Below are 112691 nucleotides of genomic sequence, written 5' to 3'. Positions count from 1 at the left end.
CCTCCTGAACGAAGCGGAGCGGAACATCGGCGGTCCTGCCCAAGAGCCGGAAGCACCCCCGCCCACCCGAGATGCGGCTGTGGGCGACACAGTGGAGCTGCTGAAAATGGGCACCAAGGCTACGGTACTCTCGGTGAACAAGGACGGTACCCTCCAGCTCCAGGCGGGCATTTTGAAGATCTCTGCTAAGCAGAGCGAAGTGCGGGTCGTGGAAGGGGAGACCGAGACCCAGAAGGCCACCCGGAAGATCATTGCCAGAGCGGAGCGGACCATCCGCACCGCCGCGGTGCCCAGTGAGATCGACCTGCGGGGTATGATGACCGACGAGGCGGTGATGGCGGTGGAGCGGTTCCTGGACACCGCCATGATGGGCAAGCTGGAGACGGTGACCATCATTCACGGCAAGGGAACCGGTGCGGTGCGCAATGCCGTGCGCAGCTACCTCAAGCGCAGCCGCTATGTGAAAGCCTTCCGCCCCGGCCGTTACGGCGAGGGTGAGGATGGCGTGACTGTGGTGACGCTGAAATAAATGGTAAGTTAAAATACTAGATTTCGACTTGTGGTCAAAATATACAAAAAATTTTTTAAAGAAAAATAAAAAATCGTCATTGAGACGAAAGAAATGTGCGCCGTGAATTTTTTGGGACAGTTTTGCGTAGATTTGTGAAAAATGTCATTGACGGGAACGGCATAAATCTGCTATGCTAAGGACACAATATGACGAGTGCGGAGGTACGGTTGTATGTATAGTCAGGAAGCGGTCGTAAACAACCAGGTTGGCCTGCACGCCAGACCTGCTACTTTCTTCATCCAGAAGGCTAACGAGTTCAAGAGCGCCATTTGGGTTGAGAAGGACGAGCGGAAGGTGAATGCCAAGAGCCTGCTGGGCGTTCTGTCCCTTGGTATCGTGAAGGGCACTCCGATCAAGCTGATCGCGGATGGCCCCGACGAGAAGGAAGCGGTAGAGGCCCTGTTTAAGATGATTTCCTCTGATTTCTCCGAGTAATCAAGTATTTCAACGGAAAAGGCACCGCTGCGGCGGTGCCTTTTTTCTTCTCAGGCAGAGAGGAGGAGCTGGATATTGACCTTTGACGAGTTAAAAGAAAAAGCCCATGCTTTGCCGCTGAAACCCGGCGTGTACATCATGCAGGATGTACACAGTACCGTTATCTATGTGGGCAAGGCCAAGGCCCTGAAAAACCGGGTCAGCCAGTATTTCCAGGACTCCGCCTCCCACACGGAAAAGACCCGGGCTATGGTCTCTCAGATCGACCACTTCGACGTGATCATCGCCGACAGTGAGTTTGAAGCCCTGGTGCTGGAAAACTCCCTCATCAAGCGCCACCAGCCCCGGTACAACATTCTTTTGAAGGACGACAAGGGGTATCCTTATATTCGTCTGTCAAAAGAGGAGTACCCCCGCTTTTCTCTGGCCAACCGGGTGGCGGAGGACGGGGCGCGGTACTTCGGTCCTTACGCCAGCCGCCACAGCACCCAGCAGATCGTGGATGCTATGCGCACTGCTCTGCGTCTGCCCACCTGCCGCAGGCAGTTCCCTCGGGACATCGGCAAGGAGCGGCCCTGCCTCAATTTCCATATGGGCAAGTGCGACGGCTACTGCCGCCCTGAGATGACAAAAGAGCGCTACGACCAGGCCATCGCCCAGGCAGTGTCCCTGCTGGAGGGGAAATTTAAGGAGGTCAAGGCAGACCTCACTGCCCAGATGGAGCAGGCCGCCGAGGAGCTGCGCTTTGAAAAGGCCGCTCAGATTCGGGATCGCATCAAGGCCATCCAGCTGCTGGGAGAGCGGCAGAAGGTAGTGGCGGGTTCCCTGGCCGACACCGACGTGACCGGATTTTTCCGGGGCGAGGCCAAAAGCTGCTTTGTGGTGCTCCACTACCTGGACGGGGAGCTGGCCGCCAAGGACATGGACCTGATGGAGCGGCCCATGGAGGAGGAGACGGGGGAGATTCTCTCCGCCCTGCTGCGCCAGTATTACGCCGGGCGCAGCCGCCTGCCCCGGCAGATTTTGCTTCCCTGCGAACTGGATGATCAGGTGCCTCTCACCCGGATGCTCAGCGAGCAGGCCGGGCGGCGGGTGGAGCTCATCACCCCCCAGCGGGGAGCCAAAATGGACCTCATCAAGCTGGCCAACCAGAACGCGGTGGAGGAGGTCACCCGGGCCACCACCCGGGAGGAGCGGCAAAATAAACTGCTGGAGGCCTTGGGGAAGATGCTGGGCCTGGAGCAGGCGCCCCGGCGCACTGAGTCTTACGACATCTCCAACACCGGTGCCGACGACATGGTGGCCTCCATGGTGGTCTTTGAGAACGGGCGGCCCCTGAAACGGGACTACCGCCGTTTTAAAATCAAGGACCTGACCGGGCCCGACGACTATGCCTCCATGGAGCAGGTGCTCACCCGGCGCTTTCAGCGCTATCTGGACGGGGACGAAAAGTTTGGGAACCTCCCTGACCTGATGCTCATTGACGGCGGCGAGAACCATGTAAAAATTGCCCGGCGGGTGCTGGACGACTTTGGCTTGGACATTCCCGCTTTTGGTATGGTGAAGGACGACCGCCACCGTACCCGGGCTCTGGTGGCTCCGGATGGACGGGAGATCGGCATCCAGGCCATCCCGGCGGTGTTTGCCCTCATCGGTCAGATCCAGGAGGAGACCCACCGTTTTGCCATTGAGTTTAACCGCCAACAGCGGAAAGGCCGAGTCCAGGGCTCGGCGCTGGATAAGATCCCCGGAGTGGGGGAGAAGCGGCGCGCCCAGCTGCTGAAAGCATTCAAGAGCGTCAAAGCCATCCGCCAGGCTCCTTTGGAGGAGTTGGAAAAGGTGGTGCCGAAAAACACGGCACAGGCGGTATATCAGTTCTTCCGCAGGGAAGAGACGAAGGATTAAGAATGAATACTTTGGATGTGAGGTGACCGATATGCGCGTGATTTCAGGAACCGCCCGGGGACGTCGGCTGGGAGAGCTGGAGGGAATGGAGACCCGTCCTACCACTGACCGGGTAAAAGAAGCCTTGTTCAACATCGTACAGTTTGAAGTGCCGGGAAGGAAAATCCTGGATCTGTTTGGAGGCACCGGCCAGCTGGGGATCGAGGCCCTGTCCCGGGGTGCGGAGCACTGCACCTTTGTGGATCAGCGCAGCGATGCGGTGACTCTCATCAAAAACAACTTAAAAGTGACGGATTTGGCCGGAAAAGGCTGGGTGGTGCAGGGAGATTCCTTGGGTTTTCTCCAGACCTGCGGGGAACAGTTCGACGTGATTTTCCTGGATCCGCCCTACCGCGCCGACCTGCTGGAGCGGGCGGTGGAGGCCATCGCTGCATTTGACATTCTTCGGGAACATGGTATAATGGTGTGCGAAAGTGCGCTGGACAAGGTTTTGCCCACACTGAATGCCCCCTATGAGAGGGGAAAGGAGTACCGGTACGGCAAGATCAAACTGACCATCTACCGGAAAACTGGGAGGGAACTCCACGGATGAAAATCGCAATTTACCCCGGCAGCTTTGACCCGGTGACGCTGGGGCATTTGAATATTATCAAGCGCGCCGCCCTGTGCTTTGACAAGCTCATCGTGTGCGTGATGATCAACTCCAACAAGCACGGTATGTTTACCCCCGAGGAGCGGGTGGAGCTGCTGCGGCGCTCTACCGCCCGTTTTCCCAATGTGGAAGTGGACTTTGCCGAGGGCCTGCTGGCCGCCTACGCCAAACGGCGGAAGGCCCATGTGGTGGTCAAGGGTCTGCGTGCCGTGTCCGACTTTGAGCAGGAGGTACAGATGGCGGTCATCAACCGCAAGCTGAACCCTGGTCTGGAGACCATGTTCCTGGCCTCCAGTGAGAAATACACCTACTTAAGCTCCACCGTGGTCAAGGAGATGGCCCGGTATGGAGCCAACCTGGAGGAGTTCATTCCCCGGGAAATCGTGGCTGATGTGAATCAGCGCATGAAGGAATTGCAGGAAAGGAAGGGTTGACAGATGGCGAGCGGTGTGGAAGAACTGCTGGACATGTTGTTCGACATGGTGGACGAGGCCAAAAATGTGCCCCTGTCCAGCGATAAATGTATGATTGAGCGGGACCGTGCGTTGGATCTTATTGACGATATCCGTGCGCAGTTCCCTGTGGAGCTGACCGAGGCCAAGAAGGTCATGGCCACCCGGGCAGACATGCTCTCTTCGGCCAAGCGGGAGGCGGAGGCCATCCGGAAGGCGGCCGAGGATAAGGCCCGGCAGATGGTGTCGGAGGATGTCATCACCCTCCAGGCCAAGCAGCGGGCCAACGAGATGATGCAGCAGGCCGAGGAGCGCAGCCGGGAGCTGAAGCGCTCGGCCAACGAGTACTGCGAAGACGCTCTGCGCCGCACGGAAGAGGCAGTGGCTGAGGCCTACGACGAGATCAAGAAGTCCCGTGCCCGCTTCCGTGCTGCTGCGGGAGCCGCTGCTGCCGCCAGTTCTGGCAGTTCCCGGCCGGTGTATGACGCGGCTGCGGACGTGGATTGAGCCTTTGGATGAAAAGCCCGTGGGGGATAGTCCCTGCGGGCTTTTTTCTTTTGCCAGAAAATAAAAATGCAAGAAAAGAAAATCTTAACTGCATTTTAATACGGGAACACTTGACATTTTTTCATAACTGCTCTAAAATAACTTCAGCTAGTCGAAAAAAGAAAAGGCTCGCCTGGCGGGTGTTTCCGAGCAGGATCCCAAAATAGATGAATTGATCTTTGAGAAATGACCAATTTCATAGATTTTACCCGCGGAAATAACCGGTGGAGCGCCGTTGGATCGCTCCGGGCCGGATGGTTTTCGCGGTGTTTTCTTTGTTTGGGAAACTTGCAGGGTGCGGCGGCGATGGATATTTTCCCTGCATTTTGCAGGAGGCTATGCCGCCGGAAAAGAAGAAAGAAGGAGGTGAACAGCATGACGATGGTGAAGCGGGACTCCAACAGCATTTGAAGCCTGGTACGGGAAGACCGGGATATCGATGATCTGATCTTCGCCGGTGAGACTCCCAACGGCCGGGAGATGTCTCAGCCGTGCAGCGACCGGTGAGAGGCATGGACAATATGGATAATACCGATCTTTAAAAGCCGCGGCGGTTTTCCTTCCCAACTGCCGGCGGCTTTTTTATTTGCTCCAAAATGCAGGAAGCCCGGGAACGGTAAACCCAAGAATTTGTCAATTATTTGGACTCAGGGGGTTGCGTTGCGGAGCGAGATATACTAAAATACTAATAAGTGAGTCTTCCGGCGCCCTAGCCGGCGTCACTTGTCAGGTTTGAATGCAAGCAGACCTGCAAATTGCGAGACAAGCAACATGGAGGTTGATTCAGAATGAGAAAGGTCCAGTTTACGGAAACTGTGCTGCGTGACGCGAATCAGTCGCTGATCGCCACCCGGCTTCCCTACAGCAAGTTTGAGCCCATCCTGGAGACCATGGATAAGGCTGGCTTCTACTCCGCCGAGGTCTGGGGCGGCGCCACCTTTGACGTGTGTCTGCGTTACCTGCGGGAAGATCCCTGGGAGCGTCTGCGCAAGATCCGCGCCAAGATGCCCAACACCAAGCTGCAGATGCTGCTGCGCGGCCAGAACATCCTGGGCTATAAGCACTATCCCGATGATGTGGTACGTAAGTTTGTCGAGTACTCCGTGAAGAACGGTATCGATATCATCCGTATTTTCGACGCCCTCAACGACGTGCGCAACCTGGAAGTGGCCATTGATGAGACCGTTAAGCAGGGCGCTCACGCTTCCGGTACCATCTCCTATACCACCAGTCCCGTGCACACCCTGGAGAACTACGTGAAGATGGTCAAGGACCTGAAGAGCATGGGCGTAAAGTCCATCTGCATCAAGGACATGGCCGGCCTGATGGGCCCCAAGGAGGCCTACGACCTGGTTTCCGCCATCAAGGACGCCGTGCCTGAGCTGCCCCTGGTCATTCACACCCACTGCACCACCGGTCTGGCCTACATGACCCAGCTCAAGGCTGTGGAGGCCGGCGCCGACGTGCTGGATACTGCCATTTCTCCCTTCTCCGGCGGCACCTCTCAGCCCGCCACCGAGTCCGTGGCCTACTCCATCCGTCAGATGGGCTATCAGGTTGACCTGAACGACAAGGCCCTGACCGAGATGGCCGACTTCTTCAAGGGCGTCCGGGCCGACTTCCTCAAGAGCGGCACTCTGGATCCCATCTCCATGTCCACTGATACCCAGTGCCTCAACTACCAGATCCCCGGCGGCATGCTGTCCAACCTCATCTCCCAGCTGAAGATGATGAACGCCATCGACAAGCTGGACCAGGTGCTGGAAGAGACCCCCAAGGTCCGCAAGGATATGGGCTATCCTCCTCTGGTCACCCCCACCAGCCAGATGGTTGGTTCTCAGGCTGTGCAGAACGTGCTGGCCGGCGAGCGCTACAAGGTGGTCGGCAAGGAGATCAAGGCTTACTGCCGCGGCGAGTACGGCCGTACTCCCGCTCCCATTGATCCCGCCATCCAGAAGAAGATCCTGGGCGACACCCCCCTGGTGAAGGGCCGCTTCGCCGACAGCCTGGAGCCTGAGTTCGAGAAGACCAAGAAGGAACTGGGCGCCACCGCCAAGAGCGACGAGGACGTGCTGAGCTACATCGCCTTCCCCCAGGTGGCCATGGCCTTCTTCAAGGACCGCGAGGCCGGCTTCCCCGCCAAGGAGGAGCCCAAGAAGGCGGCTCCCGCCCCCAAGGCGGCCCCCGCTCCTGCACCCACTCCCGCCTGGCAGGGTCCTGTGTACTATGCTGAGGTTCCCGCTCCTGCGGTGCCCGGCTACACCAGCCGTCCCATCCCTGCCTTTGCCGCTTCCTATCAGCCTCCTCACCTGAAGATGGGCAGCCAGGGCGATTGCACCGGTACCTTTACCATTACCATCGACGGCAAGCCCTTCCAGGTCTCCGTGGAGCGCGCTGACGCTCCCGCCGCTGCCGCCGCTCCTGTGGCTGCTGCTCCTGCTGCCCCTGTGGCTGCTCCCGCTCCCGCCGCGGCTCCTGCTCCTGCGGCTGCTCCCGCCCCCGCTGCGGCTCCTGCCGCTGCCCCCGCCGCTGTGGCTGCCGGTGAGACTGCCGTCAACAGCCCCATGCCCGGCAACATCTTTAAGGTGGAGTGCAAGCCCGGCCAGGCCGTGAAGGCCGGCGATGTGCTGGTGGTGCTGGAAGCCATGAAGATGGAGATCGAGGTCTCCGCTCCCGTGGACGGCACTGTCAAGTCCGTGTCCGCTGTGGTGGGCACCGCTGTCAACACTGACGACCTGCTGGTCACCCTGGGCTGAGCCTAGTCTGGCAATACATCACGATCTTTTCCGCCCCCTCCAAGTGAGGGGGCGGATTTTTTCTGCCCCAATTTGAAACCAAACGTTGGGAATTTGTGTTTATAGGGTAGACGCGTCAAAACAGAGAGGAGGCGGAGAACATCGACGAACAGGAAGTATTAAAGAGGCTGCACCGGGGCGACCCGGCGGGACTGGAGGCTCTGATCGAGCGCTACACCCCCTATGTTGCCGCCATCGCCGCCCGGATGATGCCGGGCTGCCCCCAAGAGTGGGAGGAACTGACGGCGGACGTCTTTCTGTGTGCCTGGCGGGAACGAAAGAAGCTGCAGCCGGGAAAGGTGAAGAGCTGGCTGGCAACAGTAGCCCGGAACCGGGCGCTGAATCGGCTGCGGGACCGGCGGGAACTACTGCCGCTGGAGGAGGACGTTCTGATATTGGCCCAGGACAGCCCTCAGCGGGAGCTGGAGACCCGGGAGGCGGTACAGCTGGTGCGGGCAGCCTTGGAGACTTTGGAGCCATCGGACCGGGAGCTGTTTGTCCGCCACTACTACTATGGTCAGACCGTAGAAAAGGCGGCGGAGGAGATGGAAATGAACCGCTCCACCGCCAAGACCCGGCTGCGCCGGGGCCGGGAAAAGCTGAAACGGCAGCTGGAACGGGAGGGATATATCTTTGAAGAAGATTAAGATTTCCGAACTGATGAACGGGTATGTGGATGAGGAATTGCAGCCCAGAGAAGGGCTTGTGGACCGGGAGCGGGTCAAAGAACTGGTGCGCGCCCGGGTGGGCCGGAGACGTGTGCAGAAGCGGCGGGTGCTGTTGGTAGCAGCGGCGCTGACTGTGTGCCTGGGGCTGGTGGGCTGGAGCTGCGCAGAGGTATACGGAGAGCGGATCTTTCAGCTGGTAGGCGGCGGCCAGATCACCATCGGCGACAGCGGAGAAGAGCACTATGTGGAGGCCCATCCTTCAGACGGCTATGATGAGAATGGAAAGCCTTTGGTGGTCTCCTTGGAAGAGAACCGCCTGTGGGTGGTGGCCCGTGGCCAACGGGTGGACGTCACCGATCAGGTGGATGAGAAAACTCCCTATGTGGATACCTGGTGGGACGGGGAGGGGAACCTCTATTACGTGATCGTAGGCGGGACCCCGGAGGACTACGGCTGGTACGAAGGCGTCACCGTCCCGGACGGCTCCGGAGGGGGAAGCGGCATACTGAGCAGCTGTACCGACATTTCGCCGGGGGAGCAGAACAACGTGGAGTGGTTTACTCGGGGCCAGGAGCAGGTCCGGGAGCTGTGGTATACCCGGTGGCAGGAAAATCAGAAATAAATCACGGTCAGGGGCGGCGGGAGAACTTCCCGCTGCCCTTTTTGCCTTATGGGGCAAACTGACCAGGGATCCCGACCCTTAAGAAGAACCTTGCGTCATTTTAAACAAGATTTAAGAGCGCTCTACTTGAAAAGCCCCTGGAAACATGGTACACTGGCTTGGAATAGAACAAGTGATGGACCCGGTTCGGGTCTGACGGTTAACAGGAGGATGCTGTGAAAGGAATCGTATTGGCTGCCGGAAAGGGCACCCGACTCTACCCTATGACCAAGCCGGTGTGCAAGCCGCTGCTGCCTGTGTATGACAAGCCCCTGATCTACTATCCCATTGCCATTTTGATGCAGGCGGGAATTTCAGACATCATGGTCATCGTTCCCCCGGATGAGACGGATACCTTCCGGGCTCTGCTGGGAGACGGCGAGCAGTATGGTCTGAAGATCACTTACGCCGAGCAGCCGGTGGCCCGGGGCATTGCCGACGCCCTGCTGATCGGCCGGGAATTTGTGGGGGAGGACCGGGTGTGTCTGGTGCTGGGAGACAATATTTTCTATGCACCCAACCTGGGGGATACCCTGAAGCAGGCTGCCGCCAATGAGAAGGGAGCTACCGTGTTTGGTTACTGGGTGGAAGATCCCCATCCCTTCGGCGTAGTGGAGTTTGATAAAGACGGCAAGGCCATTTCCATCGAGGAGAAGCCCCGCCATCCCAAGTCCAATTATGTCATTCCCGGTTTGTACTTCTATGACAACCAGGTCATGGAGATCGCCGGAAATCTGAAGCCCTCCGCTCGGGGCGAGCTGGAGATCACCGATGTGAATCTGGAATACCTCCACCGGGGTCAGCTCCAGGTAGTGCCTCTGGAGAAGGACTTTACCTGGCTGGACGCGGGCACCGCGGACAGTCTGCTGGATGCCGGACGGACCATCAAGGAGATCCAGGACGAGACAGGCCGATATGTGGGCTGTCTGGAGGAGCTGGGACTCCAGGAGGGGTGGATCGACCAGGATCACGTCCACGCCATCGGCGACGAGCTGAGCATGACCCTGTACGGAAAATACCTCCAGTGTCTATAAACCATCAAGAGGGCCGCGCGGCCCTCTTTTTAAACGAAAGGGGAAGAACATATGAACGCGATTGGTGCTTATTTCAGTCCTTCGGGAGGAACGAAGCGGGCCTGTGAGCTGGTAGGCGGCCTGTTTGATGCAAAAGAGTATGTGAATCTGGGAGGCCGGACCCGGGCGCAGCGGAACTTCAGCAAGGACGAGCTGCTGGTGCTGGCGGTGCCGGTGTACGCCGGACAGATGCCCGCGGTGCCCGGCCTGCTGGACGGCCTGAAGGGGGAGAACACTCCCTGTGTCATTCTGGCCACCTACGGCAACCGCCACTATGACGAGACGCTGGCCCAGGTCAAGCGCATCCTGGGGGAGCAGGGCTTCCGGTGCGCCAGAGCCGCGGCGGTCATCACCCCCCACATCTTTGCCCCCACCTTGGGGGAGGGACGCCCGGACGAGAAGGATACCACGGTTCTGGAGCAGTTTGTCCAGGGTGTGAAGGAAAAGCTGGCGGGAGAGAACTGGACGGAAGCCGCCGTGCCCGGCAACCCCAATCCGCCCCCCAAGCCCGCTGTGCCGGTAAAGAAGGACCGGGACTGGGACACCTGCCTGGGCTGCGCCATCTGCGCCAAGGCCTGCCCCACCGAGGCCATGGACCTCAAGACCCTCATGTGGGCGGACGATAAGTGCATCAGCTGCATGTCCTGTGTCTCCGCCTGCCCCACCGGAGCGTTGGGCTTTAACAGCTCTCTTCTGGCCCAGAAGCTCACCGCTAATTTCTTTGCCCGCCGGGAGGTGGAGACCTTCCTGGAGGGTTAACTGTTCATGAAGAAGATCCTTATGCTGGCCACCGGAGGCACCATCGCCTCCAAGGACAGCGGGCAGGGACTGACCCCCGCCATTACTTCCCAGGAAATTTTGAACTATGTGCCCGCCATTGGCCAGCTGTGCCAGGTGGAGGCCATCCAGCTGATGAACTTGGACAGCACCAACATCACTCCCCGCCACTGGCAGGAGATGGCCTGGGCGGTGGAGGAGCACTATGACCAGTACGACGGTTTTGTGATCACCCACGGTACCGATACCATGGCATACACCGCCGCCGCCCTGTCCTACCTCATCCAGTACTCCGAAAAACCCATCGTCATCACCGGTTCTCAGAAGTCCATCTGTCTGGAGAACACCGACGCCCGGCTCAACCTGTACAACAGCTTTCTTTACGCCGCGGCGGAGGGCTCCCACGGTGTGAGTCTGGTCTTTGACGGCAAGGTAATTCTGGGCACCCGTGCCCGGAAGGAACGCACCAAGAGTTTTAACGCGTTTTCCAGCGTGGACTATCCCGAGCTGGCTGTTATCCGGGACGGAAAGCTCATCCGCTATCTGGCGGAGTTGGAGTACCGGCCCAGGCCGGTCTTCTATCATAAGATGGAGGAGCGGGTGCTGCTGCTGACCCTGATCCCCGGTATGGGTGCTGACGCGCTGGAGGCCCTGCGGGACCGGTATGAGGCGGTGATTTTGCAGAGCTTCGGCGTGGGCGGCCTGCCCGGCGGCGCGTCGGGTCCTCTGGCCCAGGCCATGGAGACCTGGCTGGAGGCGGGCAAGACCATCGTCATGATGACCCAGGTGCCCTACGAGGGCAGCGATATGGAGGTCTATCAGGTGGGCTATCAAGTAAAAGAGAAGTATCAGCTGATGGAGGCCTATAACATGACCCTGGAGGCAGCCACCGCCAAACTGATGTGGGCGTTGGGACAGACCCGGGAGAGCGGACAGGTGCGGCAATTGTTTGAACAGCCGGTACAATTTGACCTGATCCGTTGAAATTACCTTAAAAAATAAAAATAAACAGAAACGAGCGGAATCCAGAGAGGGAATCAATGGATTCCGCTCTTGCTTATTTGGGGATTTTGTGGCAGAATAGGGAGCGACGAAGCTCATATGGAAGTGTAAAGGAGGCGCTGCTGTGAAGAGATTGCGGGCTGCTGCGGCCATAATACTGGTGCTGCTGCTCTTGTGTGCTGCCCTGCCCTGCGCCGTCCTGGCTGCGGGGGAGGGGGAGAGCCATGAGACCACAGTGCTCTTTACCCACGACCTTCACTCCCATTTTCTGCCCCAAACGGCTGCCGACGGCGGAGAGTCGGGGGGCTATGCCCGGCTGGCTACCGTGCTCCGGCAGGAGCGCGCCCAGCATCCCGATGCTTTGACGTTGGATGGTGGTGACTTCTCCATTGGTTCCCTGATCCAGACTCTGTACACCTCAAAAGCGCCGGAGCTGCGTACCATGGGAGCCCTGGGCTATGACGCCACCACCGCCGGAAACCACGAGTTTGACCACGAGGGACTGGGTTTTGCCCGGATGCTTACCGCTGCCCGCACCAGCGGGGATACGGTGCCTGCTTTGCTCATGGCAAACTACAAGCCCTCCGATGATAACCCCGACCAGCTGGATATCCAGCGGGCGATGTCGGCCTACGGGGTGAAGGACTACATGCTCCTGGAGCGGGGTGGGGTGACCTACGGCATTTTCGGCCTGATGGGCACCGACTCCGATGACTGCGCCCCCACCTCCGGCTTTACCCTGGAGGACCCCATTGAGGCCGCCAAGCGGTGTGTGAAGGCTCTGGAGGAGCAGGGCGCCCAGTTCATTATCTGTCTGTCCCACGGTGGTACCAACGTCAAGGAGAGCATGTCGGAGGATCAGCAGCTGGCCAAAAAGGTGGACGGCATCGACCTCATTATCTCCGGCCACACCCACACCACACTCACCGAGCCCATCGTAGAAGGGGATACCTATATCGTCTCTGCCGGGCCTTACTGTGAGAATCTGGGCTCCATCACTCTGGAGTGGACTGAGGATGGGGAGAAGACCCTAAAGGATTATCACTTGACACCCATTGATGAGACAGTAGCGGAGGACCAGACCATTGCCACCCTGGTGGAGGGATGGAAAAATCAGGTCAGCTCCAGCTATCTTGCCTCTTATGGCCTGAGCTACGACCAAGTGCTTACCACCAGCGACTACGACCTGCCCAAGCCCCAGAACAAGGACCGGGTAGACAATGCCCTTGGAAACCTAGTGGCCGATGCCTACCACTGGGCCTCCACCACACTGGTGGAAGACGCCCCCGATGTGGAGACGGTGGCGGTAGTGGCCGACGGGGTGCTGCGGGCCTCTCTCTACAAGGGGAATATCACCACCTCCCAGGCCTTTGACGTACTGTCCATGGGCGTGGGAGAGGACGGAAAGTCCGGCTATCCCTTGGTATCCTGTTACCTCACCGGTAAGGAGCTGAAAGCGGTGATGGAGGTGGACGCCTCCGTGTCCCCCATCATGACGGGCACCCAGCTCTACATGTCCGGCGCTCAGTATTCCTTTAATACACACCGGCTGATTTTTAACCGGGTGACCGGCGCTCAGCTGGAGGAGCCGGCTTACGCCGCCAATTTCGGGTCCCAGAGCCTGTCCAAGCTGGAAAACGACAAGCTCTATCGAGTGGTCTCCGGGATGTACTCCGCCCAGATGCTGGGCACCGTGAAGGATAAATCCTTCGGTATCCTGTCCATCGTCCCCAAGGATGAGAACGGACAGCCTATTACTGACTTCTCCACCCGGATCCTCCGGGATAAAAACGGCAATGAGATCAAAGAGTGGTACGCCCTGGCGGCCTATCTCCAGAACTTTGGCACCGACGGCGTCCCCTCCCACTATGAGGCGGGCAGCTGCAAGACCATCAGTACCAGCTGGAACCCCATCGAGCTGGTGAAGAACCCCAGCCTGTTTTCCGTAGGACTGGTGCTGATTCTTATCCTGCTGGTGGTTTTGGTCGTCTTCCTGGTGCGCACCCTCATTCGCCGGGGCCGGAGAAGACGTGGCGGAGGCTACCGCCGCCGGCGATTCATGTAAGGGAAGATCCCTTTCCTGATGTTGTTGTCCCTGCGCGGCTGGGCCGCGTATACATATAAGAAACGCAGGGAGGCGCTCTGACGCAAGCCGGAGGACCGAAGTGCGGTTCGAGGAGGAAAAACAGTGAAACAGTATGAGATCGCAAAAAAGAAGGTGCTCACGCCAGAGGTCAGCCAGATCTCCGTCTACGCACCGCTGATCGCTGCCAAGGCAAAGGCCGGTCAGTTCATCATCCTCCGTGTGGATGGGGAGGGGGAGCGTATCCCTCTGACCATCTCCAGCGCGGCGGATGACCTGGTCACCGTGATCTACCAGAAGGTAGGCGCCACTACGTTGGCTCTGGATCAACTCAATGAGGGCGATTGCCTGCACGACTTCGTGGGCCCTCTGGGTGAGCCGACCCATGTGGAAGGATACGGCCGCGTGGCGGTCCTGGGCGGCGGCCTGGGCTGTGCCATTGCGCTGCCGGTGGCCAAGGCCCTGCACGAGGCCGGCAATCAGGTGGACCTGATCGGCGGCTTCAAGACCAAGGATATCGTCATCCTGGAGGAGGAGATGGGCAAGGCCTGCACCGACCTGCACATCTGCACCGACGACGGCACCTACGGCTACCACGGTTTTGTTACCGGGAAGCTGGAGGAGCTCATCAACAGCGGCGTGAAGTTTGACCACGTGTTCGCCATCGGTCCTCTGATGATGATGAAGTTTGCCTGCAAGCTCACCGAGAAGTACAACATCCCCACCACCGTCAGCATGAACCCTATCATGATCGACGGCACCGGCATGTGCGGCGGCTGCCGGCTGACTGTGGGCGGCGAGGTGAAGTTTGCCTGCGTGGACGGCCCCGACTTCGACGGCCATCAGGTGGACTTTGACGAGGTTATCGCCCGCAACGCCACCTATCGTGATTTTGAGTCCAAGGCGAAAGAGGCCCACCTCTGCCGTCTGGGAGGAGGTGCCCTCAATGGCTAATATGCAGATGAACAAGACCCCCATGCCTGAGCAGGAGCCCCAGGTACGTAATCACAACTTCCTGGAGGTGGCTCAGGGCTACACCGCCGAGCAGGCCGTCAACGAGGCCAAGCGGTGCATCCACTGCAAGAACCCCGCCTGTGTCTCCGGCTGCCCCGTGGGCATCCCCATCCCTGACTTCCTGGCTAAGGTGGCGGAGGAGGACTTCGCTGCTGCCTATGAGATCCTTTCCAACGCCAACGCTCTGCCCGCCATCTCCGGCCGCGTCTGCCCCCAGGAGAACCAGTGCGAGGGCAAGTGCGTCCGCGGCGTGAAGGGCGAGCCCGTGGCCATCGGCCGCGTGGAGCGCTTTGTGGCTGACTGGGCCGCTGAGCAGGGCATCGCCAATGTGGCTACCGCTCCCAAGAACGGTCACAAGGTGGCCGTTATCGGCTCCGGCCCTGCCGGTCTGACCTGTGCCGGTGAGCTGGCCCGTATGGGTTACTCCGTCACCGTGTTCGAGGCCTTCCACACCGCCGGCGGCGTGCTGACCTACGGCATCCCCGAGTTCCGTCTGCCCAAGGCCATTGTGGCCCGTGAGGTGGACAACCTGGTAAAGATGGGCGTGGACATTGAGCTGAACATGGTCATCGGCAAGATCCTCACCATCCCCGAGATCTTTGAGCGGGGCTATGAGGCGGTGTTCATCGCCTCCGGAGCCGGCCTGCCCATGTTTATGAAGATCCCCGGCGAGGGCCTGGTGGGCGTGTACTCCGCCAACGAGTACCTCACCCGCATTAACCTGATGAAGGCCTACAAGGAGGGCAGCCCCACCCCCATCCTCCATAACCAGAAGGTGGCCGTGGTGGGCGGCGGCAACGTGGCTATGGACGCCGCCCGGTGTGCCAAGCGCCTGGGCGCCGAGGTCCACATCATCTACCGCCGTTCCGAGGCGGAGCTCCCCGCCCGTGCCGAGGAGGTCCATCACGCCAAGGAGGAGGGCATCATCTTCGATCTGCTCACCAACCCCGTGTCCATCGAGGGCGATGAGAAGGGCCATGTCCAGTCCCTGACCTGCATCCGCATGGAGCTGGGCGAGCCCGACGCCTCCGGCCGCCGCCGTCCCGTTCCCGTAGAGGGCAGCGAGTTCAAGGTAGAGGCCGACGCGGTCATCATGGCTCTGGGCACTTCCCCCAACCCCATGAGCACCAAGGGTACCGAGGGCCTGGAGAAGACCCGCAAGGGTTGTGTGGCTGCCGACGAGAGCGGCAAGACCAGCCTGGAGGGTGTGTATGCCGGCGGCGATGCTGCTACCGGCGCGGCCACCGTCATCCTGGCCATGGGCGCTGGCAAGCATGCTGCCAAGTCCATCGACGAGTACATCAAGAGCAAGGGTTAATCCCTTCGAAAAAAGAGGCACAGGCGTTTTGCCTGTGCCTCTTTTGCTATTTTTTCCGGCGGCAGAAAAGAAGTGAGAGGTCTGTCTCCATGACCAACAGGCTGGCAAGCAGCAGCAGGCCGCCGAAATAGGCCTGGGGGGTCAGTACCTCGTGGGCGACAAAGAAGGCCAGAATGGAGTTGAACACCGGCTCCAGACAGAAGATGACCCCCACGTGGGAGGCAGTGGTATACTGGAGGGCGACAGCCTGGATGAGAAAGGCCGCTCCGGTACAGAAGAGGGCGAGGATCAGCACGCTGCCCCACACCGCCGGGCTGCGGGGCAGGGTGGGGATCTCAAAGATCAGAGACAGGATCAGCATGCCCAGACCGGCAAAGAGCTGCTGGTAAATGCCCAGTTGGAAGGCGTTGATCTCCTGTCCTGCCACGCCCCGCTCGGTGATCAGCAGGTAGGCGGCGTTGGAGACGGCGCATAAAATACACAGGATATCGCCCAGGGCGGGGAGCAAAGCGCTGGACAGGGTGAGCAGAGCGATGCCTGTCACCGACATGATCAATACCACAAACAGCTTCCGGGACGGGCGGGTGCGGAAGAAAAGGTAGTCCAGAAGCGGGGTAAAGACCACCGTCATGGCGCAGAGAAACCCGGCGTTTGTGAGGCTAGTGTACTTTACCCCGAAGGTGTTAAAAGAGTAGATGCTTAGCAGTGCCGCCCCGGTACACAGGCTCAGCTTCAACGTGGCGCGGCTGGGCGAGCGCAGCCGCCGGAAAAACAAAAGTCCGGCGGCGGCAAAGGCGATGAGAAAGCGCAGGGCGTTGAGGGTGAACGGCCCCAGTTCTCCCAGCGCCAGGTCGGTGAGCAGATAGGAAATTCCCCAGAAAAAGGTCACCAGGACCAGCATCAGGTCGGCCTTTACCTGCGTGCGCATAAGAAACATCCTCTCCAGAAAGAAATGGTTCAAGGGAATGGGGGAGTATCCGGCCATATTGTACCATATTACAAAAATAAGTGGAAGAGGAAAGAAAAAATACACGTCTATAACAAAAGAAAAGGCCGGGCCGCCTTTACATAGACGGTCCGGCATGGTACACTGACAGGGAAAGCGCGCTGAGAGAGAGGAGAAGGGACATGGAATCAAAGCTTTCCTTTGGCCACCTGGCGGCCCTGTTCACGGTGGTCAACTGGGGGACGACGTTTATTGCTACTAAAGTGCTGCTGGAGGCGTTTACCCCGCTGGAGATCTTGATTTTCCGTTTTGTGCTGGGCTATGTGGCCCTGGCGGTGGCCTGTCCCCGGCGGCTTAAGGTGGGGGACTGGAAGAAGGAGGGACTGTTTGCCGCGGCGGGACTGACGGGCGTGTGCCTGTACTACCTGCTGGAGAACATTGCACTGACCTTCAGCACCGCCTCCAACGTAGGAGTGATTGTATCCGCCTCGCCTCTGTTTGTTGCCCTGTTCTCCCTGGTTCTGAGCCGGGGAGCGGACCGGCCCAAGTGGAATTTCCTGGGCGGTTTTCTGCTGTCTATGGGCGGCATCTGCCTCATCAGCTTCAACGGCAGCCAGATGTCTCTGGACCTGCGGGGTGACCTGCTGGCGGTGATCGCCGCCATGGTGTGGGCGGTGTACTCCCTGCTCACCAAGAAGATCGGCAGCTTTGGCTGGAATGTGATTCTGACGACCCGGCGCATTTTCTTTTATGGAATTCTGTTTATGATCCCGGCCTCTGCCTTCCTGCCTTTCCGGTGGGACTTGGGACGACTGGCCAACGGAAGCTATGCCGCTATGCTCCTCTACCTGGGGCTGGGAGCCTGCGCCATGTGCTTTGTCACCTGGAACTACGCCATCAAGACCTTGGGGCCGGTGAAGACCATGGTATATATCTATCTGGTGCCGGTGATCACCGTGATCTGCTCGGTGCTGATCTTGCATGAGACGGTAAACGTCCTGTCCGGGGTGGGCACGGCCCTGACCCTGGCAGGCTTGGTCCTCTCTCAGTGGGACTCCCTGAAGGCCCTGCGGGCCGGGAGCGCCGGGGAGAGCGAAGCGACAAAGGAGGAAGTATAATATGGAAAAGCCCACCGAATACACCCTGACCTGGGAGGTCACCGACGAGATGACCGCCAAGCGCATCGGCAGCGCCGGGTCCAAAATCCTGTCCACCCCCAATATGGTGGCCCTGATGGAGGGGGCAGCGCTGGAACTGGCCAAGGCCTATCTGGACGAGGGAATGACCACCGTGGGGGCGGAGATCCACTGCCGCCATCTGGCTCCCACCCCTGTGGGGATGAAGGTAAGCGCCACCGCCCGGCTGCGGAGCATCGAGCGGCGAAAAATGTGGTTCGACCTGGAGGTCTTTGACGAGAAAGGCAAGTGCGGAGAGGGCTCCCACCTGCGTATCATGGTCACCCCGAAGGGAATTCAGGACAAAGCGGGACAATAAAAGCAAACTGGGAGCAGGTAAAACCTGCTCCCAGTTTACTTGAGAGGAGTTGGCGTGATCGCCATAAGACCCATTGAGGGAAAGAAACCACACAAACGCCGGACAGGGATGGATGGAACTGCCCCGCGTTGGAAGGGGTGTGGGAAAACGCACGAAACATCCGGGGTACTCCCGGAGACAAGCTAAGAATACCACATCCCGAAATAAAAATAAAATACATATCATATTGTGCTTACCATATTTTTTTGATATGATAACTCCCGAAGGGGGAGAGAGCATGGATCTTCGTACGCTGCGGTATTTTACCGTGGTTGCCCAGGAACGGAATATTACCCGGGCGGCGGAAAAACTGAATATGAGCCAGCCGCCTCTCAGTCACCAAATCCGCTGTCTGGAGGAGGAACTGGGGGTGCAGCTGTTTGTGCGGGGCAAGCGCCGCCTGGAGCTCACCGATGACGGCGCTCTGCTGCTGCGCCGGGCCAAGCAGATTCTGGAGCTGACGGAAAAAACCGCCCAGGAGCTGCGGGAGCGGAGAAACCAGGTGTCGGGCACATTGTATCTGGGAATGGTGGAGGGGCAGGCCCCCTATCTGGCCGCCGGTTGGATTGCCGGATTTCGAAAACGCTGCCCTCTGGTACACTATAACCTGTGGAACGGCAGCAGCGACGATGTGCTGGACCGTCTGCGCCAGGGCCTGGCCGATCTGGCCATTGTGGCCGCCCCCTACGACACGGAGCGTCTGGAGGGCTTTCAGGTGGGAGAAGAGCCGTGGGCCGCGATTCTGCCCTTGGAGAGCGAACTGGCCCAGGAGCCGGGGGACACCATCCCCCTGGAGCGTCTGGTAGGACAGCCTCTGATTGTTCCCTCCCGAGGGTCCCGGGTGCAGGCCATCCGCCGGTGGTTTCAGGAGATCGGTGCGGAACCCGATCTTCTGTGTACCATGTCCAACTATGTGGACGCGGTGGCCCTGACCGAGCAGGGGGTGGGCATCAGCATCTTTCCCCAGACCGCCCAGACCCCCAGCTCCCTGGTGCGGGTGAAGGTGATCACCCAGCCTGCCCGGCGGGTGGAATATGTGCTGGTGTGGAACCGGGAGGGACCCTCCTCCCGTCTGGTGCGGGAATTTATCGCCTGGGTGCGGGAGCAGACCGGGAGCCGCCTGCCTGGAGACCAGGCGGACTATGACGAGGTCGTCCTATGACGGCGCGGAAGGAGAGAGAAGCATGCTGACCTATTCCCTGGAGGAGCGGGGAGATCTGCCTCTGTACGACTATCTCAGCCGCCGCATCAAGGAGGATATCTGGGCGGGGGTGCTCAAGCCGGGGGAGAAGCTGCCCTCCAAGCGGGCTCTGGCCCGGAACCTGGAGGTGTCGGTGGTGACGGTGGAAAACGCCTATGCCCAGCTGGTGGCGGAGGGCTACCTGTACACCCGAGAGAAGAGCGGCTACTTCGTCAGTGCTCTGGAGACAGGGGCACGTCCGGCCCCTGCCCGGACCATGCCCTTGCCGGAGGAGCCGGAGGGGGAGTGGCTGCTGGATCTGCGCAGCGGCGGGTCGGGTACCGAGGGATTTCCCTTTGCGGTATGGGCACGCCTTCTCCGCCGGGTCATCTCGGATGAGGGGGAGCGGCTGCTGAAGGTATCACCCCACAGCGGAGTGCCCGAACTGCGTCAGGCCATTGTGGGCTATCTGCGCCAGTTCCGGGGCATTGACGTGTCCCCGGAGCAGGTGGTGGTAGGGGCTGGTACCGAGTATCTCTACAACCTGATTGTGCAGCTTTTAGGTCGAGACAAGGTCTTTGGCCTGGAGCAGCCCGGATATCCCAAGGCGGGCAAGGTATATGCCCTCAATGGAGCCAAGTGTGTCCCTCTGACCATGGACGAGCAAGGGGTGCGAGTGGAGAGCGTGGAGGACAGCGGAGCCCAGGTGATCCATCTATCCCCATCCCACCAGTTCCCCAGCGGAGTGGTCACCCCCATTGCCCGGCGGCAGAGCTTGCTGCGCTGGGCACAAAAGGGGGAGGGGCGGTACATCATCGAGGATGATTACGACAGTGAGTTCCGCTTTACAGGCCGTCCGATCCCTACTCTTCAGAGTATCGACCGGAGCGGGCGGGTCATCTATATGAACACCTTTTCCCGCACCCTGGCTCCCTCGCTGCGTATCAGTTATATGGTGCTTCCCCCAGCCCTGCTGGAGGACTACCACCGCAGACTGGGCTTCTATTCCTGTACTGTTCCGGCTATGGAGCAGTACACCTTAGCCCGGTTTCTGTCCGGCGGCGGGTTTGAGACTCATGTCAACCGCATGCGGGTCTTTTACCGAGGGCGGCGGGACCAGGTGCTCTCCGCCCTGGAAGAAAGTCCCCTGAAGGGCCGCTATGCGGTGCGGGGAGAGGATGCGGGGCTTCACTTCCTGGTGGGGCTGGATACCCGGCGCAGCGACCGGGAGCTGGCGCGGCTGGCTCAGGAGGCGGGCATCCGCCTGTCCTTCCTTACCGATTACGGAGGAGGAGAGGAGCACTGGCTTGTGGTCAACTACCCCGGCGCCGATCTGGAGCGGTTGCCCCAGGCGCTGGAACGTCTGACAGTTTTGTTGTAAAAAACGGTCCCCGGCCAATGAAGCCGGGGACCGTTTCATCGTTTCAATATGCATGAATGAGGAGGAGGCATACGGAATTAAAAAGAAGTTAAGAAAAAAGAGGACTATTTCATGCTATGATGGTAACATCCGGGGACATCATTGAGGACGCAGAGAGAGGAGGTCCGCCATGAACGATTTTATTCAGTATATTCTCTACTTATTTCAGCGAGGGATCTGCTTTGTTGTACCGGCAGTCTTACTTTGTGTGCTGGTTTTAGCGGCTGGGTGGGGGATTTCGAGGAAAAAGGGATGCCGCTTTCCGTGGCGGCGGGCGATTGCCCTGTTGCTGCTGATCAGCTGGCTTGGACTGACCTTGTTTGTTACGTTGTTTCGAGGTGAACCTGGGGCTCGGCAGTGGAATTTTCATTTGTTTCTGGCATGGAGAGAGGCCTGGAACCAGTTTGCCCTGCGCGCGTGGCTCAATGTGCTGCTGAATATCGCGCTGTTTGTTCCTTTGGGCATTTTGCTTCCGCTGCTGGCCCGGGTGTTTCGAAAATGGTATGCCGTACTGCTGGCGGGATTTGGATCCTCCCTAGCCATTGAGTTGGTGCAGCTGGCCACCGCAAGGGGAATGTTTGATGTAGACGATTTGTTTACCAATACCCTGGGGACGATGGTGGGATGGAGCATCGTCATGCTGGTATTGAGCGCGCTGGAGCGGAAAAACGGATGGAAAGTCCAAACCCTTGTCTATCTATTCATACCAATGGCTTTAATTCTGGTACTTGCGGGGATTTTTGTGGGCTATGCAGTAAAACCATATGGTAATTTGCAGGATGCGCCTGTGGTTACGGCAAACCTGAAGAATGTGCGATGGGAACTGGAATTTACCCCGCAGGAGGAGCCGGTCACAGCCTTGGTATATGAGGTGGGACGGTTAGACCAGGCGGCATGTGAGCAATTTGGGGCTCAGTTTGCTCAAAAAGTAGGATTTTCCATCGAAGATATCTATTACTATGATGATACCATCTGGTTTGGTAACCACTCCAGTGGAGATTTCCTTTTTGTGAATCGATTGGATGGTACCTGGGAGTATAATCTTGGCAGGAAGACCACCCCAGTATTTGACGTACACCCGGAAGAAATCCGGTCAGAGGATATATTGGACGCTCTGCATCAGTTGGGGATAGAAGTTCCCGAGAATATACAATTTACCATCCAATCTCCAGACAAAAATGAGTTTTTTACAGCGAGTGCAGAAGTAGAATTGGTTCCCGGAGCAGAAAAGCAATGGTACGGTACATTGCAGTGTGATCTGCGCTACCAAGACGGAAAAACAGAGCTGGACCAAATTGATTATCGTATTGTCACGCTTTTGCCGTGCAGGGAGGAATCCATTTTAAGCCCTGCGCAAGCCGTCCAGGAGCTGTACGACGGCCATAGCTTCTACGGGGAAATACTGGAGTATTACCAGGTACCTCAAGTCACGGTCCTTTCCTGCACGTTAGAGTGGAAAGCGGATACAAAGGGCTTTTATCAGCCGGTCTATCGTTTGGAATTGCAGCTTCAAGATCAAGAAAGGATGACAGATTATGTCTGTGCTCTGAAATGACATAGCTCTGTTGTAAAGCGCTCTATGATCTGAAACAAAAACAGCCGCAAGCAAGATGCTTGCGGCTGTTTTTACGCTTCTTGTTCGGAAGATGAATCAGATTCTTCCTGGGAATGGCGTACCAGCAGAGCCATGATCTCGTGGTAGATGGCCTCAGGGGACTGCTGGAACTTACTGGTGAGCGTCTGCCCCTGGGCCAGAGAGGGGGAGATGAGCTTGAGCTCCATGAGAGGACCGGCCTCGTCGGCCAGATAGAGCCGGACGGTACAGGTCCCGTCCTCATTGGGCTGCAGACCGGTCTGCACCTGGGCCTGGCGCATGAGGGCATCATTGAGCTTGACCAGATTTTCATCGCACCGCAGGCGCACGGAGTAGGGTAGACTGCTCTGGCAAATCTCGATGTTGCGCCGGCCCTTTTCCGTGATGGAGTAGAGCTCTCCGTTCAGAGAGAGATGCTCCGTCTCCGTGAGGTGATTGACTGCCTCTGTGAGGGAGAAGTAGTCTACCCCCGCATCGCACAGGGCCAGATCCAGCAGCTGCAAAAAGGTGATGGGAGCCACGGCGCGGTCCATAATGTACAGCACCAATAGCTTCAAATCCATTTCATTTTGAATAAATCCGGTCCGGGACATGGGGTCCCCTCCTTCCAAAGGCTCATACAAAAGTATTATACCCAAAAACGAGGTCCAGGACAAGGGCTCTTTTCCGCCTGTCTGGTCCGCACCAAAAAATTTTCCGGTCATAGTATGAGGTGTACCCGGCGCGGCCTGCCAGGGCCTTGCCGGGCCATCCAGAGCTTAGGAGGGATTCCATATGCCTGAAAAGGTCGTGCCCGGTCCCGTGAGCGACGAGCGCCGCATTCGGGAGGCCGTGTGCATACACACGAAGAAAATTTTTGATTCCTGCAAAGATAAGGACTGTATCGAGGACCTGCGGGTCTACCCCACCCGGGGCTGCCAGGAGGTCATCGACCGGGCGGTATCGGTAAAGGCTGGCTGCGCCGAGCTGCTGTACGCGTACATCGATGTGGAGCCGGTCACCTTCAACCGGGGATTCTACACCGTGGATGTGCGGTACTTCTACCGCATCACCGCCGACGCCTTTGTGGGGGCTGCCCGGCCGGTAGAGATCACCGGTCTGGCTGTGTTTGACAAGCGGGTGATTCTCTTTGGCAGCGAAGGAAGCGCCAAGGTATTCACCTCCACGGGAAAGAACTGCGGCAGTGATATCCAGGGCCTACCCGCCACCACTGCTCCCACCGCCGTGGTGGAGTCGGTGGACCCCATCATCCTGGGGATGAAGCTGGTGGAGGTGTGCCAGTGCCGCCACAACGACAACTGCTGCGAGATTCCCCCTGCTGTATGCGCCTGCTTCCCCGAGGAGCTGGTCACCGGCGGCGATGTGCACCGCCTGTTTGTCACCCTGGGCCAGTTCTCCATTATCCGACTGGAGCGGGATACCCAGCTGCTCATGCCCGCTTACGACTACTGCATGCCCGAGAAGGACTGTGACTGCGGCTGCGACTGCCGTCAGGAGGACCCATGCGAGCTGTTCCGGAAGGTCCAGTTCCCGGTGGGCGAGTTCTTCCCGCCCAACCACTGTCCGGCTCCCAAATCGGTGGAGTATCAGGACGTACGGGGCTGCTGCTGAGCTTGTGCCCCATAAAAAGACACGACTTCGGTCGTGTCTTTTTATGCCCAAATTGAGGTAAGAAGCGATGGAAAGCACTGATACACGGTTCCTGTGCAGAAGGAATAAAGGAGAGGGATAAATAAAAATTTTGCACACAAGGGGCACAGAAAGGTACACCAAAGCAGCTCTGCCCACCCAGGTTGAACCTATGTGCAGAAAGGAGCAAATACGATGAGTCTTTATGGCACCAAACTTCAAATCGGCGGCGTAACCTGCGGCATCGTCATGCGGGGGAGCGGCAACGGCAAGTACCTGGCAGTGTTCGAGCGGGAGTTTGCCGCCCTGGAGGACATCGAGGCCATCTCCTGGGACAAGCCTGAGATCCAGGGGGAGTGTATCCTGCCTGTGGGCTATGGCTTTGAGGTAGCGGACATTCGATACAGCGCAGCGACCCGCAGCTACACGGTGGAGCTCCAGGTGGCCCAGCAGTACCTGGGAGACGTGGCAGGCTACGAGGCCCAGGTGAGCGAGCTGGAGAGCGCTGTGGCTGAAAAGGAGGCCACCATTTCCCAGCAGGCCCAGGAGCTGGAGAGCAAAGAGGCCACCATCCAGAGCCAGCAGGAGACCATCCAGGCGCTGGAGGCGGCAGGTACTGCCAAGCAGGTGGAGGAGAAGCTGGAAGCAGCGTATGAGGAAGGAGTGGAAAGCAATGGCTGATATCGTGACCATGGTCCAGGAGGAACTGAAAGCGAGGGGCGCGGCTGAGGCGGCCGCCCTGGCGGCCAAGGCTGTGGAGGGGAGCGCCGACGGCACGGAACTGATCGACCATGAGGAAATGGTGCCCACCTGGCGGCAGCGGGACTATTCTTCCGTCTCTGTGGGGACTCCCTACAAGTGGCAGGGACAGGTGTACAAACTATGGCAGCAGCACGACGCCACAGAGCAGCCTGACTGGTCCCCTGACCAGGCGGTGAGCCTGTGGGACGTGTGCCACACCACCGATCCCGCCAAGGCCAAACCTTACACCGCACCTCAGGGGTCCCGGGGGATGTGGCAGGAGGGGGAGTGCTGCGTAGAGCAGGACCATGTGTGGCGCTGCAAAAAGGACGGCACCGTCTATCCTCCCTCTCAGCTGCCTGACTCCTGGGAGGATCTGGGGAGCACGGAGGACGTGCAGGAGGTGGCCCTCTAATGGACCTGACCAGCCTTGCGGTAGCGGGTATGTCTCTGGTGGGCACATTGGCAGGTACCTTTGGGGGTATCCTGGTGTCCAACCGGCTGACCAACTACCGCATTGAGCAGCTGGAGAAGAAAGTGGCCGCCCACAACAGTGTGGTGGAGCGCACCTACAAGCTGGAGGGTCAGATGACCGAGGTGCAGCACGATATCCGGGATCTCAAAGGAGTGAAAGGGTGAGGAATGTGCTGAGAGATCGGTTCAAACCGTGGCATAAATACAAAAAGCGGCCTGACAGGCCGGTGGGAGAGGAGGAGCGAAATGTCTGAACTGATGGATTATCTGCCCGTACTGCTCACGGCGGTACTGGGTTTGACTTTGATGACCAATGTCATTGTGCAGGTGCTCAAAGGCCTGCTGTATGATCGTATCCCCACAAATTTGCTGGCGTTTCTCACCGCGGCAGTGGTTACGGCGGGCACCGGCTTTGCCCTGTGGTCCTACTATGGGTTTTCCATCACGGGGTGGATGATCGCCGGTTTGATTGGCCTGTGCTTCCTGGTGGCCTTTGCGGCCATGTACGGCTATGACAAATTGGTGCAGATGGTAGAGCAGGCTGGGTGGCTGAAAAGCGGGGAGAAGAGGGCGTGAAGTGGTATCAACAGATCTTGACCCGAAATGACTGCTACCGGGCCGGACAGACCATTGTTCCGGTTGGAGTAATGGTACACTCCACCGGAGCGAACAATCCCCGCCTGAGCCGGTATGTTCCCGGCAATGAGGAGATCGGTTGGAACACCGGCGGTAATCACTGGGATAGGTCAGGCAGCGGGGCCTGTGTCCATGCCTTTCTCGGCAAACTGGCTGACGGCAGTGTAGGGGTGGTGCAAACTCTGCCCTGGAATATGCGGGGGTGGCACTGCGGCAGGGGGAGCCGGGGCAGCGCCAATGATACGCATATCTCCTTTGAACTCTGCGAAGACGGCTTGGAGGACGCCGACTACTTTGACAAGGTGTATCAGACGGCAGTGGAGCTGACGGCGGACCTGTGCAGACAGTACGGTCTGGACCCAGCGGCAGATGGAGTGGTGATCTGCCACAGCGAGGGGTACGCGCGGGGAGTGGCCAGCAACCACGCCGATGTGATGCACTGGTTTCCTAAGTTCGGCAAGAATATGGATACCTTCCGGGCCGATGTGGTTCAGGCGATGAAGGGAGAGAAAGCGATGACAGAGGAGCAGGTGCGGGCCATTGTCCGGGAGGAACTGGCCGCCCAGGAGGCAAGACGGGCGGCGGAGCCGGCAGACGACTGGGCCAAGCCCTACATCGAAACGGCGATCCAGGCCGGTATCTTAGACGGTGTAGAGGATGGACAGGGCGGGATTACCATTGCCAGACCCAAGTCAAATCCAACCCGGGAGGAGATGGCCACCATGGGGGTGGCACTGCTGAGAAGTAACCGGAGCTGAAATCCGTTTTATACAACGGAAAAAAGAGAAGAAGGGCGCCCGCTTTGCTGCGGGCGCCCTTCTTGTGCATATGGGAATCGGGCTGGATTAGAAGATGGGGTTACAACCAGCATATCCCAGTGTGCGAGAAGACTTTTTGGTTGCTTTTGCTACACGCAGGATTAGGTAAGTGCCAAAGATCACAGTATAGGCAATGATATCTGGGATTTTTTCTCCCAATTGGGGATGAACAGTACCATAACATGAATATACGTCAGAGCAAAGAACAGGTAGGCCAGCCGCTGCAGTCTTTTCCAACTGCCGGCAGACATTTTGCGGCGAACAGATAGGAAAGACGTCATCATCAAGGGAAGCATAATGCAGATCATTAGAATTGAGAGAACAGCAGCGAGCAAGGTTTGAGGCTTCATCGCCCAGAGATTTGTAAACAGATTGACAAAATGCTTTTTCCCATAGATGATGTTGTGTCCCAGGGCCAGGATGCAGGCAAGGATGGATAGCTGGCCGCGGATGCCCATCAGTTTTCTGACAAAGAGATGCTTGCTGTCCAATGCACCAAGGTACATGACGATGATAAACAGCGCAGTTGAGAAGGCGCCGCGTTTAAAGAGGTTTACGATGTAGGCAGTAAACCATTGAGGCGCTATATCGTGGATGCCGAATTGATAATAGATTACCTCAGACAGTACGATGAAAAAGGCAATCCCATAAAACATACCAGGATGCCGTCGGATCGCGGTATGACAGGAAAAAGCAAAGATGAGTGCCAATACCAAGGAGACCAGAATATAGAGATACATACGATTCCTCCAGTGAAAATTAGTTAGCATTAGCTAACCTGCGGAGATTATATATCACATGCAATTATAAGTCAACTATTTTGTTGCATAATTTAGAAAAATAATGAAATATGGGGACAAAATGGGATGATTTGTTTAAAGTGTAAGAGAATGTATGATATAAAAAATGGCCGCTTTTGCGGCCATTTTTTATATTTGTAAAGGATCAGTCAGGATAACATAGCAGCGATCTCGGGCAGGTGGTCCTCTAGGTCCTGAGGACCCCGGTAGCTCAGAGACACAGTCCGTCCGTTTCCGGCAGCCACAGCGTACTGATAGACACTGTTGGGATTATAAGCAGTGGCCAGATAGTCCGTCCCCTCTACTGGATGCTCTGTCACCGTCCACGGACCAAGAGACGCCTCGTCTACCCGCCGGGTGTTTTCCTCGTGGGTGGTCAGGTAGTTCATCAGGTCCCTGGCCAGAGGCCGGTCCAAGGCTGGGAAGAGGGGACGGTACCAGTGGAGCGTCATATGCACCGAGATCTGGTCTTTGACGATGCTGCCACTCTGTCGTACCTCCCATCGGGTGGGGCACAGGAGGGTCATATCCCATTGGCAGGAATTGAGAATGGTAACACCGTCGCTTTCCAAAAGATCGGGGCGGTAGGATTCTCCCTCCCACTGGGTAAGAAGGACCGGCTCAAAGTCTCCGGGACGGCCTTCCGTCCCCAGGGACCAGCGGGTTTGCGGGTGTGGAAGCAGCCAATAGGCCAGAAGAGCGCACAAAATCAGGGGCGTGGCAACTAAAGCGAGCCCATTGACTGCCCTGCGGCAGCGGGAGGCGGAGGGGATAGGGGTCAGAGGAATGCCTGCCTCCAGATGGGTGATCATGCGGTGTACCCGCCGCCAATCCAACAGGGCAGGAATCATCTTTATCAGTTGGATGAGGCCAAGGAAATGTGTCTTACGCGCCATGGGTAACCCTCCTTTCAGGTTCCACTGCCGTTGGACCGGAGTTCCAATCACAGGACCTCTTCCTCCTCCGCATCCCTCAGGCATGCCCGCAGCCGTTCCAGCTCCTCCTCATAGGCCTCCCGGCCCTTGGCGGTGAGGCGATAGGTGCGTTTGCGGCCCTCCACGTCGATCTCTTCAATCAGCGCTTCATCCTGAAATTTATTCAGCAGGGTGTACAAGGTTCCCGGTCCCAGCTTTACTCGACCCCGGGTCTTTTTTTCCACAAAGGCGGCCACGTCGATGCCGCACATCTCCCCGTGGAGAAAGGCCATAAGCACGTAAAACATGGGCTCGGTGAGCGGGCCGCGGCTCTTGCCTCCCATGGCGTCACCTCCTAATATCGCGTTTCGATATCGTCTAATGATATTATAATATCGCCCCTCGATATTGTCAACGGGCGGCGAAAATTCTCCTCTGGGCGACACCGGGTTGTGACGGCTTTCGTTGGGGAGAGACACTATAATGGACGGTGTTGACAAGCAGGGGGAGGAGGGAGAGGTCATGACCGTTATTTATGTAGACACCCTGTTTCTGCTCAATGTCCTGGTGGACTACCTGCTGCTGCTGTGTGCTGCCCGGCTGGCAGGGGAACCCTTGAAACGTCTGCGCTTTGCCTTGGGAGCAGTTCTGGGGGGAGGCTATGCGGTGGCCATCTTCCTGCCAGGGCTGGGGTTCCTGGAGCGGCCGGCCTGCCGGTTGGCGGCGGCGGTGCTGATGGTACTGGCCGCCTTTTGGGGCAGCCGGCGGCTGGGGCGGCAGGTGCTGATTTTTTTTGCCCTGTCCTGCGCCTTTGCCGGAGGGGTGCTGGCCATCTCCATGCTGGGCGGCCAGGGGCTGAGCCTGAACCGGGGAGTTATCTACTCGGGGATGGATCTGAAGATCGTGCTGCTGTCGGCAGCAGGGTGCTACGCGGTGCTGTCGCTGCTGCTCCAAAAGGCTGTAAGGCATACTAGCTTTACGGGAGAATTGAAGGCGGTGCGCCTGGAGCTGGAGGATCGGACGGTAGAGCTCACTGCTCTGACCGACACAGGCAATACCCTCACGGACCCGGTGACCGGCCAAGGGGTGATGGTGGCCGAGGGAGAGCGGCTGCTGCCCCTGTTTGCTGCCTCGCAGTGCCCCAGTGTCCAGGAGCTGCGGGACCCGGCTGGAGCGCTGGAGCGGTTGACCGGAGCGGGAGGCCACTTCCGCCTGCTGCCCTACCGCGCCGTGGGGGTGGACCGGGGGCTGCTGCTGGCGGTGCGGGTGGACCGGGCCGTGGTGGACGGAGAGGACCGGGGGGCCATGGTGGTGGCCTTATCTCCCACCCCTGTGTCCGACGGAGGCGGCTATGGTGCCCTGCTGGGGGAATGCTGAAAGGATGGATGGATATGAAAAACGGATGGAAAGCGCGGGTTCTGGCCCTGCTGGAGCGGTTGGGGCTCTGGTCGCCGGGAAAGGTGATGTACATCGGGGGCAGCGACACGCTCCCCACCCCGCTGAGCCGGGAGGAGGAGGGGAAGCTGATGGAGCGCCTGCAGCAGGGAGACCAGCGGGCGCGGCAGACTCTCATTGAGCACAACCTGCGCCTGGTGGTCTACATCGCCCGGCGGTTTGAAAATACGGGCATCAACATTGAGGACCTCATCTCCATCGGGACCATTGGCCTCATTAAGGCGGTGGGCACCTACCAGCCCGCCCGGAGTATCAAACTGGCCACCTACGCCTCCCGGTGCATCGAAAATGAGATTCTCATGTATCTGCGCAAGACCTCCAGCCAGAAGACAGAGCTCTCCTTTGACGAGCCGCTGAACACTGACTGGGACGGCAATGAGCTGCTGCTCAGCGATATCCTGGGCACCGACGGAGACCTGGTCATGCGGCCCATCGAGGCCGATGTGGACCGCCAGCTTCTCCGTCAGGCCCTGGAGAAGTTGGATGAGAGGGAGCGAACCATCATCACGCTGCGCTTTGGCCTAGGAGGAGGGGAGGAGCAGACGCAGAAGGAGGTGGCCGACCGGATGGGTATCTCTCAGTCCTATATCTCCCGGCTGGAAAAGCGGATCATCCAGCGGCTGAAGAAGGAGATGCTGCGCCTGATGTAAGGGGCGCGCAGGAATTTCCAGAGTGGGACGGGGAAAATGGTTTGACAGAAAAAGAGGGATGGGGTAAACTGTAAACGATATTTTCGAGTATTGGAGCGGGACTATGAAACGCAACACCAGAGTTTCCACCGCGGTGATCCGGCGTCTGCCCCGGTATTACCGCCAGCTCTCCGAGCTGCAGCGCAAGGGTGTGATCCGGATCTCGTCCAGCGCATTGGGAAAGTCCATGGGGCTGACCGCCTCCCAGATCCGCCAGGATCTGTTCTGTTTCGGCGGCTTTGGTCAGCAGGGCTATGGCTATAAGGTGGACAGCCTGAAGGAACAGATCGGGGAGATCCTGGGCATCAACCGGGGTCATACCATTGTGGTATTGGGAGCGGGCAACCTGGGCCGCGCCCTGATTGAAAACTTTAAATTCTCCAACAACGGCTTTCAGCTGCTGGCCGCCTTCGACGTACAGGAGCGGACGGTAGGCACACAGATCGCCGGGGTGCCCGTCTACCACGCCGACACCCTGGAGGAGTTTTTACAGAAGAATCCGGTGAGCGTGGGCCTGCTCACGGTGCCCAAGTCCGCCGCCCAGGTGATGGGGGAGCGGCTGGTGGCGGCGGGAGTCCACGGCATCTGGAACTTCACCAACTGTGAGATCGCCTTCCCCGGCGAGGACGTGGTGGTGGAGAGCGTACATTTTTCCGACAGCCTGCTTGCCCTGAGTTATATGATCTCTCAGCGGGAGGACGGTCAGGAGCAGGAGGATGGAAAGGACGAGACATGAAGCACAAAAAGATCCTTGCCGTGGCGGGCGCTCTGGCCCTGACCGCGGCGCTGGCCGGGGGCGCCCTGGCTCTGAGCGGGGGAGATAGTCTGGTCTCTCTCAGCTATTTAAAAAATACCTTCCTTCCCTCCGCCCAGACCCAGCTGGAGCAGACTGCCACCCAGCCCCTTCAGGAGGCCTACGACGAGGCGGTGGCCAAGCTCCAGGGCGGCGAAGGTGGCAGCGGCCTGTACAGCGACAATCTGAGCAGCCGCACCTTCACCCAGGGAGACGTGATCGGGCTGCCCACCGGCTCGGGATTCCTCTCCATCTCCGGTTCCGCCCAGGTGAGCCACAACGGCGCTGTGGTGGACGTCACGGATGGCCATGAGGTGGCCTCCGGCGCCCGTCTGACAGCGGGACACCGCTATCTGGTGGGGGAGAACACCACCGCCCAGGTGACGGTGACCTCGGGGATCATGTATCTTGGACTCCAGGGAAGTTATACCTTTACCGACAGCACAGCCAGTCATCTGCCCTTTGTGGACGTGGCTTCCTGGGACTGGTACCAGGCGTCGGTGAAATTTGTCTATGAAAACGGACTGTTCTCCGGCATGAGTGAGGACACCTTTGGACCGGGCGTCACCATGGACCGGGCTATGCTGGTCACCGTGCTCTACCGCCTGGCGGGCTCCCCCCAGGATCAGATGAACAGCGCCACGGCCGCCTTTGATGACGTGCCTGTGGGCAGCTGGTATGAACCCTTTGTCCGCTGGGGCGCCTCTCAGGGCGTGACCGCCGGCATGGGCGACGGGCTGTTTGCTCCGGAGCAGAGCGTTACCCGCCAGCAGGTGCTGGTGATGCTGCGGGGTTTTGCATCCTCCCAGCTGGGGATGGAACTCACCGGCCAGACCGATCTTACCCAGTACGCTGACTATGACCAGGTGGCCGACTGGGCCAAGGAGGCCGTGTCTTGGGCGGTAGCCAACGGCCTTATCACCCCCTCGGCGGAGAATACCCTCCGTCCCGCCGACACGGCCAGCCGCGCCGAGGTGGCCGGGATCCTGATGAACTTCAGCAACCGTTTCCTCGGTTAAATCCAACCTGTCATCCGCCCGGGTTTTCCCGGGCGGATTTTTTCTGCACCCTTTTGCCTGAGGTACATAGTATGAGACTGAGAGCGGCTCACAGCCGCCTCAAAACTTCATTTTCAGGAGGTACTCATTATGGGGTGCTGCAATAACGGCTTTGGCGGCGGTGGCTGCCTGTGGATCATCGTACTCATCCTCATCCTGTGCTGCTGCTGCGGCAATGGGAGCAGCTATAACAACAACAGCTGCGGCGGAAACAGTGGCTGCGGCTGCTGCTGAGACACATAAGCAATGCGCACCGGCCGCCCTTTGGGGCGGCCAGTGCCTTTTGTGGAGAAGAAGCGGCTGACACAGACGGCGGGGATATGATATAATAAATCAAAAACGCCCGCCGGAGATTCCGGGCCGGGCGGTGGAGGAGCGCCTATGAACTATTATATCAATCATAAGTCCCAGCCCAAGCCCGCCGCCCTGTCTCATACGGACGCACAATCGGTGCAGCGGGCCATGAACTTTCACCGCACCATCCCCGGCTATGAGCCCACCCCGCTGGTCTCTCTGCCTGCCCTGGCCCGGGAACTGGGAGTAGCCAAGCTGTGGGTGAAGGACGAGTCCAAGCGGTTTGGACTTAATGCTTTTAAGGCTCTGGGAGGCAGCTGGGCCATTGCCCGGTGGATGGGAGAGAAGCTGGGACTGGAGGGGGACGAGCTCACGTTCCCCGCCCTCACCGAGCCCAAAGCCCGGGAGAAACTGGGAGAGGTCACCTTCGTCACTGCCACGGACGGAAACCACGGCAGGGGCGTGGCCTGGGCGGCCCGGGAACTGGGCTGCCGGGCGGTGGTCTATCTCCCCAAGGGGAGCGCCCAGGAACGGCTGGACAATATTCTGGCCCTGGGGGCCCAGGCAGAGATCACCGACCTCAACTACGACGACGCGGTGCGTCTGGCCACCCGCAAGAGCGAAGAAAACGGCTGGGTGCTGATCCAGGACACCGCCTGGCCGGGCTATGAGCAGATCCCCGCCTGGATCATGGAGGGGTATACCACCCTGGCCGGGGAGATCTTTGATCAGCTGGCTGAGGCGGGGGAGGAGCCTCCTACCCACCTGTTTTTGCAGGCCGGCGTGGGCAGCTTTGCCGGAGCGGTGCTGGGCAGCGTCCGAAACCGGTGGGGGAAGAACTGTCCCGTCACCTGCATCGTGGAGCCCGACCAGGCCGACTGTCTGTACCGCACCGCCAAGGCAGCGGATGGGCAGCTCCACCCGGTGACCGGGGATATGAACAGCATGATGGCGGGGTTGTGCTGCGGGGAGCCCTGCACCCTGGCCTGGGACGTCCTGGGACCCTGTGCCGACGCCTTTTTGTCCTGCTCTGACGACTATGCCGCCCTTGGCATGCGGCTGCTGGGGCAGCCCCGGGGGAGCGATCCGGTGATCGTTTCCGGGGAATCCGGTGCAGTGGGCGTGGGAGCCCTGGCGGGTATTCTCCATGAGGAGGAGCTTCACGACCTGTGCTGGACACTGGGACTGGGAGAGCGATCCCGGGTACTGTGCATCAGCACCGAGGGAGATACGGACCGGGCCAACTATCAGAAGATCCTGCAAGAGAGAAAATAATAGCATCGACGCGCGTCCCAGTCAGGGACGCGCGCCGGTTTTTCATTTATTTATCCTGAGCCCGTTCCCGGAACATGAGGATGAAGGCGATGAGCAGGGGAAGAATGGCAATCAGAGCGGTCTGACTGTGCAGCCAACGACTGAGCAGACCGCTGGCCACCGCACCCACCACAAAGGTGAGGATGAGTCCGTAATACACACCCATCTTAGCCAGGGCGTCATGCTCCCGGTGAGACAGCCAGAAAAACAGGTGTTCTGTACCGCTTCTCAGGTTGCCGGTACACATGGTAGTGGCACAGCCGCAGCCGTTGAATTTCCGGAAGGAGTCTACCTGTACCGCGCTGGCAAAGGAGATCATAATGTTGGCCAGGGGATCCAGGGAGTGGGGAAGAAAAGCCACGGCTCCGATGACTACGCACTCCATCAGCAGCAGGTATTGCCGCCAGTGCAGCCATCCGCCCTCCTCGCCCAGCCGACGGCGCAGCAGCTCTGTGACCAGCACACCGGCGGTATAGGCCAGTACGGGCAGCAGATAGTGCAGAGCCTGGGACCAATTGCCCATGGAGAAATTGATGCCCAGCAGCACCAGGTTGCCCGTCTCCGCAGTGGCGAAGACCTGTCCCCGGTTTAAATAGCTGTATGCGTCCAGAAAACCTCCTGCCAGGGCCAGCAGAAGGCCGACCGGCAGAGTCTCTGAAGTTTGATAGCGCTTTTTCATGGGGTTACCTCACAAAATTCGGGGCGCCGCAGCTGCGGCGCCCCGAATAACCTATATATGGGAAACGGGATTACTCCGCCTTGGGGCCAGCGGCGACCAGAGCCTTGCCGGCGTCGTTGGTGGTGTACTTGGCGAAGTTCTTTACGAAGCGGGCGGCCAGATCCTTGGCCTTGGTGTCCCACTCGGTGGGGTCAGCGTAGGTGTTGCGGGGATCCAGGATGTTGGTGTCCACGCCGGGCAGCTCGGTGGGAACGGCCAGGTTGAAGTAGGGGATGGTCTTGGTCTCCGCCTTCAGGATAGAACCGTCCAGGATGGCGTCGATGATGCCGCGGGTGTCCTTGATGGAGATACGCTTGCCAGTGCCGTTCCAGCCGGTGTTGACCAGGTAGGCCTTAGCGCCGCTCTTCTGCATCTTCTTCACCAGCTCCTCACCGTACTTGGTGGGGTGCAGCTCCAGGAAGGCCTGGCCGAAGCAGGCGGAGAAGGTGGGGGTGGGCTCGGTGATGCCGCGCTCGGTGCCGGCCAGCTTGGAGGTGAAGCCGGACAGGAAGTAGTACTGAGTCTGCTCCGGAGTCAGGATGGACACGGGGGGCAGCACGCCGAAGGCGTCGGCAGACAGGAAGATCACGTTCTTGGCGTCGGGGCCGGCGGACACAGGACGCACGATCTTCTCGATGTGGTCGATGGGGTAGGAGACACGGGTGTTCTCGGTGACGGAGCTGTCAGCGAAGTCGCAGTGGCCGTTCTCGTCCACGGTGACGTTCTCCAGCAGAGCGTTGCGCTTGATGGCGTTGTAGATGTCGGGCTCAGCGTCCTTGTCCAGGTTGATGACCTTGGCGTAGCAGCCGCCCTCGAAGTTGAAGATGCCGTTGTCGTCCCAGCCGTGCTCGTCATCGCCGATGAGCAGACGCTTGGGATCGGTGGACAGGGTGGTCTTGCCGGTGCCGGACAGACCGAAGAACAGAGCGGTGTTCTCGCCGTTCATATCGGTGTTGGCGGAGCAGTGCATGGAGGCCATGCCCTTCAGGGGCAGGTAGTAGTTCATCATGGAGAACATGCCCTTCTTCATCTCGCCGCCGTACCAGGTGTTCAGGATGACCTGCTCGCGGGAAGTGAGGTTGAAGATGGCAGCGGTCTCGGAGTTGAGGCCCAGCTCCTTGTAGTTGGTGACCTTGGCCTTGGCAGCGTTGTAGGAGATAAAGTCAGGCTCGAAGTTCTCCAGCTCCTCAGCGGTGGGCTCGATGAACATATTCTTTACGAAGTGAGCCTGCCAAGCCACTTCCATGATGAAGCGGATGGCCATGCGGGAGTCGTGGTTGGCGCCGCAGAACACGTCCATCACGAACAGACGCTTGTTGGACAGCTCCTCCTGAGCCAGCTTCTTGCACTCGTCCCAAGCCTGCTGAGAGGCGGGCTTGTTGTCGTTCTTGAACTCGTCGGAGGTCCACCACACGGTGTCCTTGGAGGTGTCGTCCATAACAATGAACTTATCCTTGGGGGAGCGGCCGGTATAGATACCGGTCATAACATTGACGGCGCCCAGATCGGTGACCTGACCCTTATCATATCCTTCCAGACCGGGCTTGGTCTCCTCCTCAAACAGAGTCTCGTAGGAGGGGTTGTGGATGATCTCAGTGGTACCGGTGATCCCATATTTGCTCAGATCGATGGTTGCCATAGCGCATGACCTCTTTTCTATAATGATCTTCCCCTGGGCAGAAACGTCCTCTGCTCCGCGCGGAGAAGTCCCAAAACACAAATAATAATACACGGAGTTGGCAATAAAGTCAATTCCCCAAAGGATTGCAATTTAGTTATAGGTGATATTGCTGTTTTGCTATCCAAAGGTTGGATAATCAGCCAAAATCAGAGGGAGCGCGTCTCCTGCCGGCGCAGAGCCTTGGAAAGGGCGGCGAAGTCGGAAATAGACAGCCTCTCGCCCCGGATATTTTCAGGCAAGCCGCACTGAGCAATGGCGTTTGCAATTGCTTCCTTCTGATATGTGCCGCCTAAGGCAGAACTTAAACTGTTCAGTAAGGTTTTGCGCCGCTGGGCAAAGGCGGCCCGGACCACCTGGAAGAAATGCTTCGGGTCGTCCACCTCCGCAGGCGGGGTCTGGGGCACCATGCGCAGCACGGAGGAATTCACCTTGGGCGCGGGGATAAAGCAGGAGGGGGGCACGTCAAAGAGAATCTCCGGCTTGGTGTGGTACTGGCAGTACACCGAGAAGGCGCCGTAGTCGCCGGTGCCGGGGGCGGCGCAGATCCGCCGGGCCACCTCCCGCTGGATCATCACCGTGATGGAGCCAAAGCAGCCCGCCTCAATGAGGGCGGTGATGGCGGGGGTGGTGATGTTGTAGGGCAGATTAGCGCAGGCGATGGGGGAGAGCCCGGCCAGCTTTTCAGAGACCAGGGCGGGCAGGTTAGTTTTCAGCACGTCGCCGGGGAAGATCTCCGCGTTGGGATGGTCGGAGAGAGTCTCGGCCAGAATGGGCAGCAGGGAGCGGTCCAGCTCAATGGAGACAACCTTGTCCGCCCGCAGGGACAGCTCCCGGGTGAGGGGGCCGATGCCGGGGCCAACCTCCACTACGCCCACGCCGGGAGCGGCGCCGGAGGCGTCGGCGATGTCACGGGGGACCCAGTCCTCGATGAGAAAGTTCTGGCCCATGGATTTGGAGAACCGGAAGCCGTGGCGGGAGAGCAGGGCTTTGATGTCGTTGATATTGCAAAGGTCCATAAGACACCTCGAATGACTAGATTTTCCTCTTTATCATACTAAGAAAGGGGGCAGGCCGTCAAGGGCAGGGAAAGTTTCCCTTGCCTTTTCCCGGTGGATGGAGTACACTAGCCACGGCAGAGTAGAAGCACACGTGCTGGATCTGGCGCCTTAGTGTCGGCGGGACGGGGAGTTGTCCGCCGGACGAACAGTCCGCCTTTGGGCGGGCGGCAGTGTGTGTTTCGCATCCCGCTGCCGCAAAGACGGGGCGAAAAAATATGAATTCCTCCCTCTGTGCGGCATTCCCGAACCCGGGCTGCCAAAACAGACAGGAGGTTTTTTTATGTCCCAGACCCGCATCCCCATGAATTTGTACCGCACTCCCTTTACTCCCGCCTACTGGCGGGAGGCCAACGCCTGCGCCAAGGCCCTGAAGCTGTTGATGTTCGCAGCTCTGATGGTGGCCATGACACGGGCGCTGTCCCTTATTCCCGGCATTCCCATTGCCCATACCAAGCTCACCTGGGGCTTTCTGGCCCGGGGTCTGTGCGCCCTGGTGTGCGGTCCCACGCTGGGATTGATCTTTGCCTTTGTAGAGGATATCCTGGGCTTTATTCTCCAGCCCACCGGGGACTTTTTCCCCGGCTACACCCTGTCCACCATGGCAGGTGTGCTGGTGTATGCCCTGTGTTTCTACCGGGCCAAGATCACTGTGTGGCGGCTGGTGCTTGCCAACGTGCTGGTCAATCTGCTGGTCAATGCCGCCATGGGCAGCGTGTGGACCGTGATGATGCGCGGGGGTGTATATTGGGCCTGGTTTGTACCGAGCCTCATCAAAAATTTGGTGACCATCATTCCCAAGGCGGCGGTGCTGTATGTGCTGTTCCAGGCGCTGCTGCCCATTCTGCAGCGGATGGACCTGATTCCCAAGCAGGTGGACGGAGCCATCAAGGTATTTTAATTTTTCTTCCGCGGGGAGCCGATTTCGGCTCCCCGCTTGCTGTGGCAGGACCAAATTCGACCCGCTTCGACATCTTCTCTTGTATCCAGCCGGAAATTCTTTTATAATGGAGGGCAGAATGAGAGAAGGAGGGACGGGCGGTGAGCATGCTGGCCATTCTCTCCTTTTCCTTTACCGCAGCGGTGTTGTGTGCCAATGTTTTGCCCTTGGAGGGAGTTCGGTTCCCTCTGGGGTGCGCTTTTGTGTTGGCCTTTGCAGTTACGTTTCTGCCCCGCCTGAGACAAATGCCCCGAAGCCGGAAGGCGCGGTACGCCGCCTTCGGACTGGCCTTGGGATGCCTGTGGACGGCCGGGTATAGCCAGGTGTTCTGGGCTCCCGCTCAGGCTCTGGATGAGAAAACGGTGCGCCTTACGGCCACTATCTCACAGTGGCCCCAGGAGACCGACTACGGCGGCGTTTCGGTTTTAGCCCGGGCGGATACAGAAGGGTGGGTCACCGTGCCCATCCTCCTCTATGTGGATGAACAGGGCTCCGACCTGCGGCCCGGTGACCGCATCGAGACGGTGGTCCATTGCGCTCTGGCTGACCGGGCTTCGTCCGGGGAGGAGATCACCTACTACACGGCCAAGGGCATCTTTCTGACCGGGCAGGCCTACGGCCGCCTGGAGGTGGAACAACCAGACCGCATCCCGCTGCGGGATCAGCCCGCTTACTGGTCCCAGGCGCTGAAGGAGAGCATCGCCCAAACCTTTCCCGGCGATGTATCCGGGCTGGTACAGGCCTTGGTAACGGGCAACCGGGACAGTCTCACAGACCCCTTCACTACATCCCTCCAGCGCACAGGCCTGAGCCACACCGTGGCGGTGTCCGGCATGCACCTGGCCTTTCTGGCCGGACTTCTTTCCATGCTGCTGGGAAAATGGCGGCGGCTGGCTTCTCTGGTTACCATTCCGGTGACCTTGCTTTTCACCCTCACCGCCGGGTGTACCCCTTCCGTGGTGCGGGCAGCGGTGATGATCCTGCTGCTGCATATCGGTCCGCTGTTCTATCGGGAGCGGGACGAGTTTACCTCCCTGGGCAGCGCTCTTTTGCTGCTGCTTTTATATAATCCCTTCTCTGCGGCCCACATCGGGCTTCAGCTCTCCTTTGCGGCGGTGGCGGGTATCTTCCTGTGTGGCCAGCCCCTTCACGCGGCCCTTCTGGCTCGGATTCCCTTCCGGCCAGCAAAGCGGTGGACCTTCTGGTGGGCGATCCAGCTGGTACCCCGGTTTGTGGTATCTACCTTCTGTACCACATTGGGAGCTTCGGTGTTTACGGTGCCCCTCTCGGCCATTTATTTTCAATCCGTGTCCCTCATTGCACCCCTGTCCAACCTGCTGACTCTGTGGGCGGTGGGTATCCTGTTTGGAGCAGGGGTGCTGATCGGCACGCTGGGCGTGTTTCTTCCAGAACTGGCCGCTCTGCTTGCCCTGCCCATTGCGCCCTTGGGGCGCTACCTCAACTGGGTCGTGGACGGCCTGTCCAATCTTACCTTCTCTGCTGTCACCACCAACAGTGTCTATTACCGCGCCTGGCTGGTGCTGGTGTACCTCATTTTGATCCTGATTCCCATCCTGCCGGGCAAGAAACGGTGGATCATCCCCACCTGCTGCGGTGTGGCCACCCTGTGCCTGGCCATGCTCCTTAACGCGTGGAGCTTCTGGTGGGGGAGCGGGGCGGTTACGGTGTTGAACGTAGGCCAGGGGCAGAGCGTGCTGGTGCGCAGCGGAGGCTTTTTGTGCCTGGTGGACTGCGGCGGGGACAGCTATGACAACGCCGGAGATACTGCTGCCGACTTCCTGGGAGACTACGGGGTAGGGCGGCTGGACCTGTTGGTGCTCACCCACTTCCACGCGGACCATGCCAACGGGGTGACGGAACTGTTGAAACGGGTACAAGTAGATACCCTTGCCATCCCGCCTGCCACCGGGGAGGAGGAACCCCTGCGGGATGAAATTTTGTCGGCCGCGGAGGCGTGGGATGTGGAGGTCCTGGAGGTGGGAGAGGACACCCTCCTTACCCTGGACGAGGATCGAACCATCCAGCTCTATGCGCCCCTGGGCGCGGGAGAGACCAACGAGGCAGGGCTGACCTGTCTCATTTCCACAGGAGATTTTGATACCCTCATCACCGGGGACATGGGCGCCGATGTGGAGCAGCAGCTCCTGGCCCACACCGACCTGCCCGACCTGGAGGTGCTGGTGGCGGGCCACCACGGCTCCAAATCCTCCACCTCGGAGCAGCTGCTGGCGGCCACTGCCCCGGATTACGCGTTCCTCTCGGTGGGAGAGCACAATACCTACGGCCATCCCGCCCAGGAGACGCTGGAACGCCTGGCGGCGGCAGGCTGCCGCATCTACCGCACCGACCTGCAGGGGAATATTACCTTGCGCATTGGAGCGGCGGTTGAGACCGAACGATCAGATTCACAATAAGGAGGCGCGGGTTATGCCCCCAAAAGCAAAGGCCGATACGGCCGGATATCAGAAATTGAAAAAGGACCTGTCGGCGGGCACGCCGGGGCAGCTCTATCTTCTCCACGGGGAGGAGACCTACCTGCGGGACTACTACCTGGGGAGGCTCCGGGAGAAGGTTCTGGCCGGAGGGCTGGAAGAGTTCAACTTCCACCCCATCGCCGCCAAGGATATGTCTCCCCACACCCTGGAGGAGGCCATCGACTGCCTGCCCATGATGGCGGAGCGTACCCTGGTGCAGGTCACCGATTTTGACCTCTTTAAGGCGGGGGAGAAAGACCGGGAGGCCTATGGCAAGCTGCTCAGCCAGCTGCCCGACTACGTGTGTCTCGTCTTTGTGTTTGATTTGGTCCCCTTCAAAATGGATGCCCGGACCAAATTTTCCGCCGTTATCAAGCAGGCGGGAACGGTGGTCAACTTTGTCCGCCAGGACCAGGGAGATCTGGTGGACTGGGTGCGGCGTCGGTTCCGGGCGCTGGGGAAGGATATCGACTCCAAGCTGGCCCTGGACCTGATTTTCCTGTGCGGCGACCTGATGACCAACCTCATCGGGGAGATCGAGAAGATCGGGGCCTATGCCAAGGGGGTGCACATCACCCGCCAGGACATCGACGCGGTGGCTACCCCCCAGCTGGACGCGGTGGTGTTCCGGATGACCGACGCCATCGGCGAGGGAAAGTTTGATCAGGCGGCCTCGGTGCTGGGAGAGCTCTACCAGATGCAGGAGCCGCCCATTAAAATCATGTGGTCTCTGGGGCGGCAGATGCGCCAGCTCTACTCCGCCCGCCTGGCCCTGGAACAGGGGAGAGGGCCGTCCTACGTGGCCGCCCTGTGGGGCATCAAGCCCTACCCGGCGGAGAAGCTGGTGAACAGCGCCCGGCGCTTCACCCTGGGCTGGTGCCGCAAGGCGGTGGTGCGGTGCGGCCAGGTGGACCTGGCCATGAAGTCCACCGGTCAGGACGGCCAGGAGCTGCTCACCGGCCTGCTGCTGGAGTTGGCGACCCCTGCCGCGCCCAAGGCAGCCCGGCGGTACTGAGGTGGCGGCTATGCACATAAAAATACAGGAGGCCATTGCCGTGGAGGGCCGCTACGACAAGAACACCCTCTCCCAGGTGGTGGATACCCTTATCATTGAAACAAGGGGCTTTGGCATTTTCAAGGACCCGGAGCGGATGGCTCTGCTGCGCAAGGCGGCAGAAAAGCGCGGGCTCATTGTCCTCACCGATTCGGACGGAGCGGGATTTGTTATCCGAAACCGGATCAAGGGGGAGATCCCGGCAAAATACCTCAAGCACGCCTATATCCCCGACGTCTACGGCAAGGAGCGCCGCAAGCGCAAGGCTGGCAAAGAGGGCAAGCTGGGGGTGGAGGGAATGCCCCCTCAGGTGCTGGAAGATGTGCTGCGCCGGGCGGGAGCCACCTTCCTGTCGGGAGACGGCCCGGAGAAGGGAGGCGCCGCCCTTACCAAGGGAGACCTGTTCGTGGCGGGACTTACCGGACGGCCGGACAGCGCCCAGCGGCGGCAGGCGCTGCTCAAGCAGCTCGCCCTGCCCGAGCACATGAGCGCCAACGCCCTGTTGGAGGTGCTCAACACCTGCTATACCGCCCAGGAGACCCTGGAGCTGCTGGGGCTGGAGAAAAGATAACAAAAAACGCGGGACACAGAAGCGATCACTTCTGTGTCCCGCGTTTTTTACATCAGAGGGGCGAACACCCGCAGAATATTGCGGTAGAGCTGTACCAGGGGATTGAGCCGCCGGTGCTTGCGCAGAGAGATGCGCTCGCATACCTTCAGGGTCTCCTCAAAGTCGGCGCGAATGTCGTGGATACAGGGGGCCTCGCACAGCCACACGCCGTCCTCGAAGTGGAGAAACAGGCTGCGGTAGTCCAGGTTGACCGTGCCCACCACGGCAAAGCGGTCATCCACCACAAAGTTTTTTGCGTGGATAAAGCCAGGGGTGTACTCGTAGATTTTTACTCCCGCCTTCAGCAGAGGGGGGTAGTGGGCTCGGGTGACCTCAAAGACGTAGCGCTTGTCGGGAATATGGGGAGTGATGATGCGCACATCCACACCCGATTTGGCGGCGTTGCAAAGAGCGGTGTTGGTGGCCACATCGATGACCAGATAGGGGGTAGTGATATAGATATACTTCCGGGCCTTGGCGATCATGTTCAGATACACCGACTGGCCCACCGGCTCCTGGTCCAGGGGAGTGTCCGTGTAGGGCTGGACGTAGCCCGTCCAGGGCCGGGCAGGGGAGGGGGCGGGCCGGAAACGGTCAAACTCCTCTTCCCAGCCGCAGCAGTGGTCCCACATGGACAAGAACATTACCGCCATGGACCACACCGCGTCTCCCTCCAGCAGGATGACGCTGTCCTTCCAGTGGCCGAAGCGCTCATGCTGGTTGATATACTCGTCGGCCAGATTGATGCCTCCGGTAAAGCCCACCTGGCCGTCAATGATCATCAGCTTGCGGTGGTCCCGATTATTGAGCCGCAGGGACATGACAGGGACAAAGCGGTTAAAGACCCGGCACTGGATACCCCGGGCGGCCATCTGCTCGTTGTAGTCCCGGGGCAGGGTGAACATGCAGCCCATGTCGTCGTAGATGAGGCGCACTTCCACCCCCTGGGCCGCCTTTTCCTCCAGAATGTCCAGAATGCTGTCCCAGAATTTCCCGGGCTGAATAATAAAGTACTCCAAAAAGATATAGTGCTTGGCCTTTTTCAGCTCTTCCAGCATCCGGGGAAAGGCCAGATCGCCCAGTGCGAAATACTCGGTCTCTGTGTTGGTGTAGGCGGGGCAGCAGGCGTAGTTTTCCAGGTAGCGGGCCTGGCTGGCGGCGTCCTCCCCCAGGGGGAGCAGGTCGTCGGCCTTAAAGTCCGCTTTTAAGTTTTCTTCCGATTGTTCCGCGATGCGCTTCATGCGCCGGGTAATGCGCTTGGGGATGTGTCCGCCGCCCACCAGCAGATAGAAGATGCCGCCGAACACCGGGAAGGGCAGCACCAGCAGCAACCAGGCGATCTTGTAAGCCGGGTCGATGCTGCTGCCCAAAATCAGCATAGCGGCTACTACGCTCAGGGCGATGCAGCACCAATAAAACCCCTGGGTGTGGCCGGAGAAAAACATCACCATCACAATGAGAGAAACTACCTGGGCCAACAGGGACAGCCCTACCACCACCGAGCGGTGAAACAGGATATACAGCACTTTTTTCAAGGCCAGATCACCTCCGTTCCAGGGTAGGGCACGTCAGATCAGCCGGGTCAGGGAGCACTGGATCTCCCCGCCCTCGATGAGAATGGTGCCGTAGCTGCTGCGGCTGGTCCCCGGATTCATCACCCACAAGCCATCCTCCAGCTGTTGGCAGTAGGCGCGGTGGGTGTGACCGAAGAGGAGAATATCCGCCCCGGCCTTGCGGGCGTCGGCGATGGCCGCGTCGTAGCTCCCCTTGACCCGCCACAGGTGGCCGTGGGAGAGAAGAATGGTTTTGCCCTGGAGCGTAATCAGCTTTTTCACGGGCTCGGTGGTCCAGCCATCGCAGTTGCCGGGTACCATGCAGATGGGTAGGCGGGGATAGACATAGGACAGCTCCTCCGCATCGGTGATGAGGTCGCCCAGGTGGATGACCTGGGCGGGCTGCTGCTCATCGATGGCCTCGATCATGTCGCCGCGGGAGCGGTGGGAGTCGGAAAAAACAAGGATTTTCAAAGTTGTCACCTTACCTGTCGCGCCGCATATACTGAAACCGAAGTGAGAAAAGGAGGAATCGTGTATGCAGCGTCAAAATAAAAATCAAGAGTCGTTGCTCCGGGGCGAGAGCGGCGAGGCGATCCGCCGTCTGGCCGGCTCCGGAGACGCCCAGCAGCTGGTAGCCATGCTGCGCTCCAAAGGGGGCGTACAGCAGGCGGCTCAGGCCGCAGCCAAGGGGGATGCCAGTCAGCTGATGGAGATGATGAACCAGCTTATGAGCACCCCGGAGGGGGCTCAGCTGGTGGAACGGATCAGCCGCCAGGCCAAGGAGTCAGGGCTGACCTGAGAAACTGTGCGGGGAAGGGGGGAGCGATGTGGGCGAATTTGAGGAGAAACTGAACAGCATCCTGGGGGACCAGCAGGCCATGGGCCAGATCATGGCTTTGGCCCAGTCCCTGGGCAAGCAGTCTCCTCCGGATCAGGAGGAGAAGGATACAGCGCCCGAACCTGCCGAGGACGCGCCCCCCGACCTGTCCCAGCTCATGGGGAACCTAGATCCCAAAATGGTGCAGCTTGGCATGCGACTCATGCGGGAGTACCAGCAGGACGACGGACAGAACACCGCCCTGCTCCAGGCTCTGCGCCCCTACCTGCGGGAGGAGCGGCGGGGGCGGCTGGACAAGGCGGTCCAGATCGCCAAAATGTCCCGCCTGCTCCGGGTGGCTTTGGGGTCGCTGGGAGGGAAGGGGGAGGACACACTTGTATAACCGTTATATCCCGGATGGGGCGGTTTATACCCGGGTGACCATGGATGACGACGAGCCCCGCCGTCCCAGAGAACCGGAGCGCCAAGAGAAGCAGGAGCACCGGGAGCGTCCGCGGTCTCAGGGGCGCTCCCACCCCGGCCTCCCCCCGCCCGTCCTGCCGGAGGGCGTTTCCAGCAGCTTGAAGAGCCTCATTTCCTCTCTGGGACTGGAGAAGCTGGACAGCGGAGATTTGCTGTTGTTTCTTATCCTTTTGCTTCTGCTCAAGGAGGGGGATGACCTGGAGATGATCATTGCCCTGGGTCTCACCCTGCTTATGGGGCTGGGAGAGGGAGAGGAAAAATAAAAAACAGGGACGGCCCTGGGCCGCCCCTGTATGGCTATTTAAGACTGTACTGTATGGAGCTCAGTCCCGTCGGGCAGCGCAAAGGAGGCGGTGGTGGGACAGGGGGTCTGTACCTGGGTGTAGGCGGTCATGCGGTAGACCAGCTGACCGTTCTGCTCCCGCTCGGCGCTGACCAGCAGACCGGTGTCGGTGCTGATCCAGTAGCGCTCCACCACCGTGTCCGACACCTGGACCTGAAGGTAGACACAGGGCCACACGTCCCGGCGCTCATAGCCGGTCTGGGTAATGGTATCCTTGTCCAGGTCCAGCACGTCCTCATAGGTGGGGATGTGCTGGGTGAGGTCGGCGGAATACTCGTCGGCGGGGAAGGAGCGGTAGCTCTCCGAACCCTCATACCAGTAGTAGGTGGTGTCTTCTCCGGTGAGATCATGGCGTACCGCTCCGGACGGGAGGATCTGACGGGTGTGGGACCAGCCCCCGTCCTGCCAAAATTGCACCGAGGTGCTGTGGGAGCCGTCGCTCCACAGAGTTTCCACGGTCAGCTCCCGGTAGTAGCTCTCCGGCCGGGAGAGGGAGGCCACAATGCTCTGCACCGTCTCCGGGGTGACGTCTACCTGCCAGAACTGGTCGTCCTGCCCCTGGACAGAGCTGTCGCCGCCATCCGATGTATCCTCGTTGAGCTGGGCCAGCGAGACGGAGGGGATGTTCACCAGAAACAGGCTGCGGCCAAAGCTGGCAAACATGGCTACCACAATGAGACAGGTGATGGCAATGGCGATCGCCAGCCGGTTTTTGGAGTCCAAGACCTCACCTCCTTACGTTGTTGTGGGATACGCTCAGCGTCCGGTGAAGGGATCGGGAGCCTCGCTGCGCAGGCCGAAGTGCCACTCGATAGCGTCGTCCCCACGGGACCAAGTCCCGCGGGGGCCCCCAATTTTTTCATCTGCTCGGGGCGAGTGAATCGCCCTGGCATCAAGGTTTTGCCAGAGGCAAAACGCTTGGTATCGCCGACGCCATGAGAACTGGCACACGGAATTATACTCCAAATTCGTCGGGCTTATCTGCACACAGGTCGAAATGCCACTCGATGGCGTCGGCGATGCGGCGGCAGGCCTGACCGTCGCCGTAGGGGTTGACCGCGTGGGCCATGGCCTGGTAGGCCGCGGGGTTGGTGAGCAGTTCGTTGGCCATGGAGAAGATGACCTCCTCCTCCACGCCCGCCAGCTTGACGGTGCCCGCCTCTACCGCCTCAGGACGCTCGGTCTCTTTCCGCAGGACAAGCACCGGCTTGCCCAGAGCGGGAGCCTCCTCCTGAAGGCCGCCGGAGTCGGTCATCACCAGATGGCAGCGGGCCATGAGGTTGTGCATCTCGTCTACCGCCAGAGGAGCGATGAGGTGGATGCGGGGGTGGTTGTCCAGATACTTATGGGCCGCCTCCTGGACCACAGGGGAGAGGTGTACGGGGTAGACCAGCTCCACCTCGGGGAAGGCGTCGGCAATGCGGCGCAGGGCGGTCATGATGTTGGTCATGGGCTGGCCGTAGTTTTCCCGGCGGTGGCAGGTGACCAAGATCACCTTCCGGTTCTCATAATCCAGATTGTTGAGAATATCCTCTGCAAAGGTAAAGTCCTTTACGACGGTGGTCTGGAGGGCGTCAATGACGGTGTTGCCGGTAAGGAAGACTCCCTGGGTGATATTCTCACGCTGGAGGTTCTTCTGATTGGCCACGGTGGGGCAGAAGTGCAGGTCGGCAATGGCGCCCACCATCTTCCGGTTCATCTCCTCGGGGAAGGGGGACCACTTGTCGTAGGTACGAAGGCCAGCCTCCACATGGCCCACAGGGATCTGGTGGTAGAAGGCGGCCAGAGCACCGGCGAAGGTAGTGGAGGTGTCGCCGTGGACCAGAACCAGGTCGGGCTTGGCCTCATTGAGCACATCGTCCATGCCGGTGAGGCACTTGGAGGTGATGGTGGACAGGGTCTGCCGGGGCTGCATGATGTTCAGGTCATAGTCGGGCTTCAGCTTAAAAATCTCCAGCACGCTGTCCAGCATCTCCCGGTGCTGGGCAGTGACGCAGCACAGGGCACGGATGCCCGGACGCTTTTGCAGCTCCAGGGCCAGGGGGGCCATTTTGATGGCCTCAGGCCGGGTGCCGAAGATGGTCATAACAGTGACAGGTTTCATTTGTCAGAACGCTCCTCTTCACCAAAAAAGTAGTCGTTGCCAGCCACGTCAGAGGGGGGCTGGTGCAGTTTGCGGGGACGGGCTCCGGTGCGGCCCTGGGAGGGGGTATCGGACTGATTGCGTCCGTTGACCCGGTCCAGGTAGAGCTTGGCGGACACGCCGCCGGCGGCACACAGGGCCAGCAGGAACAACATGGCCTTGAGCACATTGGTGGTAGTGAGCACCACGGCGCTCAGGCCCAGAATGGCGCTGATGATATACAGGACTGCCACCGCCTGCTTCTGAGAAAAGCCCATGTCGATGAGCCGGTGGTGGATATGGCCGCGGTCGGGGGCCATGGGGCTCTGGCCGTGGGACACCCGGCGGAAGATGGCAAAGCAGGTGTCGAAGATGGGCAGGCCCAGCATGAGGAAGGGGACGGCAAAGGAGATAATTGCGTAGGACTTAAACAGTCCGTCGATGGAGACGGTAGCCAGAATAAAGCCCAGGAAGGTGGAGCCGGTGTCCCCCATGAAGATCTTTGCGGGGTTAAGGTTGTAGGGCAAAAAGCCGATGCAGGCGCCCGCCAGGGCGGCCATGAGCAGAGCGGTGTCGGGCTCGGCCACGGTGAGGGCGATGACCAGCATGGTCATGGAGCTGATAGTAGACACGCCGCAGGCCAGGCCGTCCAGGCCGTCAATGAGGTTGACCGCGTTGGTGATGCCCACGATCCATAGCACGGAAATGGGGATGGACCAGATGCCCAGCACCCAGTAGGGCTCACTGCTGAAAATGTTGGGGTTGGAGAGAATGTCGATCTGGTTGCCCATGAGGACAGCTACCAGAGCGGCAGCGATCTGGACGAAGAACTTAGGCAGGGCGGGCAGAGCGTAAATGTCGTCAAAGATGCCCAGGATCACGATGATGACGCCGCCCAGCAGCATGCCGCGCACCGGGGTAGACAGAGGGACAAAAATCAGGGCGCTGAGGATAAAACCAAAGAAGATGGCCAGGCCGCCCATGCGGGGGATGGGGTGGTTGTGCATGCGGCGGTTGTCCTTGGGCACATCCACCGCACCGATCTTAAAGGCCAGGGAGCGTACTACCGGGGTGGCAATGAACGCTACAATGGCGGCTACCAGCAGGGCTGCCGCCACCGCCCCCAGAACAGAGACTTGAACAGGCATGAGAAATTACCTCATTTTAGATTGATTTCCGATTGATTTTCAAAAGAAAACGTGCGGGATAGAGTATCATCCCGTCAATTTTCTGCATAAATTCAGGAAGGCACAGAAGGGAAGCGAAGCTTCCCACAAAGTTCTTTTGCCTACTTTTCTTTCAAGAAAAGTAGGTTAGCGGGCGACGAAGCCCACCTTCTTATAGACCTTGCGCAGGGTCTTGTTGGCCACATAGGAGGCCTTCTCCGCACCGGCCTTGTAGACGCTCTCCAGATAGGCCTTATCCTTCAGGATGCGTTCGGTCTCCTCCCGGATGGGACGCAGGCACTCGATGACCGCCTCGCCCACGGCGGGCTTGAAGGCGCCGTAGCCCTGGCCGTCAAACTCGGCCTCGATCTCCTCCATGCTCTTGCCGGTAACGGCCGCATAGATGCTCATCAGGTTGGACACGCCGGGCTTGTTCTCCGGATCAAAGCGGACGCAGCGCTCGGTGTCGCTGTCAGTGATGGCCCGCTTGAACTTGCGCTGGATGTCCTCCGGCTTTTCCATGAGGAAGACGCAGCCCTCAGGGATGGACTTGCTCATTTTGCTGTCGGGAGCGTTGAGGGACATGATGCGGGCGCCGGTCTTGGGAATGTAGGGCTCGGGCACCTTAAATACATCGCCGTAGATGTTGTTGAAGCGCTGGGCCACATTGCGGGTGAGCTCTACGTGCTGCTTCTGGTCGTTGCCCACGGGAACGAAGTCGGGTTGGTAGAGCAGGATGTCAGCGGCCATGAGGGCGGGGTAGGTGAAGAGACCGCCGTTGATGTTGTCGGCATGCTTGGCCGACTTGTCCTTAAACTGAGTCATGCGGCTGAGCTCACCAAACATGGTGTAGCAGTTGAGCACCCAGCCCAGCTCGGCGTGAGCGGGAATGTGGGACTGGATGAACAGGGTGTTCTTCTCCGGATCCAGGCCGCAGGCAATGTACTGGGCCAGCTGGGTGAGAGTGCGCCGGCGCAGGTCAGCGGGGGTCTGCCGCACCGTGATGGTGTGCATATCGGCCATAAAATAATAGCAGTCAAACTCTTCGGCCCGGGCGCCCCAGTTTTTGATGGCGCCCAGGTAGTTGCCCAGGTGCAGGTCGCCGCTGGGCTGAATGCCCGAGAGCATAACTTTCTTTTTGGTTTCTTCCATAATAAAACACAACCTTTTCAGGGAAATCCCTATATGCAGAATGATACCAATACAGCATAGCACATTTTTCCCCGCGTGGCAATCGTACCGGGCGGAATTTCATGGTTTCGTTACATTTCCGGCGTAAGAGGGGAAAGGAGGGCGGGAAGGGTTGTCAAATGGGGAAAAATCGGCTATAATTGCCTGCAAGAAATCAGGCGGCCCAGCCGCTTACGGAGGGAACAGTATGGCTTTGGATCATAAGTATTTTGAGGAGATGGAGGCCAAAATCCCCAAGGGGAAGGTCCGTACCCGTTTTGCCCCCTCTCCCACGGGCTATATGCACATCGGCAATCTGCGTACCGCCCTGTACACCTGGCTTATCGCCCGCAATGCCGGGGGCACCTTTATCCTGCGCATTGAGGACACCGACCAGACCCGCCAGGTAGAGGGTGCTACCGAGCTTATCTACAAGACTCTGGCCGAGTGCCACCTGGACCACGACGAGGGTCCTGATGTGGGCGGCCCTGTGGCTCCTTATGTCCAGACCGAGCGCCGGGACACCTATGGCAAGTATGCCCAGCTGCTGGTGGAGAAGGGCCACGCCTACTACTGCTTCTGCGAGAAGACGGAAAGCGAGGAGGACTCCGGCGAGTTTGACCGTGGCGAGGATCCCTGCCGCTCTCTGAGCCTGGAGGAGGCTCAGGCCCGGGTGGATGCGGGCGAGCCCTACGTCATCCGCCAGAAAATCCCCTACGAGGGCACCACCACCTTCCACGATGCCATCTTCGGCGACATCACCGTGGAGAACAAGACCCTGGATGACCAGGTGCTCATCAAGCGGGACGGCCTGCCCACCTATAACTTTGCCAACGTCATCGATGATCACCTGATGGGCATTACCCATGTGGTCCGCGGCAGCGAGTATCTGTCCTCTGCCCCCAAGTATAACCTGCTCTACGAGGGCTTTGGCTGGGACATCCCCACCTATGTGCACTGCTCTCCCGTCATGCGGGACGCCCAGCACAAGATGTCCAAGCGCCACGGCGACCCCTCCTATGAGGATCTGAAGAACCAGGGCTTCCTCACCGATGCCATTTTGAACTACGTGGCTCTGCTGGGCTGGTCCCCCCGGGGCGAGCTGGCCGAGCAGGAGGTATTCTCCCTGGAGGAGCTGGCTAAGGCCTTCGACCTGGAAGGAATGTCCAAGTCTCCCGCCATCTTCGACATTGAGAAGCTCACCCACTTCAACGCCATGTACCTGCGGGCCATGTCTCCCGAGGACTTTGCCAAGGTGGCCGAGCCCTATATCCGCCAGAGCGTGAAGAATGAGGCCATGTCGGTCTCCGACATTGCTGCCCTGCTCCAGGCCCGGTGCGAGCGTCTCACCGACATCCCCGAGAAGGTGGACTTCTTCGACCAGCTGCCTGAGTACAGTGTGGACCTGTTCACCAATAAGAAGTCCAAGTGCAACCCCGAGGTGGCCAAGGACATGCTCTCCGCCGCCATCGGTATGCTCTCCAACCTGCCCGCCTGGAACCAGGCCATGATCCACGAGTCCCTGGTGGGCCTTGCCGAGGGTATGGGCGTGAAGAACGCCACCCTGATGTGGCCGGTGCGTATCGCTGCCGCCGGTAAGGCGGTCACCCCCGGTGGAGCCGTGGAGATCTGCTGCATCCTGGGCCGGGAGGAGACGGTGCGCCGCCTCAAGATCGGTTTGGAGAAATTGGGATAATATCCACTGCATGTTGGGAGAGCCCCGGCTTTTGCCGGGGCTTTTCCTTTTGTCCGGACTATGCTACAATAACAGCGATATTATGGATGTGAGGAAAGGAGGACAGGCCCATGCTAAAGCTGATCTTAGGCCGAGCAGGCTGCGGCAAGACCACCACAGTGCTGAAGCGCCTGTGCCAGGCGGGCCGGGAGCGGCGGCAGGTGCTGATGGTCCCGGAGCAGCAGTCCCACCAGGCCGAGCGTGCCCTTTGTAAAGCTGGGGGAGACGAGGTATCCCTGTACGCCGAGGTGCTGTCCTTCAGCCGTTTGGCCAACCGGGTGTTCCTGGCCGCGGGAGGCGTGGGAGAGCCGGAGCTGGACAGCGGCGGACGGCTGCTGCTCATGTACCAGGCGGTGAAGGCGGTGTCCCCAGAGCTGACCGTGTACGCCCGTCCTTCCCGCCGTCCCGCCTTTCTGGAAAACCTGCTGGCCACGGTGGACGAGCTGAAAAGCTGCTGTGTCCAGCCTCAGCTGCTCCTCCAGGCGGGGGAGGAGGTGGAAGGGCCCGAGGGGGACAAGCTGCGGGATCTGGGGCTCATCTGCGGGGCCTATCAGGCGCTCACTGCCCGCACCGCCCTGGACCCCCGGGACCGGCTGACCCGCACGGCGGAGAAGCTGGCCATTTGCCCTTGGGCCCGGGATATGGACCTGTGGCTGGACGGCTTCACCGACTTCACTCCCCAGCAGGGGGAGGTGCTTGCCCAGCTTATGGCCCAGGCCCACCAGATCACCGTCACCCTCACCTGCGACCACATGGAGGAGGACGAGGGGGGGACCGGCATCTTTTCTCCTGCCCGGCGTACTGCTGCTATGCTGGTACGGCTGGCTAAGGAGCGGGGCATTTCCTGTGAAGTAGAAATCCTTTCTGGCGACTGCTCTTTCAGAGTTCCTGCCCTCGAAAAGGTGGAGCGGGAGCTGTTCGGTCCTCAGGAAGAGCCCGTCTCCTGTGAAGGAGCAGTGGAGCTCCACCGTGCCCTCACCCCGCGCTCTGAGGTGGAGTGGGCGGCCTCCCGCATCCGTACCCTGGTGCGGGAGGAGGGACTGCGCTACCGGGACATTGAGGTGACGGCCCGGGATTTTGGAACCTATCAGCCCCTCATCGAGTCGGTGTTTCCACGGTATCAGGTACCCGTGTTCGCCTCGGCCATGACGGACATTCTGGAAAAACCCATCCTCACCCTGGTGACGGCGGCCCTGGAGACGGTGGCGGGGGGCTACCGCTACGACGATGTGTTCCGCTATCTGAAAACCGGCCTCACCGATCTTCCCGAGGAGGATCGGGATTTATTGGAAAACTACGTCCTCAAGTGGAATCTGCGGGGGAGCCGCTGGACCCAGACAAAACCCTGGAATATGCACCCCCGGGGCTACGGCTTCCCCATGACGGAGGAGGACAAGACCCTGCTGGAGCGGCTGGACCGCGCCCGCCGCCAGGTGGCCGAGCCCCTGGAGCTTTTGCGAAAAAACACAAACAAAACCGGAGAGGGTCAGGCCATAGCCCTTTACAGCTTTTTGGAGAATATCGGCCTTCCGGAGCGGCTGGAGGAGCGGGTGGCCGCCCTGCGGCAGCGGGAGCAGCCCGCCCTGGCCGAGGAGTACCGCCAGCTGTGGGAGATCGTCTGCGGCGGTCTGGAGCAGTGCGCCCAGCTGCTGGGAGAGACTCCCATGGAGCTGGAGGAGTTTGCTGCCCTGTTCCGGCTGGTGCTGTCCCAGTACGACGTGGGCACCATTCCCGTCTCCCTGGACCGGGTGACGGCGGGAGAGACTACCCGCCAGACCGGCCAGCACGGCAAGGTTCTGTTTCTGCTGGGGGCGGACGATGCCTCCATCCCTCAGGTGTCCACCCCGGCGGGGCTGCTGTCTGACGACGACCGCTCCCTGCTGGCATCCTACGGCCTGGAGCTCAACCAGACCGCCCGGGATTTGCTGTACCGTGAGATGACTACCGTCTACCTCACCTGCGCCCGGCCCACCCAGAAGCTTATCGTCTCCTGGCCGGGCCAGAGCGGCGCGGGAGAGGAGCGCCGCCCCTGCTTCCTGGTGGAGCGGCTGCGGCTGCTGTTCTCCGATCTCACCGTGGAGCGGGAGGAGGACCTGTATGGCCGCTTCCGCCTCCAGGCTCCCCTGCCTGCCCTGGAGCAGGCGGGACGCAGCCAGAGCGCCCACGACGCCCTGCTGGCCCTGCCGGAGTACGCCCCCCTGGTGGAGCGGCTGGACCGGGCTGCCCGGTGGGAGCGGGGCAGATTGTCCCGCGGGGCCGTGGAGCGGCTCTACGGCCACCGGGTGCCCATGTCGGCCTCCCGGATGGATAAGTACAAATCCTGCCATTTCTCCTACTTCATGCGCTACGGCCTCCAGGCGGAACCCCGCAAGCCTGCCGGCTTTACAGCGCCGGAGTACGGAACCTTTGTCCACTATGTGCTGGAGCACGTTCTCAAGGACGACGCTTTCCAGCAGACCACCCTGCCTGGCTGGGAGGACGAACAGGACCAGGAGCGCCGGGACCGAGTGGCCGAGCTCACCCGGCAGGCGGTGGAGCAGTACGTCCGGGAGGAGCTGGGCGGCCTGGAGCAGCAGAGCGAGCGCTTCCAGTATCTGTTCTGCCGACTGCTGCGTTCCGTCCAGGCGGTGGTGGACAACGTGACCCAGGAAATCTGGGCCTCCAAATTCCGGCCCATCTCCTTTGAGCTGGGCTTTGGCAGCGGCAAGGACCTGCCCCCGGTGGAACTTACCGTGGGGGATGTGACCCTGAGCATCACCGGCTTTGTGGACCGGGTGGATGGCTGGGAGAAGGACGGACGGCTCTACCTGCGGGTGGTAGACTACAAAACAGGACGCAAGTCTTTTGACTTAACAGAGGTTTGGAACGGACTGGGCCTTCAGATGCTTCTCTATCTCTTCACCCTGGAGGATCGGGGAGAGAAATTCTACGGCAAACCAGTGGAGGGTGCAGGGGTCCTGTACCTCCCTGCCCGGGACGCCATCATCAAGGGCAGCCGCTCCATGTCGGATGACGCCTGGCGCAAGCAGCTGGACAAGGAGCTCACCCGCAGCGGCCTGGTGCTCAGCGATCCGGCGGTGCTGGACGCCATGGAGGAGCCGGGGGAGAAGGGCTACCGCTTTTTGCCCTTAAAGGTGTCCAAAAGTACCGGGGAGATCTCCGGTGAAGCTCTGGCCACTGCCGAGCAGCTGGGCAAGCTGGGCGGCCACATCCAGAAGGTGCTGGAGGAGATTTGTGAGGAGATTGCCCAGGGGAACATCGCTGCTGATCCCTTCTGGCGTGGGCCGGAGAAAAACGCCTGCCGCTACTGCGACTACGCCCAGGCCTGTCACTTTGAGGAGGGCCGGGGCGGCGACGGCAAGCGGTGGCTGGCCAGTGTGAAAAGCCGGGAGTTTTGGGAGAACGTGGCCCGGGAGGAAAACTGACCCGAGAAACGGATATTTTGGAAAGAAGGCGCTTAATTATGTGGGCGGTATTTGCTCTGCTGTCGGCGGTATTTGCCGCGCTGACCTCGATTTTGGCTAAGCTGGGAATGGGGGAACTCAACTCCAACCTGGCCACCGCCATTCGTACGGTGGTGGTGCTCATTATGGCATGGGCTATCGTATTTATGACTGGAAAACATCATGAGATGGGAGATATCACCGCCCGGAGCTGGCTGTTTCTGGTGTTGTCCGGAGTGGCCACCGGGCTGTCCTGGCTGTGCTACTACCGGGCGCTCCAGCTGGGACCGGCCAGCAAGGTGGTGCCCATTGATAAGTTCAGCGTGGTCATTTCCATGGTGCTGGCCTTTGTGGTGCTGAAAGAGGTCGTGGACGTGAAGACGGTGGTGGGCGGTCTGCTCATTACTGCGGGCACATTTGTATTGATTTTGTGAGTTTGGAAGAAGGAGGCGTGCCGCCATGGCCTTTCCCTTGACCGAAGAACAACGGAAGATCGTAGACGACCGGGGCGGGGAGCTGCTGGTGTCGGCAGCGGCCGGTTCTGGTAAGACCCGGGTACTGGTGGAACGGCTGCTGGACCGGGTGACCGGCGAAGGGCTGGACATCACCCAGTTTTTGGTCATCACCTACACCAAGGCGGCAGCGGCTGAGCTGCGGGGGCGCATCGCCCAGGAACTGTCCCAGCGCCTGGCCCAGAACCCCAATGACCGCCATCTCCGCCGACAGACCACTCTGGTCTATCAGGCACAGATCTCCACCATCCACGCCTTCTGTGCCGCCCTGCTGCGGGAGAGTGGCCATCTGCTGGACTTAGACCCCGACTTCCGCCTGTGTGATGAGGGGGAGGGAGCGGTGATGACCGCCCAGGTCCTCCAGGACGTGCTGGAGGAGCAGTATGAGAACCTCCAGGAGGGGGACGACTTCGCTCTCTTGGTGGATACCCTGGCGGCAGGCCGGGACGACAGCCGCCTGGAGCAGATCGTGCTGGATGTATTTGGCCGCATCCAGAGCCACCCCGACCCGGCCCAGTGGCTTTTCCGGCAGAAGGCGGTGTGGGCGCTGGAGGGGATAACCGACGCAGGGCAGACCCCCTGGGGGGCTCTGCTGCTGGAGGACGCCGCCCGGCAGGGCCGGGAGGCAGAAAAGCGGCTGGAGCGGGCTCTCAGCCTCTGTGCCCAGGATGAGCTGCTGCAAATGAACTACGCCCCCTCCATCCAGACCTCTCTGGAGGCCGCTCAGGCGTTCTGTGAGGCGGCGGAGGGTTCCCACTGGGATCAAACCTGCGCCTGCCTTCCTGTGCCCTTCCCGGCGGTGGGACGCAAGCGGAAACGCAGCGAAGAGCTCAGCCCCCTGGAGGAGAGCCGGGCGGCGGCGGTGACCCAGCAGGTGAAGAACCTGCGGGACACGGCCAAGGACCTGCTTGCCAAGGCGGCCGAGCACTTTGACGGGGACAGTGCCCAGGTGCTCTCCGATTTGCGGGAGGCCGCCCCGGCGGTGCGGGGCCTTATGGACCTGGTGCTTCGCTTCCAAGAGGCCTACCAGGCGGAGAAAACCCGGCGGGGTGTGCTGGACTTCTCCGACCTGGAGCACTTCGCGGTAAAACTTCTGGTGGAGCCCTCGGGTGAGCCCACCGCTCTGGCTAAGATGTGGGGTGCGCGCTTTGAGGAGGTAATGGTGGACGAGTACCAGGACACCAACCAGGTGCAGAATGCCATCTTTACCGCCATCTCCCGGGGTGGCCGCACTCTCTTTGAGGTGGGCGACGTGAAACAGTCCATCTACCGCTTCCGACTGGCCGACCCCACCATCTTCTTGGACAAGTACCGCCGCTTTGTCCCCGGAGACGAGGCCAAGGAGGGGGAGCCACGCAAGCGGGTGCTGTCCCGCAATTTCCGCTCCCGAGCCCAGGTGCTGGAGGGGTGCAACGACCTGTTTCGGAACATTATGTCCACCCAGCTGGGCGAGCTGGACTACACCGACGACCAGGCCCTGGTGCCCGGAGCAGAGTTCCCGGAGAGTGGGGACTACGCCCTGGAGCTCAATGCCCTGGACCTCTCCTACCTGGGGGACCAGGAGGGAGAGAAGGAGGACAAGAACCGCCTGGAGGCCCGGTTTGTGGCCCGGCGCATCCGCGCCCTGCTGGAGGAGCCGCTGATGGTAAAGGAGGGGGACGGTGTGCGTCCCCTGCGGCCCAGTGACGTAATGATTTTGCTCCGCAGCCCTGGCGTGGTCCTCCACCACTACATCCGTGCCCTGGGGGAGGAGGGCATCCCCTGGAATGCCGAGGGGGGCGAGGATTTCTTTGCCACCACCGAGGTGAATGTGGCCCTGTCCATTTTGCAGATCGTGGATAACCCACGCCAGGATGTGCCCCTTATCGCCGCCCTGCGTTCCCCGGTGTTTGGCTTTGACGCCGACCACCTGGCCCAGCTCCGTGCCGGGACTAAGGGGGACTTTTACTCTGCCCTGGTGCAAGCCGCCCAGGATGGGGACACGGCCAGTGAGGACTTTCTCCGCGAGCTGGAGGAGCTGCGCTTTGGGGCGGGGGACCGCACCTGCCGCCAGCTCATCTGGCACATCTACGAAAAGACCAACATCCTGGGCCTCTTCGGGGCTATGCCGGGAGGGGAGGAGCGGCAGAACAACCTGCTCACCCTCTATGCCCTGGCCGGACAGATGGAGGACGGCGGCTGCCGATCTCTGTTCCAGTTCCTCCTGCGCCTGGAACGGCTGCGGGATACGGGAGCCAAGCTCACCGCCGCCGGAGGAGGCGGCGATGGGGACGGGGTGTCCATCCTGTCCATCCACAAGTCCAAGGGCCTGGAAAAACCAGTCGTGCTGGTGTGCGGCCTGTCCCGGCGGTTAAACCGGGAGGACCTGATGCGCCCGGTGCTGTTCCACCCGGTGCTGGGGGTAGGTCCCAAGGGGTTAGACCGGGCACGGATGGTGGAGTACCCCACTCTGGCCCGCCGGGCGGTGTCCCGGCAGCTGGAGCGGGAGATGATGTCCGAGGAGATGCGGCTGCTGTATGTGGCCATGACCCGGGCCAAGGAGAAGCTGATCCTCACCCTGGCCCTTACCGAGGGAGCACGCGCTCTGGAGCGGCTGGCGGAGGATGCCGCCGCGCCGGTGTCTCCCGTGGCCCTGGAGCGGCAGCAGAGCGTGGGACAGTGGATCCTCCTCCATGCCCTCACCCGGCCGGAGGGGGAGATCCTACGCACCTTAGCGGGAGGCGGCACTGAGTGTACCGCGCACCTGGGTCCCAAATGGTCCATCTGCTGGATAGAGGGCCAGGGGCTGGAGGAATCCAAGAGCCGGGCGGGCCGCTTTGTTCCCGTCTCCCGGGAGGAGGACAGGGAGGACCTGACTGCTGCCCTCACCTGGACCTATCCCTACGCCGCTGCGGTGCAGGCCCCCTCCAAGCTCACCGCTACCCAGCTCAAGGGTCGGGTGCTGGACCAGGAGGCCGCCCAGGAGGCCCAAGGAGCGCCACAGACCGCACCGGAGCCCATCCGCCGCCCGGACTTCATCGCCCGCCGGGAGGGCCTCACCGCTGCCCAGAAGGGCACCGCTCTCCACCTGGCTATGCAGTATCTGCCCCTGGAGGGGGACCACAGCCCGGAGGCCATCGCAGAGGCGGTGGCCGGGATGGTTCGGGACGGCTTCCTCACCTCCTTGCAGGGAGAGGCGGTAAAACCGGAGGTGCTCAGCGCCTTCTTTACCTCGCCCCTGGGCCGGGAGCTGGCTCAGGCAAAGGAGGTCTACCGGGAGTTTAAATTCTCCCTGCTCACCCCCGCCGGGGACTACCTGCCCGGTCTGGAGGGGGAGGAGGTCCTTCTCCAGGGCGTGGTGGACTGCTGGTTCGTGGATGAAAAGGGCATTACCGTGCTGGACTTCAAGAGCGACCGGATTTTGCCGGGGCAGGAGGAGGAACGGGCACAGTCCTATGCCCCCCAGCTCAGCGCTTACAGCCGGGCTCTGGAGCGGATCACCGGGCGGCCGGTCTGCCGCAAGATGCTGTGGTTTTTTGCCACCAGTACACCAGTAGAGCTGCCAAAAACAGAAAATTTGAAAAAATAAAATGGAAAACCTATTGCAATTTTAGAAAAGGTATGCTATGATACCAGTTGCGTTTACAAACGATCCCTCCATGGAGAAAGAGGTGAAGATACAATGAAGGCAGGAATTCATCCCGACTATCAGCAGACCACCATTCGGTGCGCCTGCGGCAACGTGATCGAGACTGGTTCTACCAAGAAGGACATCCGTGTCGAAGTGTGCTCCAAGTGTCATCCTTTCTACACCGGTAAGCAGAAGGTGGTTGACACCGGCGGACGCGTCAGCCGCTTCAACAAGAAGTTTGGCCTGGACAAGAAGTAAGATTGCGCCTAAAAGAAGCCGCACCGAGCCCTCGGTGCGGCTTTTTGCATATTGCCCCGGGAATGGAACCGCCCGGTGGCCCGTATACTGTTTGGGAGGTATGTGCCATGAAGAAGATTGATCCGAAGGACGTAAGCCAGAACGTATTTTCTCTCATTGGGGACCAGTGGATGCTCATTACCGCCGGTACGGCGGAAAAATGCAACACGATGACCGCCTCCTGGGGCGGTCTGGGTGTGCTGTGGGGCGGTCCTGCCGCCACCTGCTACATCCGTCCTCAGCGCTACACCAAAGAGTTTGTGGACCGGGAGGAGTATTTTACCCTCTCCTTCTTTGACGAGAGCTACCGCCCTCAGCTGGCCCTGTGCGGCAGCAAGAGCGGCCGGGACGTGGATAAGGTGAAGGAGTGCGGCTTTACAGTGAAAACAGCGGAGTGCGGCGCCCCCTACTTTGAGGAGGCCAGCCTGGTGCTGGTGTGCCGCAAGCGCTTTGTCCAGCCCATGGATCCCCAGCTTATCCCCGACGACGTGAAGGAGCGCTGGTATCCCCAGAAGGACTACCACACCATGTATATTGGTGAGATCGTGGAGGCCCTGACCAAGTAAAAGGGCTTCGGAATTTTGGAGGTTGTATGACCGAAAACTTTACCAAAGACAAGCTGAACCGGGCGGTGCTAGTGGGCCTGAGCGCCCACAGCCTCACCCGGGAAGAGAACGCCACCGAGGAGTCCATGGAGGAACTCAAGGACCTGCTGGAGACCGCCGGAGGCGAGAGCGTGGGCATGGTGCTCCAGCAGAAGGACAGCCCCGATCCCCGCACCTTCATCGGCCAAGGCAAGGTGGACGAGGTGCGCCAGCTGGTGCGCACCATGGGTGCGGATATGGTCATCTTTGATAACGCCCTGTCGCCCTCCCAGCAGCGGGTGCTGGGGGAGGAGCTGAAGGTGGGCGTGCTGGACCGGTCTGCCCTGATTCTGGATATCTTTGCCCAGCGTGCCCGTACCCGGGAGGGCCGTCTCCAGGTGGAACTGGCCCAGTACAAATATCTGCTACCCCGACTGATCGGCATGTGGAGCCACTTGGAGCGCCAGGAGGGTGCCATCGGTACCCGTGGTCCCGGTGAGACCCAGCTGGAGACTGACCGGCGGCATATCCGCCGCAAGATCTCCAAGCTGGAGGAGGAGCTGCGGGATGTGCGCCGGGTCCGTGCCACCCAGCGCCAGCGTCGGGAGAAAAACGAGGTGCCGGTGGTGGCCATTGTGGGCTACACAAACGCGGGTAAATCCACCCTGCTCAATAAGCTCACCGGCTCGGAAATCCCCGCCAACAATCGGCTTTTCGATACCCTGGACACCACTACCCGCACCCTGGAGATTTCCGATACGTGCACCGTTCTATTAAGCGACACGGTAGGCTTTATCCGCAAGCTGCCCCACCATCTGGTGGAGGCCTTCAAGGCCACCCTGGAGGAGCTGTCCTTCGCCGACCTGTTGCTCCATGTGATCGACGCCTCCAACCCGGAGTGGCGGGAGCAGGCTCAGGTGGTAGACCAGCTCATTCTGGAGCTGGGGGCAGAGCAGACTCCCCGCATTGAAGTTTTTAACAAGTGCGACAAGTGGACCGGCGAAATTCGTCCCCACGGAGAGGACATCGTCTCCATCTCCGCCAAGACAGGGGAGGGGCTGGACAAGCTGCTGGAGGCCATCGGCAAGCGGCTGGACAGCGGTGCCAAGCGGGTGACCATCCACCTGCCCTACGATAAGGGCGGCATTTTGGACCAGCTCTATCAGGAGGCCAAGGTGGAGCAGGTGGAGTACGCCGAGACCATCGACGTGGTGGCGGTGTGTACCCCCAAGACCATCGGCCAGCTGGGCCCCCTGGTGGAGGGCTGGCAGCCCCATAAAGAACCTTGGGAAGATTAAGCCGCAGCCATTTACCCCCCTCATGTTCGGAGGGAAACGGATAAGGAGACTGGGATCATGACGTTAACAACAAAACGATTGACCCTTCGCCCCTTTGAAGAGCGCGACGCGGAGGACCTGTATGCCTATGCAAAGGACCCTCGGGTGGGGCCGGTGGCTGGTTGGCCGCCTCACGCCAGCTTGGAGGAGAGCCGGGAAATCATCCGCACCGTATTTTCTGCGCCCAATGTGTTTGCTGTGGTGGAGCGGGAGCACGGGGCGGTGATCGGGTCCGCCGGTTTTGTGGGCCGGCACCGGAAGGAGCTGCCTGGGCCGGATGAAGAACTAGGGTATGCCCTCCACCCGGACTTCTGGGGACGCGGCCTGATGACAGAAGCTGCCCAGGAGCTGATTCGTTGGGGGTTTGAAGAGCTGGGACTGAGTACCATCTGGTGTAACCACTATGACGGAAATGAGCGTTCCCACCGCGTGATTGAAAAGTGCGGGTTTCAATACCAGTTTTCTCAGGAGGAGCAGGTAGAACTGCTGAATGAGTGCCGGTTGACGCATTTTTATGCCTTAAGCCGGGCGGACTGGGAAAACAGACGGGCGGTGATGTTATGACCGAATATTATATTCCCACCCAGGCCAGCGAGAGCGAGTTTGTGGAAAAGCGCTCCCGCTTCATCGGCCACGTCTGGCGGGTGGAGACGGAAGAAGAGGCACGCGCCCACATCGAGGAGATGAAAAAGCGCTACTACGATGCCCGGCATAACTGCTGGTGCTACATCATCAAGGATGGCCCGGTGCGCTACTCCGACGACGGAGAACCTCAGGGGACGGCCGGACAGCCCATGCTCAACGTGTTCCAGCGGGAGAACGTGGTCAACGTGTGCTGTGTAGTCACCCGGTACTTTGGAGGCATCCTCTTGGGGGCTGGGGGACTGGTGCGGGCCTATACCCAGGGAGCCAAGGACGCCCTGGACGCGGCGGGTATCTCGGTGGTACGCCGCTGGGTAGCCATGGAGGTGCCCTGCACCTACGCCCAGTTTGAGAGCACCCGCCGGGAGGTGGAGTCCTTCGGCGGCGTGGTGGAACAGGTGGACTATGGAGCCGATGTGGTGCTGTCCGCCCTGCTTCCGGAGGAGCGGGCAGAGGAATTTTCTGCACGGATTTTGGACGTGTCCGCCGGGACTATTGAGGTGCTGGAGGCGGGCGAGCGATTTCAGGATGTGCCCTGGCGGGCGGCAAAGGAGGACTGACCCATGCAAGCAGTAGAAAACGGCCTGGAGCGGCTTGTTGCCTGTGTAGAGGAATACGACAAGGCCATGGAAAAGGTGACCGCACGGCGTAAGCTGGGAGACGGCATCCTGGGCTTTGGCAATGACCCCAAGCGGGCTCCCTGCCACATGGATTTTTATGAAAACATGGGAGAGGCGGTGACTGCTGCCCTGGCTGAGGGTGCAGACGCGGAGGCTATGGTGCGCTTCCTGCTGGAGCTGGCCCAGAGCAAGGGTCACTACCAGATGGCCTATCCCATGCTGGAGGCGGTGCAGGGCCACGCTTTGGTTCTGGTACCCCACCTGGAGCCCCAAAAGGCCCGGGAGCTGGCCTACTGGTATGGACGGCAGTATCCCCGGGTGCGCCGCCTGCCGATACAGCAGAAGCTCTATCAGGCCCTGGAGAAACGCGGTCGTCAAAGAGAGTAAAAAACGGTTCCCCCGCCTGGGGGAACCGTTTTTTCTTAGTTGGTATATTCCGAGAAGCCGAGGGAGTAGTCTACGGAAGTGATTTCACAGTTTAATTTTTGGTTTGGCTCAAAGTAAATGTCCAGTTCCTGATTCCCGTCTCCCGAGCAGGTGACCAGCGCCACAGTGCTGCCCGGGTTGATGCCGTCCGCTTCAAAGGTGAGGCGAAGGGTATGGCGTCCCAGGAAATTGGACATGGGGGTGATCTCCACAGGAGAATCCTGGGGAAGGCCGGGCATGTAGATGAGGTATTCCAGACTGTTGGAGTCATTCTCCGTTTCACTGGAAACCACATGGCGCAGGACGTAGGCGGTGTTGGGATCATCCCCGCAGTTCTCCAGCCATTGCTTGATTTCCTGGTTATCCGTCATAGCCAGATACTCTTCCGTGGGCAGGGAGGTCACCCCACCTCCTCCGGAGCTAGGAGCGAGAGAGGTAAGGGAGAACAAGGCGAACAGCAGCACAGCCAAGGGGACAATGACCACCACTGCCAGCACTACCCACAGCCCTCGGTCCTTCTTTCGTACAGGAGTCTGAATGTTGGATGTTTCCTGAGACAGGGGAGAGGTGCACCGGGGACACACCTTCCAGTCCGGCTCCACTGGAGCGGAGCAGTTGGGGCAGCTGGCCTTCAGCCGGGCACCGCACTGGGGACAGGAGACATAGGACTCCCGCACTGGAGTTCCGCACTGAGGACATTTCAGATCAGGGTAGCTGCTCCGCACCAGCAGATAGATGATAAAGCCCACCAAAATGGGGACCAGCACGGCGATGAGGGTCCACAGGGCGGCGTTCATTCCACGGCGGCTGGCGTCCCGAAAGACATATACTCCCACCAGAATGGGTACTATAATGAGAACAGCCAGATAGACAAAGAGAACGATACTTCCTAGGAACATGACAGAGACCTCCTTTGGGTTACGAAGACCAGGGCCACCACGCCGGCGCCCATAACGGACAGAGTGAGATAGACGGACAGAACGATAGCGGCCTTAGGTGCCACAGGGAAGAGAAAAAAGGCCAGGGTAAGCAGGCACAGCAAAATGAGCACGCCCCCTGTGGCTGCGGCGGCTATGGCCCGTTGCTCCCTGCGGCGCTCCCGTTCCCTGCGGAGCATGGCCTCGTTGAGCAATGGCGGAGAATAAGAGTCAAAATGATAGATCTGATTCATGCTCCAGCACCTCCTTCAGTTTGTTTCTTGCTTTGTTCAGCCGGGATTTTACTGTTCCGGGCGGGATGCCCAGCACCGCCGCCGTGGAGGTGATGTCCATGTCCCGGAAGTAAAAGAGGATCAACGTCAGCCTCAGCTTTTCCGGCAGAGCGTCCACCGCCCGGTGCAGGTCCGAATAGTCCGCAGCCTCCGGAGCAGGGACGGACTGGAGGGCCTCATCCTGTTCCTGGGTGGTGCGGAAGGGGAGAATCGGACTGCGAAAAGCCCGGCGCAGTACGCTGCGGTAGGTGTTGACGCAGATTTGGGTGAGCCACGGTTCAAAAGGCCGGGCGGGGTCGTACTGTGAGAAGTGGCGAAATGCTTTAAGCCAAGTCTCTTGGTACAGGTCATCCGCGTCAAAGGAATTGGCGCACAGCGTGCGGCACAGGCCGTACAGCCGCCTGCCATATTGCTGGATGTATGGGTCGAGCAAGCCTTGTCCCCTCCTTTCACTGACATATACCACCGGGGACGGCAAAAGGTTCATGGAAAAATAAAAAAAGTGAAAAACCCGCCCGGCCCGTTTGTGCGCGGGTCGGGCGGGTTTTGCATTTCTTTAGTTCAGGAAGTCCTTCAGCTTCTTGGAGCGGGAGGGATGGCGCAGTTTTCTCAGGGCCTTGGCCTCGATCTGGCGGATACGCTCACGGGTGACGTTGAACTCCTTGCCCACTTCCTCCAGGGTGCGGGTGCGGCCGTCCTCAATGCCGAAGCGCAGCTTGAGCACCTTCTCCTCACGGGGAGTCAGGGTGGACAGCACCTCCACCAGCTGCTCCTTCAGCAGGGTGAAAGAGGCGGCCTCGGCGGGCTCAGAAGCATCCTCGTCGGGGATGAAGTCGCCCAGATGGCTATCCTCCTCCTCACCGATGGGGGTCTCCAGGCTGACGGGCTCCTGAGCGATCTTCAGGATCTCACGGACCCGCTCCACAGGCATGGACATCTCCTCGGCGATCTCCTCGGGGGAGGGATCGTGGCCCAGCTCCTGGAGGAGCTGACGGGACACGCGGATGACTTTGTTGATGGTCTCCACCATGTGCACCGGGATACGGATGGTGCGGGCCTGGTCGGCAATGGCACGGGTGATGGCCTGACGGATCCACCAGGTGGCGTAGGTGGAGAACTTGTAGCCCTTGGTGTAGTCAAACTTCTCGACCGCCTTGATGAGGCCCAGGTTGCCCTCCTGGATGAGGTCCAGGAACTGCATGCCGCGGCCCACGTAACGCTTGGCAATGGACACGACCAGACGCAGGTTGGCCTCGGCCAGACGCTGCTTGGCGCGCTCGCCCCGCTTGATGGCCTTGTTCAGCTCGGCCAGGACTTCGGCGGGAATCTCCTCGCCGGACTCCTCCAGCTCGGCCAGCTGCTCCTTGGCCTCGGCGCCTGCGCCCATGGCCTGAGCCAGCTCGATCTCCTCGTCGGAGGAGAGCAGGTTCACCTTACCGATCTCCTTGAGGTACATACGCACCGGGTCATCGGTGCCGAAGGAGTCCACCATGGAGTTGGGATCAACCATCTCCTCCTCGCTGATCTCCTCCATAGCCTCCAGAGGGGGCTCGGCGTCATCGGGCAGCTCGGGGATATAATCCTCGCCCACGGTGTCGATGCCCAGGTTCTCCAGGACATCGTAGATCTTGTCCATCTGTTCGGACTCCAGATCCATGTCCTCCAGTACGTCCATCAGCTCGGTGGAGGAGAGGTTGCCCTTCTTCTTGCCCCGTTCGATCAGCTCCGCCAGCTTCTCCGCGCCGGGGACGCCCTCTACCACCTTCATCACTTCTACCTTACCGGCCTCCATCTTGGCCTGGATCTCAGCGCTGGTGGCTTTTTTGCTTCCCCTCTTCTCCAGGATCATGATGGGGCGGTCCTGGTTGACGGTAGCTTCTTTCTTCTTGGTACTCATGGTTTCTCCTCCATATATGCTTTCTTTTCCAAATTCTTTTTCTGTGCGGCCAGCAGCAGTGCTTCCTCGCTTTGGCCGCTGCGTTTCAGGCCCTCGCCCCGGATGACGGCTATGTAGTCCGACAGGGAGCGGCGGCTGTTGGCCACCGATTCCGGCTTCTGGGCGACCCGGGCCATGTGGTCCATCTCGGGGGCGGTGAGGTCCCCGGCCAGCGCAGGCAGGCTCAGGTTCAGGTGCTGCCCAGCTCGGTCCATCAGCAGGTCAAACACCCGGCCCAGCAGGGGAGAGGAAAATTCCTTTCCTGTCAGTCCGCCCATTTCCCCGGCCAGGCCGGGGTCCAGCAGCAGCAGTCGGATGACCCCCTCCTCCGCCAGAGCGGAGCGAATGTTTTCGTAGCGCAGCTCCCGGGTCTGGGGCTGCTGGTTGACGGCGGGAGCCAGATCCCGCCGCTCCTGTTTCTTTTTCTCCTTCCGGAGCCGCTGCTGGAAGGCCTTCTTGACCTCCAGTGCCATGGTCTCCGGGGAGACGCCCGCAGTTTGGGCAGCGTGGCCGCCGTAGATCTCCCGCTCCACCGCGCTGGGCAGGGTAGAGAGCATCTGGGCGGCCTCCTGGAGAAAGGCTACTTTCTGGGCGTCGTCCTCCAGGTTGTATTTCTTTTTGATCTGATCCAGGCGGTAGTCCACCTGATTCTCACTCTGGTCCAGCAGACGCTGAAAGGCATCCCGGCCGTAGGCCTTGATAAACTCGTCCGGGTCCTTGGCGCCCCGCATCCGCAGCACCCGCACCTTCAGCCCCGCCTTTTCCAGCAGGGGGATGGCGCGCTGGGCAGCGGCGACGCCTGCTCCGTCTCCATCATAGGCCAGGATGGCCTGGGGGAAGTAGCGGGAGAGAAGCTGGGCGTGGTCGGGGGTCAGGGCGGTACCCAGAGAGGCCACCGCGCTGTCAAACCCCGCCTGATGCAGGGAGATGGTGTCCATATACCCCTCGGTGAGGATGACCTGTCCCGCCTTGGACTTTTTGGCGATGTTCAGGGCAAACACGTTGCGGCTTTTGTTGTACACCGGGGTGTCCGGGGAGTTGAGGTATTTGGGGGTGGAGTCATCCATCACCCGGCCGCCGAAGCCAATGACGTTGCCGCCGGTGTCGATGATGGGGAACATCACCCGGTTGCGGAAGCGGTCGTAGATCCGGCCGTCCTTGTTGCTCACCGCCAGACCGGCATCCAGCAGGTCCCGCTTGTCGTACCCCTCTTTGCTCAGCTCCTGAATGAGGGCGTCCCAGCGGTTGGGGGCGAAGCCCAGGCCAAACCGGGTCAGGGTCCCTTTGGACAGCCCGCGCTTTTGGAGATACGCCAGTCCCTGAGCGCCCTCGGGAGCGTACAGCCAGCGGTGGAAGGCACGGGCGGCCTGCTTATTGATGGTAAGCAGCTTTTCCCGCCGCTCCTTGGCGCCGGGAGAAGCGCCTGAGTCGGGCACCTGCATGCCGCAGCGCTTGGCCAGTACCTCCACAGCCTCCCGGAAGGAGAGGTTGTCCAGCTCCATCACAAAGTTGATGGCGCCGCCTCCCTTGCCGCAGCCGAAGCATTTGTAAATCTTCCGGTCGGGCACCACGTGGAAAGAGGGGGTCTTTTCACTGTGAAAGGGGCAGCAGCCCCAGTAGCTGTTGCCTTTTTTGGTCAAGCGCACCGACTCGCCCACCAGGTCCACCAAGTCGGTGCGGTCGATGAGCTCGTCCAGAAATTGAGGCGGCCAGGCCAAGAAAATCCCCCTCCTTTCTATGTAGTGTATTCTTTGCCGAAAAAGAGAAACTTTATCCCAGAATTTCTGTAAAGGGGTTTTCCTGTGCAGAAAATGGGCTATTTGACCTGTCCAGGACATGGGGATGAACAGCTCTGAGAAGCGTTCAACGGCGAAGGGGTCGGTCATTCCGGCGATGTAGTCGCACACCGCCCGATCCACACCCTTTCCCACGGGGCAAGCCCCGCGGGAACCCTTTTGGATTTGAAAGCTCCGGTGGAAGTGAATTCCACCGTCGCCAAGGTTTTCGCCCTTGGCAAAAACGCTTGTACGCGCTCACGCGCGCCCCGCTGTGCGGGGACCCCGCAGTCGGGCTATTTGACCGTCCAGGACATGGGTATGAACAGCTCAGAGAAGCGTTCAATGGCGAAGGGATCGGTCATACCGGCGATATAGTCGCATACCGCCCGATCCACGCCCTCCTTTACCCGGATGTCCTGGAAGTCGTCAGGCAGCTCATCGGGGTTGCTGCGGTAGTACTCAAACAGCCGCCGCAGCATGTCCTGGGCCTTGCTCTCCTCGCCCTTGGCCACCGGGTTGGTGTAGACACTTTCAAACATAAACTCCCGCAGGGTGGCCATGGCCTCGCCGATAGCAGGGGACTGGCAGATGGCGTCCTGCCCCTGGCTGGCGGTGATTACATCCTCCACCAGGGTGGAGATGCGTTTGCTGTGGGTAAAGCCCAGCAGATTGGACACTGACAGGGGGATGTCCATGGGGTAGATAATTTTGCCCCGCAGGGCGTCCTCAATGTCGTGGTTGATGTAGGCGATCTGATCGGCCAGACGTACCGCCTGTCCCTCCAGGGTGGCGGCCTGCTGGCCCTTGGTGTGGCAGACGATGCCGTTGCGCACCTCCCAGGTGAGGTTAAGCCCCTCGCCTCCCTTTTCCAGCCGGTCCACCACCCGCAGGGACTGCTGATAGTGGGCAAAGCCGCCGGGCATGAGGGAGTTGAGCAGCCGCTCTCCCGCGTGACCAAAGGGGGTGTGGCCCAGATCGTGGCCCAGCGCAATGGCCTCGGTCAGATCCTCATTGAGCCCCAGTGCCCGTGCAATGGTGCGGGCAATGCGGTTGACCTCCAGAGTGTGGGTCATCCGGGTGCGGTAGTGATCCCCCTCCGGCTGGAGAAAGACCTGGGTCTTGTGCTTGAGACGGCGAAACGCTTTGCTGTACACAATGCGGTCGATGTCCCGCTGAAAGCAGGTGCGGATAGGGCACTCCTCTTCCGGACGCTCCCGACCCCGGCTCTGATCGGCACGGCAGGCGTGGGGGGAGAGCAGAGTGTGTTCCTGCGCCAGGCGCTGCTCCCGAGACGTCATAGGCGTTGACCTCCTTTCCCAGGCAAGCGAAATCACTTATATCTCCTATATACGCAAAAGGGGACAAAATTCCTTCTTTCCAAGGAAAAAATTTTGCCCCAATTTGCTTTTTGTTAAAATTACCGGAGGAAGCGGCGCAGCAGCCGTTCCTTTTTGTCGGAATAGGGGTGATAGCGCAGATCGAGGTCGGGGCGGCTCCCTCGAATCAGGATACTTTTCACATGGGTGAAGGTATCAAAGCTGGCTTTGCCGTGGTAGGCGCCCATGCCGCTGGCTCCCACACCGCCGAAGGGCAGGTGGGGGGAGGTGAGGTGGACGATGGTGTCGTTGAGGCAGCCGCCGCCGAAGGACAGCCGGGTGAGCACCTTCTTCTGCACCCCCTTGTCCCGGCTGAACAGGTACAGGGCCAGGGGCTTGGGACGGCGGGAGACAAAGTCCATGGCCTGCTCCAGGGTGTCGAAGGGGAGAATGGGCAGGATGGGGCCAAAGATCTCCTCCTGCATCACGGGCGCGTCGGGCTCCAGGTTGTCCATGAGGGTGGGGGCGATGCGGCCGTCTTTCACCGTGCCGCCGCACACCACACGCCCGCCGGTGAGCAAGCCCTCCAGGCGGTGGAGGTGCTTCTCGTTGATGATCCGGGGATAGTCCGGGTGGTCCAAAGGAGTCTGCCCCAGAAAATGGGTGATCTCCTGCTGCAAAAGCTCCGTCAGCTTTTCCTGCACCTTCCGGTCCACCAGCAGATAGTCGGGAGCCACACAGGTCTGTCCGGCGTTGAGGAGCTTGCCAAAGATGATGCGCCGGGCGGCCAGAGGCAGGTCGGCGTCGGCGGTGACGATCACCGGACTTTTGCCTCCCAGCTCCAGGGTCACCGGGGTCAGGTTCCGGGCGGCCATCTCCATGACATGGCGGCCCACCGCCACGCTGCCGGTGAAGAAGATATAGTCGAAGGGCTGCTCCAGCAGGGCCTGGTTTTCCGCCCGGCCGCCCTCCACCACTGTGACCCAGTTGTCGGGCAGACAGGCGGAGATGAGTTCCTTCAGGGCGTGGGAGCAGGCCGGGGCGTAGGCAGAGGGTTTCAAGACTGCGCAGTTGCCCGCTGAGATGGCTCCGATGAGGGGCTCCAGGGAGAGCTGGATGGGGTAGTTCCAGGGGGCCATGATGAGCACCACCCCATAGGGCTCCGGATGGCGGATGGAGCGGGCGGGGAACTGAGACAGGGGAGTGGGTACCCGCTTGTCCCGGGCCCAGTGGTCCAGGTGCTTCAGGTGGAAGCGGATCTCCTCCCGTACCATGCCAAGCTCGGTCATGTAGCCCTCAAAGGGGGCCTTGCCCAGGTCAGTCTGGAGGGCAGTGAGCAGTTCGTCCTCCCGCGCCTCGATCTCTCGGAGCAGGTCCCGGAGGGCCTGCTTACGGCGGGAAAGGTCCAGAGTAACACCGGAGCGGAAAAACTGCCGCTGGCGGTCCATAAGGGGGGTGAATTCCATAGGGCGACCTCCTAAAAAACTCTCCAGGGGCCGATGGTGTCATCGGCCCCTGGGGTTGTATGGAACAATATTATTTGCTGATTACGGACTTTTTAGCAAAAAACACGATAAAGAGAATGGCAGAGACGGCCATCAGATAGCAGTAGAACATATAGGGCACGATCTGCATGGCGGACACGCCGGCTCCTGCGGCGGCGTAGAGCAGCTGAGCGCCGTAGGGGAGGATACCCTGCATCACCGAGGCAAAGATGTCCAGCAGGGAGGCAGTACGCCGGGGGTCGATGTTGTACTCCTCACTGATGTCCTTGGCGATGGAGCCAGTCATGACTATGGCCACGGTATTGTTGGCGGTGGCTACGTCCACAGCGGCCACCAGACCGGCGATGCCGATCTGAGCGCCCTTGGCGGTCTTGACCCGGCGGCCAATGAAGTCGATGAGCCACTGGATGCCGCCGTACTCCTTTACCAGCGCGCCGATGCAGGCCACAATGATGGAAATGACGGTGATGTCGTACATGGCGGTAACGCCGGTGCCCATAACGGAGAACACCTGGGTCCAGGCAAAGGCTCCGGTGGCCACACCCACGATGAGGCTCAGCACGGTGCCGATCATCAGAATGAGAAACACGTTCACGCCTACCACAGCGCCCACCAGCACCACCAGATAGGGCAGCACCTTCCACAGGCTGTAAGGCTGCAGCTCCACCTGGCCGCTGCCGCCCCAGGTGATCACCACAAACAAAATGAGGGTGATGATGGCGGCGGGGAGGACAATGAGAAAGTTCATGCGGAACTTGTCCTTCATCTCACAGCCCTGGGTACGCACGGCAGCGATGGTGGTGTCAGAGATCATGGACAGGTTGTCGCCGAACATGGCGCCGCAGGCCACAGCAGCGATGCAGATTACCACATCAAAGCCGGTGGCCTGGCTCATGGACACGGCGAAGGGAGCCAGGGCGGAGATGGTACCCACCGAGGTGCCCATGGAGATAGACACAAAGCAGGCGATGAGGAATAGACCGGCCACAGCAAACTGGCTGGGCAGGAAGGTGAGGAACAGGTATACGGTGCTGTCCGCGCCGCCGGCTGCGGAGATGGCGCCGGAAAAGGCGCCTGCGGCCAGGAACACCAAGCACATGGTCAAGATGTTCTCATCAGCCACACCGGTGGCCATTACTTTCAGCTTGGCGTTGAAGTCCAGCTTCCGGTTCTGGAAGCAGGCCACCGCCAGGGCGATGAGGAAAATTACGATGGCAGGGGTCTGATAAAAGCCGTTTTCGATTTTTAAAATGTACTCAAAGGTAATGCCGGAGCCCAGGTACAATGCCAGGAACACCAGAATGGGCGCCAGCGCCACGGGATTGCTCCGCGGGGCAGACTGATGTTGGTCCATAGAAGAACCTCCCTCTCTCTCATATGTGATACGGCACACACAGCCGTTCCCTTATTCTATGAAAAAAACACCCTTCTGTCAACTTAAAAGGTTTTTAGAATATAACAGAAACGGATTATCCGGGCGATACATAGAATGAAAATGGCGGAGAGGAGGAATTTGTATGGACGATCACAAGGAGACACAGCTGGTTACCAACAGCGACTGCTACCGCGCGGGAAAAACCATCCGCCCCACGGGGATCATGGTCCATTCCACCGGAGTGGCCCAGCCCGATCCTCAGGTGTTTATCAAAAGCTGGAATTAGCCGGGCAAGGACGCCTGCGTCCACGCCGTGGTGAGCCGGGACAAGGTGATCCAGACCCTGCCCTGGACCATGCGGGGCTGGCACGCAGGGAAAGGGGAGAAGGGCAGTGCTAATAACACCCATATTTCCTTTGAGTGCTGCGAGCCGGCGGGCCACACCTACCAGGGCGGCACCATGATCGGCTACGACGTGGAGAAGAATGAGGCCTACTTTCGGGCCATTTACCAAAACGCCGTGGCCCTGTGCGCCGATTTGTGCCGCCAGTTTGGACTGGACCCCATGAAGCCAGGGGTGGTGATCTGTCACGCCGAGGGCAGCAAGCTTGGCATTGCCAGCAACCACGCCGACGTACTCCACTGGTGGCCCAAGCACGGGGTAACGATGGATGATTTCCAGGCCGCGGTGAAAGCGGCGATGGAGGAGGAAGAAGAGAACGTGACACAGCAGCAATTTAACGCCATGATGGCGGAGTATTTGAAGCAGGCCGGAAATGCCGCGCCTGCCAGTTGGTCTCAGCAGGCCCGCACCTGGGCGGAAAAAGCAGGTATTATCGCCGGGGGAGAGGGCAAGGGGGAGCGGTACGGCTCCTTTGCCACCCGGGAAGAGATCGTGCAGATGCTCTGGCGGCTGAGCCAGCAGAAATAAGCGTTTCTTGTTGGCTAAATGCAAGGAGCGGACAGTCAGACTGTCCGCTCTTTCCTTTTTGGGATCAGGAAAGAAGTTTTGGCAGCAAAATGCCTTTCCAGCGCGGAAGAAATGCGATATACTTCCAATAAGATGAATTTGGAACCACGCCAAAAAAATTTTTTCTGTTTTGCAACAAATGCTGGGAGCCAGCTGTATATAAAGTGTCACAGAAAAAGACCAACATCAGGTTGGAGAAAGAAGGACAGTATTATGTGGAATAAGAAAACATTCACGGTACTTTGCTCTCTGGCGCTGGCCGGTTCCATGGCCGTTCCTGCGTTCGCAGCCGAAGGGATTTGTGGACAGGAGGCCTTGATTGCGGCTCCGTACGCATCGGTTGTGGCGGAGAAGCCGACCGTGACTGCGGGTGAAGATCTGTTTACCCGGGCGGAGCTCGTCTCTGCGCTGCACCAGAAGGCCGGCAGCCCCGTGGTCAACTTTGCCATGCAGTACACTGATGTAGAGCAGGGGGCCGAGTATGCGGAGGCTGTTCGCTGGGCGTCCAGCGAAAAAATCGCAGGCGGCTATGGGGAGGATCAGTTTGGTCCCGAGGACCCGGTCACCCGGGAGCAGATGGCACTCATTCTCTACCGCTATGCCCAGAACAACGACCAGGGCTTTACCGGGGCATGGGCATTTCCTTTGAACTATTCCGACGCCAGCCAGATCAGCGAATATGCCTATGAGGCTATTTGCTGGGTGACTATGAAGGATGTCATGGGAGAGAAAGAGGAGCAAGCCTTTGTCCCGCAGGGTACAGTTACCCAGCAGGAGGCCGATACCATGCTGACCCAGTACTTTACCGTGCTGGAGCAGGCAGATGGACAATAAAAGAACAAATTCCCGGGGCCGCACGGAGTAAACCTGTGCGGCCCCGCTGTGTAAGGGGGAGGAACCGATGTGCTGATCCATGCCCAATACCATATGACTCCGTTTGGCCTGAATGTTCCGCGGCCATGGTCGGAGCTTCTTTCCCAGGCACTCCGTTGGCTGCAAAGCCTCCGAGCGGTGCAGGCCAGTGCGCGAAGGGCGTCTGTAACCGACCGGGAGCAGATCAATCAGAGGGCGGAAACGCTTTTGACCCAGTATGGCAGCAGCATTTTGCGCCTGGCCTATTCGTATCTGCATAATATGGACGATGCAGAAGAGATCTTGCAGGAAACCCTGATCCAATATCTGAAGACTGCGCCGGTGCTGGAAAATGAGGCCCATGAAAAGGCGTGGCTGTTTCGTGTGGCGGGAAACTTGAGCAAAAACCGGATTGCCTATAACCGGGTGCGGAGCACAGACGAGCTGAAGGAGTCGCTGGTGGCGCAGCAGCGGGAGGATCTGTCCTTTGTCTGGGAGGCGGTGAAGGATCTTCCGGTCAAGTACCGGGAGGTGATCCATCTGTTTTATTATGAAGGCCTTTCCACTGCACAGATCGCTGCCATTCTGGAGCAGAAGGAGTCTACGGTACGCTCTCACCTGATGCGCGGCCGGGAGAAGCTGAGATCGATTTTGAAGGAGGGGTATGACATTTGAGGGAGGCGTATAAGGACGTGATGGATCGTATTGAAGTTACCCCGGAGATGCAGACGCGGATCCTGAAAGCCATCCGGGATGCCGATATCCAGGGACGCAGCAAAAGGGCGGTCCCTATGGGCCGTCTTGCCATTGCCGCCTGTCTGGCCTTGCTGGTGGCAGGAGCCGTGGTCCTTCCAAAGCTTCCGACCAAGCCGCCGGAAAAAGACCCGTCCGGAGTGCAAAACGGGATCTGGAGCGTCACACAGGTCTCGTCGCTCCAGGAGCTCTCTCAGCTGGTGGGCTTTGAAATAGAAGAGTTGAAAACCTTGCCCTTTGCGGTAACGGAAATACAGTACCGGGCCTATCCTGGAGGCATGGCCGAAGTGACCTATCTGGGAGAGACACAAAGCGTAACACTGCGCAAGCTGGCGGAAGACGCCGATCCCTCGGGGGACTATTCGTCCTATTCGGATACCTTGGTGCTGACAAGGAATGGATACTGCGTAACTCTGAGCGGGGAGGGGAGCCTGTACTCCCTGGCGGTCTGGCAGGACGGGACCTACTCCTATTCCATTCGTGCCTCCCAGGCGTGTTCAGAGGAGACCTGGGAGAGTATCTTGGAAGGGATGGGCTGACGGAGTAGCCTGGAAAACAGAAAAGGACATCCGGTTGGATGTCCTTGGCCTAGGACAGAAAATTGCCCGGGGCGGCTTTGCCGTACCCGGGCATTCAAATGCAAAAGGGAAGAGGCAGCCAAAATGCAAAAAGAAACCCGACTTGCTTTCACAAGTCGGGTTTCTTATGGCGGAGAGAGAGGGATTCGAACCCTCGAACGGGTATTAGCCGTTACACGATTTCCAATCGTGCGCCTTCGACCAGCTCAGCCATCTCTCCATGGCGCTCTCACGTGGTCTCTTTCGTGACAACAAAACGTATTATACCAGAAAATTCGCATTCGTCAATAGTTTTTTTGAAATTTTTTAAAAAAGTTTCCCCTGATAGGAAAGAGACCAGTTTTGTTTCCAATCAGGGGTAAACTTATGTATTTTCAGAACTTCCAAACACCTTTTTTAACTGGGGGATGGGTGCGGTGTGCTGGATGCAGCGTACAAACTGCCGCCGGAAGCTCTGGTAGCACAGGCCGCAGGCGGTACATGGGCTCTCATCTGCCTCGCCCCGTTTGAGCCGGGCGGCAAAATCAGGCTGACACAGCAGCGCCCGGCTGAAGGAGACAAAGGGGACGCCGGAATCCAGGATATGCTCGGCGCTCTTTTTGGAAAAAATGCCGCCCACCAGACTGATAGGCAGGTCTATCCCATCCCAGGCGCGCAGCAGCTCTTCCAGACAGAAGGAGCGGCTGGCCCAGATGCGGGGGTCAAAGTCGGAGGTGCAGATCTCTACTCCGTCCGCGCCGCTGATCTGATAGAGCTCCAGCAGCCGGTGCAGGCTGCCGTAGCCATTACCGCCCACCTTGGTAAGGATGGCGAAGTCGGGCCCGCAGGTCCGCCGCACCTCGCGGATGATCCGCCCGGTAAGCCGAAAGCGGTTTTCCACACTGCCGCCGTAGCCGTCGGTGCGCCGGTTGTCCACGTGGTTGAGAAAGCTGGCCAGCAGGTAGCCGTAGGCATTATGGATCTGTACCCCGTCAAAGCCGGCACGGCGGCAGAGCATGGCGGCATAGCGGTACTTTCCTACAATCTGGTCCAGCTCTTCCAGAGAGAAGTCGGCGGGCAGCTTGGGAGGATGGCCGTTCACGTTTTCCGGCGCTTTTTTTCCGCCGTGGTTGAGCTGGGCCACGATCCGGCCTCCCGCTTGATGGACCTGTCTGGCAGTCTCGTAGAGCAGCCCCAGATCGGTCTGCTCATCCAATACCGTCTGTCCCTGGTCGGAGCGCTGCTGCCGGTCCACGCTCATATGGCCGGTGATGACCAGGCCCACTTCATTTTCCGCCAACTCCACCAGAGTGTCCATCCAGGCGGTGGTCAGCTGGCCGTCGGGCTGGGATAGGTGCTCGTTGGTGGCTGAGCGGATCACCCGGTTTTTCAGTTCCATGGGGCCGATACGGCCCGGCCGCCACAGGGGACTGTCTGACATGCTGCTCGCTCCTCTGTACCTCTTTCTATGAAACACAGAGCCGCCGAATGGAAAGGGCTCCATGCTAAGACGCGCTTTCTTTATTTTCCCATTTTGTGGGAGGTATGTCAAGAGCGGAATGGGGACTTGAACCTTGAATCCCTTGGAAAAATGTGATATCATCAAATGATTTTAAGTGTCAGACGAGCGAGGCGATTTGGATGGACTATTTTCATTTGAATGTGGACCGGGAACAGCTGCTGTCTATGAGCAGCCTGGGGCTGGCCCATCTGGGAGACGGAGTGTTTGAGGTAATGGTGCGGTCCTGGATCGCCCTGCACGGCAAGGCCAAGCCCAAGGACCTGCATCGGGCTACGGTGACCTATGTCTCCGCTCCGGCTCAGGCCGCCGCCATGGAGAGGCTGCTGCCCCAGCTCAGCGAGGAGGAGGCCGATGTGTACCGCCGGGGCCGGAATACCGCTCCCCACTCGGTGCCCAAGGCGGCCTCCCGTGCCCAGTACCAGGCGGCCACCGGATTGGAGGCCCTGTTTGGCTGGCTGTATCTCCAGGGCCGCACCCAGCGGCTCAATGAGCTGTTTGAGATCGTTATGAAAGAGGAAGAGGAGGAGAAGGAATGCCGTTAGACGCCCTGTGCCTGTCCGGCCTGGTCCACGAGCTGAGCCAGGCCGCCGCCGGCGCCAAGATCGATAAAATTTACCAGCCCGGCCGGGACGAAGTGGTGTTGGCTCTGCGCAGCCCCACCCAGGGCAACGTGCGTCTGCTTCTCTCCGCCAACCCCACCCATCCCAGGCCTCAGCTCACCTGGCTGTCCCGGGAAAACCCGGACACGCCCCCCATGTTCTGCATGCTGCTGCGCAAGCACCTGGCGGGAGGCCGGGTGCTGTCGGTGGAACAGACCCACCTGGAGCGTGTGGTCACCTTCACTTTAGAGGCCCTCAACGAGCTGGGGGACCGGGTGGAGCGCAAGCTGGTGCTGGAGGCCATCGGCCGCCGGTCCAATCTGTTGCTGCTGGACGGGGATGGCCGGATTTTAGACTGTCTCCGACGGGTGGACTCCAACCTTGGCTCGGGAAGTGCCAACCAGCGCACGCTGCTGCCCGGCATGTTCTACCGCCTGCCTCAGCCTCAGGATAAGCTGGACCCCACTGCCCAGGACCGGGCGGCACTGGAGGAGCTGCTGGCTCAGGCTCCGGAGGAGGCCCAGGCGGATAAGTGGCTGCTGGACACCTTTGGGGGGCTGTCTCCGCTGGTGTGCCGGGAACTTGCCTGGCGGGCGGGCGGCAGCACCGATGTGCGCCTGAATACCCTGGGCGAGTCGGGCCGGAAAAAGCTGCTGGACAGCCTGGAAGAACTGCTGGAATCCGTAAAGGAACATCACGTGACAGCTACGATGATGGTAAAAGAGGGCAAGCCCTTTGACTTTACGTTCTTTACCCCCGGACAGTATGAGGGCAGCCTGGCGTTGGAGGACTTTTCCTCCTTCTCGGAGCTGCTGGACCGCTTCTACGAGCAGCGGGAGCACCTGGAGCGCATCAAGCAGCGGGGCCAGGACCTCATCCGCTCCGTGACCACCGCCCGGGACCGTACAGCCCGGAAGATCGCCCACCAGGAGCAGGAACTGGAGGCCACCCAGGACCGGGAGCAGCTGCGGGAGCTGGGGGATATCCTCACCTCCAACCTCCACCAGATGCACCGGGGAATGGGATGTCTGCGTACTGTGGACTTTTATGATCCGGAGGGGGCAGAAGTGGACATCCGCCTGGACCCTCTGCTCACCCCGCAGCAGAACGCTGCCAAGTATTATAAAGAGTATAACAAGGCCAAGACCGCCCAGGAGATGCTGACCCAGCAGCTGGAGAAGGGCCGCAGGGAGCTGGACTATCTCAACAGCGTGCTGGAGAACATCACTTTGGCCGAGGGGGAGAAGGACCTGGGGGAGATCCGCCAGGAGCTCACCGATACCGGCTATCTCCGCCGTGCCAGCAAGGCTAAGGGGCGTGAGAAGCGGGTGTCCTCCAAGCCCATGGAGTTTCGCTCCACGGCGGGCCTGCGTATCTCGGTGGGCAAGAACAACACCCAGAACGACCTGCTCACCTGTAAGCAGGCTTTTAAGAGCGACATCTGGTTCCACACTCAGAAGATCCACGGCTCCCATGTGATCCTCTGGACGGAAGGGGGAACCCCCGATCTCCAGAGCCTCAACGAGGCGGCCTGTCTGGCGGCCTGGTTCTCCCAGGCGCGGGACAGCAGCAAGGTACCGGTGGACTATACCCCTGTCAAGTATGTGAAAAAGCCCAACGGGGCACGTCCCGGCATGGTGACTTATACCACCTACGAGACCGCCTGGGTCACCCCTGACGGGGAGCTGGCCAAACGGCTGCGGGTGAAATAAATTTCCAGTTCAACATAAAAATACCATATCTTGTGCAACAAGCCCGGAAAACGTCTATTTATGGCGTTTTCCGGGCTTTCACTTTCTGAAAATTATTTTCATGTTGAAAACATTCTACCTTGTGCAAACTCCTTCGACCACTTCCATCAAAAGGGGACCGTCTTTCCCTTTTTCCCCGAAAAAGGGCGGGGAGCGGTTCGACGGTTTTTGCTTTTCCTTCTCACAGAGGCCCCTATATAATGTGGTCGCATTTTTGCAATTGAGAGGGGAAACACAAGATGATGGAACTGAAGATCGCGTCCCGGACGTGCCGGGACCAAACGGGAGAACCCCGTACCTTTCACTATGCCCTGACAGTAGACACTGTGGAGACAGACACCTTCTGCTGTGAAAACTACGGGGTGCGGGTGTGGGAGGATCAGGGGGAGGATGAGACTATCCCAGGCATTACCACCAGCGCCTCCCGCATCGATGAGCTGATGACTCTGCTGGTGGATAACCGGGTAGGCCCTGCGGGGCTGCGGGATGTGGTGGAGGACTGGCTTTAACGGTACATATGCCAGCGCACTCCCACGGTGAATACCCCATTTTCCAGCTGGGCAAAGGCGGTGTGGCCCATGCGCTGGGCCAGAGCCTTGACAATGGCCAGGCCCAGACCGGTGTTTTGTCCAGTGCGCATCTGGTCACCGGTGTAAAAGCGTTCAAACACCCGGGGCAGGTCCTCCTGGGTGAGGTGGGGCGCGTCGTTGGAGAAGGAGGTGACAAGGAAATCTCCTTCCCGGAAAAGACGGATAGTCAGCGCGGTGCTGCCGTGCTTGAGGGCGTTGCTCAGCAAATTGGTGAGTACCCGCGTGACTCCGCCGGGGTCAGCCAGCACCGGAGGCAGACCTTCCTCCAGCTCCACCGCCACCTGAAAGCCCGCCTGCTGGAAGTCGTCATAAAAACTGGCCAGCAGAGGCTCCAGGCGGCGGCGCAGGTCCACGGGCTGGATCTCCAGAGGGTACTCGCCGCCCTCGATGCGGGACAGGTCGTAAAAGGCGGTGATGAGCTCCTGGAGAACCCGGGCGCGCTCCTCCACCACCTGGAGGTATCGAGACCGCTCTTCCGGCTTCAGATCGCCTTCCAGCAGCTGGAGATAGCCCAAAATGGAGGTGAGAGGGGTGCGCAGGTCGTGGGAGACGTTGGCGATCTGCCGCCGCAGGCTCTCCTCCCGCTCCCGCAATTGGCGGGTCTCGGTCTCCCGGTCCTCCAGCAGGCCGTTGATCTGGGCCAAAAGCTCCTCCACCGGCCGGTCAGGCGCAGCCAGACGCAGCCGCTTGCCGGGCTGGCTCCGGGCCTTTTTTAGTTGGCTCGCGGCCTGGCTGAGCGCGCGGCCGCGGCGGTACCGCAAAAGCAGTACCGCCGCGAGGGCTATGAGAGAGAGAAGAAGGGCGATCCCCATGGGAAATACCTCCCGAATGAAAAGTAAGGTTACCGCAGCTCCCGCCGCCGCAGAGCCCATACCGATACCACCGTAGTGAACACGATCCAGCCCAGTCCCAGCGCCCAGCAGTAGAGGGGGGATGGCAGGATAAAGCCTTCTGCCACAGACACTGAGAGACCCAGGTTGGTTTCCGTGATGTCCACGCCCTTGCCCCAGAAGGGAGTCATCAGGTGCAGGGTGCACAGCAGCTTCATTACCCAAGCCTTGGGGTCCAGGAGGGACCAGGCTCCCAGGATGGGCCAGAGAAGGAACTGATAGAGAAACAGGACAAACACGGCAACCAGGTCGGAGGCAAACAACAGCTTCAGACACAGGTACAGGGATGCGCAAGCCACCCAAAGGGGCAGGGCAACGAGAAATTCCACCAGCAGGTTGGCCGCCAGTTGGGGCAGAGCCTCTTTCCCGGGGAGGAAGAGAAAAGCGAGAAGTACCGATGAGACCACCAGCATCAGGGCCATAGTGCAGCCGATGAGGGTGGCGGCACTGAGCCGGGAGAGCACCATCTGCCACCGGGGGATGCCGAAGACCGCCTCGTTTTTCAGAATGTCCAACTTATTTACCCGGGAGCTGGCGATCTCGGCACACCATGCCCCGTAGAACATGCCGAAAATGGGCAGGGAGCTGAGGGACTCGAACATCGAGGTGCAGTTGCCCCATTCCGGGGGGCGGATCGCCTCGGCAAAAAGTATGACCACGACACCAAAGAGGAGAGAGGCGGCCATGAGGATCACCGGCCAGGGGCGGCAGCGCATCCGGTAAAACTCGGCACGGATGAGGTTTTCCATCTCAGCGGCCCTTCATCCACACAATCAGGCACAGGGCAGCCCCAAGAAGGAGGAAGGCGGCAAAGAGCATTTTTTTCATCGGAAACCTTCCTTTCTCAGCTGATCTCCCGGCGGGAGAAGAAGAACAGGCCGACTGCGGTAGAAAGGGCCGCCCAGGCCAAACCCACCAGCCAGCACCGGCTCATGAGAGCCCAGTCCATATTTTGGGCAGAGATCACCTGACCGCCCATATAGTCCAGGGTGAGGTGATAGAGAGAGTGAAATGCGGGGTTGACATACTTGCCCAGATTGTTCAGTACAGCAGGCACACCAACCATGAGTGCCAAAAAGGCGATGCCCGCCATGTTGGAGCCACGAATGAGGAAATAACAGGCGATGGCCAGAGACAGGGCGCCCAGCCAAAGGGGGAAAGAGGCCAGAATGTAGTATCCCAGCATCTGCATCATCATCTGCACCGACTGGGCGGTGGTCATGCCCAGGGACATCATAGACATCTCATCGGAGGGGATGCCCAGCAGCACCAGAGAGGCCAGCAGATATACCCCAATGGTCACCACAAAGACCACGATCATGAGCAGGAGTGTTACCACCAACCGGGACAGGTAGACCTGGACCCGGGTCAGACCATAGGATACCTCATTTTTCAACGTGTTGAACTTATACTGCTCAGAGAATACCGCGTCGCCGCCCACGGCCACCAGGTACAGGCCAACGGGCATACCCATGAGCAAGATGTTCAGGGAAAAGGGAAAGTTGACCGCGTCCTGGTTGGATGGTGCGGTATACTTGACATAGGCCAGACAGCCGACCACCAGCAGAGCGAAGAGAGCGCACAGCAGGTTGAAGACATAGAAATAAGGCCGCCGGGTCAGCTTATAGATCTCAGCTTGAATGGAATTAACCATGGTGACGACCTCCAATCAGATTGAGGAAGTAGTCCTCCAGGTTGCTGTCCTTCTGCTGGGTGGAGATGAGACCCACGCCCTGCTCCAGAAGGGTGCGGTTGACGGTCTGGGGGGCATCCAGGAAGGCGTACACCCTCAGCTGGTTGCCGGGGAGCACCTCGTAATCCCGGGTGCCCAGCTGCTGCTCCAGAACCCGGGCAGCCCGGGGCGCATCGTCCACGGTGAGCTCCAGGCACTCCCGGCACTTTTCCCGCAGGTTGGCCCCGGAGATGGTCTCCAGCACCTTGCCCTTTTCGATGAAGCCAAAGTGGGTGGCCAGAGCGGACAGCTCGGAGAGAATGTGGCTGGAGATAAGAATGGTGGTCTGCCGCTCCCGGTTCAGGCGCAGCAGCAGTTCCCGGAACTCCACGATGCCCTCCGGGTCCAGACCGTTGATGGGCTCATCCAGCAGGAGAAATTCCGGCTGGTTCATAAGCGCCAGAGCCAGGCCCAGGCGCTGCTTCATGCCCAGGGAGAAGGTCTTGAACTTCTTTTTCCCTGTGTCGGTGAGGTTCACCAGCTCCAGGGCCTCATCCACGCAGTTCTTGCCCGGAATGCCCCGCTGGATGCGGTAGTACTCCAGATTCTGCCGGGCGGTGAGGTAGGGATAGAAGGAGGGAATCTCCACCATGGCGCCGGTGAGGCTGCGGGCACGGTTCAGTCCGGAGTCGGAGGTCTGCCCAAACAGGGAAATCTGGCCGGAGGTGGGAATGCTCTGGCCGGAGATCAGGCGGATGAGGGTGGTCTTGCCCGCACCGTTTCGGCCTACCAGGCCGAAGATCTGGCCCTTCTCTACCGTGATGCTGGCCCGGTCCAGGGCCAAGGTGTGGCCGTAGCGCCGGGTCAGCTCTTGAGTTTGTAAAATCGCTTCTGACATATGCTTTCCCCTTTCTTTCGGGTTGGGATAAAGGCTTGATAAGGAGGGGGAGAGGCTCCTTCCTTCCGTTGACAGGGTCAGTATAACCCACAAAGGTTGAATCCCCAGAAAGAAAGATTAAAGAAAGTCTAAAGTTTGCGGTAGACGTGGATGTCAAAGCCGATCTGGGTGTCCAGCTCATCCAATTCGGACAGCCGCTCCACCCCCGCCTTAGGGGTCTTCCAGGCGTAGGGGGTCATGCCGAACAGGGCCATAATGTCCTGGGAGCAGTCCAGATGGACGGTATACCGCAGGGGCACCGCCTCCAGCCACTGAAAGCCGGAGTAGTCCTCCCGTTTGACGGCGTTTTCGTAGGGCTTGTCATAGAGGACCGACTTCATCTCCCACAGGTGGAGGGCGGAGGGAACCACGTAGTAGAAGTATCCTCCCGGACGCAGCACCCGGGCAAACTCCTGGGGACACAGGGGGGAGAAGACGTTAAAGAGCAGGTCCACGCTCTCGTCGGCCACCGGCAGGTGGTACACCGAGGCCACGGCAAATTCGCCCTCTTTGACCCGTTTGGCGGCCCGGCGCAGGGCAAATTTGGAGATGTCTACTCCGGCGATGGGACCGGAGCGGCCCTCCTGAGCAAGACGAGCGGCCAGGGCGGCGGTGTAGTACCCTTCGCCGCAGCCGCAGTCCAACAGGGCGGGGTGGGGGACGCAATCCCGGGCGGCTAAGTCGCACAGCGCATTGGCCAGAGGGGCATAATAGCCCTTGTCCAGAAAGGCGGAGCGGGCGGTCACCATGGCCTTGTCGTCGCCGGGGTTTTTGGAGTGCTTGCGGTTGGCAGGCAGGAGATGGGTATAGCCTGCCGCGGCCAGATCGAAGCTATGGCCGGCGGGGCAGGTATAGGCGTGTTCCCCCCGCGTCAAAGGCGCGGCGCACAGGGGACAACGGAACAAACTCATAGTATTCACCTCAAGATCATAACAGCGATGGGGCAGAATGCCCCACCGCTATGATAGGATAGAATGAAGAAAAAGGCAAGGGGCGCGGCTATGCCGCGCCCCTTTTGAATGGGAAAGGGAGAAAATCAGCCCGCCGTAATGACTCGTACCTGCTTGCCTGTGGGATCGATATAGACGGTGAGCTTGCTGGAGAAGGCCTTGATGGCGTTGACGCGGTCGGTGAGCTTGGGCTGGCGGAACCAGCTGCCGGGGTCGGTGCGGTTGCCGGCCATGCCGCCGTAGCACTCCGCGTTGTCGGCTACCCGGTAATTCTGGCCGTTGACCGACACATACAGGTCGCCCTGGCTCTCGAAGAAGTCCTTGGCGGTGACGCCGGTGAACTTCTCCAGCTGGACAATGGTGCGGATCATATCCTTGTCTTCCCGGTTCTTGTAGGTGACTACGCCCATAATGTCGCCGCTGCGGCCGTTGTAGCCTGCCACGGGGCTGAATTCGATGGTGCCGCCCAGACCGCGGACCAGCGACCACTGGGTGCGGGTGGAGCCCTCGCTGATCAGCTCGCCGTTCTCGTCATAGACGGGATCGGTGGAGATATCCTTGCCCACCATCATGCCGTACTCATAGGCGTTTCCGGTGACGTCGTTGAGGATGATATAGTCCACCATGCCCGAGCTGTTGCGGTGGTATCCGGCGATGTTCTTGGCCTCGATGGAGCCGGACAGATCGCTGAGGTCGATGGGGACCACGCCGCTGCTGCTGACCTTTTCAAAGATCCGTACGCCGGCCATGACGGTGTACTCGCCCAAGGTCATCTTATCTACGTTGAAGGGGCCGGGCGCCCGGTTCTCGGCTGCACTGCTGGTGGTAAAGCTGCTCTTGCCGGCGGAGAAGATGACCAGCTGGCCCTCGGCAGAAGCGTTGGACACTGTGCCCTCCAGCTCCATGGTGCCGCCGTTGGGCAGGAAGATGACAGCCTTGCCGTCGTTGACCATACCGATTGCGGTGGAGCGGGTCTGGGCGCTGGGCTTTGCCATACCGGCTACCTTGCCGTCGGCGGTGAGCAGCAGGGTGACGGTGGAACCCAGGTTAAAGTCCTTGGTGGTGTTCCAGGCGCTCTCCAGGACGGTAAATTCGTTGCCCAGGACGTTGATGGTCTTGGGAGTTGCCACCGTGGGCTGGGCGTCCTGATAGTAGCAGGTCATCCGCAGGTCAGAGACCACAAGGGTGTTGCTCAGGCTGTCATAGGTGACCACGTCGTAGGGCTTGATGTCGGACAGGCTGATCTTCTGGCGGTTCTTGATGATGTTGAAGCTGGTGGCGCCGCCGGTGAGCTGGTGGAAGGTAGCCACAGTAGCCCGGTCCATGACCACCACAGCATCCGAGCTGGCCGAGGTGGAGCTGCTGGTAGCGTAGATGGCCACCACCTTGCCGCGCTGGGTGAACAGCGTGATCTGGGTGCCGGAATACAGGGAGGTGTAGCACTCCAGATAGCTCTTGCCCTCGGGGGCGTCGGGGGTGTACACCGGGGTGTCGCCCGAGATGGTGTACTGCTGGTTGCCCGCCTTGACATAGCCGGGCTGGGCGTCGCCGGAGAGGGTGATGGTGACCGAGTCGCTGTCGTCGGGGATGAAGGTGATGATCTCCTGGTTGTCGTTGAGCACCAGACTGCCCCGCAGGCCCTGAAGGGCGGTGGGGGCGGCATCCTCGATGTGGGGGAGGTAGGTGCCGTTGGAGGTACGCACCGCGCCCATGGCGTCTCCCGTGTCGGTGGCCACATTGACGGCCAGCAGGACGGTGTCCGCCTTGGTCTCGCCCAGGGTGGTGTAGTAAACCTTGCCGTCTCCGGTTTTGCACTTGAGGGCGTTGACCAACAGCTGGGCAGCCTGGGCGCGGGTGAGGGAGGAGCCGGGCTGCAGAGACAGGCCCTTGGTCAGGCCGATGGACTGGGCCAGGTTGATGTAGCCATCGGGCCATACTGCGCCAACCTTATCGCTGGAGTAGGCCAGCACCCGGATGAGAATGGTCACCGCCTGGGCATAGGAGATCTGGTCGTCGGGGAGGAAGCGGCCGTCACCCACGCCGGAGATGAGGGGCGTGCCGGCCACGGGGGTCTCACCGTCCGCGCTCGTGCCCGCATCCCCGCCGATCATGGTGGAGGCGGCCAGATTTACATAGCCCCGAGCCCAGTGCTTGGAGGTCACATCGGTGAAAATGGTGCGGGTGGAGTGGAGGACGACCTGGTCCCCCAGGCCCATAAAATTGACCGCCATGGTGCAGAACTGGGCGCGGGTGAGGACCTGGTTGGGGTTAAACTGGTTGCCTCCGGTGCCGGAAACCACGCCCATCAGCCGGAGAATGTCGGCGTTGAGGGCGGTGTTGCTGTCGTTGACATCGGTAAAGGAGGAGGTTCCGGTGGCGGTGACAGGAAGGGCCAGATTGACGGCCAGGGCGGCGGCCAGCAGGCCGTGGATCATAGAATATCGTTTCATGGTTTTGTCTCCTATCTCTTACTCTGCCCGCAGGGCCACCACCGGCTGCAATCCGGAGGCCTTGACCGCGGGGTACATGCCAAAGAGGATGCCGAGCACCACCGAAAACAGGAATGCACCGATGGTAATGGGGATGCTGGGCAGAAGGATCATGCCGTCCAGCAGCAATTTTCCGGCAATCAGCGTGCCCACGTAACCGATGGCGATGCCGATGATGCCGCCGATGCTGCAAATGACGGCAGCCTCGATAAGGAACTGAGCAATGATGCTGCGCCGCTCCGCGCCGATGGCCTTGCGGATGCCGATCTCCCGGGTGCGCTCGGTGACGGTGACCAGCATGATGTTCATGATGCCGATGCCGCCCACCAGTAGGGAGATGCCGGCGATGGCGCCCAGCACCAGGGCCTGCATGTTGCTCTGGTTCTGGACATTTTCTGCCGCGCTGTTGTCACTTTGCACGTAGTAGTCGCCAAAGTCGCTGTATCCCATCTCGTTTTTGGGGAAGAGACCGGACAAATAGGCGTCCAGCAAGGTGAGAGCCTCGGTGGTGGCGGAGGCACTTTTGGCCTTGACCACGTAGGTGTCAATGTTGCTGTTCTGGTTGAGGCTGCGGTTGAAGGTGTAGGGCAGAACGATGAGGTTGTCCAGCTCGGGCCACCCCTCCAAAGCCATGGAGTTGTACCACCCGACCACCAGGAAGGGCTGCCCGTTGATGGTGATGGTTTCGCCCACGGGATCAATAAAGTTAAAGAGCTTTTCTTTGGCTCCGGCGCCCAAAACACAGACAGGATTGGTTTTCTCTATGTCCAGGTAGGAGAGCTCCCGGCCCGCAGCCAGAGTGTAGTTGTTGCACACGCCGTACTGGTCGGAACCCAGCTTGACGTGCATCATGTCCTCCCAGCTCATGTTCTGGCTGTTCTCCCAGTCGTTGACGGCAATGGTTTTGGCGCCGTACTGAATGGTAAGCTTTTGGCCGATCTCCATGTCGGGGGTGATGCCGTCGATGAGGTGGTTGAGGGTGAGACAATAGTCATACAGCTTTTGAGAGGTTTCGTTATTCATGTCGCTGAAGGAGTAGGCACGGACATTGATTTTGTTGGTGCCCATTTTTTCAAAATACTCCATGCTCTTCTGGTTCTGGCCCTGGACCACCGAGACCATGATGACCACGGAGGCCACGCCGATGATGATGCCCAGCATGGTGAGAAAGGAGCGGGTCTTTTTGCAGGAAATGGATTTGAAGGCCATTTTGAAGGCTTGCCATAAATTCATGTCCAGTCCACCTCCTGGGGGTGATCTGCCACCACCTTGCCATCGGACAGCCGTACCACCCGTCGGGCGGTGGCGGCGATGCCGTCGTCATGGGTGATAAGCAGTATCGTGGTGCCCTCCCGGTAGAGGGAGCGCAGGATCTCCAGCACATGCCGCCCGGTTTTGGAGTCCAGCGCGCCGGTGGGCTCGTCAGCCATGATGATAGGGGGGTGGGTGGCGATGGCTCGGGCGATGGCCACCCGCTGCTGCTGGCCGCCGGACATCTCGCTGGGGCGGTGATGCGCGCGGTCGTCCATGCCCACCTTGGCCAGGGCGGCCATGGCGATCTCTTCCCGCTCCCACACGGAGACACCCTGATAGATCAGGGGAAGGGTGACGTTTTCCAGGGCGTTGAGCTCCTGAATGAGGTTGTAGCCCTGGAAGATAAAGCCGATCTCCCGGTTGCGGATGCGGGCCAGACTGCGGTCGGAAAGAGAGGTGACGTCGGTGCCGTTGAGATGGTATTGGCCGTAGGTGGGGATATCCAGACAGCCCAGCACGTTCATCAGGGTAGACTTGCCGGAGCCGGACTGGCCCACGATGGCCACGAATTCTCCCCGGTCGATCTGGAGGGAGACACCGTCCAGCGCCCGCACCTCGCTCTCCTTCCCCTCGTTGTATATCTTATAGAGGTTTTGGATGTCGATGAGCATATGCGGCCCTCCTTTACCAGCTGCTGCCCTGATCGGTCACGGTAAAGTTGACGAAGACCACGTCGCCCTCCTCAATGCCGGAGATGATCTCTACGTTCTCTGCGTCGGAGATGCCGGTTTCTACGAGAACGGGGTAGTAGCCGTCCGCCTCAGAGGGGAACTGGGGCTTCTGGCCGGGCTCTGTTTCAGGCAGAAGCAGCTCAGGCACATCCTCGGGGCGGCTGTCCCGCTGGACAAAGACCACCGACTGGCGGTTTCCCTCGGCGTCGCTGACGTACTTGACCGCGCTGGTGGGGACGATGATGCAGTTGTCCGACTGACTGGTGACAAAGGAGTACTGCAGCCAGGCACCGTCCACCAGGGTGCCGTCAAAGTTGTCCACGGTCAGGGTGACGGGATAGGTGGTCATTCCGCTGCCGCTCTGGGCGCCGCCCATGTCAATGGCGGTGACAGTGCCCATGAACATGGTGCCGTTCCAGTCCAGCTCCACCATGTCGCCGGGGTGGATGAAGGAGATGTTTTTGTCGTCCACGTTGATGGTGACCAGCATGGTGGTGTTGTTGGAGATGATGATGACCGTATCGCCGCTTTTTACCTCGGCGCCGGGGGAGAGGGTGCAGGTGATGACGGTGCCGTCGATGGGAGCCACAGCGTTGAAGTCGGCCAGGGCTTTCTGGGCGGTCTCCAGGGTGCGGACGGCCTCGTCCAGCTCCTCCTGCTTGGCGCGGATCTGGGAGTCGATGGTGTCCGAAGCCATGGTGAGCAGAGCGGTCCCGGCGGAGACGTTGGCGTAGTTGCGCAGGTTGCCCGTGGAGGCTAGCGGTCCGCCGGCCTTGGTCTTCAGTTCCCGGGACTCATAGTACTCGGTCTTTCCGTTCTCATAGGGGTAGATGGAACTGCCGTCAGAGGCAGTAAGTATGGCAGAGGCGTCCATGCCGGCAGTGAGGGTGCCGGGGTTGTCAAAGACGATGACCACCTCAAAGTGGACGGCTCCCTCGGGGGAGATGAAGCTCACCTTGTGGATCTCATCCACCCGGCCGGTGAAGGTACGCATCACGGTGGGGACAGAGACCTGAACAGACTGCCCCTTGTAGATGCTGTTCTCATAGGCATAGCTGAAGTAGAGGGAGAGCTTGAGCTGTTTGTCGTTGACCAGGGTGGCCACCGTGGTGCCCGCGGAGATCTCCTGCTCGGGCTCAAAGGACTGCACCTGAGTGAGCTTGCCCGAGAAGGGGGCGCGGAGGGTGAGGTTGGAGGCCTGCTCCTGGAGGTCGGCCATATCCTTCTGCAGGGAGTCCACCCGCTTCTGGGCGTTGGTCACCTCGTCCTGAGCCGCCTGGCTGAAGATGCTGTACAGGGGCTGGCCGGCGGTGACGGTCTCACCGGCATTGACAAAGACTTCCTGGACCGTGCCGCCCTGGGTCAGGGTGATGGCCGCCGACTCCTTGGCCTTGGCCGAACCGCTGCCCGCTACCCGGCTTTGCAGGGAGCCGATCTCGGCGGGCTTGGACAGGATTTCTCCAGGCTTATCGTTGGAAGAGAATAGGAACCGGTACAGGGCGACACCGCCGCCCAATAAAAGGGCTGCGACCAAAACCAAGGCAATGATGGTCCGCAGTTTCCGCTTGTCCAGAGGCTTTTTGGGTTTGCCGGCCGCCGGAGAGGGAGGGGCGGGTTTTGTCTGGGGTAAGGTAGCTTCTGACATGGTGTACTCCTCCTGAATGTAAATATTCTTCCAATGGGCAGGAAGGCCTGTTCGATCAAGACCATTATATGCCATGAAAGATTCCAGGACGATTACAGGGCAATTACAAATGTTTAAGATTCGCTTAAGGATTCTAAAGAAATGGAAAGGATCAGGCGCAGCTGGGCGAAACAGGAAAGAAAATGCAAAAAAACGCCCTGCAGACTGCCGGAGCAGAGCTGCAGGGCGTGTGGAATGACAATCAGCAGTTGGTATACAGGGGGTACTTGCTGGTGAGGGCCTTCACCTGGGCGCGGAGAGACTCAATGTTGGACTGGAAGTCGTCCCGAGCGCACTGGCAGATGAGGGAGCCGACCACCTTCATCTCCTCCTCCTTGAAGCCGCGGGAGGTGACGGCGGGGGTGCCCACCCGGATGCCGGAGGTGACGAAGGGCTTCTCCGGGTCGTTGGGGATGGCGTTTTTGTTGACGGTGATATACACCTCGTCCAGACGGTGCTCCATCTCCTTGCCGGTGAGGTGAGCGGGGCGCAGATCCACCAGCATCAGGTGGTTGTCGGTGCCGCCGGACACCAGGTCCAGGCCGCCCTCCAGGATGGACTGGGCCAGCACGGCGGCGTTCTTCACAATCTGGGTCTGATACTCCTTGAACTCGGGTTTGAGGGCCTCGCCCAGAGCCACCGCCTTGGCAGCGATGATGTGCTCCAGAGGACCGCCCTGGCTGCCGGGGAAGATGGCGGAGTTGAGCTTCTTGGCAATGGCCTCGTCATTGCACAGCAGCATGCCGCCGCGGGGACCGCGCAGGGTCTTATGGGTGGTGGTGGACACTACGTCGGCGTAGGGAACAGGAGAGGGGTGTACGCCCGCGGCCACCAGGCCGGCGATGTGGGCCATGTCCACAAACAGGTAAGCCCCTACCTCGTGGGCGATGTCGGCAAAGGTCTTGAAGTCGATGACCCGGGGGTAAGCGGAGGCACCGGCCAGGATCATCTTGGGCTGGTGCTTCTTGGCCAGATCACGCACCTGATCGTAGTCGATATAGCCCTTCTCGTCCACGCCGTAGGCGACCATATTATAGTTCTTGCCGGAGAAGTTCACGGGGGAGCCGTGAGTCAGGTGGCCGCCGTTGTCCAGGCTCATGCCCATGACGGTATCGCCGTGCTGGCACAGAGCCTGATACACGGCAAAGTTGGCCTGGGCGCCGGAGTGGGGCTGCACGTTGGCGTAATTGGCGCCGAAGAGCTCCTTAGCCCGCTCGATGGCGATGTTCTCCACCACGTCCACGCACTGGCAGCCGCCGTAGTAGCGCTTACCGGGATAGCCCTCAGCGTATTTGTTGGTGAGCACGGTGCCGGCGGCGGCCAGCACAGCGGGGCTGACGATGTTCTCCGAGGCGATCAGCTCGATGTTCTGCTGCTGCCGGTCGTACTCGGCCCGTACTGCCTCACCCACCTGAGGATCGGCGGCGGTGAGAAAGTCCATAAGTTCGTTGACCATGGGAAACACTCCTTTTCTGTTCTTCTCAGGCAAAGCCTGTCTGCGGATGTTCACAGTTCTGCGGTTATTATACCAGAAGCACGGAAAAAAACAATGCGGAAGAAACAGAAAGTTCCCATCGCCAGGTTTGACAAGTTGTGATACAATAAAAATGATATGCTCGAAAGAGAGGATGAAACCATGAAGTCACAGCAAGAGGTGCGCGCCATTGTGGATGCGCTCAAGGAGCTCTATCCCGACGGGATCTGCTCTCTGGACTATGAAAAAGATTACGAATTGCTGTTTTCGGTGCGTCTGGCCGCCCAGTGTACCGATGAGCGAGTGAATAAGGTGACCCCGGCGCTCTTTGCCCGATTCCCCACCCTGGAGGCGCTGGCCAATGCGGATATTTCCGAGGTGGAGCAGTACATCCATTCCACCGGCTTTTTCCGTGCCAAGGCCCGGGATATCGTGCTGGCTTCCCAGATGATTTTGGCCGAGTACGGAGGAAAGGTGCCCGGCACCATGGAGGATCTGCTGAAATTGCCCGGCGTGGGGCGGAAGACAGCAAACCTGATGCTGGGCGATGTGTTCCACATACCCGGCGTGGTGGTGGCTGACACCCACTGTATCCGCATCACCGGTCTGCTGGGCCTTACGGACGGCTCCAAGGACCCCACCAAGGTGGAGATGCAGCTTCGGAAGGTGCTGCCCCCGGAGGAGTCCAACGACTTCTGCCACCGTCTGGTGCTCCACGGCCGGGCGGTGTGTATTGCCCGTCGCCCCCAGTGCGGAGAGTGTGTGCTCCGGCCCTGGTGCGACTATTTCAGCAAGAACGTGGCAGAGCCTGCCAAAGACTGAGAATCCAATATTAAAGAAGGCATGTTACATTGAAACACAGGACAAGTGATAGCTTACAGGCGGGGGAAGGACTGTCCCCAGCACATTCCTCCTGCCAGCAGGCGGGAGGCAAAGCGAAGCTTTGCGGGAAGTTCTTTGCCAAGCTTTCTTTCAAGAAAGCGGAGAGCATAAACCGATGGTGCTGTTATACCCTGGGCATGGTGATCCTGGCCCTGGGCCTCACTCTGAACACCAAGACCGGCCTGGGGGTGTCGCCCATCGTATCGGTGGCCTACTGTGTATCCCAGATTCTGGATATGAACTTCGGGGATATGACCTTTGTGCTCTACGCCCTGTTTGTGGCCGCCCAGTTTGCCATCCGGGGGAAGAAGAGCCACCTCTATGATCTGCTCCAGTTTCCACTGAGTCTGGTGTTTAGCCGGGTGCTCAACTTGTTTGACGCATTTATTCCCTATAACAGTGCAAACCACGGGTTTTTCGCCAATTTCCTGCTGCTGATTCTGGCCATTTTGTGTACCGGCGTGGGGGTGTCCATGACGGTGAACATGCGCCTGGTGCCCAATCCCGGAGACGGCATCGTGGCCGCCGTGGCCGAGAAGATGGGCCGGGACCAAGGCTTTGCCAAGAATATCTTCGATGTGGGCTGCGTGACCGTGACCTGTATCATCGGTCTGGCGTGCCGGGGACAGGTGATCGGCATCGGCATCGGTACCCTGGCCGCCATGGTGGGTGTGGGGCGCTCCATCGCCCTGGTGAACCACTTCTTTAAAACGCGGATGTGCCGGGCTGCCGGTCTGGAGCAGCCCGCCTGAGTTTTGATGTTTCTCTGTGAGGTGATTTGTTATGGCATACCGGCCTCTGGCCGACGAGATCCGGCCCACGACCCTGGACGAGGTGGTGGGGCAGAAGCACATCCTGGGCAAGGACGGTCTGCTGCGGCGCATCATTGAGGGAGGCAATGTCCCCAATCTCATCTTCTACGGCCCGTCTGGCACAGGAAAGACCACCGTGGCCAACATCATCGCCCAGCGGACCAACCGGCCGCTGCATCGCCTCAACGCCACCACCGCCTCCATCAGCGACATTAAAGACATCATCGCCGACATCGGGACCCTGTTGGCTCCGGAAGGAGTTTTGCTTTACTTAGACGAGATTCAGTACTTCAACAAGAAGCAGCAGCAGTCTCTGCTGGAGTTTATGGAGAACGGGAAGATCACCCTTATCGCCTCCACCACGGAGAATCCCTTCTTCTATGTGTTCGGGGCAGTGCTGTCCCGGTCCACCGTCTTTGAGTTCAAGCAGATCACCGCTCAGGACGCCCTGCCCGCCATCGACCGGGGGGTTTCCATCCTGGAACAGCGCTTAGGCGGCAAGCTGGAGCTGGAGGAGGGAGTGCGGGAACACATCGCCTCTGCCTGCGGCGGCGACATCCGCAAGGCCATGAACGCTTTGGAGCTGCTGGCCTCGGCGGCCAAGAAGGAGCAAGGAAAATTCCTTGTCAGCCTGGACGACGCGAAAACGGCGGCCCAGAAGTCAGCCATGCGCTACGACCGGGAAGGGGACGCCCACTTTGACATCGCCTCCGCTCTGATGAAGTCCTTGCGCGGGTCCGACCCGGACGCGGCCCTCCACTATCTGGCCCGGCTGCTGGAGGCGGGAGATATGACCACCGCCATCCGGCGGCTGTTGTGCTCGGCCAGCGAGGACGTGGGCATGGCCTATCCCCAGGCCGCCCTCATTGTCAAGGCCTGCGTGGACAACGCCTTGCAGCTGGGCCTGCCCGAGGCCCGGCTGCCCCTGGCCCAGGCGGCGGTGCTGCTGGCTACTTCTCCCAAGTCTAACTCGGTCTATCAGGGCATTGCCGCCGCCATGGCCGACGTAAAGGCCGGACGGGTGGGGGACATCCCCCGTGAACTGCAAAATGTCCACGCCGACTCGGCGGGGCTGGAGCGGGAGCAGGGGTATCTCTATCCCCACGACTTCCCCGGCCACTGGGTGCGCCAGCAGTACCTGCCGGACGAGCTGAAAAACCGGAAATACTACCAGTACGGCGACAACAAGACGGAGCAGGCCGCCCGCCGCTACTGGGACGAGATCAAAAAGCATTAGAAAGGAAGGACCTAAGTTGGAGCCGATACGGATCTTAGTGGTGGAAGATGATCAGGACATCAACCGCCTGCTGTGTACCATCCTCAACGACGCAGGCTATTTCAGCCAGAGTGCTTTCTCCGGCAGCGAGGCCATGCTGTGGGCGGAGAAGGAGGGCTTTGACCTGGTGCTGCTGGACCTGATGCTCCCCGGTCTGACCGGAGAGGAGTTCATCGCCAAGGTGCGCCAGCACGGCACCATGCCCATCATCGTCCTGTCTGCCAAGGCGGGCGTGGAGGACCGGGTAAAGGTGCTGCGCCTGGGGGCGGATGACTTCATCCCCAAGCCCTTTGACAACCAGGAGGTGCTGGCCCGGGTGGAGGCCCAGCTGCGCCGGGTGAAGAAGTTCTCCGCACCTCCGGAGAAAAAGCAGCGCTTTGTCTGCGGCGATCTGTGCCTGGACCGGGAGGAGTTTACCGTCACTGCGGAAGGAAATCCCGTCACTCTCACCGCCCGGGAGTTTGAAATTCTGGCCCTGCTGATGGAGTACCCCAAGCGGGTATTTACCCGGGAGCAGATCTATCAGCACGTGTGGGGCGAGGATTACTTTGGCGACGACAACACGGTGAACGTGCACATCAGCAACCTGCGCTCCAAGCTGGGCAAGGTGAGCAAGCAGGAGTTTATCAAGACCGTGTGGGGCATTGGCTTTAAAATGGCGGATTGTTAGGAGGGCGGCATGGACATTCATGTAGGGGATATCCTGAGAATGAAAAAGACCCATCCCTGCGGCAGCTCGGAGTGGTTAGTGCTGCGGGTGGGCATGGACTTTAAGATGCGCTGCCAGGGTTGCGGCCATGAGGTGATGCTGCCCCGGAGCAAGGCGGAAAAAAGCATCCGTAAGGTGTTCCGGGACGGAGACCAGGTGAGCGTGTGACCATGTTTTGTGCTCCTGCCCCGGTGGGAGCGGAACCGTTTGTTTTGTGAGAAGAAAGGAAACGATTTATGCGATACGACAGTGATATTTTGTACCGGCCCCCGGGAGAGTGGAAGAGCTATCTGCTCCAATGCACCATCGGCTGCTCCTATAATAAGTGCACCTTCTGTGCCATGTATAAGGAGAAGAAATTCCGCATCCGTCCGGTGAAGGAGATTTTGGAGGACATCGATATGGCCCGGGACTACTACGGTCCGGGCCTCAAGCGGGTGTTCCTGATGGATGGCGACGCGGTCATCATGAAGACCGATGATCTCATCCGGGTGCTGCGCAAGCTCTACGATACTTTCCCTGCCCTGGAGAAGGTGACCACCTACGCCGGTCCCCGGAGCACCTTGGCCAAATCTCCCGAGGAGCTGAAAGCCATCCGGGATGCTGGTCTCAACCGGGCCTACCTGGGGGTGGAGAGCGGCAGCGACGCGGTGCTCAAGGCCATCAACAAAGGCGTTACCGCCGCCCAGATGCTGGAGGCAGGCCAAAAGCTGGTGGCAGCTGGCTTTGACCTGTGGGCCATCGTCATCATGGGTCTTACCGGCCAGGACGGGGACTGGGAGGAGCACATCCTGTCCACCGCCAAGATGATCAATGCCATGAAGCCCCGGCACCTGTCTGCCATGACTTTCGCTCCGGCCAAGGGCACCCCCCTGGGAGAGGATGTGCTGGCTGGACGGTTCAAGGTGTGCACTCCGGACCAGATTCTGGAGGAGTGCCACCTGCTGGTGGAAAATCTGGACGTGGATCCTCTCCACTTTACCAGCAACCACGCCTCCAACTACCTGCCGCTCAAGGGCGGCCTGCCTGAGGATCGGCAGAAGTTTTTGGACCTGCTGGACCAGGCGCTTGCGGGTAAGATCCGTCTGCGCCGTACCCTGAATCGGGGAATCTGATCGCTGAAACCAGACGCGGGATGTTTTAGGACATCCCGCGTTTGCTTAAGCTGGGAGAAGATCCCTGTTTTTTGAGGTTAAGCATGGGATACCACCTGGCTGAAAAGGGACTGTTCGAGCTTTAACAGAAAAATTTTGAATATTTTTCATGAAAATCTTTCAATTTCATGAAGTATCTGCTATAATGCACTTTAACGGCCTAATGCGATCCCTTACGGCTTTGGCGGAGAAGGAGGGAACGCAGTGGCTCATCCTGAAAACAAAGGAGAGAGGTTCCCCCTTGTTTTTCCTACTGTTCCTCATTTGGATCGTGCTCAACGGAAGAGTGGATTTGGAAGTAGTGCTCACAGGCGCGGCGGTCTCCGCCGCGCTCACTTGGCTTGCACGCACGGTTTTGAAACTGCCCGCCTGGGGAGGATTGCGCCTGATTCGACGGCTCCCCAGGGTATTTTTATACCTTTTTTACCTGTTTGGGCAGGTTGTGGTGTCCAATCTCCAGGTGATAGAGCGGATCCTTTTCCCTCAAAAGCGGAAGGGAGGCGGGCGGCTGGTGTGGTTCCGTACCGATCTGAAGGAGGAGGGTACCCGTCTCACCCTGGCCAATTCTATCACCCTTACCCCGGGCACGGTGACCGTCTCCTTAAAGGGAAACTATCTGTGCGTCCATGCCCTGGATGAGGACTTTGCAAAAGGAGTAAAGGAAAATGGCTTTGCGCCCCGCCTGGAGCGCTGGGAGGGGGGAGACCATGGCTGAGTGTACACCGGTGCTGGGCGGTATTCTGGTAGGTGTGCTGTGTGTGCTCACCCTGGTGCTGCTGGCCTGTCTGGCCCGAGCTATTCGTGGGCCCCGGTACACCGACCGGCTCATCGCCCTGAACATGATCTGCACCGTGGTAATTTTACTGCTGAGCGTGCTGTCCTATCTGCTGGGTGCGTCCTACCTGGTGGATGTCATCATTTTGTACGGACTATTGAATCTGCTGGCGGTGGCGGTGCTCAGCCGGATCTCCATCCGGCGGCACCGGGAGAGAAGGGAGGAGGAGCCATGACCATACGCACAATCCTTGGAGTGGTCCTCATCTGCCTGGGGGGCGTGGTGGTGCTTATCGCCGCTCTGGGCCTGTTCCGCTTTAAGGAGACCCTGGATCTCATCCACGCCGGAGCTCTGGCCGACACCATGGGGGTGTTCCTGGTGCTGGCGGGGGTGATGGTGCTGTGGGGGGTTACCGTGGCCTCCGCAAAGCTGGTCCTGGCTCTGGTGATTTTGTGGGTGACAAACCCGGTCTCCGCCCACCTCATCGCCCGCATGGAGCTGGTCACCGGTCGGGGCATCGAGCCTGATACGCTGCCGGGAGAGGGGGAGCAGGAGCTATGATCGTGCTGGAAGTCTTGCTGCTGGCCTTTTTGGTGTTCTGCGCCCTGGCTACGGTGCTGGGCAAGAAGATGGTGTCCTCCATCATCATCTTCATGTCCTACTCGGCGGTCATGTCCATTTTGTGGTTCCTGCTGGAGTCCCCCGACCTGGCCATCACTGAGGCCGCTGTGGGGGCGGGAGTGACCAGTCTGCTGTTTTTCCTTACCCTGCGGAAGATCAATGCGCTGAGGGGGCTGGAAAAGGATGAAGAATAACCACCACGCCCAGGAGGACTGGTACCACCGCTTTCTCCGCTGGGCAGGGGGCGAGGAGCCTGAAGGGGCCGAGGGTCCTGAGGACCCGGAGCGCGCCGAGTTCCAGGAGTACCTGGAGTACATCGAGGCCCACGGCTACATGGAGTTCGGCGCCTACCGCCTGATGCGCTTCCGTCAGCGCCGGGAGAAGGGTCTGGAGGACCCTCGGGGTTCTCTCCACGGTCCCCCAGCTCCGGAGCCGGAGCCGGTCCACCCACCCCGACACCACCGCCCGGGAAAGCTGCGCTACCAGATTTTGCTCTACCGGGTGCTCAGTGCCGTCGTCGTCATTACCCTGGCGGTCATTTTCTTGGTGGTCACCATGGATCTGCCTCTCTTTGGCCGGGCGGACAGCCCGGCGGTGAACGAGGTGTCCCAGCGCTATCTGGAGCAGGGCCTGGAGGAGACGGGCGCGGTGAATGCCGTCACCGGGATGATTCTGGACTACCGCGCCTTTGACACCTTTGGGGAGTCGGCGGTGCTCTTTGCCGCCGCCATGAGTACCCTGCTGCTGCTCCACAGCCCCAAAAGCCGGATGCGCACCTTCCGGGGACCGGACGAGGTGCTCTCTCAGTTGGGACGGCGGATTCTGCCCGTGATTCTGCTCTTTGGCATCTATGTGGTGGTCAACGGCCACCTGAGCCCCGGCGGCGGATTTTCCGGCGGGGCCATTCTGGGGGCGGGCTTGATTCTGGCCTCCCTGGTGTTGGGGGAGGAGCGGATGGCCCGGATGCTGCCTGCGTCCCGCACCTCTAAGATTACCGTCACCTGCCTGCTGGCCTATGGACTGATGAAGGGCTACTCCTTCTACACCGGGGCCAACCATGTGGGTTGGGAGGTGCCCAAGGGAATTTCCGGGACCATTTTCAGCGGGGGATTCATTCTGCCCCTCAATCTGTGTGTGGGCATCATCGTGGCCTGTACCATGTACACCTTTTATTCACTGTTTCTGGAAGGGGAGGGATAACTGTGCTGGAGACCATTTTGCAGCAGCGCTACTACATCACCGCCGTGCTGCTGTTCAGCATCGGCTTTGTTACCCTGTTTCTCCACCCAAACCTCATTAAAAAGATCATCGGCCTCAATCTGATGGATACGGCGGTGTTTCTCTTCCTGGCCTCCATGGGCTATATCGAGGGGGGAGCTGCCCCCATTGTGGAGGAGGGAGCCAAGGCATCCCAGTACATAAACCCGGTGCCCGGCGGCCTGGTGCTCACCGGTATCGTGGTGGCGGTGAGTACCACCGCCCTGTTTCTGGCTCTGACCATCCGGCTCTATCGCCAATATCACAGCGTCAACTTGGACGTCATCCTCATGCTGGCCTGGGAAGGCAAGGTGGAGGACTAAACTTCTGATGTGCGAGAGGAGGTGAAGCGAATGCCCCTTATATATGACATCCCTATGTTCAGCATCCTTCTGGTGCTGATGAGCGCCATGGTTATCCCCTTCTTTTCCAAAAAGAACTGGGGATTGAGCCTCGTTCGCGGGGTAGAGGTGGTGGTGGCCGCCCTGTCGGCGGTGCTGCTGGTCCAGTTGTCCGAGTCAGGGGAGAGCTTCACCTACCAGATGGGCCACTTCCCGGCTCCCTGGGGCAATCTCCTTCGCTGCGGACCGCTGGAGGCACTGCTGGCCCTGGTGTTCAGTCTGGTGATGATCCTCTCCCTGTGCGCCGGGGCGGAGGATATTCGGCGGGATGTGCGCGCCGATCGCCAGGGGAGCTACTGCGTGCTCATGCAGCTGCTCTTTGGCGCTCTGCTGGCCATGATCTACACCGATGACCTGTTCACCGCCTATGTCTTTATCGAGATTGCCGCCGTCACCGCTTGCATGGCGGTAGTGGCCAAGGAGAGCGGACGGTCAGTGGTGTCCGCCATCCGCTACCTTATCTTCAGCTGCCTGGGCTCCGGCCTGGTGCTGCTGGGAATCGCCCTGCTCTACTGCATCACCGGCCAGCTCCTCTTCTCCAGCCTGGAGCAGGCGGTGCTGGAGCTGGTGGCCAGCCGGACCTACACCTTGCCTCTGGTGGTATCCGCGCTGCTGATGACTCTGGGCCTCAGCATCAAGAGTGCCCAGTTTCCCTTCCATGCCTGGCTGCCCGATGCCCATGCCAGCGCCACCACCGCCTCCAGCGCGGTGCTGTCTGGTCTGGTGCTCAAGGGCTACCTCATTATTCTCCTGAAACTCATCCTGCGGGTGTACGGCCCGTCTCTGCTGGCCACCACCTACATGGACGACCTGCTGTTTCTCCTGGGGCTGACGGGTATGCTCTTTGCCTCGGTGGCCGCTCTGCGCCAGGAAGAGGTCAAGAGCATGATCGCCTACTCCTCCTCCGCCCAAATCTCCTACATTTTCTTGGGGTTGGGCCTGGGGACCGACGCGGGACTCATTGCCGCCTGCTACCAGATTCTGGCCCACGCCATGACCAAGTCCATGATCTTCTCCGGGGCGGGAGCCATGATCCGGGCCAGCAACGGGGGACACTACTGGAGTCAGCTCCGAGGAGCCGCCCGGCGGGCACCTCTGGGAGGACTGGCCTTCACGGTGGGCGGACTGTCCCTGTGCGGTCTGCCCCTGTTGGCGGGCTTTTCCGCCAAATACTGTCTGGCCATCGCTGCCCTGGACGCCCAGTGGCAGACCGCACCGGCCCTCTTCGGCCTGGCGGCCAGTTCGGTGCTCAACGCCATGTACTATATCCCCGCCATCCTGGCCATCTGGGGCCGGGGAGGAGAAGGGGAGAAGCTTCCCTGGAAGTGGGAGCGGGAGGGCGCTCTGGTGCTGTTCCTCCTGTGTAATGTGGTGCTGGGCACCGCCTTTGGCCCTATCCGGGATCTGATTGAACAGGGACTCAATCTGTTTTAAGAACACAAACACCATCTGAAAGGAGGTAGGGGAGTGGACGGGATCTTGCTTCTCTTGCCCATCTTAGTTCCCATCCTGGGCGGCCTGGCTGTGCTGGGTATCCACAATATGAAGACCCGGCGGCTCACCGTCACTCTGCTGCTGGTCTTTCAGATCTTTGTGGTGCTGGAGGTGGCCCGGAACGACACCGAGCCCTTCGTCTTGCTTCAGCTCACCGACGGGGCGCGGCTGGTGCTCCAGGCTGACTCTTTGGGGCGGCTGTTTGCCAACCTCATCTGTCTCATCTGGTTTGCGGTGGCCGTCTTTGCCTTTGAGTACATGAACCATGAGGGACACCGGGAGCGGTTTTTCGGTTTCTACCTGATGACCCTGGGCGCCCTGATGGGTATCTGTTTTGCAGGCAATCTGGTGACCCTCTATCTCTTTTATGAGATGATGACTCTCCTCTCTGTCCCTCTGGTGCTGCACATCGGTACCCGAAAGGCCTTTGAGGCTGCCTACTGCTACCTAGGTTTCTCGGTGGCGGGAGCGGGACTGGGATTGCTGGGTCTGTTTGTCCTCCAGGGCTACTGCACCACCGACCTGTTTACTCCCGGCGGCGTGCTGGACCTTGCCCGGGCAGGGGAGAACCGTACCCTGCTGCTGGGGGTTTTTGTGGTGATGGCAGTGGGCTTTGGCTGTAAGGTAGGCATGTTCCCCCTCCACGCTTGGCTGCCCATCGCTCACCCGGTGGCGCCGGCGCCTGCCTCGGCGGTGCTGTCCGGCCTCATTACTAAGATGGGTGTGCTGGCCCTGCTGCGGGTGGCCTACTACCTGTTCGGCTGGGAGTTCTTGGACGGCTCCTGGGCTCAGATGGTGGTGCTGGTGCTGTCCCTCATTACCGTGTTTATGGGCTCCACCCTGGCCCTGCGGGAGGATACCCTGAAAAAGCGGCTGGCCTACTCCACCGTCAGCCAGGTCTCCTATATGATCTTTGGCCTGATGCTCTTTCACCCCGTGGCCCTGGCAGGGGCCTTGCTCCAGGTTATTTTCCACGCCGTGGCTAAAAACGCCCTGTTCCTGGCCACCGGCTCGGTCATTTACCAGACCCACATCACCCAGGTCTCCCAGATGCGGGGCGTGGGTGTGGCGTGCAGTTTCACCATGTGGAGCTTTGCCCTGTCCGCCCTGTCACTGGTGGGTATCCCGCCCACCGGCGGCTTTGTGAGCAAATGGCTGCTGGCCCAGGGTGCCCTGGAGGCAGGGGACTTCACCCTGGCCTGCTGGGGTATTGGCGTGCTGATGGTGTCCGCCCTGCTGACGGCGGGCTATCTGCTGCCCATTGTCATCCGGGCGTTTTTCCCGGGAAAAGATTTTGACCACGAGAGCGTCATCAAACAGCAGGACACCTGGCTCATGTGGACCACTCTGTGCCTGCTGACGGCGGCGGTAGTGCTGCTGGGCATGTTCCCGCAGCTGCTGAACAACGGGCTGGCCGCGGTGGTGGAGCCTCTGTTTGGATAACCTGTTATGTTGAGAAAAGGAGGTGAGAACCCATGCTCATGCTGTGCGCCATTTTGTTCCCCATCCTTGCCGGGCTGGGCTTAGCGGCCTGGCGTCCCCATGGACGCATTGCCCGGCAGAACTACGTGCTGGCTTCGGCCTGTATCACCGCTGCCCTGGCTTTGTGGGCGGTATTTACCCTGCGGGATGGCCCGCTCTTCACGCTGCTGACCATGGGGGACCACCTGTCTATTGCCTTCCGGGTAGATGGCCTGTCCTGCTTGTTTGCGGGGCTGGTGTCGGTGCTGTGGCCGCTGGCCTGCCTGTACGCCGTGGAGTACATGAGCCGGGAGGGCCATGAGAACCGATTTTTTACCTTCTACCTGGCCAGCTTCGGCGTGACCCTGGGTATTGCCTTCTCTGCCAATGCCCTTACCATGTATCTCTTCTACGAGCTGCTTACCCTGGCCACCCTGCCCCTGGTGATGCATGCCATGGACAGCAAGGCCCGCTACGCCGGGCGGGTGTATCTCACCTACTCCATGTGCGGGGCAGCTCTGGGTTTTCTGGCCATGGTCATGCTGCTGGAGCACGGGGGCACTGTGTTCCTCCTGGGCGGCAGTTTGGTATGTCCTGCCGGCAAGGAAAATACCTTGCGGGCTGCTTATGTGCTGGGCTTTTTTGGCTTTGGCGTAAAGGCGGCGGTATTTCCGGGGCACAAGTGGCTGCTGCGGGCCTCGGTGGCCCCCACGCCGGTGACCGCTCTGCTCCATGCGGTGGCGGTGGTAAAGGCGGGCGTGTTTGCCGTCACCCGCCTGACCTGGTACGGCTACGGTCCCGCGCTCCTTCGGGGCTCCTGGGCCCAATACTTGGTGATGGGAGCGGCCATCTTTACCATTGTCTACGGCTCCTCCAAAGCGCTGCGCACCAAGCACTTAAAGCGCCGTCTGGCCTGGTCCACCATCAGTAACCTGTCCTATGTGCTGCTGGGAGTGACCACCCTGACCACCGCCGGACTGGCGGCGGGAATGGTCCATATGATCTTCCACGCGGTGCTGAAAATCACCCTGTTTTTCTGCGTGGGTGCGGTACATTACAAACTCCACCGGGACTTCGTCCCCGACGTGGAGGGCTGCGGCGTGCTGATGCCCATTGTGTTTGGATGCTTCGCCACAGCAAGCCTTGGGCTCATGGGCGTGCCGCCTCTGGCGGGCTTTACCAGCAAGTGGATGCTGGCCACCTCGGCGGTGGGACTGGGGGAGTGGATCGGCTATCTGGCTGCGGCGGCTCTCATTTTGTCCGCCCTGCTCACCGCATTGTACCTGATGCAAATCGTGCTACTGGCCTTTTTCCCCCGGCAGAACCGGCAGCTCACGGTCCGGGTACCCAGACAGGCCCGGCGGGACCCCGGTATCCGAATGACTTTGCCCCTGATCACCCTGTCGGTGGGGTCGGTGGCCCTGGGTCTGGGGGCCAACGCACTGGTGGGGACGGTCCAGACTCTGCTGGGCGCATAATCATAAGGATAGTTTGGAAGGAAAGGAGGGAGAGTATATGTCCGACCTGCTGCTGATGCTGGTGTTTCTGCCCATGGCGGCGGGCCCCTTTGGGTTTTGGATGGGCCTGCGCTATCCCAAGGCGCGGGATACTTTTGTACTGGCGGTAGCGGTGCTGGAGACCATGATGGTGGTCTCCCTGTGGACCAGCCCGGTGCTGGAGAGCGGAATTGACGGGTTCTGCGGCCTTGGGATCCGTTTTGTCTCCGGGGACTTCCATACTCTCATGGCCACCCTCACCGCCACAGGCTGGCTGGCGGCCACCATCTTCTGCCGGGAGTATATGGCCCACGTGGCCCGGCAGAACCGGTACTACCTGTTCTGGCTCATGACCCTGGGAGCCACCATGGGGGTGTTCCTGTCCGCCGATCTCTTTACCACCTTTATCTTCTTTGAGGTCATGTCCTTTACTTCCTTTGTGGCGGTCATTCAGACCGAGGAGCCGGAAGCCCTCCAGGCGGGAGACACCTACCTGGCGGTGGCGGTGATCGGCGGTCTGGCTGCTCTGACGGGGCTGTTTCTCCTATATTTCCAGCTGGGTACCTTGGAGTTCGAGGCCATGGGGGCGGCGGCCGCTGCCCTGGAGGACCGGAGCGTCCTGTGGGCCTCCGGCATCCTGATCCTCATCGGTTTTGGAGCCAAGGCGGGCGCGTTTCCGCTGCATATCTGGCTGCCCACGGCCCACCCAGCGGCTCCAGCACCCGCTTCGGCGGTGCTGTCCGGTGTGATCACCAAGACGGGCATCTACGGCGTGCTGGTGCTGTCCACCACTATCTTCCTCCACGATACGGGCTGGGGGATGGTGCTGGCGGTCGTTGGCGGTATCACGATGGTGCTGGGGGCGGTGCTGGCAGTGTGCTCCATTGATTTGAAGCGTACCTTCGCCTGTTCCTCGGTGTCTCAGATCGGCTTTATCCTGGTGGGAGTGTCCATGCAGTGCCTGCTGGGGCACCACAACGCTCTGGCGGTGGATGGCACGATCCTGCACATCTTCAACCACTCCCTCATTAAAATGGTGCTCTTTCCCGCCGCCGGCGTCATCCATTTGTCCACCCACTCCTATGATCTCAATGAGGTACGGGGCTTTGGCCGAAAGAAACCTCTGCTGGCGGTGCTTATGGGGGTGCCCATGCTCAGCCTGGCAGGACTGCCTCTGCTCAACGGCTATGTGAGCAAGACCCTGCTCCATGAGAGCATCGTGGAGTACATCCACCTGGCTCCGGAGTACGGGGTGCTGTTTACGGGCCTGGAGTGGCTGTTCCTGTTTTCCGGCGGGTTGACCCTGGCCTATATGCTGAAAGTGTTTGTGTGCCTCTTTGGGGAGAAAAACGCCCTGCCAGAGAAGGTGCTGGAGCAGAAGTGGCACGGCCCCAAGCCCTACATTGCCCCCGCAACTGCGGCCACCATGGGAGTCTATCTTGTGGGGATGGCCGTGCTGGGGATGGCTCCCAACTGGGGGATGGACTCTCTGGCCGCCGTGGCCCGGAGCTTTCTTCATGGAGAGGGTCCGGAACACGCGGTGGCCTACTTCTCTGCCGTCAATTTGCGGGGAGCGGCCATCTCCATTGTGGTGGGTTCGCTGGTCTACCTGCTGGTGGTGCGGCGGTGGCTCATCCGCCGGGGGACGTATATAGATCCCATCCCCAAGTGGATGAACCTGGAATTTGGGCTATACCGGCCTACCCTGCGCTTTGCCGCTCAGGTGGCCATCGTGTCGGCCACTCTGGTGGACCGAATCCTGCCCCGGCTTATTTTCCACGGCATTCCCAGTCTGTTTACCCGGGGACACCAGGGGCTGTTGTCCCTGCGGGATAAGGCGGTCACCGCTCTCACCGGGTCGGAATATACCCCCCATCCCAGCGTGGAGCAGGCGGCAGACGACTACCACTTTGCCTTCTACTCCGACGACCCCAGACGCTCGGTGGGCTTTGTCCACTCCCTGGCCTTTGGTTTGATGCTTACAGGCCTGGGGCTGGTGTTTGGACTGCTGTTTATCCTGCTCCACGGATGAAAAAGTCCATCGAAAGTGGTCAGACGATAAAAAATATCCCACATCCTCCAAAAGTATGAAACCTCCTGTCCAGGAGATACTGAATGACACAGTATCCCCGGACAGGAGGTTTTTTGTGGCCTTCCGTCCGGACGATCGCAACCAGTCACCGGCGGGAGGTTTTGGACATGCAGAATAAGGTAGAGCTGTGCGGGGTGAATACCGCCAAGCTGAAGGTGTTGAAGAATGAGGAGACCCAGGCCCTGCTGCGCCGGGCCAAAGAGGGGGACAAGCAGGCCCGGGAGGAGCTCATTGCCGGGAACCTGCGGCTGGTGTTGTCGGTGATCCACAAGTTTGCAAACCGGGGAGAGAACGTGGACGATCTGTTTCAGGTGGGCTGTATTGGCCTCATCAAAGCCATTGACAACTTCGACACCTCTCTGGATGTGAAGTTCTCCACCTACGGCGTGCCCATGATTGTGGGAGAGATCCGCCGCTACCTGCGGGACAACAGCGCCATGCGGGTGTCCCGGGCCATGCGGGATACCGCTTATAAGGTGCTCCAGGCCAAGGAGTCCTACATGGCCCAGCATCAGAAGGAGCCCAGTGTGGAGGAGATCGCCCAGATGCTGGGCATTAAGAGGGAGGAGGTCGTCTTCGCTCTGGATGCGATTTTGGACCCGGTATCTCTGTATGAGCCCATCTACTCCGACAGTGGGGACACGGTGTGCGTAATGGACCAGGTGAAGGACAGCCGGAATACGGACGAGATGTGGCTGGAGCACATTGCCCTGAAGGAGGCGGTGTCCCGGCTCAGCGAGCGGGAACAGAAGATATTGGCCATGCGCTTTTACCAGAGTAAGACCCAGGTGGAGGTGTCCCGGGAGATCGGCATCTCCCAGGCCCAGGTATCCCGGCTGGAGAAAAATGCCCTGCGGCAGATCCGGAAAGAGCTATAAAAATCCGCCCGACGGAGCAGCGCTCCGCCGGGCGGCCAAATGATGCAGATGGAATGGAAATGTTACGCGGCCAGCTTGGTCACGTCGTCCTTGTGGCCCATCCACTCCCGGACGATGAAGATGCCGAAGAACACCACGGCCACCACGATACCCACGGGGTAAGCGATGGAGGTGGACATGTTCAGGCACTCGGAAGCCTGGATGAAGTAGGTGATGGACACCGCGGACATAAAGGTGGCAGGCAGGGCGGCCATCATGCAGGCGATGGGGGGGAAGCCGTTGCGGTGCAGATACACAGCGCCGGCCCACAGCACCATCATAGCCAGGGTCTGGTTGGACCAGGAGAAGTACTTCCACAGGGTGGCGAAGTCGCCCCACTGAGTGAGCAGCGCGCCCACGCCCAGCACAGGCACGGACAGCAGCAGGCGGTTCTTCCAGTTGCCCTGGTCGATGTGGAACCAGTCAGACAGGGTCAGACGGGCGGAACGGAAGGCAGTGTCGCCGGAGGTGATGGGGCAGGCAATAACGCCCAGCAGAGCCAGAACGCCGCCCACAGGGCCCATCATGGACTGGCAGATTTCGTTGACGACCACGGACTGGCCACCAGCCAGAGCCTCGTTCAGGGCACCCACGGAGCCATAGAAGGTGACGCCGGCGGCAGCCCAGATCAGGGCGATGATGCCCTCAGTGACCATGGCGCCGTAGAAAATGGTGCGGCCCTCTTTCTCAGAGGTCATGCAGCGGGCGACCATGGGGGACTGGGTGGCGTGGAAGCCGGAGATAGCACCGCAGGCCACGCTGACGAACATCTGAGCCCAGATGGGGGTGTTGGTGGGATGGCCCATGCCCTCTACGCCGATGTACTCCCACAGCTCAGGCATCTGAGCGCGGTAGCTGCCGTCAACAAGCATCACGCCGGCAATGCCCACAGCCATGATGATCAGGCAGGCGCCGAAGATGGGGTAGAGCTTGCCGATGACCTTGTCGATGGGCAGGAAGGTGGCGATGAAGTAGTAGATCAGCACCACAGCCAGCCAGAAGTTGGCGTCCAGGGCCTCAGGAGTCAGGATAGCCAGCAGCTGAGCGGGGTTCTTGGAGAAGTTGACGCCCACCAGGATCAGCAGGATCACGGAGAATACACGCATGACCTGCAGCATGAACTTGCCCAGATACTTACCAACGATCTCGGAAATGGAAGCGCCGTCGTGCCGCTCGCTGAGCATGCCGGACAGATAGTCATGCACGCCGCCGCCCAGGATGGTACCAAAGACGATCCACAGGTACACACGGGGACCCCAGCAGGCACCGGCCAGGGCGCCGAAGATGGGACCCAGACCGGCGATGTTCAGCAGCTGAATGAGGAACAGCCGCCAGGTCTTCATGGGGGTGTAGTCCACGCCGTCGGGGTGGGCCACAGCCGGGGTCTGGCGATCATCCACACGGAAGACCTTCTCGATGAGCTTGCTGTACAGGGCAAAACCCACGATCAGGACAACCAGAGAGATCAGGAACGTAATCATAATGTTTTCCCTCCTACGATTGCCGCGCCCCCTGCTCCGCCAGGCGGTGCGAAAAAAATTGGCGTGCGGAGCCGCCGCCCCACAGTGGCATCATTTGGATTTGGCAAAACACTGTGCGGCCCCCTTCCACAGGGAAGGGGGCCAGGGCGGAGGCGGTCTGTACAGGCCGCCTCCCAAGCGGCTATATTATAGCACCAAAGGCAGGGAAGTCAAGCCTATATTTGGAGGTTCTGACAGTTAATTTTTCGTTAAAAAAATTTTTTACTAGTGAAATAGTACGAAGTGTGTCCTTAGCTGGAAATTGACTGGAATAAGCCCGGCGTTATCCCAGGGCCACATCCAGAATCATCATCAGTAAGAAGCCTACCATTACCCCATAAGTACCGCCGTGGGTCTGGTGGTCGTGGCGCAGATTGGCCTCGGGGATCAGCTCCTCCACCACCACATAGAGCATGGCGCCCGCTGCAAAGGAGAGAAGCCAGGGCAGGGCCACCTGCACCGTTCCCGCTGCCAGTACGGTGAGCAGGGCGGCAATGGGCTCCACCGCACCGGAGGCCGCACCGATGAGAAAAGACTTGGTACGGCTCAGGCCTGCCTGCCGCAGGGGCAGGGAGATGGCCGCTCCCTCGGGAAAGTTCTGGATGCCGATACCCAGGGCCAAAGCTCCGGCGGCGGGCAGCAGCTCGCTTTGTCCCTGGGCGGCCAAAGCGAAGGATACGCCTACCGCCATTCCTTCTGGGATGTTGTGCAGAGTGATGGCCAGGATGAGCAGTGCGTTTTGGGCGCTGTGGCGGTCTCCTGACTGGAGCAGTTCGGGGGAGAGGTGGGGGAGCAGGCCGTCCATGGCCACCAGAAAGAGGATGCCCAGGGCGGAGCCGCCGGCGGCGGGCAGCCAGCCGGGTAGCCCCAGTTCCTGGGCTTCCTCAATGGCCGGGATGAGGAGAGACCACATGCTGGCGGCGATCATCACCCCGGCGGCAAAGCCCAGCATGATACGGTGGAGGTTGGGGGAGATCTGGTTGCGGAACAAAAAGACCATGGCCGCCCCCAGAGCGGTCATAAGAAAGGTGAAGCCGGTTCCGCTGCCGGCCCACAGAAGTGCCTGAGTCAAGAAAAAAACTCCTTTCCTGGCCGGAGCGAGGACAGAGACTCCGGCGGATGTGATTGAGGGTGCGCTGTCTCAGCCTATGACAGTAGGCCGCCGGGGGTGCGTGGGCTGGGCAGAGGGACAGAAAGGAAAAAAATTTACGGGAAACCCCTAGGCAAACGGGAATAATTACGCTAAAATAGGAGGCGATAAACTTGGGAAGGGTCGGGAGAGAGTATGCGGCGGTCAGCCGGGCACGGCGCCTTCCCACCATTATGAATTGCAAGGAGTGTTTCCCATGGAGAAGCCAAAATATAAACGCGTACTGCTGAAGATCAGCGGTGAGGCCCTGGCGGGCGAGGCCAGCCGCGGGCTGGACTTCCACGTCATCGGCCAGGTGTGCGACGTGGTGAAAAAGTGCGTGGAGCTGGGCGTCCAGGTCGGTATCGTGGTAGGCGGCGGCAACTTCTGGCGCGGCGTCAAGGACGGCGGCGACCAGATGGTCCGGGTCCGTGCCGACCACATGGGCATGCTGGCTACCACCATCAACGCCCTGGCTGTGGCCGATGTGCTGGAGCAGAAGGGCGTGGAGGTCCGGGTGCAGACCGCCATTGAAATGCGTTCTGTGGCCGAGCCTTATATCCGCTCCCGTGCCATCCGCCACCTGGAGAAGGGCCGCGTGGTCATCTTCGGCTGCGGCACCGGCAACCCCTTCTTCTCCACCGATACCGCCGCAGTTCTCCGTGCCGCTGAGATCGACGCCGAGGTCATCCTGCTGGCCAAGAACATCGACGGCGTCTATTCCGCCGATCCCAAGAAGGTCCCCGACGCGGTGAAGTACGACTCCATCACCTACGCCGATGTGCTGGCTCAGCGCCTGCAGGTGATGGACTCCACCGCCACTTCTCTGTCCATGGATAACAAGATCCCTGTGCTGCTCTTTGCCCTGAAGGACCCCGAGAACATCCTGCGGGCCGTGATGGGAGAGAAGATCGGCACCATCGTCCAGGGCTGAGCCCCTCCCGGACGGTTTTTACCTTTAACTTAGAAAGGAAGATCAGACTATGAGCCCTGAGACGAAAGCCTATGAGCAGAAAATGATCAAGACCATCGAAGTTGTGAAAGCCAACTTCGCCTCCGTTCGGGCCGGCCGGGCCAACGCCGGTGTGCTGGACCGCATCATGGTGGAATACTATGGCACCCCCACCCCCCTCAACCAGGTGGCTGCCATTTCCTCCCCCGATCCCCGTACCCTGACCGTTCAGCCCTGGGACGCCTCCCTGCTCAAGGCCATTGAGAAGGCCATCCAGACCTCCGATCTGGGCATCAACCCCCAGAACGATGGACGGCTGATCCGCCTGGCTTTCCCCCAGCTCACCGAGGAGCGCCGTAAGGAGCTGACCAAGCAGGTGCGCAAGTATAGCGAGGAGGGCAAGGTGGCCCTGCGCAACATCCGCCGGGACGCCATGGACGAATTCAAAAAAAAGAAGAAGGCCTCCGAGATCACCGAGGACGACCTCAAGGAGCTGGAAAAGGAGCTTCAGGACCTTACCGATAAGCGCTGTAAGGACATCGACGAGCTGACCGTGAAAAAAGAGCAGGAGCTCATGGCGGTGTAATCGTCCAAAATAATCGGCAAGATGCAGAAAGGAGCACTCCCTTCTGCATTTTGCCTGCTTTTGGGAGATTCCCTCAACGCTGCGGGAAGGAATAGAAGTTATGGCTTTTTTTAAATCCAAAGAGGACCGTCAGGTCCAGGTGGATTTTGACCATCTGCCCCGGCACATTGCCATTATTATGGATGGCAATGGGCGCTGGGCCAAAAAGCGGGGGCTGCCCCGCACCGCCGGCCACGCTGCCGGCGCGGAGAACTTCCGCACCATCGCCACCTACTGTAAGGACATCGGCCTGGACTACCTCACCGTCTACGCCTTTTCTACGGAAAACTGGAAACGGCCCGCGGAAGAGGTGGGGGCCATCATGGGCCTTTTGAAGAAGTATCTGCTGGAGGCCATCGGCCGTATGGAGCGGGATCGGGTGAAGATGGAGTTTTTCGGCGATCTGTCGCCCCTCACCCCGGAACTGCGGGAGCTGTGTGAGCGCACCCGGGAGATCTCCAAGCACTACGACGGCTGCCAGGTAAACATTTGCCTCAACTACGGCGGTCGGGACGAGCTGCTGCGAGCAGCCCGGGCCTATGCTCAGGACTGCCTGGAGGGAAAGGCCGACCCCAACCATCTGGGGGAGAGCGAGTTTTCCGACTACCTCTTCTCCCGTGGAGTGCCCGACCCTGATCTTGTCATCCGGCCCAGCGGTGAGCTGCGG

112 protein-coding genes, 1 tRNA gene, 1 pseudogene and 1 riboswitch (2 of these 115 running past the window's edge) are annotated in these 112691 nt (G+C 60.0%); of the genes and pseudogenes, 77 read left to right on the top strand and 37 right to left on the bottom strand.

From position 1 onward, the window contains the following. From ACEVJL_RS02720 to gltA, 15 genes are all read left to right on the top strand, one after another. Positions 1–529, top strand: the 3' end of a protein-coding gene (locus tag ACEVJL_RS02720; protein ID WP_008981018.1) for an endonuclease MutS2. 1841 nt of this gene lie to the left of the window's left edge; 529 of the gene's 2370 nt are visible here — the last part of the coding sequence; its start codon lies beyond the left edge, outside the window; its stop codon occupies positions 527–529. Between the two features lie 213 nt (positions 530–742). Next, entirely contained in the window at positions 743–1006 is a 264-nt protein-coding gene (locus ACEVJL_RS02715) for an HPr family phosphocarrier protein (protein ID WP_008981017.1), read from the top strand. 75 nt (positions 1007–1081) lie between these two features. Further along, on the top strand, positions 1082–2911 hold the full coding sequence (gene uvrC, locus ACEVJL_RS02710) for an excinuclease ABC subunit UvrC (RefSeq protein WP_374736785.1): 1830 nt from the start codon (positions 1082–1084) through the stop codon (positions 2909–2911). Between the two features lie 31 nt (positions 2912–2942). Next, complete coding sequence (gene rsmD, locus ACEVJL_RS02705) at positions 2943–3503, top strand: 16S rRNA (guanine(966)-N(2))-methyltransferase RsmD (RefSeq protein ID WP_374736784.1); 561 nt, start codon at positions 2943–2945, stop codon at positions 3501–3503. Beyond that, positions 3500–3997, top strand: a complete 498-nt coding sequence (gene coaD / locus ACEVJL_RS02700) for a pantetheine-phosphate adenylyltransferase (RefSeq protein WP_008981014.1) — start codon at positions 3500–3502, stop codon at positions 3995–3997. The genes rsmD and coaD overlap by 4 nt, the downstream gene beginning before the upstream one ends. 3 nt (positions 3998–4000) lie before the next feature. Continuing rightward, positions 4001–4522 (top strand): hypothetical protein, encoded by a 522-nt coding sequence (locus tag ACEVJL_RS02695; protein ID WP_008981013.1) that lies wholly within the window; start codon positions 4001–4003, stop codon positions 4520–4522. Positions 4523–5349: 827 nt separating this feature from the next. Next, the gene (locus ACEVJL_RS02690; RefSeq protein ID WP_374736783.1) at positions 5350–7317 is read left to right on the top strand and encodes a pyruvate carboxylase subunit B; all 1968 of its coding nucleotides are present in this window, start codon (positions 5350–5352) and stop codon (positions 7315–7317) included. Between the two features lie 140 nt (positions 7318–7457). Then, positions 7458–8003 carry an RNA polymerase sigma factor gene (locus tag ACEVJL_RS02685; protein ID WP_374736876.1) on the top strand — a complete coding sequence of 182 codons (546 nt, stop codon included), beginning with the start codon at positions 7458–7460 and terminating at the stop codon, positions 8001–8003. After that, a complete protein-coding gene (locus ACEVJL_RS02680; RefSeq protein ID WP_110440368.1) occupies positions 7990–8646 on the top strand; it encodes a hypothetical protein in 657 nt (218 codons plus the stop codon). The genes ACEVJL_RS02685 and ACEVJL_RS02680 overlap by 14 nt, the downstream gene beginning before the upstream one ends. A 215-nt stretch (positions 8647–8861) precedes the next feature. Next, complete coding sequence (gene rfbA, locus ACEVJL_RS02675; RefSeq protein ID WP_008981006.1) at positions 8862–9719, top strand: glucose-1-phosphate thymidylyltransferase RfbA; 858 nt, start codon at positions 8862–8864, stop codon at positions 9717–9719. Between the two features lie 51 nt (positions 9720–9770). Beyond that, positions 9771–10517, top strand: a complete 747-nt coding sequence (locus ACEVJL_RS02670) for a 4Fe-4S binding protein (RefSeq protein ID WP_374736782.1) — start codon at positions 9771–9773, stop codon at positions 10515–10517. 6 nt (positions 10518–10523) lie between these two features. After that, a complete protein-coding gene (locus ACEVJL_RS02665; protein WP_374736781.1) occupies positions 10524–11519 on the top strand; it encodes an asparaginase in 996 nt (331 codons plus the stop codon). Positions 11520–11661: 142 nt separating this feature from the next. Then, the gene (locus ACEVJL_RS02660) at positions 11662–13602 is read left to right on the top strand and encodes a bifunctional metallophosphatase/5'-nucleotidase (RefSeq protein ID WP_374736780.1); all 1941 of its coding nucleotides are present in this window, start codon (positions 11662–11664) and stop codon (positions 13600–13602) included. 123 nt (positions 13603–13725) lie between these two features. Next, complete coding sequence (locus tag ACEVJL_RS02655; protein ID WP_374736779.1) at positions 13726–14574, top strand: sulfide/dihydroorotate dehydrogenase-like FAD/NAD-binding protein; 849 nt, start codon at positions 13726–13728, stop codon at positions 14572–14574. Then, complete coding sequence (gene gltA, locus ACEVJL_RS02650; protein WP_302667298.1) at positions 14567–15952, top strand: NADPH-dependent glutamate synthase; 1386 nt, start codon at positions 14567–14569, stop codon at positions 15950–15952. Before ACEVJL_RS02655 ends, gltA begins: the two co-directional genes overlap by 8 nt. 46 nt (positions 15953–15998) lie before the next feature. Here gltA and ACEVJL_RS02645 read toward each other — a convergent pair whose 3' ends face one another. Then, complete coding sequence (locus tag ACEVJL_RS02645) at positions 15999–16880, bottom strand: DMT family transporter (RefSeq protein ID WP_374736778.1); 882 nt, start codon at positions 16878–16880, stop codon at positions 15999–16001. Between the two features lie 200 nt (positions 16881–17080). On the opposite strand from ACEVJL_RS02645, the gene ACEVJL_RS02640 reads away from it, so the two are divergent. The 5 genes from ACEVJL_RS02640 to ACEVJL_RS02620 all read left to right on the top strand — a co-directional run bounded on the left by ACEVJL_RS02640 (position 17081) and on the right by ACEVJL_RS02620 (position 22586). Beyond that, the gene (locus tag ACEVJL_RS02640) at positions 17081–18016 is read left to right on the top strand and encodes a DMT family transporter (protein ID WP_374736777.1); all 936 of its coding nucleotides are present in this window, start codon (positions 17081–17083) and stop codon (positions 18014–18016) included. A 1-nt stretch (position 18017) separates the two neighbouring features. Next, positions 18018–18392, top strand: coding sequence for a thioesterase family protein (locus tag ACEVJL_RS02635; RefSeq protein WP_008981000.1), 375 nt, complete (start codon positions 18018–18020; stop codon positions 18390–18392). Between the two features lie 277 nt (positions 18393–18669). Then, on the top strand, positions 18670–19593 hold the full coding sequence (locus ACEVJL_RS02630; RefSeq protein ID WP_374736776.1) for a LysR family transcriptional regulator: 924 nt from the start codon (positions 18670–18672) through the stop codon (positions 19591–19593). Between the two features lie 22 nt (positions 19594–19615). Further along, the gene (pdxR, locus tag ACEVJL_RS02625) at positions 19616–20992 is read left to right on the top strand and encodes a MocR-like pyridoxine biosynthesis transcription factor PdxR (protein WP_374736775.1); all 1377 of its coding nucleotides are present in this window, start codon (positions 19616–19618) and stop codon (positions 20990–20992) included. A 169-nt stretch (positions 20993–21161) separates the two neighbouring features. Then, positions 21162–22586 carry a VanZ family protein gene (locus ACEVJL_RS02620; RefSeq protein WP_374736774.1) on the top strand — a complete coding sequence of 475 codons (1425 nt, stop codon included), beginning with the start codon at positions 21162–21164 and terminating at the stop codon, positions 22584–22586. A 71-nt stretch (positions 22587–22657) separates the two neighbouring features. On the opposite strand, the gene ACEVJL_RS02615 is transcribed toward ACEVJL_RS02620, so the two are convergent. Next, positions 22658–23218 (bottom strand): DUF4364 family protein, encoded by a 561-nt coding sequence (locus ACEVJL_RS02615; protein ID WP_008980996.1) that lies wholly within the window; start codon positions 23216–23218, stop codon positions 22658–22660. Between the two features lie 181 nt (positions 23219–23399). Between ACEVJL_RS02615 and ACEVJL_RS02610 the strand changes: the two genes are divergently transcribed. The 6 genes from ACEVJL_RS02610 to ACEVJL_RS02585 all read left to right on the top strand — a co-directional run bounded on the left by ACEVJL_RS02610 (position 23400) and on the right by ACEVJL_RS02585 (position 26863). After that, positions 23400–24236: a hypothetical protein gene (locus ACEVJL_RS02610; RefSeq protein ID WP_110440378.1), complete on the top strand. Its 837-nt coding sequence runs from the start codon at positions 23400–23402 to the stop codon at positions 24234–24236. A 213-nt stretch (positions 24237–24449) separates the two neighbouring features. Then, positions 24450–24935, top strand: a complete 486-nt coding sequence (locus tag ACEVJL_RS02605) for a hypothetical protein (protein WP_374736773.1) — start codon at positions 24450–24452, stop codon at positions 24933–24935. Then, a complete protein-coding gene (locus ACEVJL_RS02600; protein WP_374736772.1) occupies positions 24928–25410 on the top strand; it encodes a hypothetical protein in 483 nt (160 codons plus the stop codon). Before ACEVJL_RS02605 ends, ACEVJL_RS02600 begins: the two co-directional genes overlap by 8 nt. Further along, the gene (locus tag ACEVJL_RS02595; protein ID WP_374736771.1) at positions 25410–25634 is read left to right on the top strand and encodes a hypothetical protein; all 225 of its coding nucleotides are present in this window, start codon (positions 25410–25412) and stop codon (positions 25632–25634) included. The genes ACEVJL_RS02600 and ACEVJL_RS02595 overlap by 1 nt, the downstream gene beginning before the upstream one ends. Positions 25635–25715: 81 nt before the next feature. After that, positions 25716–26045, top strand: a complete 330-nt coding sequence (locus ACEVJL_RS02590) for a hypothetical protein (RefSeq protein ID WP_008980990.1) — start codon at positions 25716–25718, stop codon at positions 26043–26045. Then, positions 26042–26863, top strand: a complete 822-nt coding sequence (locus ACEVJL_RS02585) for a peptidoglycan recognition protein family protein (protein ID WP_374736770.1) — start codon at positions 26042–26044, stop codon at positions 26861–26863. The genes ACEVJL_RS02590 and ACEVJL_RS02585 overlap by 4 nt, the downstream gene beginning before the upstream one ends. A gap of 179 nt (positions 26864–27042) precedes the next feature. On the opposite strand, the gene ACEVJL_RS02580 is transcribed toward ACEVJL_RS02585, so the two are convergent. The 3 genes from ACEVJL_RS02580 to ACEVJL_RS02570 all read right to left on the bottom strand — a co-directional run bounded on the left by ACEVJL_RS02580 (position 27043) and on the right by ACEVJL_RS02570 (position 28981). Continuing rightward, positions 27043–27663 (bottom strand): hypothetical protein, encoded by a 621-nt coding sequence (locus ACEVJL_RS02580; RefSeq protein ID WP_374736769.1) that lies wholly within the window; start codon positions 27661–27663, stop codon positions 27043–27045. A 209-nt stretch (positions 27664–27872) separates the two neighbouring features. Next, positions 27873–28619 (bottom strand): hypothetical protein, encoded by a 747-nt coding sequence (locus tag ACEVJL_RS02575; RefSeq protein ID WP_325208063.1) that lies wholly within the window; start codon positions 28617–28619, stop codon positions 27873–27875. Between the two features lie 47 nt (positions 28620–28666). Further along, positions 28667–28981 carry a PadR family transcriptional regulator gene (locus tag ACEVJL_RS02570; RefSeq protein WP_008980985.1) on the bottom strand — a complete coding sequence of 105 codons (315 nt, stop codon included), beginning with the start codon at positions 28979–28981 and terminating at the stop codon, positions 28667–28669. A 139-nt stretch (positions 28982–29120) separates the two neighbouring features. Between ACEVJL_RS02570 and ACEVJL_RS02565 the strand changes: the two genes are divergently transcribed. From ACEVJL_RS02565 to dpaL, 6 genes are all read left to right on the top strand, one after another. Continuing rightward, entirely contained in the window at positions 29121–30014 is an 894-nt protein-coding gene (locus tag ACEVJL_RS02565; RefSeq protein WP_374736768.1) for a sigma-E processing peptidase SpoIIGA, read from the top strand. Between the two features lie 8 nt (positions 30015–30022). Continuing rightward, positions 30023–30742 carry an RNA polymerase sporulation sigma factor SigE gene (gene sigE / locus ACEVJL_RS02560; RefSeq protein ID WP_235397912.1) on the top strand — a complete coding sequence of 240 codons (720 nt, stop codon included), beginning with the start codon at positions 30023–30025 and terminating at the stop codon, positions 30740–30742. Positions 30743–30845: 103 nt separating this feature from the next. Beyond that, positions 30846–31517: a redox-sensing transcriptional repressor Rex gene (locus ACEVJL_RS02555; RefSeq protein ID WP_008980982.1), complete on the top strand. Its 672-nt coding sequence runs from the start codon at positions 30846–30848 to the stop codon at positions 31515–31517. Next, on the top strand, positions 31514–32593 hold the full coding sequence (locus ACEVJL_RS02550; protein WP_374736767.1) for an S-layer homology domain-containing protein: 1080 nt from the start codon (positions 31514–31516) through the stop codon (positions 32591–32593). Before ACEVJL_RS02555 ends, ACEVJL_RS02550 begins: the two co-directional genes overlap by 4 nt. 129 nt (positions 32594–32722) lie before the next feature. Then, a complete protein-coding gene (locus ACEVJL_RS02545) occupies positions 32723–32866 on the top strand; it encodes a hypothetical protein (RefSeq protein WP_191905297.1) in 144 nt (47 codons plus the stop codon). A gap of 147 nt (positions 32867–33013) precedes the next feature. Next, positions 33014–34201, top strand: a complete 1188-nt coding sequence (gene dpaL, locus ACEVJL_RS02540) for a diaminopropionate ammonia-lyase (RefSeq protein ID WP_235397817.1) — start codon at positions 33014–33016, stop codon at positions 34199–34201. 46 nt (positions 34202–34247) lie between these two features. Here the strand turns inward: dpaL and ACEVJL_RS02535 are convergent, their stop codons facing one another. The 3 genes from ACEVJL_RS02535 to rsmA all read right to left on the bottom strand — a co-directional run bounded on the left by ACEVJL_RS02535 (position 34248) and on the right by rsmA (position 37655). Next, on the bottom strand, positions 34248–34919 hold the full coding sequence (locus tag ACEVJL_RS02535) for a YoaK family protein (protein WP_008980977.1): 672 nt from the start codon (positions 34917–34919) through the stop codon (positions 34248–34250). Positions 34920–34989: 70 nt separating this feature from the next. Continuing rightward, on the bottom strand, positions 34990–36597 hold the full coding sequence (gene pckA, locus ACEVJL_RS02530; protein ID WP_008980976.1) for a phosphoenolpyruvate carboxykinase (ATP): 1608 nt from the start codon (positions 36595–36597) through the stop codon (positions 34990–34992). 188 nt (positions 36598–36785) lie between these two features. After that, positions 36786–37655, bottom strand: coding sequence for a 16S rRNA (adenine(1518)-N(6)/adenine(1519)-N(6))-dimethyltransferase RsmA (rsmA, locus tag ACEVJL_RS02525; protein WP_374736766.1), 870 nt, complete (start codon positions 37653–37655; stop codon positions 36786–36788). Positions 37656–37770: 115 nt separating this feature from the next. Next, positions 37771–37891: riboswitch (THF riboswitch) on the top strand. 86 nt (positions 37892–37977) lie between these two features. Between rsmA and ACEVJL_RS02520 the strand changes: the two genes are divergently transcribed. The 4 genes from ACEVJL_RS02520 to ACEVJL_RS02505 all read left to right on the top strand — a co-directional run bounded on the left by ACEVJL_RS02520 (position 37978) and on the right by ACEVJL_RS02505 (position 42754). Further along, complete coding sequence (locus ACEVJL_RS02520) at positions 37978–38595, top strand: folate family ECF transporter S component (RefSeq protein ID WP_110440391.1); 618 nt, start codon at positions 37978–37980, stop codon at positions 38593–38595. Between the two features lie 146 nt (positions 38596–38741). Further along, positions 38742–41069, top strand: coding sequence for a DNA internalization-related competence protein ComEC/Rec2 (locus tag ACEVJL_RS02515; RefSeq protein WP_374736875.1), 2328 nt, complete (start codon positions 38742–38744; stop codon positions 41067–41069). 13 nt (positions 41070–41082) lie between these two features. Further along, a complete protein-coding gene (holA, locus tag ACEVJL_RS02510) occupies positions 41083–42144 on the top strand; it encodes a DNA polymerase III subunit delta (protein WP_302667132.1) in 1062 nt (353 codons plus the stop codon). Positions 42145–42154: 10 nt separating this feature from the next. Next, positions 42155–42754 carry a ribonuclease M5 gene (locus tag ACEVJL_RS02505; protein ID WP_374736765.1) on the top strand — a complete coding sequence of 200 codons (600 nt, stop codon included), beginning with the start codon at positions 42155–42157 and terminating at the stop codon, positions 42752–42754. 47 nt (positions 42755–42801) lie between these two features. Here the strand turns inward: ACEVJL_RS02505 and cls are convergent, their stop codons facing one another. Continuing rightward, on the bottom strand, positions 42802–44328 hold the full coding sequence (gene cls, locus ACEVJL_RS02500; RefSeq protein ID WP_374736764.1) for a cardiolipin synthase: 1527 nt from the start codon (positions 44326–44328) through the stop codon (positions 42802–42804). A 33-nt stretch (positions 44329–44361) separates the two neighbouring features. After that, on the bottom strand, positions 44362–44820 hold the full coding sequence (locus ACEVJL_RS02495) for a metallophosphoesterase family protein (RefSeq protein ID WP_374736763.1): 459 nt from the start codon (positions 44818–44820) through the stop codon (positions 44362–44364). Positions 44821–44884: 64 nt separating this feature from the next. Here ACEVJL_RS02495 and ACEVJL_RS02490 point away from each other — a divergent pair, with 64 nt between their 5' ends. From ACEVJL_RS02490 to ACEVJL_RS02480, 3 genes are read left to right on the top strand one after another with little or no spacing between them, the layout of a single operon-like run. After that, a complete protein-coding gene (locus tag ACEVJL_RS02490; RefSeq protein ID WP_008980968.1) occupies positions 44885–45148 on the top strand; it encodes a hypothetical protein in 264 nt (87 codons plus the stop codon). Positions 45149–45176: 28 nt separating this feature from the next. Next, on the top strand, positions 45177–45569 hold the full coding sequence (locus tag ACEVJL_RS02485) for a hypothetical protein (RefSeq protein WP_020989695.1): 393 nt from the start codon (positions 45177–45179) through the stop codon (positions 45567–45569). After that, positions 45562–45912, top strand: a complete 351-nt coding sequence (locus ACEVJL_RS02480) for a hypothetical protein (RefSeq protein WP_374736762.1) — start codon at positions 45562–45564, stop codon at positions 45910–45912. Before ACEVJL_RS02485 ends, ACEVJL_RS02480 begins: the two co-directional genes overlap by 8 nt. Positions 45913–45950: 38 nt before the next feature. On the opposite strand, the gene ACEVJL_RS02475 is transcribed toward ACEVJL_RS02480, so the two are convergent. The 4 genes from ACEVJL_RS02475 to trpS form a co-directional block, all read right to left on the bottom strand. Then, positions 45951–46715: a hypothetical protein gene (locus ACEVJL_RS02475; protein ID WP_374736761.1), complete on the bottom strand. Its 765-nt coding sequence runs from the start codon at positions 46713–46715 to the stop codon at positions 45951–45953. A gap of 232 nt (positions 46716–46947) precedes the next feature. Continuing rightward, positions 46948–48096, bottom strand: coding sequence for a non-hydrolyzing UDP-N-acetylglucosamine 2-epimerase (gene wecB / locus ACEVJL_RS02470; protein WP_374736760.1), 1149 nt, complete (start codon positions 48094–48096; stop codon positions 46948–46950). Continuing rightward, positions 48093–49262 (bottom strand): MraY family glycosyltransferase, encoded by a 1170-nt coding sequence (locus ACEVJL_RS02465; RefSeq protein WP_084203520.1) that lies wholly within the window; start codon positions 49260–49262, stop codon positions 48093–48095. Before ACEVJL_RS02465 ends, wecB begins: the two co-directional genes overlap by 4 nt. Positions 49263–49427: 165 nt before the next feature. Then, the gene (trpS, locus tag ACEVJL_RS02460) at positions 49428–50432 is read right to left on the bottom strand and encodes a tryptophan--tRNA ligase (protein WP_020989694.1); all 1005 of its coding nucleotides are present in this window, start codon (positions 50430–50432) and stop codon (positions 49428–49430) included. A 226-nt stretch (positions 50433–50658) separates the two neighbouring features. Here trpS and gltX point away from each other — a divergent pair, with 226 nt between their 5' ends. The 10 genes from gltX (at position 50659) to ACEVJL_RS02410 (ending at position 63617) form a co-directional block, all read left to right on the top strand. Further along, positions 50659–52146, top strand: coding sequence for a glutamate--tRNA ligase (gene gltX, locus ACEVJL_RS02455; RefSeq protein ID WP_110440401.1), 1488 nt, complete (start codon positions 50659–50661; stop codon positions 52144–52146). A gap of 110 nt (positions 52147–52256) precedes the next feature. Beyond that, positions 52257–55610, top strand: coding sequence for a PD-(D/E)XK nuclease family protein (locus ACEVJL_RS02450; protein ID WP_374736759.1), 3354 nt, complete (start codon positions 52257–52259; stop codon positions 55608–55610). Between the two features lie 38 nt (positions 55611–55648). Next, on the top strand, positions 55649–56062 hold the full coding sequence (locus ACEVJL_RS02445) for an EamA family transporter (protein WP_008980961.1): 414 nt from the start codon (positions 55649–55651) through the stop codon (positions 56060–56062). Between the two features lie 25 nt (positions 56063–56087). Beyond that, positions 56088–59708 carry a helicase-exonuclease AddAB subunit AddA gene (gene addA, locus ACEVJL_RS02440; RefSeq protein WP_374736758.1) on the top strand — a complete coding sequence of 1207 codons (3621 nt, stop codon included), beginning with the start codon at positions 56088–56090 and terminating at the stop codon, positions 59706–59708. Between the two features lie 93 nt (positions 59709–59801). After that, positions 59802–60008, top strand: a complete 207-nt coding sequence (gene rpmE / locus ACEVJL_RS02435; protein WP_008980959.1) for a 50S ribosomal protein L31 — start codon at positions 59802–59804, stop codon at positions 60006–60008. A gap of 107 nt (positions 60009–60115) precedes the next feature. After that, the gene (locus ACEVJL_RS02430) at positions 60116–60613 is read left to right on the top strand and encodes a flavin reductase family protein (RefSeq protein WP_110440405.1); all 498 of its coding nucleotides are present in this window, start codon (positions 60116–60118) and stop codon (positions 60611–60613) included. A 26-nt stretch (positions 60614–60639) separates the two neighbouring features. Continuing rightward, on the top strand, positions 60640–61929 hold the full coding sequence (gene hflX / locus ACEVJL_RS02425) for a GTPase HflX (protein ID WP_110440406.1): 1290 nt from the start codon (positions 60640–60642) through the stop codon (positions 61927–61929). A 57-nt stretch (positions 61930–61986) separates the two neighbouring features. After that, positions 61987–62532 (top strand): GNAT family N-acetyltransferase, encoded by a 546-nt coding sequence (locus ACEVJL_RS02420; RefSeq protein WP_302667138.1) that lies wholly within the window; start codon positions 61987–61989, stop codon positions 62530–62532. Continuing rightward, entirely contained in the window at positions 62529–63170 is a 642-nt protein-coding gene (locus ACEVJL_RS02415) for a YigZ family protein (protein ID WP_151075974.1), read from the top strand. Before ACEVJL_RS02420 ends, ACEVJL_RS02415 begins: the two co-directional genes overlap by 4 nt. Before the next feature lie 3 nt (positions 63171–63173). After that, complete coding sequence (locus ACEVJL_RS02410) at positions 63174–63617, top strand: hypothetical protein (RefSeq protein ID WP_302667140.1); 444 nt, start codon at positions 63174–63176, stop codon at positions 63615–63617. A 35-nt stretch (positions 63618–63652) separates the two neighbouring features. On the opposite strand, the gene ACEVJL_RS02405 is transcribed toward ACEVJL_RS02410, so the two are convergent. The 9 genes and pseudogenes from ACEVJL_RS02405 to ACEVJL_RS02365 all read right to left on the bottom strand — a co-directional run bounded on the left by ACEVJL_RS02405 (position 63653) and on the right by ACEVJL_RS02365 (position 72755). Then, complete coding sequence (locus tag ACEVJL_RS02405) at positions 63653–64555, bottom strand: double zinc ribbon domain-containing protein (RefSeq protein ID WP_302667141.1); 903 nt, start codon at positions 64553–64555, stop codon at positions 63653–63655. Next, positions 64546–64827 (bottom strand): hypothetical protein, encoded by a 282-nt coding sequence (locus ACEVJL_RS02400; protein ID WP_008980952.1) that lies wholly within the window; start codon positions 64825–64827, stop codon positions 64546–64548. The genes ACEVJL_RS02405 and ACEVJL_RS02400 overlap by 10 nt, the downstream gene beginning before the upstream one ends. After that, positions 64805–65299, bottom strand: coding sequence for an RNA polymerase sigma factor (locus tag ACEVJL_RS02395; protein ID WP_302667142.1), 495 nt, complete (start codon positions 65297–65299; stop codon positions 64805–64807). Before ACEVJL_RS02395 ends, ACEVJL_RS02400 begins: the two co-directional genes overlap by 23 nt. Positions 65300–65422: 123 nt before the next feature. Next, positions 65423–66634, bottom strand: a complete 1212-nt coding sequence (gene rpoD / locus ACEVJL_RS02390) for an RNA polymerase sigma factor RpoD (RefSeq protein WP_235397916.1) — start codon at positions 66632–66634, stop codon at positions 65423–65425. 125 nt (positions 66635–66759) lie between these two features. Next, positions 66760–68520 carry a DNA primase gene (gene dnaG, locus ACEVJL_RS02385; RefSeq protein ID WP_325207224.1) on the bottom strand — a complete coding sequence of 587 codons (1761 nt, stop codon included), beginning with the start codon at positions 68518–68520 and terminating at the stop codon, positions 66760–66762. A 141-nt stretch (positions 68521–68661) separates the two neighbouring features. Then, a pseudogene (locus ACEVJL_RS02380) lies at positions 68662–68721 on the bottom strand (hypothetical protein); the annotation flags it as partial. 152 nt (positions 68722–68873) lie between these two features. Then, complete coding sequence (locus tag ACEVJL_RS02375) at positions 68874–69878, bottom strand: deoxyguanosinetriphosphate triphosphohydrolase (RefSeq protein WP_374736757.1); 1005 nt, start codon at positions 69876–69878, stop codon at positions 68874–68876. A 119-nt stretch (positions 69879–69997) separates the two neighbouring features. Then, complete coding sequence (locus tag ACEVJL_RS02370; RefSeq protein ID WP_235397855.1) at positions 69998–71362, bottom strand: aldehyde dehydrogenase; 1365 nt, start codon at positions 71360–71362, stop codon at positions 69998–70000. A gap of 70 nt (positions 71363–71432) precedes the next feature. Next, the gene (locus tag ACEVJL_RS02365) at positions 71433–72755 is read right to left on the bottom strand and encodes a Na+/H+ antiporter NhaC family protein (protein ID WP_110440415.1); all 1323 of its coding nucleotides are present in this window, start codon (positions 72753–72755) and stop codon (positions 71433–71435) included. Between the two features lie 163 nt (positions 72756–72918). Here ACEVJL_RS02365 and ACEVJL_RS02360 point away from each other — a divergent pair, with 163 nt between their 5' ends. From ACEVJL_RS02360 to ACEVJL_RS02340, 5 genes are all read left to right on the top strand, one after another. After that, positions 72919–73062 (top strand): hypothetical protein, encoded by a 144-nt coding sequence (locus ACEVJL_RS02360; protein WP_374736756.1) that lies wholly within the window; start codon positions 72919–72921, stop codon positions 73060–73062. Positions 73063–73089: 27 nt separating this feature from the next. Next, entirely contained in the window at positions 73090–73707 is a 618-nt protein-coding gene (locus ACEVJL_RS02355; protein ID WP_374736755.1) for a peptidoglycan recognition protein family protein, read from the top strand. A gap of 252 nt (positions 73708–73959) precedes the next feature. Then, positions 73960–74580 (top strand): S-layer homology domain-containing protein, encoded by a 621-nt coding sequence (locus ACEVJL_RS02350; protein WP_374736754.1) that lies wholly within the window; start codon positions 73960–73962, stop codon positions 74578–74580. A gap of 69 nt (positions 74581–74649) precedes the next feature. Then, the gene (locus ACEVJL_RS02345) at positions 74650–75273 is read left to right on the top strand and encodes an RNA polymerase sigma factor (RefSeq protein WP_374736753.1); all 624 of its coding nucleotides are present in this window, start codon (positions 74650–74652) and stop codon (positions 75271–75273) included. 20 nt (positions 75274–75293) lie between these two features. Then, positions 75294–75890 (top strand): hypothetical protein, encoded by a 597-nt coding sequence (locus ACEVJL_RS02340; RefSeq protein WP_374736752.1) that lies wholly within the window; start codon positions 75294–75296, stop codon positions 75888–75890. A 167-nt stretch (positions 75891–76057) separates the two neighbouring features. Here ACEVJL_RS02340 and ACEVJL_RS02335 read toward each other — a convergent pair. Then, positions 76058–76149: transfer RNA gene (locus ACEVJL_RS02335), tRNA-Ser, on the bottom strand. A gap of 144 nt (positions 76150–76293) precedes the next feature. Next, the gene (locus ACEVJL_RS02330; RefSeq protein WP_374736751.1) at positions 76294–77349 is read right to left on the bottom strand and encodes an NADH:flavin oxidoreductase; all 1056 of its coding nucleotides are present in this window, start codon (positions 77347–77349) and stop codon (positions 76294–76296) included. A gap of 200 nt (positions 77350–77549) precedes the next feature. On the opposite strand from ACEVJL_RS02330, the gene ACEVJL_RS02325 reads away from it, so the two are divergent. From ACEVJL_RS02325 to ACEVJL_RS02315, 3 genes are all read left to right on the top strand, one after another. Continuing rightward, positions 77550–77972: a Mini-ribonuclease 3 gene (locus ACEVJL_RS02325; protein ID WP_008980939.1), complete on the top strand. Its 423-nt coding sequence runs from the start codon at positions 77550–77552 to the stop codon at positions 77970–77972. Next, positions 77963–79741: an Rqc2 family fibronectin-binding protein gene (locus ACEVJL_RS02320; RefSeq protein WP_374736750.1), complete on the top strand. Its 1779-nt coding sequence runs from the start codon at positions 77963–77965 to the stop codon at positions 79739–79741. Before ACEVJL_RS02325 ends, ACEVJL_RS02320 begins: the two co-directional genes overlap by 10 nt. A 278-nt stretch (positions 79742–80019) precedes the next feature. Next, positions 80020–80289, top strand: a complete 270-nt coding sequence (locus tag ACEVJL_RS02315) for a DUF6514 family protein (RefSeq protein ID WP_235397869.1) — start codon at positions 80020–80022, stop codon at positions 80287–80289. On the opposite strand, the gene ACEVJL_RS02310 is transcribed toward ACEVJL_RS02315, so the two are convergent. The 10 genes from ACEVJL_RS02310 to glyA all read right to left on the bottom strand — a co-directional run bounded on the left by ACEVJL_RS02310 (position 80286) and on the right by glyA (position 92433). Next, positions 80286–81182, bottom strand: a complete 897-nt coding sequence (locus tag ACEVJL_RS02310; RefSeq protein WP_374736749.1) for a sensor histidine kinase — start codon at positions 81180–81182, stop codon at positions 80286–80288. The genes ACEVJL_RS02315 and ACEVJL_RS02310 overlap by 4 nt on opposite strands. Before the next feature lie 29 nt (positions 81183–81211). Then, positions 81212–82009 (bottom strand): hypothetical protein, encoded by a 798-nt coding sequence (locus ACEVJL_RS02305; protein WP_374736748.1) that lies wholly within the window; start codon positions 82007–82009, stop codon positions 81212–81214. Between the two features lie 95 nt (positions 82010–82104). Continuing rightward, positions 82105–82914, bottom strand: a complete 810-nt coding sequence (locus tag ACEVJL_RS02300) for an ABC transporter permease (protein ID WP_325207680.1) — start codon at positions 82912–82914, stop codon at positions 82105–82107. Next, positions 82907–83830 carry an ABC transporter ATP-binding protein gene (locus ACEVJL_RS02295; RefSeq protein ID WP_374736747.1) on the bottom strand — a complete coding sequence of 308 codons (924 nt, stop codon included), beginning with the start codon at positions 83828–83830 and terminating at the stop codon, positions 82907–82909. Before ACEVJL_RS02295 ends, ACEVJL_RS02300 begins: the two co-directional genes overlap by 8 nt. 128 nt (positions 83831–83958) lie before the next feature. After that, positions 83959–84780, bottom strand: a complete 822-nt coding sequence (locus ACEVJL_RS02290; RefSeq protein ID WP_374736746.1) for a putative RNA methyltransferase — start codon at positions 84778–84780, stop codon at positions 83959–83961. Between the two features lie 125 nt (positions 84781–84905). Then, entirely contained in the window at positions 84906–87269 is a 2364-nt protein-coding gene (locus tag ACEVJL_RS02285; RefSeq protein WP_374736745.1) for an S-layer homology domain-containing protein, read from the bottom strand. Positions 87270–87287: 18 nt separating this feature from the next. Then, positions 87288–88541 carry an ABC transporter permease gene (locus ACEVJL_RS02280; RefSeq protein ID WP_040648992.1) on the bottom strand — a complete coding sequence of 418 codons (1254 nt, stop codon included), beginning with the start codon at positions 88539–88541 and terminating at the stop codon, positions 87288–87290. Then, a complete protein-coding gene (locus ACEVJL_RS02275; protein ID WP_040648989.1) occupies positions 88538–89233 on the bottom strand; it encodes an ABC transporter ATP-binding protein in 696 nt (231 codons plus the stop codon). Before ACEVJL_RS02275 ends, ACEVJL_RS02280 begins: the two co-directional genes overlap by 4 nt. A gap of 13 nt (positions 89234–89246) precedes the next feature. Further along, positions 89247–90938, bottom strand: coding sequence for an efflux RND transporter periplasmic adaptor subunit (locus ACEVJL_RS02270; RefSeq protein WP_374736744.1), 1692 nt, complete (start codon positions 90936–90938; stop codon positions 89247–89249). Between the two features lie 241 nt (positions 90939–91179). Continuing rightward, positions 91180–92433, bottom strand: a complete 1254-nt coding sequence (gene glyA, locus ACEVJL_RS02265; RefSeq protein WP_374736743.1) for a serine hydroxymethyltransferase — start codon at positions 92431–92433, stop codon at positions 91180–91182. A 180-nt stretch (positions 92434–92613) separates the two neighbouring features. On the opposite strand from glyA, the gene nth reads away from it, so the two are divergent. From nth to sigG, 17 genes are all read left to right on the top strand, one after another. After that, a complete protein-coding gene (gene nth, locus ACEVJL_RS02260) occupies positions 92614–93273 on the top strand; it encodes an endonuclease III (RefSeq protein ID WP_374736742.1) in 660 nt (219 codons plus the stop codon). A gap of 29 nt (positions 93274–93302) precedes the next feature. Then, complete coding sequence (locus ACEVJL_RS02255) at positions 93303–94085, top strand: YczE/YyaS/YitT family protein (protein ID WP_374736741.1); 783 nt, start codon at positions 93303–93305, stop codon at positions 94083–94085. A 31-nt stretch (positions 94086–94116) separates the two neighbouring features. Further along, a complete protein-coding gene (locus ACEVJL_RS02250) occupies positions 94117–95382 on the top strand; it encodes a replication-associated recombination protein A (protein WP_374736740.1) in 1266 nt (421 codons plus the stop codon). A gap of 16 nt (positions 95383–95398) precedes the next feature. Further along, positions 95399–96091, top strand: a complete 693-nt coding sequence (locus tag ACEVJL_RS02245; RefSeq protein ID WP_008980925.1) for a response regulator transcription factor — start codon at positions 95399–95401, stop codon at positions 96089–96091. 9 nt (positions 96092–96100) lie between these two features. Then, complete coding sequence (locus ACEVJL_RS02240; protein WP_302668299.1) at positions 96101–96298, top strand: DUF951 domain-containing protein; 198 nt, start codon at positions 96101–96103, stop codon at positions 96296–96298. A gap of 68 nt (positions 96299–96366) precedes the next feature. Next, positions 96367–97245: a B12-binding domain-containing radical SAM protein gene (locus ACEVJL_RS02235; RefSeq protein ID WP_302668300.1), complete on the top strand. Its 879-nt coding sequence runs from the start codon at positions 96367–96369 to the stop codon at positions 97243–97245. 280 nt (positions 97246–97525) lie between these two features. Continuing rightward, the gene (locus ACEVJL_RS02230) at positions 97526–97999 is read left to right on the top strand and encodes a Na+/H+ antiporter subunit E (protein ID WP_374736739.1); all 474 of its coding nucleotides are present in this window, start codon (positions 97526–97528) and stop codon (positions 97997–97999) included. Then, positions 97992–98294, top strand: coding sequence for an MrpF/PhaF family protein (locus ACEVJL_RS02225; protein ID WP_020989686.1), 303 nt, complete (start codon positions 97992–97994; stop codon positions 98292–98294). Before ACEVJL_RS02230 ends, ACEVJL_RS02225 begins: the two co-directional genes overlap by 8 nt. After that, positions 98291–98620, top strand: coding sequence for a cation:proton antiporter (locus ACEVJL_RS02220; protein WP_374736738.1), 330 nt, complete (start codon positions 98291–98293; stop codon positions 98618–98620). The genes ACEVJL_RS02225 and ACEVJL_RS02220 overlap by 4 nt, the downstream gene beginning before the upstream one ends. Then, positions 98617–98874 carry a hydrogenase subunit MbhD domain-containing protein gene (locus ACEVJL_RS02215; protein WP_008980919.1) on the top strand — a complete coding sequence of 86 codons (258 nt, stop codon included), beginning with the start codon at positions 98617–98619 and terminating at the stop codon, positions 98872–98874. Before ACEVJL_RS02220 ends, ACEVJL_RS02215 begins: the two co-directional genes overlap by 4 nt. Then, entirely contained in the window at positions 98864–99880 is a 1017-nt protein-coding gene (gene mbhE, locus ACEVJL_RS02210) for a hydrogen gas-evolving membrane-bound hydrogenase subunit E (RefSeq protein ID WP_235397897.1), read from the top strand. Before ACEVJL_RS02215 ends, mbhE begins: the two co-directional genes overlap by 11 nt. Before the next feature lie 2 nt (positions 99881–99882). Beyond that, entirely contained in the window at positions 99883–100260 is a 378-nt protein-coding gene (locus ACEVJL_RS02205) for a sodium:proton antiporter (RefSeq protein WP_008980917.1), read from the top strand. Positions 100261–100290: 30 nt separating this feature from the next. Next, a complete protein-coding gene (locus tag ACEVJL_RS02200) occupies positions 100291–101772 on the top strand; it encodes a complex I subunit 5 family protein (RefSeq protein ID WP_374736737.1) in 1482 nt (493 codons plus the stop codon). A 33-nt stretch (positions 101773–101805) separates the two neighbouring features. After that, a complete protein-coding gene (locus ACEVJL_RS02195) occupies positions 101806–103275 on the top strand; it encodes a complex I subunit 5 family protein (protein ID WP_374736736.1) in 1470 nt (489 codons plus the stop codon). Positions 103276–103307: 32 nt separating this feature from the next. Continuing rightward, positions 103308–104771: a complex I subunit 5 family protein gene (locus tag ACEVJL_RS02190; RefSeq protein WP_374736735.1), complete on the top strand. Its 1464-nt coding sequence runs from the start codon at positions 103308–103310 to the stop codon at positions 104769–104771. A 37-nt stretch (positions 104772–104808) separates the two neighbouring features. After that, positions 104809–106821 (top strand): complex I subunit 5 family protein, encoded by a 2013-nt coding sequence (locus ACEVJL_RS02185; RefSeq protein WP_374736734.1) that lies wholly within the window; start codon positions 104809–104811, stop codon positions 106819–106821. A gap of 167 nt (positions 106822–106988) precedes the next feature. Continuing rightward, positions 106989–107759 (top strand): RNA polymerase sporulation sigma factor SigG, encoded by a 771-nt coding sequence (sigG, locus tag ACEVJL_RS02180; protein WP_374736733.1) that lies wholly within the window; start codon positions 106989–106991, stop codon positions 107757–107759. 62 nt (positions 107760–107821) lie between these two features. On the opposite strand, the gene ACEVJL_RS02175 is transcribed toward sigG, so the two are convergent. Together ACEVJL_RS02175 and ACEVJL_RS02170 are read right to left on the bottom strand one after the other, a co-directional pair. Further along, positions 107822–109279, bottom strand: a complete 1458-nt coding sequence (locus tag ACEVJL_RS02175) for a carbon starvation CstA family protein (protein WP_374736732.1) — start codon at positions 109277–109279, stop codon at positions 107822–107824. Positions 109280–109601: 322 nt separating this feature from the next. Then, entirely contained in the window at positions 109602–110339 is a 738-nt protein-coding gene (locus tag ACEVJL_RS02170) for a ZIP family metal transporter (protein WP_374736874.1), read from the bottom strand. A gap of 325 nt (positions 110340–110664) precedes the next feature. Between ACEVJL_RS02170 and pyrH the strand changes: the two genes are divergently transcribed. The 3 genes from pyrH to uppS form a co-directional block, all read left to right on the top strand. Further along, positions 110665–111381 carry a UMP kinase gene (pyrH, locus tag ACEVJL_RS02165; protein WP_020989683.1) on the top strand — a complete coding sequence of 239 codons (717 nt, stop codon included), beginning with the start codon at positions 110665–110667 and terminating at the stop codon, positions 111379–111381. A 49-nt stretch (positions 111382–111430) separates the two neighbouring features. Next, positions 111431–111985 carry a ribosome recycling factor gene (gene frr / locus ACEVJL_RS02160; protein ID WP_374736731.1) on the top strand — a complete coding sequence of 185 codons (555 nt, stop codon included), beginning with the start codon at positions 111431–111433 and terminating at the stop codon, positions 111983–111985. Positions 111986–112085: 100 nt separating this feature from the next. After that, positions 112086–112691: the 5' portion of an undecaprenyl pyrophosphate synthase gene (gene uppS, locus ACEVJL_RS02155; RefSeq protein ID WP_374736730.1), read on the top strand. The gene runs 141 nt beyond the window's last position; 606 of the gene's 747 nt are visible here — the first part of the coding sequence; it begins with the start codon at positions 112086–112088; the stop codon falls past the right edge of the window.

The sequence above is a fragment of the Flintibacter porci genome (assembly GCF_041925195.1).
Taxonomy (GTDB): Bacteria; Bacillota; Clostridia; order Oscillospirales; family Oscillospiraceae; genus Lawsonibacter; species Lawsonibacter porci.
Note: the sequence above shows the minus strand (reverse complement) of the source record. Positions and strands in the feature narration are given on the sequence as shown.

What these genes read in the sequence shown, in the direction of transcription:
- ACEVJL_RS02715 (WP_008981017.1), top strand. Translation starts at nt 743, where the DNA reads ATGTATAGTCAGGAAGCGGTCGTAAACAACCAGGTTGGCCTGCACGCC.
- rsmD (WP_374736784.1), top strand. Translation starts at nt 2,943, where the DNA reads ATGCGCGTGATTTCAGGAACCGCCCGGGGACGTCGGCTGGGAGAGCTG.
- coaD (WP_008981014.1), top strand. Translation starts at nt 3,500, where the DNA reads ATGAAAATCGCAATTTACCCCGGCAGCTTTGACCCGGTGACGCTGGGG.
- ACEVJL_RS02695 (WP_008981013.1), top strand. Translation starts at nt 4,001, where the DNA reads ATGGCGAGCGGTGTGGAAGAACTGCTGGACATGTTGTTCGACATGGTG.
- ACEVJL_RS02690 (WP_374736783.1), top strand. Translation starts at nt 5,350, where the DNA reads ATGAGAAAGGTCCAGTTTACGGAAACTGTGCTGCGTGACGCGAATCAG.
- ACEVJL_RS02670 (WP_374736782.1), top strand. Translation starts at nt 9,771, where the DNA reads ATGAACGCGATTGGTGCTTATTTCAGTCCTTCGGGAGGAACGAAGCGG.
- ACEVJL_RS02665 (WP_374736781.1), top strand. Translation starts at nt 10,524, where the DNA reads ATGAAGAAGATCCTTATGCTGGCCACCGGAGGCACCATCGCCTCCAAG.
- gltA (WP_302667298.1), top strand. Translation starts at nt 14,567, where the DNA reads ATGGCTAATATGCAGATGAACAAGACCCCCATGCCTGAGCAGGAGCCC.
- ACEVJL_RS02645 (WP_374736778.1), bottom strand. Translation starts at nt 16,880, where the DNA reads ATGCGCACGCAGGTAAAGGCCGACCTGATGCTGGTCCTGGTGACCTTT.
- ACEVJL_RS02640 (WP_374736777.1), top strand. Translation starts at nt 17,081, where the DNA reads ATGGAATCAAAGCTTTCCTTTGGCCACCTGGCGGCCCTGTTCACGGTG.
- ACEVJL_RS02635 (WP_008981000.1), top strand. Translation starts at nt 18,018, where the DNA reads ATGGAAAAGCCCACCGAATACACCCTGACCTGGGAGGTCACCGACGAG.
- ACEVJL_RS02630 (WP_374736776.1), top strand. Translation starts at nt 18,670, where the DNA reads ATGGATCTTCGTACGCTGCGGTATTTTACCGTGGTTGCCCAGGAACGG.
- pdxR (WP_374736775.1), top strand. Translation starts at nt 19,616, where the DNA reads ATGCTGACCTATTCCCTGGAGGAGCGGGGAGATCTGCCTCTGTACGAC.
- ACEVJL_RS02620 (WP_374736774.1), top strand. Translation starts at nt 21,162, where the DNA reads ATGAACGATTTTATTCAGTATATTCTCTACTTATTTCAGCGAGGGATC.
- ACEVJL_RS02615 (WP_008980996.1), bottom strand. Translation starts at nt 23,218, where the DNA reads ATGTCCCGGACCGGATTTATTCAAAATGAAATGGATTTGAAGCTATTG.
- ACEVJL_RS02610 (WP_110440378.1), top strand. Translation starts at nt 23,400, where the DNA reads ATGCCTGAAAAGGTCGTGCCCGGTCCCGTGAGCGACGAGCGCCGCATT.
- ACEVJL_RS02605 (WP_374736773.1), top strand. Translation starts at nt 24,450, where the DNA reads ATGAGTCTTTATGGCACCAAACTTCAAATCGGCGGCGTAACCTGCGGC.
- ACEVJL_RS02600 (WP_374736772.1), top strand. Translation starts at nt 24,928, where the DNA reads ATGGCTGATATCGTGACCATGGTCCAGGAGGAACTGAAAGCGAGGGGC.
- ACEVJL_RS02595 (WP_374736771.1), top strand. Translation starts at nt 25,410, where the DNA reads ATGGACCTGACCAGCCTTGCGGTAGCGGGTATGTCTCTGGTGGGCACA.
- ACEVJL_RS02590 (WP_008980990.1), top strand. Translation starts at nt 25,716, where the DNA reads ATGTCTGAACTGATGGATTATCTGCCCGTACTGCTCACGGCGGTACTG.
- ACEVJL_RS02580 (WP_374736769.1), bottom strand. Translation starts at nt 27,663, where the DNA reads ATGTATCTCTATATTCTGGTCTCCTTGGTATTGGCACTCATCTTTGCT.
- ACEVJL_RS02575 (WP_325208063.1), bottom strand. Translation starts at nt 28,619, where the DNA reads ATGGCGCGTAAGACACATTTCCTTGGCCTCATCCAACTGATAAAGATG.
- ACEVJL_RS02570 (WP_008980985.1), bottom strand. Translation starts at nt 28,981, where the DNA reads ATGGGAGGCAAGAGCCGCGGCCCGCTCACCGAGCCCATGTTTTACGTG.
- ACEVJL_RS02565 (WP_374736768.1), top strand. Translation starts at nt 29,121, where the DNA reads ATGGACGGTGTTGACAAGCAGGGGGAGGAGGGAGAGGTCATGACCGTT.
- sigE (WP_235397912.1), top strand. Translation starts at nt 30,023, where the DNA reads ATGGATATGAAAAACGGATGGAAAGCGCGGGTTCTGGCCCTGCTGGAG.
- ACEVJL_RS02555 (WP_008980982.1), top strand. Translation starts at nt 30,846, where the DNA reads ATGAAACGCAACACCAGAGTTTCCACCGCGGTGATCCGGCGTCTGCCC.
- ACEVJL_RS02550 (WP_374736767.1), top strand. Translation starts at nt 31,514, where the DNA reads ATGAAGCACAAAAAGATCCTTGCCGTGGCGGGCGCTCTGGCCCTGACC.
- ACEVJL_RS02545 (WP_191905297.1), top strand. Translation starts at nt 32,723, where the DNA reads ATGGGGTGCTGCAATAACGGCTTTGGCGGCGGTGGCTGCCTGTGGATC.
- dpaL (WP_235397817.1), top strand. Translation starts at nt 33,014, where the DNA reads ATGAACTATTATATCAATCATAAGTCCCAGCCCAAGCCCGCCGCCCTG.
- ACEVJL_RS02535 (WP_008980977.1), bottom strand. Translation starts at nt 34,919, where the DNA reads ATGAAAAAGCGCTATCAAACTTCAGAGACTCTGCCGGTCGGCCTTCTG.
- pckA (WP_008980976.1), bottom strand. Translation starts at nt 36,597, where the DNA reads ATGGCAACCATCGATCTGAGCAAATATGGGATCACCGGTACCACTGAG.
- rsmA (WP_374736766.1), bottom strand. Translation starts at nt 37,655, where the DNA reads ATGGACCTTTGCAATATCAACGACATCAAAGCCCTGCTCTCCCGCCAC.
- ACEVJL_RS02520 (WP_110440391.1), top strand. Translation starts at nt 37,978, where the DNA reads ATGTCCCAGACCCGCATCCCCATGAATTTGTACCGCACTCCCTTTACT.
- ACEVJL_RS02515 (WP_374736875.1), top strand. Translation starts at nt 38,742, where the DNA reads ATGCTGGCCATTCTCTCCTTTTCCTTTACCGCAGCGGTGTTGTGTGCC.
- holA (WP_302667132.1), top strand. Translation starts at nt 41,083, where the DNA reads ATGCCCCCAAAAGCAAAGGCCGATACGGCCGGATATCAGAAATTGAAA.
- ACEVJL_RS02505 (WP_374736765.1), top strand. Translation starts at nt 42,155, where the DNA reads ATGCACATAAAAATACAGGAGGCCATTGCCGTGGAGGGCCGCTACGAC.
- ACEVJL_RS02490 (WP_008980968.1), top strand. Translation starts at nt 44,885, where the DNA reads ATGCAGCGTCAAAATAAAAATCAAGAGTCGTTGCTCCGGGGCGAGAGC.
- wecB (WP_374736760.1), bottom strand. Translation starts at nt 48,096, where the DNA reads ATGAAACCTGTCACTGTTATGACCATCTTCGGCACCCGGCCTGAGGCC.
- ACEVJL_RS02465 (WP_084203520.1), bottom strand. Translation starts at nt 49,262, where the DNA reads ATGCCTGTTCAAGTCTCTGTTCTGGGGGCGGTGGCGGCAGCCCTGCTG.
- trpS (WP_020989694.1), bottom strand. Translation starts at nt 50,432, where the DNA reads ATGGAAGAAACCAAAAAGAAAGTTATGCTCTCGGGCATTCAGCCCAGC.
- gltX (WP_110440401.1), top strand. Translation starts at nt 50,659, where the DNA reads ATGGCTTTGGATCATAAGTATTTTGAGGAGATGGAGGCCAAAATCCCC.
- ACEVJL_RS02450 (WP_374736759.1), top strand. Translation starts at nt 52,257, where the DNA reads ATGCTAAAGCTGATCTTAGGCCGAGCAGGCTGCGGCAAGACCACCACA.
- ACEVJL_RS02445 (WP_008980961.1), top strand. Translation starts at nt 55,649, where the DNA reads ATGTGGGCGGTATTTGCTCTGCTGTCGGCGGTATTTGCCGCGCTGACC.
- addA (WP_374736758.1), top strand. Translation starts at nt 56,088, where the DNA reads ATGGCCTTTCCCTTGACCGAAGAACAACGGAAGATCGTAGACGACCGG.
- rpmE (WP_008980959.1), top strand. Translation starts at nt 59,802, where the DNA reads ATGAAGGCAGGAATTCATCCCGACTATCAGCAGACCACCATTCGGTGC.
- ACEVJL_RS02430 (WP_110440405.1), top strand. Translation starts at nt 60,116, where the DNA reads ATGAAGAAGATTGATCCGAAGGACGTAAGCCAGAACGTATTTTCTCTC.
- hflX (WP_110440406.1), top strand. Translation starts at nt 60,640, where the DNA reads ATGACCGAAAACTTTACCAAAGACAAGCTGAACCGGGCGGTGCTAGTG.
- ACEVJL_RS02420 (WP_302667138.1), top strand. Translation starts at nt 61,987, where the DNA reads ATGACGTTAACAACAAAACGATTGACCCTTCGCCCCTTTGAAGAGCGC.
- ACEVJL_RS02415 (WP_151075974.1), top strand. Translation starts at nt 62,529, where the DNA reads ATGACCGAATATTATATTCCCACCCAGGCCAGCGAGAGCGAGTTTGTG.
- ACEVJL_RS02410 (WP_302667140.1), top strand. Translation starts at nt 63,174, where the DNA reads ATGCAAGCAGTAGAAAACGGCCTGGAGCGGCTTGTTGCCTGTGTAGAG.
- ACEVJL_RS02405 (WP_302667141.1), bottom strand. Translation starts at nt 64,555, where the DNA reads ATGTTCCTAGGAAGTATCGTTCTCTTTGTCTATCTGGCTGTTCTCATT.
- ACEVJL_RS02400 (WP_008980952.1), bottom strand. Translation starts at nt 64,827, where the DNA reads ATGAATCAGATCTATCATTTTGACTCTTATTCTCCGCCATTGCTCAAC.
- rpoD (WP_235397916.1), bottom strand. Translation starts at nt 66,634, where the DNA reads ATGAAGGTGGTAGAGGGCGTCCCCGGCGCGGAGAAGCTGGCGGAGCTG.
- ACEVJL_RS02375 (WP_374736757.1), bottom strand. Translation starts at nt 69,878, where the DNA reads ATGACGTCTCGGGAGCAGCGCCTGGCGCAGGAACACACTCTGCTCTCC.
- ACEVJL_RS02370 (WP_235397855.1), bottom strand. Translation starts at nt 71,362, where the DNA reads ATGGAATTCACCCCCCTTATGGACCGCCAGCGGCAGTTTTTCCGCTCC.
- ACEVJL_RS02365 (WP_110440415.1), bottom strand. Translation starts at nt 72,755, where the DNA reads ATGGACCAACATCAGTCTGCCCCGCGGAGCAATCCCGTGGCGCTGGCG.
- ACEVJL_RS02360 (WP_374736756.1), top strand. Translation starts at nt 72,919, where the DNA reads ATGGACGATCACAAGGAGACACAGCTGGTTACCAACAGCGACTGCTAC.
- ACEVJL_RS02350 (WP_374736754.1), top strand. Translation starts at nt 73,960, where the DNA reads ATGTGGAATAAGAAAACATTCACGGTACTTTGCTCTCTGGCGCTGGCC.
- ACEVJL_RS02340 (WP_374736752.1), top strand. Translation starts at nt 75,294, where the DNA reads ATGGATCGTATTGAAGTTACCCCGGAGATGCAGACGCGGATCCTGAAA.
- ACEVJL_RS02330 (WP_374736751.1), bottom strand. Translation starts at nt 77,349, where the DNA reads ATGTCAGACAGTCCCCTGTGGCGGCCGGGCCGTATCGGCCCCATGGAA.
- ACEVJL_RS02325 (WP_008980939.1), top strand. Translation starts at nt 77,550, where the DNA reads ATGGACTATTTTCATTTGAATGTGGACCGGGAACAGCTGCTGTCTATG.
- ACEVJL_RS02320 (WP_374736750.1), top strand. Translation starts at nt 77,963, where the DNA reads ATGCCGTTAGACGCCCTGTGCCTGTCCGGCCTGGTCCACGAGCTGAGC.
- ACEVJL_RS02315 (WP_235397869.1), top strand. Translation starts at nt 80,020, where the DNA reads ATGATGGAACTGAAGATCGCGTCCCGGACGTGCCGGGACCAAACGGGA.
- ACEVJL_RS02310 (WP_374736749.1), bottom strand. Translation starts at nt 81,182, where the DNA reads ATGGGGATCGCCCTTCTTCTCTCTCTCATAGCCCTCGCGGCGGTACTG.
- ACEVJL_RS02305 (WP_374736748.1), bottom strand. Translation starts at nt 82,009, where the DNA reads ATGGAAAACCTCATCCGTGCCGAGTTTTACCGGATGCGCTGCCGCCCC.
- ACEVJL_RS02300 (WP_325207680.1), bottom strand. Translation starts at nt 82,914, where the DNA reads ATGGTTAATTCCATTCAAGCTGAGATCTATAAGCTGACCCGGCGGCCT.
- ACEVJL_RS02295 (WP_374736747.1), bottom strand. Translation starts at nt 83,830, where the DNA reads ATGTCAGAAGCGATTTTACAAACTCAAGAGCTGACCCGGCGCTACGGC.
- ACEVJL_RS02290 (WP_374736746.1), bottom strand. Translation starts at nt 84,780, where the DNA reads ATGAGTTTGTTCCGTTGTCCCCTGTGCGCCGCGCCTTTGACGCGGGGG.
- ACEVJL_RS02285 (WP_374736745.1), bottom strand. Translation starts at nt 87,269, where the DNA reads ATGAAACGATATTCTATGATCCACGGCCTGCTGGCCGCCGCCCTGGCC.
- ACEVJL_RS02280 (WP_040648992.1), bottom strand. Translation starts at nt 88,541, where the DNA reads ATGAATTTATGGCAAGCCTTCAAAATGGCCTTCAAATCCATTTCCTGC.
- ACEVJL_RS02275 (WP_040648989.1), bottom strand. Translation starts at nt 89,233, where the DNA reads ATGCTCATCGACATCCAAAACCTCTATAAGATATACAACGAGGGGAAG.
- ACEVJL_RS02270 (WP_374736744.1), bottom strand. Translation starts at nt 90,938, where the DNA reads ATGTCAGAAGCTACCTTACCCCAGACAAAACCCGCCCCTCCCTCTCCG.
- glyA (WP_374736743.1), bottom strand. Translation starts at nt 92,433, where the DNA reads ATGGTCAACGAACTTATGGACTTTCTCACCGCCGCCGATCCTCAGGTG.
- nth (WP_374736742.1), top strand. Translation starts at nt 92,614, where the DNA reads ATGAAGTCACAGCAAGAGGTGCGCGCCATTGTGGATGCGCTCAAGGAG.
- ACEVJL_RS02250 (WP_374736740.1), top strand. Translation starts at nt 94,117, where the DNA reads ATGGCATACCGGCCTCTGGCCGACGAGATCCGGCCCACGACCCTGGAC.
- ACEVJL_RS02240 (WP_302668299.1), top strand. Translation starts at nt 96,101, where the DNA reads ATGGACATTCATGTAGGGGATATCCTGAGAATGAAAAAGACCCATCCC.
- ACEVJL_RS02235 (WP_302668300.1), top strand. Translation starts at nt 96,367, where the DNA reads ATGCGATACGACAGTGATATTTTGTACCGGCCCCCGGGAGAGTGGAAG.
- ACEVJL_RS02225 (WP_020989686.1), top strand. Translation starts at nt 97,992, where the DNA reads ATGGCTGAGTGTACACCGGTGCTGGGCGGTATTCTGGTAGGTGTGCTG.
- ACEVJL_RS02220 (WP_374736738.1), top strand. Translation starts at nt 98,291, where the DNA reads ATGACCATACGCACAATCCTTGGAGTGGTCCTCATCTGCCTGGGGGGC.
- ACEVJL_RS02215 (WP_008980919.1), top strand. Translation starts at nt 98,617, where the DNA reads ATGATCGTGCTGGAAGTCTTGCTGCTGGCCTTTTTGGTGTTCTGCGCC.
- mbhE (WP_235397897.1), top strand. Translation starts at nt 98,864, where the DNA reads ATGAAGAATAACCACCACGCCCAGGAGGACTGGTACCACCGCTTTCTC.
- ACEVJL_RS02200 (WP_374736737.1), top strand. Translation starts at nt 100,291, where the DNA reads ATGCCCCTTATATATGACATCCCTATGTTCAGCATCCTTCTGGTGCTG.
- ACEVJL_RS02190 (WP_374736735.1), top strand. Translation starts at nt 103,308, where the DNA reads ATGCTCATGCTGTGCGCCATTTTGTTCCCCATCCTTGCCGGGCTGGGC.
- ACEVJL_RS02185 (WP_374736734.1), top strand. Translation starts at nt 104,809, where the DNA reads ATGTCCGACCTGCTGCTGATGCTGGTGTTTCTGCCCATGGCGGCGGGC.
- sigG (WP_374736733.1), top strand. Translation starts at nt 106,989, where the DNA reads ATGCAGAATAAGGTAGAGCTGTGCGGGGTGAATACCGCCAAGCTGAAG.
- ACEVJL_RS02175 (WP_374736732.1), bottom strand. Translation starts at nt 109,279, where the DNA reads ATGATTACGTTCCTGATCTCTCTGGTTGTCCTGATCGTGGGTTTTGCC.
- ACEVJL_RS02170 (WP_374736874.1), bottom strand. Translation starts at nt 110,339, where the DNA reads ATGACCGCTCTGGGGGCGGCCATGGTCTTTTTGTTCCGCAACCAGATC.
- pyrH (WP_020989683.1), top strand. Translation starts at nt 110,665, where the DNA reads ATGGAGAAGCCAAAATATAAACGCGTACTGCTGAAGATCAGCGGTGAG.
- frr (WP_374736731.1), top strand. Translation starts at nt 111,431, where the DNA reads ATGAGCCCTGAGACGAAAGCCTATGAGCAGAAAATGATCAAGACCATC.